This is a genomic window from Chromohalobacter canadensis, assembly GCF_029544075.1.
In the GTDB taxonomy this organism is placed as follows: domain Bacteria; phylum Pseudomonadota; class Gammaproteobacteria; order Pseudomonadales; family Halomonadaceae; genus Chromohalobacter; species Chromohalobacter canadensis_A.
On record NZ_JAJQJH010000007.1, the window covers coordinates 1 to 111,968 of the forward strand.

The window sequence follows — 111,968 nt, forward strand, 5'->3', positions numbered from 1 at the left end:
ACCGGCACAGGTGTTTCTGGGGGAATACTCCGGCGCCCTGGATACCGCAGGTGCTGCGCTTATTGGTTGAATTCAGGAAAGAGAGTGTCAAAATTCGGGAAGCTGATCTGGTGTTGATGGAGAGTACTTATGGTGATCGCGACCATCGGTTGTTAAGCGACACTGTCGAAGAATTTGTACAGATACTTGAGGAAGCTCATGCCAATGGTGGCAATGTGCTTATCCCTGCGTTTGCGGTAGGACGCACACAGGAGATTCTTTACCACCTGAGCGTACTTTTCCATGAAGGGCGGCTGCGTCAGCAAGTCGTGTTTCTCGATAGTCCCATGGCGATCAAGGTCACAGAGCTCTATCGCCGGGCGCGCAAGGCACTCGACCCCGAAGATATCAAGGTGCTTGATGTCGCTGCCAGCGGTGATGCCAGTCAGTATCTGCCAATCCTGCGCATGACTCGTACAGTCGAAGAGTCGATGGCTATAAACCGGATCCACGGCGGAGCAATCATCATTGCCGGCGCAGGCATGTGCAACGGTGGACGTATTCTCCACCACTTCCGTTATAATCTGGAGCAGTCCAGTACCAGACTCATTATCGTTGGATTTCAGGCCGCTGGTACCCTTGGGCGTCAGCTCGTCGATGGTGCCACGAAAGTCCGCGTACTCGGACACGAGCTCACCGTCAAGGCTAAGATACATACCCTCGGCGGGTTTTCTGCCCATGCTGGCCAGAGCCAGTTGATCGGCTGGGCCGGAGCTTTCCGCAATCACCCACGCTTCTATCTCGTACACGGCGAGCCCCGAGCCCAACAGGCCCTCCAGACTGCTTTGGCCGAAACTGGCATCAAGGCAGAGATACCCGTCTACGGCGATCGAATTGAATTATGATTTAGCCTCGCTCTCTCACGTTCGTGGAGGCAGTGTTATAGATGGAGTGCTTCCCATGTTCCACGCAACGTGAAATTCAGGTCTTAGCAGTTCGTCTCGAATATCGGCCGAAGACCAATCCACGGGACCAGTCGTTTGTCTGGCTGGCCTCCGCATGCAAGTTATCGCTCTGTTGCGAGTCACTCGAGCTTCAGGCCGGCCGCGCGGAGGCGTCTTCTCAGGTGATCCACTTCTTCGAACAGGTCGGCCACTAGGGCGGCGAGTTCTGGTTCGGCGTCGAAGTCGAACTCCATCTGGCGCAGGCGGCGGGCGCGGGTCAGGTCGTGGCTGGTAAATTGCCACTTGGAGACGTAGCGCGTGCCGTCGCCGAGCATGCCGCTTTCCACGCGTTCCACGACCCATTGCCGTTCGACGGCGCAGGCGCGTGCGAACTCTTCCAGCGTCAGGCGGGCGTCGTCGAGCACCTCGGCCTCGATTGCATTGTATTCAGCCATTGGCTTGTCTCGTCTGGCGTGGGTTGAACGGCATGTCTCGTGCCATGCTTTCGTAGAGGCGGCGGGCCTTGTCGGTGTGGGCCGGCGGCAGCACGACCTCCAGCACGAAATAGAGATCACCGGGCTCGTCGCCAGGGAGGCCACGTCCCTTCAAGCGTAGCTTGCGTCCACCCTGCGAGCCCTTGGGGATCTTCAGGTGGACCTGGCCCGAGGGCGTGGGCACGTCGATGGCGGCGCCGAGGGCCGCTTCCCAGGGGGCCACCCGCAACGTCGCGAATACATCCCTACCTTCCACGCGGTAGTCCGGGTCTGGCGTGAAGTGCACTTCGAGGTACAGGTTGCCGGGCTCGCCACCGCCAATGCCGGGGTGCCCCTGGCCCGCCAGGCGAATATGCTGGCCTTCCTTGATGCCCTTGGGAATGCGTACCTTGAGGTTGTGTTCCCGTGCCGAGACGTGCCCCTGGGCATCGGTTTGCGGTACGTGCAGCGTTACAGTACGTACCGCGCCGTGGTAGGCATCCTCCAGGTCAACATAGATCTTGGCGTGGCGGTCGCCTCCCTGCATGCGATGGCCGCGGTGCGTTCTCGGGCCCCTTTGGCCGAACAAGTTGGCGAAGAAGTCACTGAACTCGCCCAGATCGATATCCTCGAAACTGCTGCCCGAGAATTCGAAGCCCGCGTCCCAATCCGGCGGCGGCCGGAAATCCTGTCCGGCGCGATAGCGCTCGCCAAGCTGGTCATAGGCGGCGCGTTTTTCGGGATCGGTGAGCACTGCCTTGGCCTCGTTGATCTCCTGCATCCGCAGGGCAGCATCGGGCTCCTTGCTGATGTCGGGATGGTACTTGCGTGCCAGCTTGCGATAGGCCTTCTTGATGTCGGGGATGGCCGCGTCCCGGTCGACTCCCAACGTTTGGTAGTAGTCTTTGAATTCCACGGAATCGTTCCACTCGATCAACGCTGCATGAATGACATTGTCAAGAATAGTCCCCGTTGTCTGATCGGAGAGCGCTTTCTTGTGCTTTATGCCATTTCGGCGGTGTCGACGGGGATTTATTCACCGGCGCTTGATCGGTATCAACCTCTCTGGCCCGGCAGTCTCGGTGGTTTGTGAGGGATAAGTGAAGAGATGTTTCGTGTTTGTCACGGAGGCCGGTAAGTGCGCGGTGCTTGACCTGGATCAAATTCTCATACCTCGCGGATGGACTATTTTTTTACAGCGCCAAGAGGCGCGATTGTTGGGACACATTTCACGGCTGGTTCACAGCAAGAGAGGCATGTCATGTCTGATAAAAAGTTTCAGGAAGCCGCAGCGAGTTCTCAGAGTACACCGGCCGTCTCCGACGATCAGGTCGTCAGGTCACGCGCCATGAGCCCCTTCGGCGAGCTGGATCGTATGTTCGATAGTCTGTTCGCGCGGGACTGGATGCTTCCCCACCGCTTGGAGCGATTGACGGGGCTGAAACCGACCATGCCCAGGGTCGATATACTAGACAAGGATGCCGAGGTGATATTGCGGGCGGAAATCCCCGGTATCGAGCCACAGGATGTCGATGTATCGGTCACTGACAGGACGGTGACGATCAAGGGGGAAAGCCATCGGGAAAGCCGCAAGGAAGAAGGAGATTACTACCGTTGTGAAATATCGCAGGGCAGTGTGATGCGTACGGTGGATCTGCCCTGTGACATCGATGCCGACAAGGCCGAGGCCACTTTCAAGAACGGTATTCTCGAGGTGACCTTGCCCAAGCTCAAGGAAGCCCACCGCAGAAAGTTGCATATCAGGGCTTGAGGCATTCCGCACGGCAAGGCGCTGCCTTGCCGTGCTTTCATGCAGGCATCAGCCAGCTTCCGCTCTGGCCTCGTCTGGTCCTGGCATACAAAATGCCCGATGCTGTGCACCGGGCGCTCTGGAGCGAAATAGGTGCCAACCTATTTCAGGACTAGGCAGCAGCAGAAGCTATCCTGACCTTCCACCCTCAGTGCCTGAAGTGACGCATATCGGTGAAGACCATGGCGATGCCGGCTTCGTTGGCGGCGTCGATCACTTCCTGGTCACGCATTGAGCCACCAGGTTGGATGACGGCAGTGATGCCGGCGGCGGCGGCGGCATCGATACCATCGCGGAAGGGGAAGAAAGCATCCGACGCCATCACCGAGCCGGGTACTTCCAGGCCTTCGTCGGCGGCCTTGATGCCGGCGATCTTGGCCGAGTAGACGCGGCTCATTTGCCCGGCTCCCACGCCGATGGTCTGACCGTGCTTGGCATAGACGATGGCGTTGGACTTGACGAACTTGGCGACTTTCCAGGCAAAGCTGAGATCGCGTAGCTCCTCGTCGCTGGGGGCGCGCTCGGTGACGGTGTGTAGGTGTTCGGATTCGACCATGCCCTGGTCACGATCTTGGACCAAGAGCCCACCTGTGACGCGCTTGAAGTCATGAGCGGGACGCGGCTGGCTGGGCCAGTGCTTGCTGACATCGAGCAGGCGCACGTTTTTCTTCCCAGCGACGATCTCGGCGGCGTCGTCGTCGATGCCTGGTGCGATGATGACTTCCACGAACTGGCGGTCGACGATGGCACGTGCCGTATCGGCATCCAGCGGACGGTTGAAGGCGATGATACCGCCGAAAGCACTGGTGGGGTCGGTAGCGAACGCGCTCTGATAGGCAGCAAGCGGTGTGTCGGCGACGGCGACGCCGCAAGGGTTGGCATGTTTGACGATGACGCAGGCTGTCTCGTTGAAGACCTTGACGCACTCGAAGGCAGCATCGGTGTCGGCGACGTTATTGAACGACAATGCTTTGCCTTGAAGCTGTTCTGCCGTAGTCACGCTGGCTTCGGCGGCATCTGCCTCGGCATAGAAGGCCGCTTGCTGATGCGGGTTCTCACCGTAGCGCATCGCCTGTTTTTTCTGGAACTGCACATTATAGGTCCGCGGGAAGTCGCTCTCGCCGCCTTCCACCAGGGTACCCAGATAGTTGGCGATGGCGCCGTCGTAGCCTGCGGTATGCTCGAAGGCCTTGACCGCCAGATCGAAGCGCAACGTTGCGCCAACGCCGCCATGTGCGTGCATGTCGTCGAGCACGCGGCCATAGTCGGACGCATTGACCACGATGCTGGTGTGCGCGTGGTTCTTGGCACAGGCGCGGACCATAGTAGGTCCACCGATGTCGATGTTCTCGATGGCCTCTTCCAGCGTGCAATCCTCGCGCGCCACGGTGTCGGCGAAGGGGTAGAGGTTGACCACAACCATGTCGATGGCGTCGATGCCATGCTCGGCCATTACCTCGTCATCTTGCCCACGGCGCCCGAGGATGCCGCCGTGAATCTTGGGGTGCAGTGTCTTGACGCGGCCATCCATGATTTCCGGAAACCCCGTATGTCGCGAGACTTCCGTCACCGGGATGCCGTTCTCGCTGAGCAGGCGAAAGGTGCCGCCGGTGGAGAGCAGGGCGACGCCGTGCGTGCTGAGTTCGCGAGCAAAATCGACGATGCCGGTCTTGTCGGACACGCTGATCAATGCGCGACGCACGGGCTGGGGAGACGAGGATGCGGTGTGATCGGCCATGAGGCTCCACTCTTGAAAGGTGAGGGACGATTGACGCCAGACGATAGCGTGAAACGTGAAGCGCGCCCGGCGAGGGCGCCCCTGTTAGATCGGTTTGGACTCAGATCAGGTCGTACTGCTTGAGTTTCTTGCGCAGGGTGCCGCGATTGAGGCCCAGCATGTCGGCGGCGCGTGTCTGATTGCCGTCGGCATAGCGCATCACAGCCTCTAGCAAGGGCACTTCGACCTCAGTCAGCACCATGCCATAAAGGTCACTGACCGTTTCGCCATCCAGGTGGCCGAAGTAGCGCTGCATGGCGAGCTCGACCGACTCACGCAGGGTTTGCTGATGCGCTGGAGATGCCGTGGCGCTGGCATCGAGCGTATTCTGATCGATTGGAAATGCTTGCCTGCTGGTCATGCTGCATTGCTTCCATTTGAGGCCAACGCCGGTGCATCGTAGGCGAGCGCATCCACGAAGCGGTGTTGGGCCGAGGGCTGTTCCAGAACGTTGAAGCGTGCGCGCAATGCCGCTGCTTGTGGGCGAGTGGCGAGATACCAGCCCACATGCTTGCGTGCGATGCGCACCCCCATGTGCTCACCGTAAAAGGTATGCAGTGCCTCGAGATGACGGTGCATCACAGCGGCGATTTCTGCGGGCGTCGGCGGCGCTAGGGTGTCACCGGTACGTAAGTAGTGCTCGATCTCGCGAAAGATCCACGGATTGCCTTGGGCGCCGCGTCCGATCATGACCGCATCGGCCTTAGTGTAGTCGAGGACGCGGGCGGCTTTCTCGGCGCTGTCGATATCACCATTGGCAAACACCGGCAGCGATACCGCCTGTTTGATGGCGGCGATGGTGTCGTATTCGGCATCGCCGCGATAGCGCTGCTCGCGAGTACGGCCATGCACCGCGAGTGCTTGAATGCCAGCGGCCTCGGCCAGTTGTGCCACGCGTATGCCATTGCGCGACTCTGAGCACCACCCGGTCCGGATCTTCAATGTGACCGGGACATTCACGGCCGCCACGACACTCTCGAGAATTGCCGCAACCAAACGCTCATCACGCAATAGCGCTGAGCCAGCAGCCTTGTTGCAGACCTTCTTGGCGGGACATCCCATATTGATATCGACGATCTCGGCGCCTTGCGCGACATTGAGGCGCGCGGCTTCGGCCAGCATTTCCGGGTCGCCGCCGGCGATTTGTACATCGCGCGGGCCGGGCTCGCCGGCATGATCGAGACGTTGCCGCGACTTGCGGGTATGCCATAGGCGCGCGTCGGCAGTGACCATTTCCGAGACGACCAGGCCCGCGCCGAGCTCTCGACACAATTGCCGGAACGGGCGATCGGTAACGCCCGCCATGGGCGCAAGAATCGCCCGGTTGGGCAATGCGTAAGGGCCGATGCGCGGCAACGGCGTCACCGGAGATGAGACGTGGGTCGGCATCACGAGACGGGTCTAGATAGTGAAAGGGGCTTATGATAGCCGCCAGAACGATGTTCTTGAAGGGGCTGTTCGCCGCTCCTCGCGTCAAGCGCGCTCATGCCGGCGCCACGCCGGTGATGCGCACCCAACCTTCGCGCTCGTCGGGCGTATCGAGCAGCATGCCTTGCTCGCGATACGCGTCCATGACCTCATCGGCCTGGCCGGCGAGAATGCCCGACAAGGCCAGGCGTCCTCCTGGGGCCAGATGCGCGCAGAGTGTGGGCGCGAGTTCCACCAAAGGGCCGGAGAGAATGTTGGCGACCACGACATCATAACGCTCGGCCGCAAGCCGCTCCGGATAGCAAAGCGACAAACGCTCATCGGCGATGGCGTTACGCTGAGCGTTTTCACGGCTCGCTTGCAGGGCCTGTGGATCGATATCGGTGCCTGTGGCGTGGTCAGCTCCCAGCTTGAGCGCAGCGATGGCCAAGATGCCGGAGCCGCAGCCGAAGTCGAGCACGCGGGCGGCGTCGAGGTCGAGACCGTCGAGCCAGCCAAGGCACAGTGCCGTGGTCGGATGGGTGCCAGTACCGAAGGCTAGGCCTGGGTCGAGCAGCAGATTGACGGCATCGGGCTCGGGGGCGGCATGCCAGCTGGGTACCACCCAAAGCCGTTCGCCCATCTTGAGGGGCGCGAAATCGTCCATCCATTCGCGTTCCCAATCGCGATCGGCGAGCAGCTCGTAGTCGATCTCGGGGCACGGTTCATCGGCCATCTCGGCGGCCCACTGCTGACGAACGCGGTCGAGCATTGGCTCGATGTCTTCCAGGTCGTCGTAGAGACCGGTCAGTACGGTCTCATCCCACAGTGGCGTGGTGCCGCTTGCGGGTTCGAAGACGGGGTCGTCGTAAGCGTCTTGCAGGGTGATGGCCTGGGCACCTTCGGCCAGCAACAGCTCTTCCAACGTTTCGGCATGCTGCGGGGCGATGTGTGCCTTGAGTTGCAGCCAGGGCATGAAGTCTCCTTGAGCATCAACGCAAACGGGACGGCCAAGGCCGCCCCGTATCGAGTCGCGTGGGCTGATCAGGTCAGGCCAAGCTTCTTCTCGAGGTAGTGAATATTTACCCCGCCTTGCTGGAACGCGCTATCGCGGACCAGATCCTTTTGTAGATCGATATTGGTCTTGATGCCTTCGACCAGTAGCTCATCGAGGGCATTGCGCATGCGCGTCAATGCTGTCTCGCGACTGGCGCCCCAGGTGATCAACTTGCCGATCAATGAGTCGTAGTGCGGCGGCACGCTATAGCCGGTGTAGATATGCGAATCCATGCGCACGCCCAGGCCGCCCGGCGCGTGGTAGAGCTCGATCTTGCCGGGTGAGGGCATGAAGGTGCGTGAATCCTCGGCGTTGATGCGGCACTCGAAGGCGTGCCCGTTGAGCTGGACATCCTCTTGGGTGATCGACAACGGCAAGCCGGAAGCGATGCGCAGCTGTTCCTTGACGATGTCTACGCCGGTGACCATTTCGGAGACCGGGTGTTCGACCTGAACGCGGGTGTTCATCTCGATGAAGAAGAACTGACCGTTTTCATACAGAAACTCGAAGGTGCCGGCGCCGCGGTAGTTGATCTCGATGCAGGCATCGATGCAGGCCTTGAAAACGTTCTCGCGGGCCTGGGGCTCGAGATGAGGTGCCGGCGCCTCTTCCAGTACCTTCTGGTGACGGCGCTGCAGGGAGCAATCGCGATCGTAGAGATGAATGGCGTTGCCCTGGCCGTCGGCCAGCACCTGTACCTCGACGTGACGCGGGTTCTCGAGGAACTTCTCCATATACAGCGTGCCGTCGCCGAACGACGTACTAGCCTCGTTGCGCGTCACGCTGACCGAGGAGAGCAGGCTGCCCTCGCTGTGTACCACGCGCATGCCGCGTCCGCCACCGCCGGCGGCTGCCTTGATGATGACTGGATAGCCGATGCGTTGCGCGGTAGCCAGTATGGCCTCGTCGTTATCTTCGGGGAGCGGGCCATCGGAGCCAGGCACGGTGGGCACGCCAGCTGCCTTCATCGCCGAAATGGCGCTGACCTTGTCACCCATCATACGAATGGTTTCGGCACGCGGGCCAACAAACACGAAACCTGAACGCTCTACCTGTTCGGCGAAGTTGGCGTTCTCAGAGAGAAAACCATAGCCGGGATGGATGGCGCTGGAATCGGTGACCTCGGCGGCGCTGATCAGCGCTGGGATATTCAGATACGATTGCGCTGAGGAGGCTGGCCCGATGCACACGGCTTCGTCGGCCAGGCGCACGTGCATGAGTTCACGGTCCGCCTTGGAATGGACCGCCACGGTCTTGATGCCCAGCTCCTTGCAGGCGCGCAGTACGCGAAGGGCGATCTCGCCACGATTGGCGATGAGTACCTTGTCCAACATAGTGTCGTCCGTCTCTATGTAAGCTCGGAAGCGGTTTGCGATCGACAGTCAAGAGTGATCGCAAACGGCTTCAAGAGATGATGACCATCGGCTGGTCGAATTCGACCGGTTCGCCGTCCTCGACCATGATGGCTTCGATCACGCCATCATGATCGGCCTCGATCTGGTTCATCATCTTCATGGCTTCGACGATGCACACGGTCTCGCCTTTCTTGACGCTCTGGCCAACTTCCACGAAGGCTTTGGCGCCCGGTGCCGGCGAGCGGTAAAAAGTGCCTACCATGGGTGAGGTCACCGGGTGGCCGCTGGGCTGCGCGGGTGCTGCCTCGGCCTCCGGAGCGGCCGCTACGCTGGGTGCGGTGGGGGCGGGCGCTGCGGCCGGAGCGGGGGCTTGGGCCGCGGGCGGTGCGCTGAAACCACCGGTGTGGCGGCTGATACGGACGGATTCCTCGCCTTCCTGGATTTCGATCTCGCTGATATTGGACTCTTCCAGGAGTTCGATGAGTTTCTTGACCTTGCGAATATCCATAAGCCTGTCTCGATCAATGTGAGTGTGAGGTGGCGTGATTGGCCATCGGAGCGTGGGCGTTGTCAGCCGAGCTGGCGTAGCGCGGCCTCCAGGGCGAGCTCATAACTGTCGGCGCCGAATCCGGCGATGACGCCGCGAGCAACATCCGAAAAATATGAATGCGCGCGAAATGGCTCGCGCGCATGCACGTTGGAAAGATGCAGCTCGATAAAAGGGATGGCGACACCCGTGAGCGCGTCGCGCAGGGCAACGCTGGTATGCGTAAAGGCGGCCGGGTTGATCAGGATGAAGTCGGTGCCGTCGCCACGCGCCGCATGTACACGCTCGACCAGTAAGTGCTCGGCGTTGGACTGTAGCCAATCGAGTTGATGGCCGGCCTCAAAGGCGCGTTGGGTCAGGCGCAGACGAATGTCCTCGAGGGTGGTGGTGCCGTAAACCCCTGGCTCGCGGGTGCCGAGCAGGTTGAGGTTTGGGCCGTTGAGTACGAGAAGCTTCGCCATGTCATGGGTCCTGATAAACGCTGTTAACCTGTTCAGGATTGGCTTAGATCACGGCACGATCACGCAAGATGCCGCCGCTGGTGCCATATATCGTTAGTGTGGGCGGAGTTTGCCCAAAAACGGACGAGCTGTCTAGTTTGCGTTGGCACAAGCAAAAACGCCACTGCATGATAGGATGGAAGTCATTGCTCTCAACTTCACCACAAGGACGTCTTATGGCTCTTTTTCGCAAGCGTGAGCGTCACCAGCGCAATGTTTTGGAATCGCCCCAGTATGGCTGGATCTGGAAGCCCCTGGTCGCCTTGCTGGTCATCTACCTCGTGGTCTGCGTGGCGTTGGGCGTCTGGTGGAGTCAGCGGCCCGACGATTTCAATGTCGATGACGCGGTGGGCGTCCAGCGCGGCGCGGCGCAGTCGTCCGGTGCCGAGGCCGCGTCGGACGCTCCTCGCCCAGGCGAGACTGTCACCGCCACTACCTTGACGCTGCTCGGCAGCTTACTCGACAAACCTGGTGGCTATTTGCGTAATGACATCGCGCCACCGGGTCTGTGGCTGGATAACATGCCGAGCTGGGAGCACGGCGTGCTTGGGCAAGTACGGGCCATGAGCGCGACCCTCAATGATCCCATCGCCAGTGACGATGAGGACGTGCAGCAAGCCGTCGATGCCCTGTCAACGCGGAGTGACGCCTGGCGTTTTCCGTCAGCCGAAGGGCGTTATCAAGAGGCGCGCGAGGCACTGCGCGATTACTTGGGGCGCCTGAGTGGGCAGCAGGCGGATTTCTCGCAGGACGCGCCAGCATTGGCGGCCTGGCTTGAGCGCGTGCAGACTCGACTCGACCAGCAGACACAGCGCCTGGCGGCGAGTGTGGGAAACCCCGAGCGTCGCAGTGCCGATATCGAGACCGGCGAAGATGGCGAAAGCACCCCATGGTGGCGCATCGACAACGTCTTCTTCGAAGCGCGCGGCAACACATGGGCCTTGATGCACCTGCTCAAGGCGGCCAAGCGTGACTTTGCGCCGGCCATCGAGGAGGCCGGTGTCGGCAAGGCATATGATCGGTTGATCGACGAGCTCGAAGCCTCGCAGGCGCGGGTGTGGAGTCCGGTGGTGCTCAATGGCAGCGGCTTTGGCATCTTTGCCAATCATTCGCTAATGATGGCCAACTACACGTTGCGGGCATCGCAACTGATCCAAGAGATACGTAGCGATCTCGGGTCGCAATAAGCCCTCAATAAAAAACCCCGCGGCGGAATGTCCGACGCGGGGCGTTGGGGGGGGGGCAGCGAGCGCTTCAGGCCTTGGCGTAAGCGTCGGCGGCCTTCTCGATCGCCTTGCGAGCGGCTTCGGCGCCATCCCAGGAATCGATCTTCACCCATTTGCCTTTCTCGAGATCCTTATAGTTCTCGAAGAAATGCGCGATCTGTTGGCGCAGAAGCTCGGGTAAGTCGGTGACTTCCTGCACATCGTCATACAGGGCGCTCAGCTTGGGGTGCGGGACGCAGACCAGCTTGGCGTCTTCGCCGGCTTCGTCGGACATATTGAGCACACCAACCGGGCGCGCGCGAATCACGCTACCTGCCTGAACCGGATACGGGGTGACCACCAGGGCGTCGAGCGGGTCGCCGTCGTCGGCCAAGGTGTTGTTGATGAAGCCATAGTTGGCCGGGTAGAACATCGGCGTGGCCATGAAGCGGTCGACGACCAGCGCATCCATGTCCTTGTCGATCTCGTACTTGACCGGTGCGTGATTGGCGGGGATCTCGATCGCCACGTAGACGTCGTTGGGAAGATCCTTGCCTGCGGGAATGTTTTTGAAACTCATCTTTGAGTCCTTGCGGTTTGCAGGTTGAACACCAGCGGGGGAAAATCCGGGAAATTATACGAGTAGCGTCCAGCGTTTACCAACCACGCGAGGCGTACATGGCATCATGCAATCGTCGTCTTTCGTTGTCATGCTCAGCGCTTGTGGGAATTATCCGTCTCATCATCATCGACAAGGAGACGATCGTTGACGGAAAGCAGCCTTTCTATCAGCTTCGGCCAGGCATTCGTGGCACCGGATAGGCGTCGCCATCGCAGTTCGATGTCGGTGCAGATACCTGGTGGCTCGCAGTTGTCCGCCAAGGGCGCCTGCGCCCTTATCAGTGATTCAACCTGGCGCAATGCCATCGCCAAGCAAGCCGGAGACCTGAGCGTACGAGGCTTTCTCGCCGATTACTACTCGACGCCGGAGCATTGGGACGTCAAGACATCGGCCCATCGCGTGTTGCGTGCCCTGAATGGCTGGAGCTATAGCCAAAGCGCCTATATCGAAGGTGGCAGCTATATCTGCTCGCTGTCGGCAATGGTGTTCCGTCGTCGTGAGATACACCTGTTCCACATGGGCGACACCTTGGTGTTCCGCCTGCGAGGCGCCGAATTCGAGCAATTGTCTCGCGATCATGTCACCGATCTGGGTGGCTACCGCTATCCGTCACGTGCGTTGGGCATGGACGGTAGCCTCGACATCGATTACGTGACGGATTCGCTCAAGCAGGGCGACCTTTTCTTGTTCACCACTCAGGCCGTACGCGGCACTTTGCTGCCCTCGGACTTCGTGCAACTGATCCGTGCCGATGTCAGCGATCTCGATGCGACCTGCGAACGTCTGGCCGAAGCAGCGCTTTCCCGTGCGCAGGAGCGCGGGTATGGCGGCGACCAATTCTGCTTCCAATTGGTGCGCATCGACCGGTTGCCCGAGGAAGTCGAGCCCGAGCATCCCGTACCGTTGTATGGCGACTTGCCGGTGCCCCCTGAATTGACGCCTGGAGAGCGTCTTGATGGGTTTGAGGTGCAGGAGGTGTTGTCGCGTACGGCCAAGTCGCGTGTCTATCGCGTGCATGATGCACGCAACGAGCGCGAAATAGTGATGAAGGCTCCGAGCCCAGAACTGTCGCTGCGCAATGCCTACCAAGAGCATTTCGCGCTTCAGCAGTGGATTGTGCAGCGGGTCAACTCCCCGTTCGTCGCCAAGGTCGTGGACCCGGCCCGCCCGCGCCGCTATCAGTATTACTTGCTCGAGTACATCAAGGGCGAATCGCTCAGCGACTGGGCGCTGCGTCACCCTCAGGCGAGTCTCGAGGCACGCCTGGATTTGGCGCGGCAGTTGGTCAAGGCGGTGCAGGCCCTGCACCGCCGCGATGTGCTGCATCAGAACATCCACCCCGATAACCTGATGGTCGATTCACATGGGCAACTGGTGCTGACGGATTTCGGCGCTTGCCATTTGCGTGAAAGCGACAGCCAGCAAGCCGCGCGCGAACTGGCGCGTCAGGTGGGGTTAAATGAGCATAGCGCACCGGAATACGCGCTGGACACCGAAGTAGGGCGGCGCAGCGATCAATACGAGCTGGCCTCGACCATCTACTGGTTACTGACTGGACATCAGCCCTATGCGTTAGCGCCCAACGAGTTGCGCAGCCATACCGATCTTGAGCGTATGAGCTACACCAGTGCGCGCCGCTACAATCCCGCCATCGACGCCGCACTCGATGGTGCTCTGAGGCGCGCGCTCGACCCTCAGCGTGCGCTGCGGTTTCGCCGCCTGGGTGAGTTCGCCTACTACCTGCGCACGTCCAGGCGGAGCGAAGACGGCGTAGCACGTCAGTCTTGGCAGACGCCGGCCACGCTGTGGAAAGCCGTGGCCGGTGTGCTGTTGCTGTTGTTATTGCTGTCGTGGTGGTTGGGGTGAGGCCATAAGAGTTGTTGAGTCAGCGTCGGCTCAAGCCTGATCTAGCTTCTGCTTGAGAAGGCTGTTGACCTGTTGCGGGTTGGCGGTGCCGCGCGAGGCTTTCATGACTTGGCCGACGAAGTAGCCGATCATCTTGCCGCGCTTGGCCTCGTCGGCTTCACGGTACTGGGCGACCTGAACCGGGCTGTCGGCGATGACTTGGTCGATCATGCCTTCGATGGCGCCGGTATCGGTGACCTGCTTGAGCCCGCGTGCCTCGATGATGGCGTCGGCACTGTCCGCCTCGCCGTCCCACAGCGCCTGAAAGACCTGCTTGGCGGCCTTGCCGCTGATGGTGTCGTCCATGACGCGCTGAATGAGGCCACCGAGCTGCTCGGCAGTGACCGGGCTGTCGCCGATTTCCAGGTTTTCGCGGTTGAGGTTGGCCGAGAGTTCGCCTTGCACCCAGTTAGCGGCTTGCTTGGCGTCGCCGCAGACATCCTTGACGGCTTCGAAGTACTCGGCCATGGCACGGCTCGAGGCCAGCACGCCGGCGTCATAGGCGGACAAGCCCAGCTGGTTTTCGAAGCGGTGGCGCTTTTCGCTGGGCAGTTCGGGCATGAGCGCGCGCTGGTGATCGACATAGGCACCGTCGAGCGTCACCGGAAGCAGGTCGGGGCAGGGGAAGTAACGGTAGTCGTTGGCTTCCTCCTTGGTGCGCATGCCGCGCGTCTCGTCGCGTTCCGGGTCGAACAGTCGCGTTTCCTGCACGACCTGACCGCCATCTTCGATGAGTTCGATCTGGCGCTCGACCTCGAAAGCGATGGCCTTCTCGACGAAGCGAAACGAGTTGACGTTCTTGATCTCGGCGCGGGTGCCGAAAGCGGCCTGCCCCTTGGGACGTACCGAGACGTTGACGTCGCAGCGCATCGAGCCTTCGGCCATGTTGCCGTCGGAGATACCGAGATAGGTAACGATGGCGTGCAGCGCCTTGATATAGGCGACCGCTTCCTTGGCCGAGCGCATGTCGGGCTCGGAGACGATCTCCAGCAGCGGCGTGCCGGCACGGTTGAGATCGATGCCGGTCATGCCGTGATAGTCCTCGTGCAGCGACTTGCCGGCATCCTCCTCGAGGTGAGCGTGATGAATGCGGACGCTGCGCGTCGAACCGTCGTCGAGGGTGATCTCGACCTTGCCGGGGCCGACGATGGGCTGCGCCATCTGGCTCGTCTGATATCCCTTGGGCAAATCCGGATAGAAGTAGTTCTTGCGCTCGAATAGCGAGGTCTCGGGGATCTCGGCGTCGACGGCGAGACCGAATTTCACCGCCATCGCCACGGCGTTTTCATTGAGCACCGGCAGCACGCCGGGCATGCCGAGGTCGACGGCGCACGCCTGGGTGTTGGGCTCGGCGCCGAAGGCGGTGGACGCTCCGGAGAAGATCTTGGACTGGGTGGCGAGCTGAACGTGGACCTCGAGCCCGATCACGGTTTCCCACTGCATCATGCCATCTCCTTGCCGAATGCCGGACGCTTGAGGTGCCAGTCGGTGGCCTGCTGGAATTGATGCGCCACGCCGAGCAGCTGGGCCTCGGCGAAGTGCGGAGCCAGCACCTGGAGGCCTACGGGGCGGTTACCGGCAAAGCCGGCCGGAACGCTGATGCCCGGAATGCCGGCCAGGTTGACGGCGATGGTGTAGATATCCTGCAGGTACATCGAGACCGGATCTTTCTGCGCGCCGAGGTCGAAGGCCGGCGTGGGGGCGGTCGGCCCCATGAGCACGTCGACTTCGTCGAAGGCGTCGAGAAAGTCCTGGCGGATCAGGCGGCGCACTTGCTGTGCCTTGAGGTAGTAGGCGTCGAAGAACCCTTCGGACAGCGTGTGCGTGCCGATCAGGATGCGCCGCTTGACCTCTTCGCCGAAGCCTTCGGCCCGCGTGCGCTTGTAGAGGTCCTCAAGGTCGGTCGGATCCTCGCAGCGGTGGCCGAAGCGCACGCCGTCATAACGCGACAGGTTGGACGATGCCTCCGCCGGTGCGATGACGTAGTAGGCAGGAATCGCCAGGTGCGTGTGCGGCAGGCTGACTTCGCAGACCTTGGCGCCGAGCGACTCGTAGACCTTGATCGCTTCACGCACGGCGGTTTCGACCTCGGGGTCGAGCCCGTCGCCGAAATATTCCTTGGGCAGCCCGATCTTGAGGCCGGCCAGCGAGGTGTCGAGCTCGGCGGAGTAGTCGGGCACCACGCGTGCCACGCTGGTGGAATCGCGAACGTCGTGGCCAGCGATGGTTTCGAGCAGCAGGGCACAGTCGGCGGCGGTGCGTGCCATGGGACCGCCCTGGTCGAGGCTCGATGCGTAGGCCACCATGCCGTAGCGCGACACGCGCCCGTAGGTGGGTTTCAGGCCGGTAATGCCGCAAAAGGCGGCCGGCTGACGAATCGAGCCGCCGGTATCGGTGCCGAGCGCTGCCGGTACCAGGCCCGCCGCCACGGCCGCGGCGCTACCGCCCGAGGAGCCGCCGGGTACGGCGCTCAAGTCCCAGGGGTTCTTGACCGGGCCATAGAAGCTGTTTTCGTTCGACGAGCCCATGGCGAACTCGTCCATGTTGGTCTTGCCGAGGCTGACGCCACCCGCCTGGCGGATCTTCTCGACGACCGTGGCGTCATAGGGCGCGACGAAGCTGTCGAGCATCTTCGAGCCGCAACTGGTGCGTACGCCCTGGGTGCAGAAGATGTCCTTGAGCGCCAGGGGCAGGCCGGCAAGGGCGGCGGCATCGCCGGCTGCGCGTGCCTGGTCGGCGGCGTCGGCGTCGGCCAGGGCCTGCTCGGTGGTCACGCTGATGAAGCTGTTGAGGTCGCCGTCGAGGCGCTGTATGCGATCGAGCGCCGACTGGCACAGCTCACGGCTGGAGAACTCGCCTGCTTGAAGGCCGGCGGCAAGCTCCGTGAGGGTCTTGTCATGCATGGAAGAATATGACTCCTGGTTCGAATCCTGACGAGGCTGCTTCACTCGACGACTCGCGGAACGAGATAAAGACCATCGGTAACGGCCGGTGCACAGGCCTGGAAGCGTTCTCGCTGGCTATGTTCGGTCACCTCGTCGGGCCGTAAGCGCTGGGTGGCATCCAGCGGATGCGCCAATGGGATGATGTCTTGAGTGTCGACGGCCTGAAGTTGATCGACCATCTTCAGGATGCGGCTCAAGTCGTCGACATAACCGGTTGCTTCGTCCTCACTCAAGCCGACGCGGGCCAAATGGGCGGCACGGAGCACGTCTGCATGTTCGATCGCCATATCGTTTGCCTTTTATGGATACTGCGCGGCGCGTGTCATCGCCGCGCCAATGAAGCTCTGACGCCGGGAATAACCCTAGAATTTACCATATCTGGCGAGCGCTGACAGGCCTTTGCTTGCCGCGCCACCCCCGCGATGGTACCGTTTGCATCCGCACAGGGTTCCGGTCTGGACTAGGTGAAAGACTTCCATGTTTAAACGTTTACGGGGGCTTTTCTCGAGCGATCTGTCGATCGACTTGGGAACCGCCAACACACTGATTTACGTGCGCGGTCGCGGTATCGTGCTCGACGAGCCGTCGGTCGTGGCGATCCGCCAGTCTGGCAATATGCGCACCGTCGCGTCCGTGGGGATCGACGCCAAGCGCATGCTAGGTCGTACCCCTGGCAACATTACCGCGATCCGTCCCATGAAGGACGGTGTCATCGCTGATTTTACCGTCACTGAGCAGATGCTTCAGCACTTCATTCGCAAGGTGCACCAAAGCACGTTCTTGACGCCGAGCCCACGTGTCTTGGTATGTGTGCCGTGCATGTCGACTCAGGTCGAGCGGCGCGCCATCAAAGAATCGGCGGAAGGCGCCGGCGCACGTGAGGTCTTCCTCATCGAGGAGCCTATGGCGGCGGCCATCGGTGCCGGCCTGCCGGTCGAGGAGGCCACGGGGTCGATGGTCGTCGATATCGGCGGCGGGACTTCCGAGATCGCGATCATCTCGCTCAACGGCGTGGTGTATTCCGAATCGATCCGTGTCGGGGGTGACCGCTTCGATGAGGCGATTACGGCGTATGTACGTCGTCATTATGGCAGCCTTATCGGCGAGGCAACCGCTGAGCGCATCAAGGAAGAAATCGGCTGTGCCTACCCCGGCGGCGAGTTGCGTGAAATCGATGTGCGCGGCCGCAATCTGGCGGAAGGCATTCCGCGCAGCTTTACGCTCAATTCTCACGAGATTCTTGATGCCTTGCAGGATCCGCTCTCGTCCATCGTTGCGGCGGTCAAGAGCGCCTTGGAGCAGTCCCCTCCCGAACTGGCGTCGGACATCGCCGAACGCGGTGTGGTATTGACTGGTGGTGGCGCGTTGTTGCGTGACATCGACAAGTTGATCGCCGAAGAGACGGGCTTGCCTGTGATCGTTGCCGAGGACTCGTTGACATGTGTGGCCCGTGGCGGCGGCAAGGCGCTGGAAATGATCGACCAGCGGACCTTCGAGTTGCTGTCCAGCGATTGACGCACCCGGGCGCTTGCCATATTAGCGCCGATACGCTTGCCTGGCAGCCACGCGCGATACGAGTGGCTGCCAGCGTGTGTCCGGTCGTGATGAGTCTTGCGTCCTGTCTGCGGAGGAAGGCTTATTAAACCCCTATTTTCGCATGGCCCGGTGCCCAGCTACCGCATGTTGCTATGTGCGGTGGCCGCCTTCTCATTGATGTTCGCGGAGCATCGCCTACCCTTCATGGACGATGTGCGCTCGCAATTGACCACCGTGGTGGCACCCGTGCAATGGGCAGTGAGTCTGCCTAGCGAGGGGTTGTCCTGGGCGGCGCTGGTCTTTTCGGATCAGCGTGCCCTGGTGGATGAGAATCAGCGCTTGCGTCAGCAGTTGCTGACGTTATCGCATCGCGTTCAGCGTATGGCGAACTTGACGGCGGAAAACGTGCGTCTGCGAGAGTTGCTGAATGCTGCGCCGCGCGATGAGGTGCCTTATATCACGGCTGAGTTGTTGTCGTTGGATTCCGACCCTTTCACCCAGCAGATGGTAATTGGGCGTGGGCGTCGTGATGGTGTCTATGTCGGGCAACCTGTCATGGATGCCTCTGGCTTGATCGGTCAGGTCATTGCCGTATCCGCGTATACGAGTCGCGTACTTATGGTCAGCGATGCTAATAATGCCGTGCCGGTGCAGGTCAATCGCAGTGGACAGCGTTTCATCGTCCAGGGCTCTGGTGACCTCGATACTTTGAATGTGCTCAATGTGCCGGCGACCGCCGACCTCCAGCAGGGTGACCTGCTCACGACGTCGGGCTTGGGCGGACGTTTTCCCGAGGGCTATCCTGTCGCGGAGATTACACGGGTAAACAGGGATGGCCAGCATTCTTTCGCGAGCGTCGAGGCGCGTCCGCTTGCGCAACCCGAGCGCTCACGGCATTTCTTGCTGCTGTTTCCCTCGCCTGCGGCGGCGGCCGTCACCAGCGACGTCAATATCGAGGCCGCATTGCACTTGATGGATGGTGGGGCGGGAAAAATGCCCAACGAGCTTGAGAAGGCGCGCCCATGATGCGCTTGCCAGGACTACTCATGATCTGGTTCACCCTGCTGGTGAGCTTGTGCTTGCAAGTCATGCCACTGCCCGATGCATGGCTGATGTGGCGTCCCAATTGGCTTGGTCTGGCATTGGCTTATTGGTGTATTGCTGCCCCCCAGCGCGTCGGTGTCTTCCATGGTTTCGTGCTCGGCTTACTGCTGGATCTGATCGAGGGAACGCCCTTGGGCCAGAACGCTTTGACGTTGTCGCTGCTCACCTACTTGTGTCTCTTGCTCTATCAACGCCTGCGTGCCTATTCCATCTGGCAACAGGCCGTCCTACTGTTCGTGTTGCTGGGCTTGATCCAACTGATCGAGCAATGGCTGCGCACGATTTTCGGCCCGGTGTCTATTCATCTAGCCTTCTTGCTGCCCGCGCTCATAGGCGCTGCCCTGTGGCCATGGTTGTTCACCATGATGCAAGTACTACGGCGCCGCTTGAAAATCGTCTGACCTTGCTGCCTTTATCTGCGTACCCTCTGCCACCCAAGCCGTGAGGAAAAGCATATGTCCACACCCCAGGGGGCGTCGTTGCGCCTGGCATCGGCTTCGCCGCGTCGCCGTGAGCTGTTGGCTTCGATCGGCATCGAGGTCGAAGTAGCGCCGGCGGATATCGATGAGACTCCGCGGTCGGAGGAATTGCCTGCCGCTTATGTGGAGCGCCTTGCGAGAGACAAGGCGCAGGCCGGTGCGGCGGGAACGTCGCTGCCCACATTGGGGTCCGACACAGCGGTGGTGTTGGGGCAGCGCATCTTGGGGAAACCGCGTGATCGCGAAGATGCCGTTGCCATGCTTACGGCGCTGTCGGGCAGCACTCATGAAGTGATGACTGGCGTCGCGGTGACAGGGCCGTGTGGAATGTTGTCGACCTACGTGACGACCCGGGTGACACTGCGTCCGCTCGCAGCGCACGAGATCGATGCGTACTGGCATAGTGGTGAGCCCGTCGACAAGGCCGGCGCCTATGCCATACAAGGGCTAGCGGCGATCTTTGTCGAGCGCATCGAAGGTAGTCACTCCGCAGTAGTCGGGCTACCGCTTTTCGAGACCGCCAAGTTATTGACGCGCCAAGGTGTCTCGCTGTGGGGCGAGCGCTTGGCTGTGCCATAATGCCGACAGATTATCTGGTTAGGGGCAACGCATGAGCGGCGAGGTACTGATCAATTTGACGCCCATGGAGACACGCGTCGCCGTGGTCGAGAACGGTGTCTTGCAAGAAGCCTTCATCGAACGCAGCCGTCGGCGTGGCATTGTGGGTAATATCTACAAGGGCAAGGTTGTACGTGTACTGCCGGGCATGCAGGCTGCCTTCGTGGATATTGGGCTCGAGCGGGCGGCCTTCATTCATGTCAACGAAGTCGTTGCGCCCAACGCGAACATCGATGAACACACCACGATCTCGCACTTGCTCCAGGAAGGGCAGCCATTGGTCGTGCAGGTCACCAAGGATCCCATCGCATCGAAAGGGGCGCGTTTGACCACGCATCTGTCGGTGCCGTCGCGCTATCTGGTGTATATGCCCGACTCGCCACATACGGGTGTCTCCCAGCGTATCGAGGATGAGGGCGAACGCGAACGACTCAAGACGTTGATCGAAACCTCTCAGGCAGCAATGCACGATGAAGTGCCCGGGGGCGTGATCATCCGCACTGCTGCCGAGGGTGTGGGACAAGAAGAGCTGGCGACCGACATGCATTTTTTGTTGCGGCTCTGGCGCAAGGTCGATGAGCGTCGGCTTAACGCCACCCCGCCGGCTCTTCTTTATGACGACCTGCCGTTATTTATCCGTACGTTACGCGACGTGTTACGTGCTGACATTGAGCGCGTACGAATCGATTCGCGCGAAAACTACGCCAAGCTCAAAGAGTTCGCCAAGGAATTCATGCCCGATGTCGAGTCGTGCATCGAGTACTATCCCGGCGAGCGTCCGCTGTTCGATCTTTACAGCGTCGAGGACGAGATCCAGAAGGCTCTGGGCCGCAAGGTACAGCTCAAATCGGGCGGTTACTTAGTTATCGACCAGACTGAGGCGATGACCACCATCGATGTCAATACCGGCGGTTATGTGGGGCATCGTAACCTCGAGGAGACCATCTTCAAGACCAACCTCGAGGCAGCCACGGCGATCGCGCGTCAGCTGCGGCTACGCAACCTGGGTGGCATCATCATCATCGATTTCATCGACATGGAAGAGCTCGAGCACCAGCGCCAGGTTCTGCGTGTTCTCGAGAAGGCACTGGAACGCGACCACGCCAAGAATAAGCTGACCGGCGTGACCGAACTCGGCTTGGTGCAGGTGACGCGCAAGCGCACTCGCGAAAGCCTCGAGCAGACCTTGTGCGAGCCTTGCTTGACCTGCCAGGGACGCGGAACACTCAAGACACCGGAGACCGTGTGCTACGAGATATTTCGGGAAATCCTGCGCGAAGAGCGTGCTTACAGCCCGGAAACCTACATGGTGCTGGCTTCTCAGGGAGTGGTCGATCGCCTGCTCGACGAAGAATCGACAGCGGTGGCGGACCTGGAAGCTTTCATTGGCAAGACGATTCGCTTTCAGGTCGAAGCCCACTATTCCCAGGAGCAGTACGACATCGTGCTGATGTGAGCCCATGAATGCGTTGCGAGGAGCGTGGCGCTGGGCGCTCACAGTCGTGGCGGTGGTACTGAGCATCATCGTGCTGGTGTTGCTGGCAGCGCGCGGTCTGGCGACACAGGTCGATGCGTTTCGCGACGATATCGAAGCCCAGCTCTCCGAGCGTTTCAGCGCCGATGCCGAGCTTGAGAATCTCGGCGCCGATTGGCATGGTTGGGACCCGTCTGCGACGCTTTCGGGCATGACCTTGCGTGCCAAGGTGCCTCAGGCGCCGCCTTTGCTGAGCCTTGAAAGCGCGCATGCGCGTCTCGATACCCTGGCGTCGCTACGCGCGGGGTATCCCGTTTTCGAAAGGGCCGAGGTCGAACAAGCGACGCTTCATCTCTATCAGCGTGCCGAAGGGGGGTGGGGCTGGCCCTCGGCGGAAGTGCCTGATGAGGTTCAGGCACCGGGCCGCTTCCGTCTCGCCGATATCGACCGTTGGGTCGGCGCTCTTCTGCGTCAGCGTGTCGCCATTCATGACGTGCGCGTGGTGCTGCATGGGCGACAGGATGAGGTCACGCTCGTGGCACCGCGCGTGCTGATGGCGGGTGGCGATTCACAGGCCCATCTCGAAGGTCAGTTGCATGTCGAAGGCCAACCGGACGCCGCGTTGAGCGCGGTGCTCGAGGTACTACCCGGGCGTCGTGGACTGGGCGCCTTCAATGCTGCCTTGCAAGTCGACGTCAACGCCCAAGGACTGCGTGCCCTAGGGCAGGTGTTGACCGCTCAGCAACGCTACACTCTGAAAACGGTAGAAGGCGACGCCCGGCTATGGGCCCGCTGGCATGATGCCCGCCTTGAGGATGCTCGCCTGCGGTTGTCGCTACCCAGACTGGATATCACACGACGTGATGGCTCGCCGCTGGCATTCGAGGATATCGGCGTGCGTGCCCAGGCGTTGCGAGATGACAATGGCGGCTGGGATATCTGGGCCAATGGCCTAGTCGCCAAACGCAATGGCGACGACCGTGAAGGATCACCCTTGCCCGAGCGATTACAGGCGCGCGTTGAAGGCGCCGACTGGTGGCTGCGCAGCAGTGATTTTTCGCTGGGTGCATTGGCCGCTTGGGGCGGCATGCTGCCGTTGTCGGATGAACACAAACGAATGCTTGACCAGATGGCTCCACAGGGGCAAGTTGTCGGCCTCGAAGTCGGGCATCATGACGGCCGTTGGTTTTCACGAACGGCACTGACGGGGGCACGCGTGTCGGCTTGGGACGGCATTCCCGGTGGCGGGCCATTCAGTGCCTGGGTGACCACCGACAACGCTTCGGGAAGCGTGCGTTTTCGGGATGAGTCGGGCATGGCGCTCGCATTCCCCGACGTCTATGTCCAACCAATCGCACTGGATGCTGCGGCCGGGCGTATCGACTGGCAGCGTGACGGCAATGCCTTCTATATTGAAGGCAAGGCATTGCAAGCCAACTGGCGCGGGGCCGAGGTGAACGGTACGTTCGTGACGCACCTACCGATGGCCGAGGACACGCCTGGACATCTCGATCTTGACCTAGCGTTTTCCAATGCCGATGCGATCAATACACCGCTGCTCGACTGGCTGCCCACCCAAGCCATGGACGACGAACTCCTCGATTGGCTGTCGCAGGTCAGTGGACGCGTCTCTCAGGGTAGTCTGTCGTTGTCGCAGACGTTAACCGAACGCGAGGCGCCTGAGGGGGAGATATTCGTCAATCCCGATGATCGCCTGCAGCTGGAACTGGATGTCGAGCAGGGCCGCTTGCCCTATGACCCTGAATGGCCCGCCCTCGACAACGTCTCCGGGCATCTAGACATCGACAATCAATCCTTGGTGGCGCAGGTCGACCATGCTACTAGCATGGGGCTGGAAACCCGCGACGCCCGTGTCCTGATGGTCGGCAACACGCTGGGTGTGCGCGGGCCGGTCACAGGGTCCAGCCAGGCCTTGCTGGATTATCTCGCCGAGGCGCCGCTGGAAGACCTCAGCGAAACTTTCGCCGATTGGCAGAGTGAAGGCCACGTCGAAGCCGATCTCGATATGACGATCCCACTGGCGATTCCCGAGGCCATGAAGGCTGAGATTCAGGGGCGTGTCGAGGCCTCGCGCCTGTATCTCGGCATGTTGCGTCTTCCGTTCGAGGATGTTCAGGGCGATCTGCATTATCGCCACCTCAAGGATCAGGATTTCTTGACCGGTGATGTGAGCGCGCGGGTATTGGGGGGGGACATGCATGGCATACTGGATATGGGCAATGACGGCTTTACCTTCACGGGCCGTGCCAGCGCCGAGGGGCTATTGAGCTGGGCGCGTCTGGCGCCGCAGCCCGCGCTTGCCGAGGGCACGCTGCCGTATCGCGCGCGGGTCACCTTCGATGACAAAGACAACGCGAGTGTGCGCGTCACCAGTGACCTCGAAGGCTTGGCTCTGCGCCTTCCAGCCCCCTTTGGCAAGGCCGTCGACGACACGGCGGCGCTAGAAGTCAGCGCGGATGTGGCGTCGGGTAGCGGCTGGGTCCGACTGTCGGACTGGGGGCGGTTACGCTGGCGTACGCGAGCCGAACGTTTACAGGGCCAGGCGTGGTTGGAAAAATGGCCGGAAGCACCTCAGTGGCCCCAGCAGGATGGCTGGACCGTGAACTGGCAGCCGCCGCGACTGGACCCACAACAATGGCTCGCGGTGCTGCGCGAACGCGATCTCAACCGTCAAGTCCTCACGCAACCCAAGGGCGTGCCGGACGATACCTCGAGCAGTGCGGGCGAGGATATCTCGAGCGGTCTGCGGCGTATCGCCGTCTCGACGCCCTGTGTCGTCCTCAATGATCAATGCCGGGGTGCGTTACAAGCCGATGTCGCACCGCTTGAGAATGGATGGCAACTGGCGCTGGCGGGCCCCGTTGCGGCGGGAGAAGCGCTGTGGCGACCAGAGGCGCCGCGTCCGGTGGAGATTGACCTCGCGCGTCTCGATCTCGATACCTTGTGGCCTGCTGAGGATGCCACCCAAAGCGACGGCAAGGTGAAACTCAGCGATGAAATCGCCACGCCGCCGGACCCCATAGCACTTCCGGATGGCCTGGAAGGCTGGCCCGATGGGCGCTTGCATGTCGGCGAGCTGCGTCATGACGGACAAACCTTCGGTCCGCTCGATGCCGACTGGCAGACCTCATCAAAGCGTCTGGATATCAAGCCGTTGTCGCTCGTGGTCAACGGCGTAACAGCGAGCGGCGAACTGGCTTGGGAAATGGCGGGGCGAAAGGGTAGCCTGACGCGCGCGCGGTTGGCACTGAAGGGCAGTAATCTCGGCGACGCCCTGGTTCGTCTGGGACAGCCTGAAGTGGTCAATAGCGAAAGCGTCGACCTGAATGCACGCTTGGCATGGCCCGGCGCGCCATGGCAGTTTGCCGTGGAACGCTCGCAGGGCAGCGTGTCGCTGGCATTGACCAATGGCCGTTTTCGGCAGGTCGACTCGGGTCCGGCGAAGCTAGTCGGGCTGCTCAATCTGGACAACATCTTCCGTCGGCTGACGTTGGATTTCTCCGATATTACTCAGGAGGGGACGGCTTTCAATAGCGTGAACGGCGAGGCAACGCTGTTCGATGGCAAGCTCGTGACCCGAGGCCCGGTTGAAATCGACGGTTCGGCCACCCACTTTACCTTGCAAGGCGAAGCCGATCTCGTGCAGCGTACACTGAATCAGCGACTGGGTATCACCGTGCCGGTGAGCCAGAATTTGCCGCTGGCGGCCGTGCTTGTTGGCGCGCCGCAGGTAGGCGTGGGATTGTACCTTGCCCACAAGCTTTTCGGCGGCTGGCTCGATAAGGCAACGCAGATACATTACCGCGTGCACGGCCCATGGTCGTCGCCGCAACTGACACTGGAAAGCGCCCGATGAACGCACTCAACGACAGCGCCTTGAATCAGGCGACCTCATTGCTCCTAGCGCCGGGCGGTCTCGACCTGGCGGCGCTGGATACCGGCCTGGAGCACGCCATGGGGCCGGGCATCGACTATGCCGACTTATATTTTCAACGTACCTGGCAAGAAAGCTGGATTCTCGAGGACGGCGACGTCAAGGAGGCCGGCTATAGCATCGACGGCGGCGTTGGTGTACGCACTCTGACCGGTGAAAAGACCGGCTTTGCCTACTCCAATCAGATCAGCGCCGATGCGTTGGCCGATACCGGGCGTATTGCAGCGGGCATCGCACGGAGTGGCCAACGGTTGCCACCACAGGCGGTGCAGGCCGCCATGCCCACGCGTCGTTATGCCGATGTCGATCCTCTGGCGGGGCTTTCCGCCGAGGATAAAATCGCCATGCTCAAGACAGCGGATCGCGTGGCCCGCGCCGCTGACCCGCGCATTACGCAGGTCAGTGCTTCGCTGTCGGGTGTCTATGAAGTGGTGATGGTGCGCGCCAGCGATGGCACGCTTGCGGCCGATATTCGCCCCTTGGTTCGGTTTAACGTCAGCGTCATCGCCATTCGCGACGGCCGTCGTGAGCGCGGCAGTGCTGGCGGCGGCGGGCGCTATTCGATGGCCCGGCTGCGTGACGAAAACGTGGCGGAACGCTTCGCCAAGGAAGCGGTGCGTCAGGCAATGGTCAACCTGGAGGCGGTCGATGCGCCAGCCGGCCAGATGCCGGTGGTGCTAGGCAACGGCTGGCCCGGTATTCTGCTTCATGAGGCGGTGGGGCACGGCCTCGAAGGTGACTTTAATCGTAAAGGTAGCTCGGCCTTCGCGGGGCGTATCGGCGAGCGTGTGGCCGCGCCGGGTGTCACGGTCGTCGATGACGGGACGCTATCTGATCGGCGCGGATCGCTGAGTGTCGACGATGAAGGTACCCCGACACAGCGGAACACGCTGATCGAGGACGGCATCCTGAAAGGTTACATGCAGGATAAGCTCAACGCGCGTCTCACGGGTATGGCGCCCACCGGCAATGCGCGTCGCGAGTCCTACGCACACGTCACCATGCCGCGCATGACCAATACCTGCATGATGGCCGGCCAGGATGATCCCGAGGATATCGTCAAGAGCGTCAAGCGAGGCATCTATGCGGTGAGCTTCGGCGGTGGCCAGGTCGATATCACCTCGGGGCGTTTCGTGTTCTCTGCCTCCGAGGCCTATTTGATCGAGGATGGCAAGATCACCGCGCCGGTCAAAGGCGCGACCTTGATTGGCAACGGACCGGAGGTGATGCAACAGGTGTCGATGATCGGGCACGACCTCGATCTGGATACCGGCATCGGTGTCTGCGGCAAGGAAGGTCAGGGGGTGCCGGTCGGCGTGGGCCAGCCGACACTCAAGATCGACGAACTGACCGTGGGTGGGACACAGTCATAAAGCCCGAAGCGGGAAGAGCGCCGCTACTCGGCTGGAAGCTGGAAGAAGAAAATTCCTGGCTTCGAGCTTCGAGCTTCGAGCTTCGAGCTTCGAGCGGCGAAACCGTATTTTCTGGCTTAGAGGTCAGCGGTTTCGCGGATCAGTTTGAACAATTTGCGGGCGCTCGTCGGCGGCTTTTCACGCTGACGCTCGCTTCTGGCGTTGCGGATGAGTTGCCGCAGCGTCTGGCGGTCGACCTCGGGATATTCAGCGATGAAGGCCTCCAGCGCATCGGCGCTGTCGTCCTCGATGAGGCGATCACGCCAGTGCTCGAGCCGATGAAAGGCATTATCGCGGTGTAAGCTTTCCTGCTCGATGGCGTCGAACGTGGCCTGAATGGCCGCAAGGTCTTCACGGCGCATGACCTTGCCCACGTATTGCATGTGGCGACGCCGCCCTTCGCGGGAGCGGATACGCGAGGTTTCCTCGACCGCGAAGCGCATGTCGTCGGAAAGCGGTAGGCGTGCGCGTTCGGCATCACTCATGGCGATGATGCGCTCGCCCAGTGCTTGCAGGGCTTTCATCTCGTTCTTGCGTTGGGTCTTGCTGGGATATCCCGCCTCTTCATCGTGCGGGTCGGGGAGATCGATCGACATTGCATTACCATCATGCTTCGGGGATGACCGTGCAGTATATCAGGCTTCCTCGACAATCCTACCGAGCCCTTGAGCAGTGTCTCGGGCCTTATGAGTACAGGAGTAGACCATGAGCCAGGCCTTCGATGCCGTAGAGCAGCAAGCACGCTTGGAGGCACGCGTCGCGCAGGCCTTGGAATTGGCCAAGCGATTGGGCGCCGATGCGTGTGAGGTGGGTGCCAGCGTGGACCAGGGAATCGAGGTCGGTGTACGCCTGGGCGACGTGGAAAACGTCGAGCTATCGCGCGATCAGGGGATCGCGGTGACCGTTTATGTGGGGCAGCGCAAGGGCAGCGTGTCGACATCCGACGCGAGCGATGAATCTTTGCGCGCGGTGGTCGAGAAAGCGTTGGATATTGCGCGCTATACCGCGGAAGACCCGGCCTCGGGCTTGGCCGACGCGGCGCTGATGGCGACGGAATTGCCGGATCTCGGCGTCCATTACCCTTGGCCGTTGAGCACCGACGACGCCATCGAACTGGCGCTTGCGTGCGAGTCCACCGGTCGCGAGGTCGAGGGTATCGCCAATTCCGAGGGGGCGAGCCTATCCAGCGGTGAGGGCGTGCGCGTATACGGCAATAGCCATGGATTTCTGGGTAGCCAGCGCGGAAGCCGCCACTCGCTGTCGTGCATGTTGATCGCCGGTCAGGGAGCGGACATGCAGCGCGATTACGACTATACCTCGGTACGCAATCCGGCGGACCTGCAGTCTCCCGAGGTGGTGGGGCGGCGTGCTGCCGAGAAGACGTTGGCCAGGTTGGGGGCAACCTCACCAGCGACGGGGCGGATGCCGGTGCTCTTTGCGCCTGAACTTGCCAGCGGGCTGGTGGGTAGCTTCATGGGCGCCATCGCCGGGGGTGCCTTATACCGCGAATCATCCTTCCTGTGCGGTCAGTTGGGTGAGCCCATCTTTCCCGAGTGGTTCACGCTGCGCGAACGCCCTCGTGAATATGGCGCCATGGCGAGCACGGCCTTCGATAACGATGGCGTCGCCACGCGCGATAACGTCTTCCTCGACCAGGGGCGCTTGGCAAGTTACATGCTCTCGGCGTATAGCGCGCGACGTCTGGGGATGACCACGACCGGGAATGCCGGTGGGGCGCGCAATCTGCGTATCGACGCGCCTCTAGTCTCGCGGGATGAATTGCTCGCGCAAATGGGGCGCGGCGTACTCGTTACCGAGTTGATGGGCCAAGGCGTCAACGGCGTGACCGGCGATTATTCACGCGGTGCGTCGGGTTTCTGGGTCGAAGATGGCAAGATCCAGCATCCCGTCGAGGAATTCACCATTGCCGGCAACTTGCGCGATATGTTCGCCAATCTTCAAGGGGTGGGCAACGATACCGATACGCGCGGTAGCGTGCATACCGGAAGTTGGCTGATTGATGACATGACGGTGGCCGGCGAGTAAAACGCTCGGTGACGCGGGACCTCGGTGCCGCGTCGTCATTGTCTCATGTGATGGCGCGGCGCTCGTCGCGCCTCAATAAAATGCTGCGGCCAGTCCCAGAAATGCGACGAAGCCGACCACATCGGTGATCGTCGTCAAGAGCACGCCTCCCGAGAGCGCTGGATCGATCTTCAGGCGCTTGAGTAGCACGGGAATCACGGTGCCGGCTAATGCGGCAACGGTCAGGTTGATGACCATCGCCAGGGCGATGATGCCGCCTAATTTGTAGTCATCGAAGCGCACGATGGCGACCAGGGCTACGATCACGGCCCATAGCACACCGTTCATCATCCCCGAGAGCATTTCGCGGACCAGTAGCCACTGCACGTTGGCGCCGCCGACGTGTCCCAGGGCGATCCCACGGATCAGTACCGTCAGCGTTTGCGACCCGGCGATGCCGCCCATGCTGGAGACGATGGGCATCAAGACGGCCAGCGCAGTGATTTGCTGAATGGTCGATTCGAAGATGCCGATAGCAAACGATACGATGGTTGCTGCGATCAGGTTGATGCCCAGCCACACTGCGCGTCGACGCCCGGTGCGCCATGCCGGCGCGAAGGTATCTTCGTCCTCATCGAGGCCGGCCATGCTCATGACCTGATGCTCGGCGTCCTCGCGAATAACGTCGACAACGTCGTCGATGGTGATGCGGCCCAGCAGGGCACCGTCGGTGCTCACCACCGGCGCCGAGATCAGGTCGAATTTCTCGAACAGACTAGCGACATCGGTGTCCGCGGCCGTGGCCTGCACCGAGGCAAAATCGGTGTTCATGACCTCGCGGACCAAAATCGAAGGGTCGGACACTAACAGCAAATTGAGCGGTAGTGTGCCGATCAGTTCGTCGCGGCGGGTGACGACGAGTAGCGTATCGGTGGAATCGGGCAGCTTCTCGTGTCGGCGTAGATAACGCAGCACCACGTCCAGGGTGATATCCGGGCGAATGGTGATAGTGTCGGTGTTCATCAAGCCGCCTGCGGTGTCCTCGGGATAGGACAGCACGGTCTCGATCCGCTGGCGTTCCTGCGCCTCCATGGCTTGCAGGACTTCGTGAATGACCGTGTTGGGCAGGCGTTGCAACAAGTCGGCGAGGTCGTCGACATCGAGCCCTTCGGTCGCCGACACGAGCTGTTCGGCGTCCATGCGGCTCAGGAACTCGCTCTGGATATCATCGCCAAGATATTGCAGCACATCGCCCTGCAATTCGGGCTCGACCAGTTCCCAAAGCACATTACGCTCACGCGGTGGCGTCGACTCGAGCAAATGAGCGACGTCGACCGGGGCCAGGCCGCGATTGAGCATGCGGCGCGCCTGGTCCAGCGCACCGCTTTCCAAGGCCTCGCTAAGGCGGTCCAGACGGGGCTGTAATTGCTTGTGATTGGGACTCATACGGAATCGGCATCCTTTGTCGATTCTTGGGCGAGGCGTTATTCTAACATCGCTTCAGGCAGGCGCGAACACTGTTCGTTAATCAAGCATCTTCCTCGAAGCGTGATTCGAACAGGTCGGTCAGTGCGTCGAGTACATCGTCGGCGTCATCGCCCTCGGCCTGAATGTCGAGTTCGGTACCGTAGGGAGCTGCCAGCATGAGCAGTGACATGATATTGGTGGCATCCGCTTCACGCTGGCCATGGAAGACGCAGACGCGTGCTGCGTAGGACTGACAGCATTGCACGAGCTTGGTCGCGGCGCGTGCGTGGAGGCCGCGCTTGTTGATAAGTTGCAGTCTACGACGCGGCATCGCCATTCTCCGGCAATGCTGCTTGCACGCCCAGTTCGCGATGGCGTAGGCGTACTCCACTCATTTGCGTCGCAAAATACCGGGCCAGCCCTTCGATCAGGTATACCGAGCGGTGCTGGCCACCGGTGCAGCCGATCGCGACGGTCAAATAACTGCGGTTGCTGGCAACATAGGCGGGGAGCCAGCGTTCCAGCCACTGACGTATATCGTCGGCCATGGCGTGTACGTCTGGGTAAGCTTCGAGAAACGTGATGATTTGTGAATCGCGACCGTCGAAACTGCGCAACTGAGGGTCCCAATAAGGATTGGGCAGGCAGCGCGCATCGAACACCATGTCGGCATCCAGCGGGACACCGCGTTTGTAGCCAAACGATTCGAACGTCAAGGTCAGGTGACGCCCGCTATGGCGTGCCACCTGCTCGGCGATGCGCCCACGCAGCTCATGCACCGACAGGCTCGAGGTGTCGATGACCAAATCGGCAATATCGCGAATCGACGCAAGGTAGGTCTGTTCCTGCTCGATGGCCTCGGCAAGCGTCATTTCGCTGGTTCGCGTCAGCGGGTGACGACGTCGCGTCGCCGAATAGCGCTCGAGCAGTATGCGCGAGTCGGCGGTCAAATAGACGACCTGGCACTGAATGCCCCGGGCGCGGATCTCTTCGAGCAGAACCGGAAAGCGTCTCAGGGCGTCGGGAAGGTTGCGCGCGTCGATACTGACCGCGATATGCGTGCGGGACGGGGGGCCTTCACGCAGCTCATCGATCAGGGGCGCCATGAGACTGGCCGGCAGGTTGTCGATCGCGTAGTAGCCGAGATCCTCAAGTGCCTGCAGGGCAATCGATTTGCCGGAGCCGGAACGGCCGCTGATGATCACGAGCTGCATGGGCGCCCCTTGTGTTGCGCGAGTATCAGTTTACGCGGGTGTCAGTTTGCGCTGTTATCGTGCTGGCGGATGGCCTCGATCAGAGTATCGTAGAGCTGCCGCTGGGTCTGCGCCTGGCGCAGTTTGGTGCGAATGGCGCTATCGTTCATGATGGCGGCAACCTGGGCAAGCAACGACAGATGGGCATCGTCGGCTTCTTCTGGCACCAGCAGGACGAAGATCAAGTCGACGGGGTCGCCATCGGTGGCATCGAAGTCGATGGGTTCCTGCAGGCGTAGAAAGCCGGCAATCGGCTCCTTGCAATGCGGATTGCGCGCATGCGGGATAGCGACGCCATTGCCGATCCCGGTGCTACCCAATCGTTCGCGGCCAATGAGACGTCCGAAGACTTCCTGGCTATCGAGGCTCGGGGTATTCTGTGCGATAAAGGTGCTGAAAAATTCCAGCACGCGCTTCTTGCTCCCCCCGGCAACGCCGAAGAGTGTGCGCTCGGGGGGTAGGATGCTTTCCAATATCATGGCGAATTAACGGGCACCAGCGCCCTGAGCGCGTGCCTGCACCTTTTCCTTGTGTTTGACGAGCTGACGGTCGAGCTTGTCGGTTAGGGCGTCGATAGCGGCGTACATGTCGTCGCTTTGTGTATCGGCGTGCAGGTCCGCGCCTGCGGCGTGAAGCGTGCATGCAGCCAGGTGACGTTCCTTCTCAATGGATAACGTGACCTGGACGGTGGTGATGTTGTCATAGTGGCGTTCCAGACGCGCGAGCTTTTCATTGACGTAGTCGCGTAGAGCATCGGTCAGTTCGATGTGATGACCGGTGATATTGGCTTGCATGGCACGCTCCTATTCCATCGGTTGGCACTTCGATTGTAACCCTTTTTAGAGCTCTGCATAGCCCTAGACAAGCGCTGGATAACGAAGGCCGCGGCGAGTCTACGCAGCGTGGCCGACACGTGCAATCCGCCCGCGTTCAGGCGAGTCGCTTGCGCTCGCTGGAGGAGGGGATACCCAACGCTTCGCGGTACTTGGCGACGGTGCGTCGTGCGACCGGAATACCGTCCTGGGCCAGCAGGTCGACGAGTTTGCTATCGGATAGAGGCTTGCGTGGCGGCTCGTCGCCGATCAATTTCTTCAATCGTGCACGAATCGCGGTGCTGGAATGGGCGTCGGTTTCGCCTTGCCCCCCGACATGGCTGGAAAAGAAATACTTGAGTTCAAAGACACCGCGCGGGGTATGGATGAATTTCTGCGTGGTCACGCGGGAGATAGTCGACTCGTGCATGTCTACCGCCCCGGCGATATCCGCCAGGATCAACGGTTTCATGGCTTCCTCGCCGCGTTCGAGGAAATCGAGCTGGCGCGCCATGATCTCCTGGCCCACGCGCAGCAAGGTATCGTTACGGCTCGAAAGGCTCTTGAGCAGCCATTTGGCTTCTTGCAGGTGCTGTTTGAGGAAGGTGTTATCGTCGCTCTTGTCGGCACGCTTGATGAGCGCGGCGTAATCCGGCTGGATGCGCACGCGGGGCAAGGCTTCGGGATTGAGCTCAATGCGCCATTCCTGCCGGATCCGCCGTGCGACGAGATCGGGGATGACATAATCGTTGCTGCTATCCTCGAAGGCGAGGCCGGGGCGCGGATCGAGCGACCGAATGAGGGTAATGACGTGATCGAGTTCTTCCTCGTCGAGGCGCAAACGTCGCTTGAGCAATTTACGGTCGTTGCCGGCGAGAGCTTCGAGGAACTGGCGTACTAGCCGCTTGGCCTGGGTTAGCAGCGGCATATTTTCAGGGAGGGCGCCGAGCTGTAGCAACAGGCACTCGCGTAGGTCGCGGGCGCCGACTCCGGTGGGATCGAACTGCTGTACACGCATCATGACGTGTTCGACATCGCCCACCTTGAGCCCCGAAAGGCCTTGGCCGCGCAAACCGTCGACAAGCTCGTCGAGGGGCAGGGTGAGGTAGCCGTCGGCCCCCATGGCATCGATTAGGCTTTCGGCAATATCACGTTCGCGCGGTGTCATATCGGCCATGGCGAGTTGCCAGGCCAGATGGTCGTGAAGACTGGTATGCGCCGTATTTCGCTCTATATCAGGGCCTTCCTCGCTGCCTCCGCCGCCCGTCAGTGAGGGGCCTGTATCCTGGTAGGTATCACTCCATTCGCTATCCAGCGACAGGTTCTCGGGGATATCGTTCGTCCAGTCATCCTCCTCCTGCGTCTCGCTGACCTCGCGTTCTTCGAAGTCGTCTTCGAGCTCTAGCATGGGGTTGGAATCCAGGGCTTGCTGGATCTCCTGTCGCAAATCCAGCGTAGAAAGCTGCAAGAGCTGAATGGCTTGCTGTAACTGGGGCGTCATCGTCAGCTGTGTGCCGACGCGAAGCTGCAAGGTGGGTTTCATGGACATGGAAAATCGATCGTCGCTTCCTGAAACGGTGCCCGTACGTTATCTCGCGACGACGCTACTTGCAAGAATGGAAGCAACAATCATGCCATTTATATAAGCGCGCGGCGGTTCCAATAGCTTGCGTTCACAGCCGGAACTCATGGCCGAGGTAGACGTCGCGTACTTTCTGGTTGGCGAGTATGGCCTCAGCATGTCCTTCGGCGATTATCTGACCGTTGCCGACGATATAGGCGTTGTCACATATATCCAGGGTTTCGCGTACGTTGTGATCGGTGATCAAGACGCCAATATCACGGTCGCGCAACTGCCGGATAATGCTCTTTATCTCGCCAACTGAGATTGGGTCGACTCCGGCGAAGGGTTCGTCAAGGAGGATGAAGGCGGGTTCGGTGGCCAGGGCGCGGGCGATCTCAACGCGACGACGCTCGCCCCCGGACAGGCTCATGCCGGGGTTGTCACGAATATGGGTGACGTGAAACTCCTCAAGGAGGCGTTCGAGTTGCGCCTTGCGCGCAGCCTTGTCGAGATCGCGGCGCGTTTCGAGAATCGCCATGATGTTGTCGGCGACCGAAAGCTTGCGAAAGATCGACGCTTCCTGGGGAAGATAACCGATACCGGCGCGGGCACGTTCGTGCATGGCTGCCCGGGACAGGTTGCGTTCGTCGATATGTACGCTACCGGCATCGGCGCCTACCAGCCCGACAATCATGTAGAACGAGGTCGTCTTGCCGGCGCCATTAGGGCCGAGCAGGCCGACAATACTGCCCTGACGAATGGTCAGGCTGATATCGTGGACCACGCGGCGGCCCTTGTAACTCTTGGCGAGGTTGGCGGCACTCAGGGTCTTCATGGGCGTCGGGTCCTACCTAACGGGATGAGTGAATCACGAAACACGTCACTACTCGCTGTCGCGAGGCGTCAGCGTCATGCGAACGCGCTGATCACCATCGCCGTCATCGTCGGAGCGAGCCTGCACCTGGCGGCGATCGAGGAAGTATTCGACATAAGCGCCATTGAAAGTATCCCGGGCCTGGTGCAACTCGGCATTGTCGATGAGCTCCACGCGACGCTCGGCGGCATGGTAAATCACCGTATCGCCCCAGCCCTTGGCCACCGGTTCGTCTGGCGCAGGCTTTTGTTCGAGATAGGCGCGTTCGCCGCCGCCGCCATGGGCGGTAACCGTGGAGACTTCGCCCTGCGCGTTGCGTTCGATTTCCACGCGTGCGGCTGTCAGTTGCATGCTGCCTTGTTGCATATCGACATCGCCGGTGTAGACCGCAGTGCCGGCGTTGTCGTCGAGGTCCAACTGATCGGCGGCAATCTCGATAGGCTGGCTGGCATCGCTTTCCAGCGCTAGTGCCGTGTGGCTGACGAGTCCCAGCGCGGCGCATACCAGTGCCGTCGTTAATGGTCGTGTCATCATGATTCGTCCTCGGCAAGCTGTGGATGGTGGCCTCGCACATTACCGCTCAGACGCGCTTGATCGGTGTCGATCCAGGCATCGAAGCGATTGCCGCGCACGCGTTGCTCATGCTGCCGCAACACGGCCTCGGTGTCACTCCAGGCGTGGCCATCGCTGGACTGGTAGTACAGCACGTCGGTGTTGAGGCGCCAGCCCTGCTCGGGTTGTACGAGCCGGGCGTTCCCGGTCAGGGTGAGGAGATCGCGTTGTGGCCCCAGGCTTCCCTTGTCACCGGAGATGTCCCACTTGCGTCCCGCTTCGTCACGCACCTTGGCCTTCGGTGAGTCAGCACGAATGATGTCGTCGACGGGGGTATGCACGAGGCGCGGCGATTTAAGCGTTTGATGGGGAATGCCTTGTGCGTTGAAGCGCGTCATGGTGACACCTTCGAGGTAGTAATCGGGTTCGCCCGCGTCATCGCTGGGGACCGGGCCAGGTGAAGAAGAATCACGCTGTTCGACGATAGCTAGGCCGATGCCCAGGGCGACGAGTACGAGCAGCAGCCCTACGCGGGCCCATTTGCGGGAAGATAGGAAAGTCGGCATGACACGCTTCATCCTTGGCCATCGAGATAGGGCGCGAGACAAGCGTCCCACCGTCCCTGGCAGCTCAGCAGGGCATCGCAGATCTCGCGTACTGCACCTTGGCCGCCTGAGCGCTCAGGAACCCAGTCGGCGTGCACACGGACGTATTCCGGTGCATTGTTCACGCTCAGGCCGAGCCCCGCAGCGCGAATCGCGGCCAGATCGGGCAAATCGTCGCCACAATAGGCGACCGCGTCCAGCGGCAGATCGAGCTGTTCGCATAGGGCGTTGAGCGCCACTAGTTTATCCTCGCGGCCTTGTGCGACGTGTGCGATGCCCAGCGCCTCGGCACGTCGGCTGACCATGGGTGATTCACGCCCGGTGATCAACGCCACGGCAATGCCGCTTTGCTGCAGCAGTTTGATGCCGAGGCCGTCGAGGATGTTGAAGCTCTTGGTTTCCTGGCCATCGCTTTGAAAATGCAGTGTGCCGTCGGTGAGCACGCCGTCCACGTCCAGTGCAAGGAGGCGGACGTGGCGTGCCTTGTCGCGCCAATCGTCGGGATACGTCATGGGGGCTCCTCAAATGACGCCGCTGGCCAATAGGTCGTGCATATGCAGTGCGCCGACCGGTCGTCCGGCGTCGTCGACCACGGCGAGCGCCGTAATGCGGTTGTCTTCCATGATCCTGACAGCCTCGGCGGCGAGTAATTCCGGTCGGATCGTCTTGCCGCCGTGGGTCATGACGTCATCGACGCGCAGACGGCGCAGGTCGTCGTGCTGGTCGAGAGTGCGCCGCAGGTCGCCATCAGTATAAATGCCAGCCAGATGACCGGCTTCATCGATCACGCAAGTAAAGCCCAAGCCCTGACGGGTGATCTCCAGCAGGGCGTCGCGTAGCGGGCTGCCCAGTGGGACACAGGGCAGGCGATCGCCGTGATGCATGAGATCTTCGACCTTGAGCAACAGACGTCGTCCCAGGCTACCGCCGGGGTGTGATAGGGCGAAGTCCTCGGCGGTGAATCCGCGTGCCTCGAGCAGGGCCACCGCCAGGGCATCGCCCATGGCCAGCGCGGCGGTCGTCGAAGTAGTTGGCGCGAGGTCGAGCGGACAAGCCTCGCGGGCCACGGCGGTATCCAGATGTGCTTCGGCGTGACGCGATAGAGTCGAGCCGACGCGCCCGGTCATACTGACCAGGGGGGCGCCCATGCGTTTGAGAAGTGGTAATAGCGCCGTGACCTCGGCCGTCTCGCCCGAGTTGGAGAGAGCCAGAACGACGTCACGGGGCGTGATCATGCCCATGTCGCCGTGGCTGGCCTCGCCAGGGTGGACGAAGAAGGCCGGCGTGCCGGTGCTGGCCAGCGTCGCCGCGATCTTTCGGCCGACGTGCCCGGACTTGCCCATGCCGGTGACGACGACGCGTCCTTCGCAGGCCAGCAGCAGCCGGCAGGCGTGGTCGAAGGCCTCGTCGAGGCGTTCGATCAAAGCGGCGATGGCTTGTGATTCGAGTGTCAGCGTGCGTCGCGCACTAGCTCGATAATCGTGATCGGTAGCAGTGTTCATGGTGGTGATTGTTGCCCTTCGCGGCCTTGGGCTCAAGCATCGCTGACTCCTGAGGAGTGGCGAGCGAATTAGGGCGCTCATTAAACGCACTCGCCGAGGGTGTTGCAAGGTGAGGCTGGCGGTGATCGCTAGAGTTAGGATACGATGTTCGATAATTATCGAGACGTGGATGAGCGTTACGTGACTGACACGACCCTGGTCGACGTCGAGGGGTTGCATTTCTCGCGGGGTGAGAATGACATCTTTCGTGGCGTCGATCTGCGTATTCCTAAAGGCAAGATTACTGCGGTCATGGGCCCTAGCGGGACGGGCAAGACGACGTTGCTCAAGTTGATCGGTGGTCAGCTAGTGCCCGATGCCGGGCGCGTGTGTATCGACGGAGAGGATGTGCATGGTTTGTCTCGCCGTGCGTTGTTTCGAATGCGGCGTCGCATGGGCATGTTGTTCCAGAGTGGAGCGCTGTTTTCGGATCTGAGTGTTTTCGAGAACGTGGCTTTTCCACTGCGCGTGCATACTGACCTGCCGGAAGCCATGGTGCGCGATATCGTGCTGATGAAGCTTCAGGCGGTGGGCTTGCGCGGTGCGCGCAACTTGTCGCCAGCGGAACTGTCTGGCGGCATGGCCAGGCGTGTGGCGCTAGCGCGTGCGGTGGCGCTCGATCCTGAGCTGGTGCTCTACGACGAGCCCTTCGTCGGCCAGGACCCGATTTCAATGGGCGTGCTGGTGCAACTGATCAAGACGGTCAATCAAGCCCTTGGGTTGACCGCGGTCATCGTCTCGCACGATATCAAGGAGACGCTTTCCATCGCCGATTACGTATATATCATAGCCGACGGCCAGGTCATGGCCCATGGCACGCCGCAAACGCTGGACGTCAACCGTGACGCGCGTGTCAAGCAATTCGTGCATGGTGAGCCCGATGGCCCGGTGCCATTTCATTACCCGGCGCCCGATTTTTATCGCGATATACTGGCCACCAAGGGGGAGCGTCCATGATTCGTCCTATCGCGTCGCTTGGGCGGGGTACGCTCGAAGCGTTGAGTGCCTTGGGTCGGGCGTCGATGTTCCTGGCGCAGTCGGCGGTGGGCATTCCTTCTCGCGAAGGGTGGCACTTATGGCTGCGTCAGATGCATTTCATCGGTGTCATGTCGTTGGCGATCGTGCTGGTGTCGGGGCTATTCATCGGCATGGTGCTGGGCTTGCAGGGCTACACCATCCTGGTTGGTTTCGGCGCGGAGGATGCGCTGGGGCAGATGGTGGCGCTGTCGCTGCTACGTGAACTCGCGCCGGTGGTGGCGGCGTTGCTGTTCGCGGGGCGCGCTGGTTCGGCGCTGACCGCCGAGATTGGGCTTATGAAAGCGACCGAGCAGTTGACCAGCATGGAAATGATCGGGATCGACCCGCTGCGGCGCATCGTGGCGCCGCGTCTCTGGGCGGGGTTTATCTCGATGCCGTTGTTGACCGTGGGCTTCAGCGTGGTCGGTATCTGGGGTGGGTACCTGGTCGGCGTGCAGTGGTTGGGCGTGTTCGATGGTTCCTACTGGAGCAATATGCAAAGCAGTGTCGCGTTCGTCGACGATATTCTCAACGGCATGCTTAAGAGCGTGGTGTTCGGTCTCGTCGTTACATGGATTGCGGTATTTCAGGGATATGATCTGATCCCGACGTCGGAAGGCATCTCGCGGGCCACGACCCGCACGGTAGTCTATTCGTCCCTGGCGGTGCTCGGATTGGATTTCGTGCTGACCGCGCTGATGTTTGGAGAACTTGGATGAAGCGCAGCAAGATGATGGAGTTCGGCGTGGGGTTGTTCGTCCTGGCCGGGATTTTAGGCATGGTGTTTCTTGGCTTGCGAGTCAGTGGCATCAGCCTTGGCGTACCGCAGGACACATTCACGCTGCAGGCCAATTTCGCCAATATCGGCGGGCTCAAATCAGGCTCTAGAGTTGCCATGGCAGGCGTGACCATCGGGCGCGTCAGCGACGTTGCGCTCGACACCGAATGGCTTGATGCTCGCGTGACCATGGAGCTAGACGAGGATCTTGAGGGCAAGATCTCGCGGGACAGTACGGCATCGATTCTCACCTCGGGGTTGTTGGGTGAGCAATATGTCGGCCTGAGCGTGGGAGGTGACCCCGAGATGCTCGAAGAAGGCGACACCATCCGCGATACCCAGCAAGCGCTGGTGCTGGAGCAATTAATTCAGCAGTTCGTGTCGAACATGACAAGCGATTGAGCCAAGGAGGTTCCATGACATCAAGGCCATTCACACCCCGGCGCTCCAGTCTTTGTGCACTATTGCTATCGGTCCTATGGTGCGTGGCATTGACGGCGCAGGCCCAGCAGGAGCCTCAGCAGCTGATCGAAGATAACGTGGCAGCGTTGATGCAGAAGTTGGAGGGGCGCAAGGATTATTACGCCACGCATGAAGACGAGCTTGAGTCGCTGGTCGACGACAGCCTCGACGACGTGGCCGATTTTCGTTATATCGGCGCCAGCGTCATGGGCCGATATTTCAGTAATGCCTCGCCGGAGCAGCGTTCGCGTTTCGTCGACACGTTTCGTAAGACGCTGATCGAGACCTATGCCAAAGGGCTGGTGACGTTCGATTATCGCGATATCCGGGTGCTCGATAATGATAGCGAGCGGCGCTATGAGGATCAGGCCAGCGTCGACATGGAAGTGGTCTCCACCAATGGTGATGTCTATCCCGTGGTGTACACGTTGCATCAGCGCGACGGCGAGTGGCGTGTAATCAATGTCATCGTCAACGGCATCAACCTGGGGCTGACATTCCGCAACCAGTTCGATCAAGCCATGCGCGACAACAATCGCAATATCGATGCGGTCATCAATGGCTGGGCGCCAGACGTTGCCACCGATGAGCTCGAAGAAGGCGGTGACGATAACCAATGAATGTCCTGCTCGAGCGTGATGATGCCCGGCTCGAAGTGCGCGACGAGCGTATTCTGAAAGTCGACGGCGAGGCAGATTTCGATAGTGCCGCCTCATTGGCGGCCAAGGGGCAGGAGTGGTTGCAAAGCTTGCCGCGCGATGCCGAGGTCGAGTTCGATCTGACCGGTGTTAGCTGTGCCAGCAGTGCCGTGCTCAGTGTCCTGCTTGAGTGGCTGCGTTGCGCGCAGTCACACGGCGTGCATATCGTGCATGTGGCGCTGTCGTCCCCCTTGGCGCGGTTGACGGCCATGGCGGGATTGGATCCCTTGCTTCCCAGTGATGAGACGCGGGCGTCTTCGGAAACGCCATGACAGCGCGGGGCGTCGTCTCCAGGAGTTCTGCGTGCAAGCGGGCGTCGCCAACGGCGCCCGTTTTCTTTATCATGCCTGTTTGAAATCCCGACTCAATTACCGCACCCGTTCGTGTCACGCGCGCGGTGCCGTAGAACAGGAGCCAACGCCTTATGCAACCCAGCGACGTCAAGGCCCTACTCGAATCGCGTATCGACGATTGCCAGTTTCATATTCAAGGTGAAGGCTGCAATTTCCAGGTGGTCGCCGTCGGCGACGTTTTTGAGGGGCTATCGCCGGTCAAACGTCAGCAGCTGATTTATTCAGCGTTGGCAGATGAAATCGCCAGTGGCGCCTTACATGCCATCAGTATCAAGACCTACACTCCGTCTCAATGGGAGCAAGCCCCTGAAAACGCGGGCGTCTAAGCACGGAATTTCATGGACAAATTAATCATTACCGGTAATGGGCCGCTCGATGGAGAAGTGTGGGCGAGTGGCGCCAAGAATTCCGCCTTGCCGATTTTGGCGGCGACCCTGTTGGCTGACGAGCCGGTAACTATCGGCAACCTGCCACATTTGCAGGATATCACCACCACGCTGGAGCTGCTGGGACGCATGGGCGTCGAGCCGGTGATGGGCGACAAGATGAGTATTCAGCTTGACGGTTCCCAGGTAACGCATTGCCATGCGCCCTACGAGCTGGTCAAGAAGATGCGCGCTTCGATTCTCGTGCTCGGCCCCTTGCTGGCTCACTTCGGTACGGCCGATGTGTCCTTGCCGGGCGGCTGTGCGATCGGGTCGCGCCCCGTCGACTTGCACCTGCGCGGTCTCGAGGCCATGGGCGCCGAGATCCATGTCGATGGTGGCTACGTGCAAGCGCGGTGCGCCGGCCGCCTCAAGGGTGCCACGATCTTCTTCGATACCGTGACCGTGACCGGCACTGAAAATCTGCTGATGGCCGCGACGCTGGCCGAGGGCACCACGGTACTCGAGAACGCGGCTCGCGAGCCGGAAGTGGTGGACCTCGCCGAGTGCCTGATCGCTATGGGCGCTCGGATTCATGGCCACGGCACGGATACGATCGTGATAGAGGGCGTGCCGCGTCTGCATGGGTGCCATTACGATGTCATGCCGGATCGCATCGAAACGGGTACTTTCCTGGTGGCTGCCGCGGCGACCAGTGGCCGCGTCCGGGTACGTAACACACGTGCCGATACGCTGGAGGCCGTGCTCGCCAAGCTGGATGAAGCCGGAGCCCGCGTTGAGGTGGGCGATGGCTGGCTGGAGCTCGATATGCGGGGGCGGCGTCCACGGGCGGTCAATGTGCGCACTGCGCCTTACCCTGCGTTTCCCACTGACATGCAGGCCCAATTCGTCGCACTCAACTGTGTCGCTGAAGGCTCAGGGACCGTCGTAGAGACGATCTTCGAAAACCGCTTCATGCATGTGCAGGAGCTCAACCGCATGGGGGCGCGGATCGCGTTGGAAGGTAATGCTGCGGTGATCACGGGCGTCGAACATCTCTCCGGTGCGCCGGTGATGGCCACCGACTTGCGGGCATCGGCGAGCCTGGTCATTGCGGCCATGATGGCGGAAGGCGAAACGCAGGTGGATCGCATCTATCATATCGACCGCGGCTACGAATGCATCGAGGAGAAACTGCAATTGCTCGGTGCCAAGATTCGTCGCGTGCCCGGTTGAGCGGCGGTTTCATTCTCCCGTTCCGCCATGATGGCGGAACGCCAAGTTCAATAGACGTGCCAACATCATGTCAAAGCAACTGATTCTGGCCCTGTCCAAAGGGCGTATATTGGAAGAAACGCTCCCGCTGTTGGCTGATGCGGGCGTAGAGCCGGCGGAAGATTTCGGCAAGAGCCGCAAGTTGCTGTTCGATACCAACCTTCCCGATGTCAAATTGGTCGTGATTCGCGCCGTCGATGTGCCGACGTATGTGCAACTCGGAGCCGCCGATGTCGGCGTAGCGGGCAAGGATACCTTGCTCGAGCACGGGGCCGAAGGGTTGTATGAGCCTCTGGATCTGGAAATATCGCGCTGTAAGTTGATGACGGCTGGTGTGGTCGGGGCGCAGCCGACCCATGCGCGGCGGCGGGTAGCCACCAAGTTCGTCAATGTGGCGCGTCGTTACTATGCGCGACAGGGAATCCAGGCTGAGGTGATCAAGCTCTACGGGGCCATGGAGCTGGCGCCTTTGATGAATCTGGCCGATGAGATCGTCGATATCGTCGATACCGGTAACACCTTGCGTGCCAATGGCATGGAGCCGCGCGAATTGATCGACGAGGTCAGTTCGCGGCTGGTAGTCAACAAGGCCTCGATGACCATGAAGCATGAGCGGCTCAAGCCGCTGATCGAGCGCTTGGGGCGCGCGGTCGAGTCGCGGCGCGGTGAGACGCAGGCGTAAGAATACGAGAGGGCGAGATGACTGACAATGCCGTGAATGTGGCGCGTCTGAGCACCACACAAGACGATTTCGATACACGTCTGACAGCGTTGCTGGCGTGGGAAGGTGTCTCCGACAAGCAGGTGGTCGAACGCGTCGAGGAGATCATCGATGCCGTGCGCTCGCGAGGCGATGCCGCCGTGATCGAATACACCAATCGCCTGGATCGCATGCAGGCGCGTGACATGTGTGAGTTGACGCTGGATGCAGCACGGTTGCTCGAGGCCTACGAGGGCTTGCCGGATGCACAGCGTGAGGCACTGGCACATGCCGCCGAGCGCATTCGCCTTTACCACCAGCGTCAGAAGCCTGAATCCTGGCAGTACACCGAGGCCGATGGCAGTGTGCTGGGCCAGAAGGTCACGCCGCTAGACCGCGCGGGTATCTATGTGCCGGGCGGTAAGGCTGCGTATCCGTCCTCGGTACTGATGAATGTCATTCCTGCGCATGTTGCCGGTGTGCGTGAAATCGTCATGGTGGTGCCGACGCCTGACGGGGTGCTCAATGACCTTGTTCTGGCGGCTGCGCACCTTGCGGGCGTCGATTATGTCTTCACCGTGGGAGGCGCCCAAGCCGTGGCGGCTCTCGCGTACGGTACCCAGAGCATCCCACGCGTGGACAAGGTGGTCGGGCCTGGCAATATCTACGTGGCCACGGCCAAGCGCGCGGTGTTCGGGCAGGTGGGAATCGACATGATCGCGGGGCCTTCCGAGATTCTGGTCGTGACCGATGGCGAGACGGACCCCGAGTGGCTGGCGATGGACCTGTTCTCGCAGGCCGAGCACGACGAGGATGCTCAGGCAATTCTCGTGGGCTGGGACGCAGCCCATCTCGATGCGGTTCATGCCGCCATCGAGCGTTTGCTGCCGACCATGGAGCGCGAGGCGATCATCCGTGAGTCGTTGGCGTCACGTGGTGCCTTGATCCAATGCCGTGATCGTGATGAGGCGCTGACGATCATCAACCGCATTGCGCCCGAACACCTTGAACTATCGGTTGGCGACCCTGAGGCGATGGCAGAAGGTGTGCGTCACGCCGGGGCTATCTTCATGGGGCGTTACACGGCGGAAGCGCTGGGCGATTACTGCGCCGGCCCCAACCACGTGTTGCCGACATCAGGTACTGCGCGTTTCTCCTCGCCCTTGGGCGTTTACGATTTTCAGAAACGCTCGTCGCTGATTCATTGCTCGCCGGAAGGCGCGGCCATTCTGGGGCGCACCGCCTCGGTGCTGGCGAGAGGGGAGTCGCTGACGGCGCATGCGCGTTCGGCGGAGAGTCGTCTCGGCGATACCTGACGACGACGGGTGCCCTCTTGGTCAGCCTTCTCATGCCCCATCGGCGCGCCGGTGGGGCATGCTGCGTTTGGCTTACTGTGCCTCAGATCCTGACGCTTCGGGGCGTTCGCCTGCCGTCAGTGTAATCTCGCGTTTTTTTCCATCACGCACGATGGTAATGGGGAGCTGTGTGCCGGGAGAAATCTCGGCGATATCGGCCATGGCCTCGCGGGCATCGACGATAGGCTCGCCGTTGATGGACATGAGCACGTCTCCCGGCTGCAGGCCGGCCTTGTCGCCTGGGCCGTCGGGTACGACACTGGCGATGACCACGCCTGTCAGGGTCTTGAGGCCGAATGACGAGGCTAGATCGGGGGTCATCGCCTGAACATCGATACCCAGCCAGCCACGAATGACGCGGCCATGGGCGACAATCTGATCGAGTACTTGGTGAGCCAGGTTGGCGGGGATGGCGAACCCGATACCTTGTGAGCCCCCCGAGCGTGAGAAGATCGCAGTATTGATCCCCACGAGTGCACCCTCTGCATTGACCAGTGCCCCACCGGAGTTGCCGGGGTTGATGGCGGCATCAGTCTGGATGAAGTCTTCGTAAGCATTCAGGCCGAGATGGTTACGCCCCGTGGCACTGATGATGCCCATGGTGACGGTTTGTCCGACTCCAAAGGGGTTGCCGATCGCGAGGCCGACATCGCCGATGGCGACTTGCTCGGAGTCACTGAGCTGGATGACGGGAAGATCTTCGCTGGGAATCTTGAGCACTGCCAGGTCGCTTTCGGGGTCGGTGCCCACGACCTTGGCAAGTGTCTCGCGGCCGTCGCGCAGGGCGACCTGAATCTCATCGGCATCGCGTATGACATGATTGTTAGTCAGTACGTACCCTTCGGCGCTGACGATGACGCCCGAGCCCAGGCTAGAGAGCATGCGTTGACGTTGCGGCATGTCCTTGCCGAAGAATTGCTGAAAAAAGGGGTCGGACATCAGCGGATGCTCGCTACGCTCGACCATACGCGACGAATAAATATTGACGACGGCGGGGGCTGCCTTGTTCACGGCACTGGCATAGCTCGCAGGACCTTGAGACCTGTGCAGTGGGGCGGCCTCGACGACCTCCGGTGCGCGCTCGGCTGTATCCGTGCGTTCGGCGATGGCGCGCACGGCGCTGGTATCGGGCACTGGCGTGGTGGCATCGTCGACGCTGCGCTCGCCCATCAGTTGGGGGAAAGCATTGAGCAGCACGATGGCGAGCAGGATGCCACTGATGATGGGCCAGACGAGCGACATCAGTGAACGACGCATGTACGGTTCCTTGTCGGCGAGCGGGTAGTCGCTGCCCGGTGGGGCAGCCGTTACAATGGCGCCGAGTGTAACATTGCTTCCCTAAGCTGTCTGGAGCCGCCCATGAGTGCTCGACAAGAATTGGTCGCCGCGATTGAGTCCGAATTGCAGTGCGGCGACTTCAAGGACTACACCCTCAACGGCCTGCAAGTGGAAGGGCGTGACACGGTGGTGCGCGTGATGAGTGGCGTCACCGCCAACCAAGCATTGCTCGATGAAGCTGTGGCTTGGAAAGCGGACCTGGTGCTCGTCCATCATGGTTATTTTTGGAAGAACGAACCGGTAGCGGTCACAGGGATGAAGCGCCGCCGCCTGGCCACGTTGATGAAGCATGATATCAACCTGTTGGCGTACCACCTGCCGCTTGATGCGCATGCGACGTTAGGCAATAACGTGCAGCTCGCCAAGCGGCTCGACCTCACGCCGTCAGGCTGTCTCGACGGTGCGCTCGGGCGGGGCCTCTTGTGGCATGGAAATATATCATCGTCGATGGATCATGCCGCATTTGCGGCGCATGTCGAGCGACAATTGGGGCGTGAGCCCTTGGTCATAGCGGGACACGCGCGGCCGATCAAACGTGTTGCGTGGTGCACGGGCGGAGCACAAGATATGTTGCCGCTGGCGGCCGAGGCGGGTGTCGATGCCTTCATTTCGGGAGAAATTTCCGAGCGCACCACGCATATGGCGCGGGAAATGGGCGTGACCTATGTGGCGGCCGGCCATCACGCCACCGAGCGTGATGGCGTCAGTGCCCTGGGGGATTGGCTGGCGTCACGTTTCGACATAACGCATCGTTTCGTGGATATCGACAACCCCGCCTGAACGGTTCCGAGACAAGAAGGCGCCGAGCCGTTTAAAACGGCCGGCGCCTAGGTGTTGTGGAAAGCGTGAGGGGCGTCCAAGAAGGTTGCCTGGCAGTTCTAATCTCAGTAGCGCGGCGGCGTTGTCTCTTCTTCGGTGACGCGCTGCTTGCGTGGCGCGAGGCCATAGTCTTCCGCGAGCGTGCCCTGAGTGCCCTCAGCGTAGTCGCGTGGCATCTGGGGTGGTCCGGCGTCTTCTTCTTGCGTCTCACCCTCCTGGTGCGGGTGCAAGCGACGCTTGAGCTGCAGGTCGTCGACGAGACGGTCGGCGCCTTGAGATAATTGCTGCTCAAGCTCATGGCTCTGACGCTGGATGCTGGCGACCAAGTCGGTTGCCTTAGCGAAATGGTCGTTCAGTGCATCCTTTACTTGGCTGAGTTCCAGCTCTGCCTCTGCCAGGCGTTGACGAACCTTCTGGTTGCGGGCCACGTTGGCGTTCAGCAGATGGTAGCCGAGGGCACCGATGCCAATGCCTGCCAGAAAGCACGCGATGGCCAGGATCCAGTCGATGTTGCTCTCGTTCACAATGCTCTCCTTGATCGTCACGGGGCATGCGGTTGCGATGCGATGGCATACCAGGCACGGCTATTATATCGGTGTCTTGGCGCAGCGGGTCAAACCCGACATGCCGCGCGTGTCCATGCAAGTGTCGTGATGACGCGTATAATGGCAGCTTTCATCGTTCAGCCGAGGTGTGTTTCGCCCCCATGAGTGCCACCATGCCGCCGTCCGTGGACGCACGTACGCCCCTGGAAAAGTATCGCCAGGATTTGAAGCGCGACGATTTCGAGTACGATCCCGATCAGGAAGAGGCCGTTAAACACTTGCAGCGGCTCTATAACGAGTTGGTAAACGCGCCACGCCAATCGTCGAGCGCACCATCGGCAAGTGATGATGGCCTCAAGCCCAAGGTTGCCAAGCTATTCGGCAAGAAGTCCGCACCTTCTCCCTTTGAAGCGCCGCCGGCGATTCTGGGTCTGTATTTCTGGGGAGGCGTGGGGCGTGGCAAGACGTACTTGGTGGATACGTTCTACGAGACCTTGCCGTTTGCCGATAAGATGCGCACGCATTTCCACCGCTTCATGCAACGTGTGCATAATGAGCTGACGCATTACAAGGGGGAGAGGAACCCGCTGACGTTAATTGCGGCCAAGTTCGCCGCCGAAGCCAGGGTGATCTGCCTTGATGAGTTCTTCGTCAAAGACATTACCGATGCGATGATTCTCGCCAATCTGCTTGAGGCGTTGTTTGCGCAGGGGGTGGTGTTGGTCACGACTTCCAATATCGTGCCCGACGATCTCTACAAGAATGGTCTGCAGCGTGCGCGTTTCATCCCTGCTATCGACTTGCTCAAGCGTCACTGCGAAGTGGTCAATGTCGACTCGGGAATCGATTATCGTTTGAGGGCGCTAGAACAAGTGAAGATCTTCTATCATCCATGGGGCGAGGCCGCCGACAGCGCACTGGGAGAAAGCTTCCATGCCATTGCCGGCGCCGAAGGCGAGAGGGATGCCGAGATCGACGTTAACCATCGTGTCCTGCAGCCTCGTCGTTTGCATGAGGATGTCGTATGGTTCGAGTTCGAGACGCTATGCGATGGTCCGCGGAGCCAGAACGACTACATCGAGTTGTCCCGCGAGTTTCATACGGTTCTCGTATCCAACGTGCCCCAGATGAGCGGGGCGACGGAAGATCTGGCGCGGCGATTCATCAACCTGGTCGACGAGTTCTATGATCGTGGGGTCAAGCTGCTGCTGTCCGCCGAGGTTGCCATTGAGTCGCTTTACACGCATGGCCAGTTAGAATTCGAGTTCGAGCGGACACTGTCTCGCTTGCAGGAAATGCAATCCAAGGAATATCTGGCGTTGCCGCACAAACCGTGAGGGCTGCTGCAAAGCGTAAATCGGGCTTTGTGGCCGGAGAAACGTCATGTACAATGCGCGCTCGCTCTAACGTTGTCCGTCTTGCGGGGCGCGGCAACCAAGAAAAATAGGGATTGGCTGATCACGCCCTTATACGCGTGACGTCCACACAAGCAATTGGTGATTCACCCATGAAGACGTTCAGTGCTAAGCCACAGTCCGTCACACGCGACTGGTATGTCGTCGATGCGACTGACAAGACGCTCGGCCGCCTGGCCACCGAGATCGCTCGCCGTTTGCGCGGCAAGCACAAGCCGGAATACACGCCGCACGTCGACACTGGCGATTACATCGTCGTCGTCAATGCCGAAAAAGTGCGTGTCACTGGCAATAAGGCGCAAGCCAAGAATTATTACCGTCATACCGGATATCCGGGCGGTCTGCGCTCCATGTCCTTCGAGAAATTGATCGACCATGCGCCTGAGCGCGTTATCGAATCTGCGGTCAAGGGCATGCTGCCGAAGGGGCCATTGGGCCGCGCCATGTACTCCAAGCTCAAGGTGTATGCTGGTGCCGAGCATCCGCATGCCGCGCAGCAGCCGCTTGAACTGAACCTTTAAGGGATTCTTCGCCATGACACAGCAGTATTACGGTACCGGGCGCCGCAAGACTTCCACAGCTCGGGTGTTTTTGAAGCCGGGCACTGGCAAAATCGCCGTCAACAACCGTGACTTGCACGACTATTTCGGTCGTGTCACCGGTGAGATGGTCGTTCGTCAGCCGTTCGAGTTGACTGAAACCACTGGCCAGTTCGACGTCTATGTCACCGTGAGCGGTGGCGGCGGCTCTGCGCAGGCGGGTGCGATCCGCCACGGCATTACGCGTGCCTTGCTCGCCTACAACGAAGACTTCCGTCGTCCGCTGCGTGATGCAGGCTACGTGACGCGTGACGCCCGCCAGGTCGAACGTAAGAAGATCGGTCTGCGCAAGGCGCGTCGTCGTCCGCAGTTCTCCAAGCGTTAAGACGCGGCGCTTCGCACCCATCGGTGCGCGCTACGCAAAGGCCCGGACCTGTCGTCCGGGCCTTTTTGCGTGACGCACACGATAGGGGTGCTTGTCTGGGGGTATGAGCTTATCTACCTTCCTGGCACGCTTTGAGTGGCGGTGGGTGGCATTCGTGCCCCCCTGTTAACGTGTTATCATCTGGGTTCGAACTGAAGCGAGGAATGTTTCATGGGTGTAGTGGCCAAGCGGTCGTCAATGACCTTTTACTCTGGCAGCGATGACCATTATAGCCATCGCGTACGTATCGTGTTGGCGGAAAAGGGGGTGGCCGTCGATGTCATTGAGGTCAACGATGACAATCGCCCTGACGAGCTTGCCGATCTCAACCCGTACAACAGCGTGCCTACCCTGTTGGATCGTGATCTGGTGCTTTATGAGTCCAAGGTCATGATGGAATACCTGGACGAGCGTTTTCCGCATCCGCCGCTGTTGCCGGTCTATCCCGTGGCGCGTGCGCAGAGTCGTTTGTGGATGCATCGCATCGAACGCGAATGGTGCCCGTTGGTCGAAACGATTCAGCAGGGCAGCAAGAAAGATGCGGAGAAGGCACGCAAGGAGCTGCGCGAAAGCATCACAGGGATTTCACCGATCTTTGAAGATATGCCGTTCTTCATGAGCGACGAGTTTTCGCTGGTGGATTGCTGCATCGCACCGATTCTCTGGCGGCTACCGTCGCTGGGCGTTGAGTTGCCGGAAAAGCAAGTCCAGCCGCTGATGAGCTACATGGAGCGCCTCTTCAGTCGTGATGCCTTCAAGGCTTCCCTGCTGGAGGCAGAGAAGGAAATGCGCACTTAGCGTTGTCACGCATGAGTGCGCAGCGCTAATGAATCGTCGCCGCGAACCGAAAGAGGAAGTTGTCTATGCTTTCCAGTCGCCCTTACTTGGCCCGCGCACTCTATGAGTGGTTGCTGGACAACGGACATACGCCGTATATCGTTGTTGATGCCGAGCGTGAAGGTGTGAATGTACCTCGTCAGTCTGTGCAAAACGGACAAATTGTCCTCAATATTGCGCCTTCCGCAGTACGTGATTTGTATATCGAGAATGCCGCCGTGACCTTCGGAGCGCGCTTTTCCGGGCAGCCGATGGAGGTCATCGTGCCCATGGAGGCATTGATCGCGCTTTACGCGCGTGAGAATGGGGTCGGCATGGTCTTTGGGCATGAGCCGGTTATGCCGGAAGCCGAAACGAGCAAGGGTAACGACACCCAGTCGGAAGGCGATGACGATCGCCCCGCGCTGGAAAGCGTCGAGACGCAGGACGATGAAGAAGCTAGTGGAACCGAGAGTGAAAGTGACGACGCCCCGCGTACCAAGGGGCGTCCATCACTACGTGTCGTGAAGTGAAAGCAGGATCTTTGCCCCTGCTAGATGCTCAATCCAGATATTCGAAGACTCTGACGATCCGCTGAATGCCGCCCACTTGTGAAGCGATATTGGTCACGATATCTGCTTCCTGGTGGGTTACCATGCCCATTAGATAGACCGTGCTGTTTTCGGTGATTACCCGAATTCGGCTGCCGTCGATGCGCTCGTCGGTCGCTAGGCTTGCCTTGATCCGCCCGGTGATCCAGGTATCCGTCATGCGCTGACCGATGGGAGAGTTGGCGGCGACTTCCAGTTCGTTGTGAACGCGACGTACCTGCCGTACTTGCTCGGCTACGTTGCCGGCTTTTTTCTTGAGCTCGTCGCTCGCTACCTGGCCGGTGAGAAGTACCATGCCGTTGTAACTGTCGATGTTGAGATGTGCATCGCGAAAGCGTGCGTCAGTGCTGGTAAGATTGTCGGAAATCTTGTTCTGGATGCTTTCGTCTTCCACCTTCATGCCGGGAGTGCGCTTGCCATAGTTTTCACCGCCTTGGTTGTCGGTGGAAGGTGAGGCGCAGCCGGCTAGCGCTAGCGTGATACCAAGGAGTAGTGGAAGAATAACTTGTCGTGTCATGACGAATTCCTTATTCGGTGCTGCCAAACAGTTGTTGATCGATGAGATCGCATAGGCAATGTATTGCGAGCAAATGCACTTCCTGAATGCGCGCCGTGGAGGTCGAGGGGACGCGAATTTCGCAGTCGTCTTGGCCAAGCAGTGATGCCATGTCGCCGCCATCGCGACCCGTCAATGCCACGATATGCATATCGCGATCATGTGCGGCCTGAATGGCCTGGACTACGTTGGCCGAGTTACCACTCGTGGAGATTGCCAGCAACACGTCGCCGGGTTGACCCAGGGCGCGTATCTGTTTGGAGAAAACCTCGTTATAGCTGTAGTCATTGGCGATCGAGGTGAGTGTCGAGGTGTCGGTCGTCAGAGCCAGTGCCGGCAGGCTGGGGCGCTCGCGCTCGAAGCGATTGAGTAGCTCGGAAGAGAAGTGCTGACTGTCGCCGGCACTACCGCCATTGCCACAGGCAAGAATCTTACCTTCGCTGACGAGGCATTGAACCATCATCTGGCTGGCAACTTCGATGAAGGCCGGCAGGACCTCGCTGGCATAGGTCTTGGCATCGATGCTGGCGTTGAAGTGGCCGAGTATACGTGATTGAAAATCCATGGATAGAGGCCTTGCTTGGGTCAAAAGGCGTCGAATGCCGAACGAATCCACTCGAACGACACGTTGGGTGGCGTGCCGGTGACGCCTACGACGTCGAAACGACACATACATGATAGCCCGTTGCGGTGGAGATAAAAACGTGCCGCGCTGACCAGGCGACGCTGCTTGGCGGCGGTCACGGTTTCGAGGGGGTGACCATGGCTGGTATGGGTGCGGTGCCTCACCTCGATGAATACCAGGGTCTCGTCGTCACGCATGACGAGATCAATCTCGCCACGTCTAGCATGCTGGTTAGTATCCACCAACTGCAAACCATGCGTGGTCAACCAATCGGCGGCGCGACGCTCCATGTCAAGGCCGCGCCGCCGTGGATCATGGGTCGAGCGTGACATTGTCGATATCCAGGTCGGACCCACCGGTCAGTAGTGGCGCGGGCACGCCTGACTGGAACTGAGCCCAGGGCAAAGTGCGCTGAATCCGTCCGTCGTCGCGTGCCTGAAGCGTTCCGGTGGCACCGAAGACTTCCAGCGAGTGCAGTGCCTGAATCAGAGGTAGACGACGTGCTAGTTCGTACGCGTCGACGCCCATGGCATTGAGTTTGAGCAGACTAGGATCATCTTGGGCGTCGAGTTCGCGATAGGTGGAGTAAAACGGCAACGCTTCTTCGCCGCCGGCCGCGGCGTCCGGTATCAGCCAGGGGATATCCATGAACATCACGTCGTTGAGGTCATGGTCGGCGCGCGGTTGGGGTTGGCCGCCATAAACCTGGGACGTCGCGTAGACGGGGAGGTCGCCTGCGTAGTAATAGTCCAGCGTAGGTGGTACTTGGCGTGCATAGCTGGGCAATGCCACGAGGAAGAGCATATCGATATCCTCGTTTCCACTACGTTTGCCATCGGCGCTCAGCAAGCGTTTCGTCGCCTCGCTGACAGGGCCCTTGGGGTCATAATGCACGACGGCATCGAGCTCGCCATCCCGTTCTTCCCAGTTCGTACGGAAGGCCTTGAAGACGCGTTCGCCCCATGCATTGTCGGGAATCAGCGCGGCCGCCTCGTGATGTCCATCCATGCGTGCACGCTTGGCGGCTTGACGTGCCTCGTCCTCGGCCGATAGCCCGTATTGGAACAGCTCGTCCGCTTGATTGCGGTCGTGTTCGCCATAGTTGAGGGCCAGCGTTGGCAGCGCAACATCATCGCGCTGCTCGAGTTGCGATACTAGGTCCTTGTTGAGCGGTCCGAGCACGACCTGGGCACCGTCCATGGTGGCTTGTGCGTAAAGGGCCTCGAGATTTCCCGCGCTGCTGTCGTAGTACGTTAGTTGTGGTGTCTGTTCGCCCTGGTTGAGGGCAACCATGTGGCGTGTCTCGATGCCTTTCTTGATCGCTTTGGCCACGTTTGCCAGGGGGCCAGACTCCGGTAGGAAGATGGCAATGTGCTTAACGTCGTTGCCACGCAGGTCCTTCAGGGCAGAGAGGTCGCTAGGCAGGCGGCGGGCAGCGGGATGGTTGGCGTAATTCGAGCGCCAATCGTCCAGTGTGTCGGTGAGGCGGGACATGTCACCGCCGCTTTGGCGATATAGCCGTGCGAGCTCGACCCAGCCTTGGGTGAGGGAGTCGCCTTGATTCTCCATACGGTCGAGTGTGGCCTCGCTCAACCGCGACAGTGGCGTCCAGATGTCGTCGTTGAGTTCGAAAGGAGCCGCGTCGCGTTGCAGGTCGATCAGGGATTCCGCCGCCGCACGCGATTCACCCACCAGCGTCAGGGCCAGACCGCGACGATGGCGTAATGTCTGCTGTGCGTCGCGTGGCATGTCATCGATATCCCCGAGTATCTGCGTGGCTGCCAGCGCGCTTCGGCCATCTTCCTTGCGCAGGCTGAGGTCGGAGATGAGAAGAGCGCGATCGATGCGATCCTCGCGCGTTAGTTGCAACGCATCGAGGTCGCGGGCGACGTCAAGCGCCTGCTCGTCCTCGCCTTGCCGTGTTAGGATGTGGGCCGCTTGGAGCCTGCTCTGTGCTGCCTGCGTAGCGGGTTGGTCTTGGGCCTTATCGAGTAGTTCATCGGCGCTGAGGCCCTGCATGGCGGGTCGTGTATCGCTGGGTCCCGGGCCGCTGGCGCACCCGGCGAGTAGTAGGGCGATCAAGGCGAACCCGAACAGGCTGCGCAATGATTTGGGCATGATGTCATTCCTTTATGGCGGTGTGACTCGGACGGTTCCCTGTTCCGGATTATGTCTGACGCATGCTGAACCTGGCGCCGGCCGCATGATCCAATGGCGCGTGGCGCTGGCGACATGACACGACGCAAGTTATCCAATAGAGCGTCGCAACCGGGATATTAACGAATGAGCGAAGGATGTGAAGGGGCATTGTACGTGGTCGCCACGCCGATTGGGAATCTCGAGGATCTGAGTCCTCGCGCGGCCCGTCTGCTCGGTGAGGTATCTTGGGTGGCTGCGGAGGATACGCGGCACAGTGCACGCTTGCTGCGTCATCTAGGAATCGACAAGCCGTTGGTTTCGCTGCATGAGCACAATGAAGCATCGCGGGTGACGGCGCTGCGCGATGCATTGATCTCCGGCCAAGATGTGGCGTTGATCAGCGATGCAGGGACGCCGCTGATCTCCGACCCTGGTTTCGTGGTGGTGCGGGAACTGCGTGCGAGCGGCCATCGAGTCATCCCGGTACCCGGGGCCTGTGCGCTGGTCGCGGCGCTGTCGGCGGCTGGTTTGGCGACGGATCGTTTTCTTTTCGAGGGGTTTTTACCCGCCAAGGGAGGCGCGCGACGTCAGCGCCTGACGGCTGTGCTGGAGCGCGAAGAAACTCTGGTCTATTACGAGTCGCCGCATCGCATTCAGGCGACACTTCAGGATATTGCCGCGCTATTCGGCACGCGTCGCGTGGTCTTGGCGCGGGAGTTGACCAAGACGTTCGAAACCTTTCTCGATGCCGATGCCGAGACATTGCTGGCATGTATGCGCGAAGACCCCAACCAGGCGCGCGGCGAATTCGTGATCATGGTGGCAGGCGCCGAGCCTCGGGATGACGAAACGCAGGCCCTGGCCGAAGGCGAGGCATGGCTTGCAGCGATGCTCGCCGAAGGCGTCGGCGTCAAGGCCGCGGCGACGGTTGTGGCCAGCCGTCTGGGGGGGCGCAAAAAATATTGGTATCAATGTGCACAGGCGCTCAAGGACAGCGGTGCATAACTAAAGTCCCTTGCGGAGTTTGGGCGCTTGAGGGCCCTGCGAGGGGCTGTTATTCTTGCGCGCTTGGGAGCCGGCCGGACAGTCGCCGCCGCGTATTGCGTGGGGGAGGAAAGTCCGGGCTCCATAGGGCAGGGTGCCAGGTAACTCCTGGGCGGCGTGAGTCGACGGAAAGTGCAGCAGAGAGTAGACCGCCTAAGCGGGCTTTGGCCCGCCGGTAAGGGTGAAAGGGTGCGGTAAGAGCGCACCGCGCGCCTGGTAACAGTGCGTGGCAAGGTAAACCCCACCCGGAGCAAGACCAAATAGGAACCCAAAGGCGTGGCCCGCGCTGGGTTCGGGTAGGTTGCTTGAGGGCCGTGGTGACGCGGCCCCTAGAGGAATGGCTGTCCTCGACAGAACCCGGCTTATAGGCTGGCTCCCATTCGAATTTCAGATCTCCGGGTCTGTGCGCGTCATGCCGCGACGTCTGCCTTCGGGCGGCCCGATACAGCGGCGGCAGGCCCCAACGCCCGAGTGATTCATGCAGCATCGTGACAATCCCGAGAAGGACCCGCTTTCCGATACGCCGAATGCTGTTGATGATCGAGCGGTTGATTACCGACACGCGAGTGTGTTGCTCGACGGTGCGGTAGACGCACTGATCACCGACCCCGACGGCTGCTATCTGGACGGCACCTTCGGTCGCGGTGGACATTCCCGCGCGATCCTCGAGCGGCTATCTCCACAAGGGCGCCTGTTGGCCATCGACCGCGACCCGGCTGCGCTTGCCGAAGGCGCCGCGCTGGATGACCCGCGCTTCTCTCTTGAATACGGTCGCTTCGCCGAGCTGGATGGCATCGCCCGCGATCATGCGCTGCACGGTCGCTTAGGGGGCGTGTTATTGGATGTCGGCGTTTCATCGCCACAGCTTGACGATCCTTCACGTGGTTTTAGTTTCTTGCGTGATGGTCCGCTCGACATGCGCATGGATCCTACCCAGGGAGAAAGTGCCGCCGATTGGTTGGCCCGCGTCGCTGAGCGCGAGATGAGCGATGTCTTCAAACGTTATGGCGAGGAGCGCTTTGCACGCCGCATTGCCAAAGCGATCATCGCGCGCCGCGCTGAACGGCCGATCACGCATACCGAAGACTTGGCTGAACTCGTCAAGGCTGCGCATCCGGCCTGGGAAAAAGGCAAGCACCCCGCGACGCGAGTGTTTCAGGCGATTCGCATTCATATTAACGGCGAGCTCGAGCAGCTCGAGGCCGCGCTCGCCGCAGCACTCGAGGCGCTGGCGCCGGGTGGGCGTTTAGTGGTGATCAGCTTCCATTCCCTGGAGGATCGGCTGGTCAAACGCTTCATTCGTGACCAGGCGCGTGGCGATACGCACCTGCCACGCGACTTCCCGATTCGCGATACGCAGTTGAATCGACGCCTGGCCATGGTCGGCAAGGCGAGTCGTCCCGGGGAGTGCGAGGTGGCCCTCAATCCTCGTGCGCGCAGTGCCGTGATGCGCGTGGCCCGGAAACTCGACTGAGGTTCGTGATGGCGGCTCAAGGACGAAACACCATGCTCAAGATAGGCTGGCCGTTCACCAGCCGCTTGCGTTGGCGCCATGTCATCCTGCTGATTCTGATTGGCGTGATGCTGATCAGCTCGTTGGCTTCCATTGCCAGCACCCACCTGACGCGTGTGCAGTATGCGCGTTTTCAAGAGCTGGAAAGCGAGCGCGATAGCTTGCAGACCGTCTGGGGACGGCTGCTTCTTGAAGAAAGCACCTGGTCGGCGCCGGCACGGGTCGAGGATATGGCCGTCGAACGCCTGGAGATGCGCGTGCCCGACGTCGATGACGTCGAGGTAATTCGTCCATGAGTCGCGAGCGTCGATCCACCACGAGGCGCCGTTCGCCGAATAACGGGCCGATGGGCCGTGGACGTTACTTTTTCTTGCTGGGTATCGTGATCATCGGTCTGAGTGCTCTGATCGGGCGTATTGCCTACCTCAATGTCATCGACCGAGACTTTCTGCAGAACCAGGGGGATGCGCGCACGCTGCGCGTCGAGCCCATCAATGCGCACCGTGGAATGATTTCCGATCGCAATGGCGACCCGCTAGCGATCTCCACGCCGGTAGTGACGCTATGGGCCAATCCCCAGGAACTGCCTTCCGACCCGACCCAACTGGAGACGCTCGCGCGCGCCTTGAAGATGAACCCCGATACGCTCGAAGCGCGTGTCGAGCGTTACTCCGAGCATGAGTTCATGTATCTGCGGCGGCGCATGACACCGGAAGCGGCAAAACCCGCCCGCGAGCTCGATATTCCCGGCGTTTACGCCAAGGACGAGTACAAGCGTTATTACCCCTCTGGAGATGTCGCCGCGCAACTGGTGGGTGTCACTAATGTCGACGACCATGGCCAGGAAGGCTTGGAGCTGGCCTACGACGATTATCTCAGTGGCCAGCCTGGCAAGCGGCGTGTGCTCAAGGACCGCAAGGGCCGCCTGGTGCGCGATCTACACTTGCTCAAGGATGCCAAGCCGGGAGGCGATCTGACGCTATCGATCGACCTGCGCTTGCAGTACATGGCGTACCGTGAATTGCAGAAATCCGTCGACGCTCATGATGCCGACGGTGGCTCCCTAGTGATGATGGATGCTCGAAGCGGCGAAGTCCTGGCGATGGCTAACCTTCCGTCCTATAACCCCAACAACCGCACTTCGATCGATGTCAATGGCTTGCGCAACCAGGCAGTGACCGACGCTATCGAACCGGGGTCGGTCATGAAGCCTTTGGCAATGTCGGCGGCGCTGGCGACGGACAAGATCGATCCCGATACGATTATCGACACCTCGCCGGGGTGGATGGTCATTGATGGATATACGATCAGTGACTTTCGCAATTACGGCAAGCTCACCCCAGGGGAGATCCTGCTGCATTCGTCCAATATCGGGATGTCCCACATCGCCTTGCAGCTCTCCAAGGGTACTATCTGGAAGCAATACCAAAGACTGGGGCTGGGGCAAGCCCCGGGGACCGGTTTTCCGGGTGAAGGCAGCGGCAGTCTACCGTCCTTGAGTGGCTTGTCGCGCAGTGCTCAGGCGTCCATGGCTTATGGCTATGGCCTCTCACTGACGCCTTTGCAGCTTGCCAGTGCGTACACGGCGATCGCCAACGACGGGCGACGTCTGCATCCCTCGTTGTTGAAGCGCCCCTCGGCTCCGATCGGTGATCAGGTCATGTCGCCGACGATTGCGCATGAGTTACTGGGTATGCTGGAGAAGATCGTTCAGCCCGATGCTGGTGGCTCACGTGCGATGGTGGAGGGGTACCGCATTGCGGGCAAGACCGGTACGGTTCGCAAGGTGACCGCTGGAGGCTATCAGCAAAAAGCCTATCGTGGCCTGTTTGCGGGTATTGCGCCGGTTTCCGACCCGCGCATCGTGACGGTGGTGATGATCGACAATCCCAAGGGAGACGAGTATTACGGTGGTCTGGTGGCGGCACCGGTCTTTGGCCGTGTGGTGGGCAAGGCGCTGCGTCTTCTCGATGTGCCCCCCGATAAACAGGAGACTTCCGAGTGATGGAAATCGATACGCCACGTTTGGCGGATACCCTGGCGTTGCTCTGGCCATCGCATGCCACGCCCGCGTTGCTCAATGGCTGGCGTCCTGCGCTAACCACTTGCGTGGTGACGCTCGACAGTCGTGAAGCGGGCCCTGGCGTGCTGTTCGTGGCCGTGGCGGGAGCACATGCCGATGGGCGTGCCTTTATCGGACAGGCGCTGGCGTCTGGTGCGGACGCGGTGCTCTACGATACGGACACGCTGCCGGCAGATGTCCCCGTACAGGACGCGCGTGTGCTTGGCGTGCCAGGTCTGCGCGGGCGCCTCGGCGAGCTGGGGCGTCATCTGTTCTGTGTCCCCGAGACGCAGGAACTGATTGGCGTGACCGGCACCAATGGCAAGAGTTCGGTCACCTATTATATGGCCGCGCTGTCGGAAGCGCTGGGTACGGCGACGGCGATGATCGGTACCTTGGGCATTGGACGTCCGGGGCGGCTCGAGCCCGCCGCATTGACGACGCCGGGGCCGCTGGCGCTTCAGGCGTCATTGGGAAGTCTGGGCGCGCAGGGTGTCGAGCGCGTCGCCATGGAGGTCTCGTCGCATGCGCTCGATCAAGGGCGTGTGGTCGGGTGCCGGTTCCGTGCGGCGGTGTTCACCAATATCAGCCGCGATCATCTCGATTATCACGGCAGCATGGCCGCCTACGCGGCGGCCAAGGCACGTCTGTTTAAGCATCGTGAGTTGTCGCTGGCGGTGGCCAATGGCGATGATCGCTTAGCGCCATTGATGTTGGCCGGTCTTCCCAAGAGCGTGCGTGTACTCGCCACGGGGTGCGATGAAGCCACTACCTTGCGTGTCATCGACTGGTTTCCGCATGCGCTCGGGCAGCGTGCCTTGATCGCGACGCCGGAGGGTGAGCGTGAATTGGAGCTGTCGCTGCTGGGGCGTTTCAATCTCGACAACGTGCTCTTGGCGATGGCGACGCTCTATGGTCTGGGAAGTGACTTGACCGCGTTGTTCGACGCCGCCGCGCAGCTTGCGCCGGTGCCTGGGCGCATGCAGCGTCTGGTCGCGGATGGTGCGCCGACAGTGGTCGTCGACTATGCGCATACGCCGGAGGCGCTGCGCAACGCTCTGGACGCGTTACGCGCGCATGTCCCCACTCAAGAGGGGGCCAAGCTATGGTGCGTTTTTGGGTGCGGCGGCGATCGCGATCGTGGCAAGCGCCCGCTGATGGCGCAAGCTGCCGAGGCGCTGGCCGACCGCCTGGTGATCACCGACGACAACCCGCGTGGCGAGCCGGCGGCATCGATTCGTGACGAGATCGTGGCGGGGCTCTCGAGCACTGGCCAGGCTCGCACGCAATGCGTGGCGGGACGTGGCGAGGCGATCGAGCGTACCTTGCAGGACGCCAATGCGGACGACATCGTGCTGATCGCCGGTAAAGGGCATGAAACCTATCAAGATATCGACGGCCGGCGTTATCCGTTCAGCGATGTCGAGGTGGTGCAGGCCGCACTTGAGCGACGCCGGGAGCATGAGGCATGAGCGCGACCACGCTACGCGATATCGCGGGTTGGCTGGGGGTGCCTCCCCCCGAGGTAGACGCCGAGGTGGTGCAAGTGGTGAGCGATACGCGTCGAATCGTACCGGGCGACGTCTTCTTGGCCCTGGTTGGCGAGCGCTTCGATGGCCATGATTTCTTGGAAGAGGCGCGCACCAAGGGAGCGGTCGGGGTGATCGTATCGCGCCCCATGGCGACTCCCTTGCCCCAGATCGAAGTCGCCGATACGCGTCTGGCACTAGGTATATTGGGGCGCGTTCGTCGGCGCACCTGGTCGGGCGAACTGGTGGCGGTCACCGGTAATAGCGGCAAGACCACGGTCAAGGAAATGCTGGCGTCCATCCTATCCCGTTCGCAGCCTACCCTCGCCACGCAGGGCAACCTCAATAACGATATCGGTGTGCCACAGACGCTGCTGGGGCTGTCACCAGCGCATCGCCGTGCGGTCATCGAGGTGGGGGCCAATCACTTGGGGGAAATCGCCTGGACGACGGCGCTGGCGCGCCCCGATGTGGCGGTGATTACCAATGTCACGGGCGCGCACATCGGGGAGTTCGGTGGTCTTGGTCAGATTGCCCAGGCCAAGGCAGAAATCCTCCAGGGATTGCCATCCTCTGGCGCCGCCGTGCTTAATCGCGACGACCGGTTTTTTCCACTGTGGCGGGAGCTGGCCGGTGAAGCCGAGGTGCGCGATTTCGGGCTCGATGCCACGGCACGGGTGCGTGCCCAGGCGCTGGCCTGTGACGATGCCGGGCGTTATGCTTTCACGCTATCTATGGATGGCGAGCCAGTGGGCCGGATCCAGTTGGCTTTATTGGGGCGTCATAATGTGCTCAACGCGCTGGCCAGTGCGGCAGCAGCATGGGCGCTGGGCGTTTCGGGCACCGATATTGTTGCCGGGCTCGAGGCCTGCAAGGCAATGGCGGGCCGTATGGCGTGTGTGCCGGGGCTACGTGGCTCGCGTCTTCTGGATGATACCTACAATGCCAACCCCGGTGCGGTCCATGCGGCCCTATCGGTGTTGGCCGATATGCCCGCGCCCCGTTGGTGCTTCCTGGGTGCCATGGGGGAGCTGGGCCGCGATAGCGAGCGCTTGCATGCTGACTTGGGCCGCGCTGCGCGGGAATTGAAGATCGACTTTCTCGGCACGTTCGGTGCCGATGCCCGCCCTGCGGTGGCGGCATTCGGCGATTCGGCGTGTCATTTCGATGATTGGGCGACGCTTGTGCGTTATGCCCGCGACCATCTCCCTCCTAGGGCCAGTGTGCTGGTCAAGGGGTCGCGCAGTGCCGGCATGGAACGCTTGATTGCCGAACTGCGCACGGATGCACCAAGGTGAACGCGACTCATGCTGCTTTTCCTGGCTGACTTATTGGCGAACTTTCAAAGCGCCTTCAACGTTTTCAATTACCTGACCCTGCGCGTGATCCTAGGGACGCTGACCGCTCTCATGCTGTGCCTGTGGTTGGGACCTCAGGTCATCAAGCGTCTGGTCGAACGTCAGATCGGCCAAGCGGTGCGCGACGATGGGCCGCAATCGCATCTTTCCAAGGCCGGTACGCCGACCATGGGCGGGGCGATGATTCTCATCGCCATCGCCATCAGCACCCTGCTCTGGGGAGACCTGACCAACCACTACGTCTGGTTGGTGTTGGCCGTGACGCTCGGCTTCGGCGCCATCGGTTGGGTCGACGATTACCGCAAGGTTGTGGAGAAAAATCCGCGCGGCTTGCCAGCACGCTGGAAGTACTTCTGGCAATCGGCCATTGGCCTCGGCGCGGCGGTGGTGCTGTATCTCACGGCGGCCAGTCCCGTTGAGGTCAGCCTGATCGTGCCATTGTTCAAGGATGTCGTGGTACCGCTGGGGCTTTTCTACATCGTCTTGACCTATTTCGTCATCGTGGGCAGCTCCAATGCGGTCAACTTGACCGATGGGCTCGACGGCCTAGCGATCATGCCGACCGTGCTCGTTGCCATGGGGCTGGCCATCTTCGCTTACGCAAGCGGTAACACCGTCTTCGCGCAATACCTGCATATCCCTCTGGTGCCGGGGGCCGGCGAGCTCGCCGTGTTCTGCGGTACCATCGCCGGAGCGGGGCTAGGCTTCCTGTGGTTCAACACCTATCCGGCGCAGGTGTTCATGGGCGATGTCGGGGCGTTGGCCTTAGGTGCCGCGCTCGGGGTGGTGGCCGTCATCGTGCGTCAGGAAATCGTGCTGTTCATCATGGGCGGGGTATTCGTGATGGAAACCGTCTCGGTCATGTTGCAGGTGGGCTCCTACAAGCTGACGGGGCGACGTATTTTTCGCATGGCACCCCTTCATCATCACTTCGAACTCAAGGGCTGGCCCGAGCCGCGCGTGATCGTGCGTTTCTGGATTATCACAGTCGTGCTGGTCTTGTTGGGGCTGGCCACGTTGAAGATCCGCTGACATGGCCAAGGTGCCCCCAGAATATACGTTAATCATTGGGTTGGGTGTCTCCGGCCAAGCGATTGCGCGGCATCTGACCCGTCAGGGACTGCCGTTCATGATCGCCGATACGCGCGCGAGGCCCGCAGGCCTGGAGACTTTTCGCGCGGCCTATCCGGACGTCGAGGTGGTGTGCGGCCCGCTGCAAGCGCTGGATATGCGCGAGGCACGTGAAATCGTGGTTAGCCCTGGGGTTGATTTGCGCACGCCGGGGCTCGTCGAGTACGTGAATGCTGAGGGTGAAGGCCCACACGTGGTCGGCGAGATCGCGCTTTTCGTGCGTGCGTGTCGCGCGCCGATAGCTGCGATCACCGGCTCCAATGCTAAATCGACGGTGACCACACTGCTCGGTGAGATGGCACGGGAAGCAGGGCGTCGCGTCGCGGTCGGGGGGAATCTCGGTACACCGGCACTCGACTTGCTTGCCGAGGCTCCGGACGCCGAGCTGTTCGTGCTCGAACTCTCAAGCTTCCAGTTGGAAACCACTGCTTGGCTGAGTGCTGAAACGGCGGCGTTTCTCAATCTTTGCGAGGATCACCTGGACCGTCACGGCGACATGCATGGCTACCGAACGGCGAAGCAGCGTGTCTTTCGCGGCGCGCGGCATGCCGTCGTCAATGCTGACGATGCCGCTACATGGCCTGATAATGACGTGCGCGAAGTGGCGCGGTTCACCATTCAAGTCCCTTCTGGTGATGACTGGGGCATCGCCGAGCATGACGCGGAGTCCTGGCTCGCGCATGGCGATACACCTCTGATGTCGACGCGTAGTGTGCGCATGCCCGGACGGCACAATCATGCCAATGCCCTGGCGGCGCTGGCGATGGGGACACAACTGGGGCTGCCGCTGACGGCGATGTCTCGTGTTCTCGAACATTTCCCCGGCTTGCCGCACCGGGGCGAGCTAATTCTCGAACGCGATGGCGTGCGCTGGATCAATGACTCCAAGGGCACCAATGTGGGCGCGACGTTGGCGGCGATTGATGGGGTCGGGCCGGTGCTCGAGGGTCGCCTGATTCTACTGGCGGGTGGCGACGGCAAGGGTGCCGACTTCACGCCACTGGTTGAGCCGCTGATGCGCTATGCGCGCGAGGCGGTGGTCTTCGGGCGCGATGCTCAGCGTCTAGAGCATGTCATGTCCGGGCGCGTTCCGGTTACCCGTGTCGCCGATCTCGACACGGCTATGCAGCGGGCTCAGGCCATCGCGTGCGCCGGTGATGCCGTCATGCTGTCGCCCGCGTGCGCAAGCCTCGACCAATTTCCTCATTACATGGCGCGCGGTGAGGCCTTTCGACAGTTCCTGACGCAGGGTGGAGCGACGACATGTTAGCGCGTTGGGAAAAACGGCTTTCTACCCAAGGGCAGGCGACCGATGGGTGGTTGCTGCTGGCGACATTCTCATTGTTGTTGGTGGGCTGGATAATGGTGACCTCGGCGTCGTCTGAGATCGCGACCAGCCTCACCGGTAACCCTTATTACTTCAGTATTCGCCATGGCGTGTTCGTGCTTTTTTCGGTCGTGCTCGGGCTCGTGGCGCTGTGTATACCGCTCGAGCGCTGGCGTTCCTGGGGGCCGGGCTTGCTGTTGTTGGGTATCGTGCTTCTCATCGCGGTGCTGATCATCGGTGACGAAGTCAATGGCAGCAAGCGTTGGATCCCTTTGGGCTTTGCCAATATCCAGGCCTCGGAAGTGGCCAAGTTTTGCCTGATCGTTTACTTCGCCGATTATTTGCAACGTTATCTACCCGAAGTGCGTCGTGATTGGGGCGCCTTCTTGCGCCCGTTCGTAGTGCTTGGGGTGTACGTGGCGCTGTTGATATTCGAGCCGGATTACGGAGCCGTCGTGGTGATCGGCAGTTGCATGATGGGCATGCTATTGATGTCGGGAGCGCCATTGGGACGCTTCGGTTTCATCATGATCGTAGTTGTGGTCGCCGGTGGCTGGCTGGCCGTGGCCGAGCCCTATCGCCTGGAGCGCATTACCAGTTTTGCTAATCCCTGGGCCGATCAGTACTCCAGTGGCTATCAGTTGACACAAGCATTGATCGCCTTTGGGCGTGGGCACTGGTTGGGCCTCGGGCTAGGAAATAGTGTCCAGAAGTTGTTTTATCTGCCTGAGGCGCACACCGATTTCGTGTTCGCGGTCCTGGCCGAAGAGTTAGGCCTTGTTGGCGCCGTCGCCGTCGTCTGTTTGTTCGCGCTGCTCATCTTTCGCGGGCTTCGCATAGGGCGCAAGGCCGAATTGCGTGGCTGGGCCTTTTCCGCTTACCTGTGCTACGGCATTTCATTGGTGTTCGGGGCACAGGCGTTCATCAATATCGCCGTCAGTACGGGCATGCTGCCCACTAAAGGGTTGACCTTACCGCTATTGAGCTATGGGGGCTCCAGCTTGGCAGTCAGCAGTGTCATGGTCGCCTTGTTGCTGCGCGTCGATGCCGAAATGCGGGCCAAGACGCGTGCCACTCAGGCGGCACGCCAAGCCAAGAAGCAAGAACGAGGAGAGCGCTAGTGCCTCATCAGCAAGTCTCCCGTGTTCTGATCATGGCCGGCGGGACCGGCGGTCATGTGGTGCCCGCGCTATCGCTGGCCAAGGCGCTGCGTGAACGCGGTGTCGTGGTGGAGTGGCTGGGCAGCCCCCGGGGAATTGAAAACCAACTGGTACCGGCGGCGGAGATTACCTTACACCGCGTGCAGGTGTCCGGCCTGCGCGGCAACGGGATCGCCGGGTGGCTATTGGCCCCATGGCGTCTAGCCAAAGCCATCTGGCAGGCACGCCAGGTGATTGCCACATTCGATCCGCAACTAGTAGTCGGGTTGGGCGGCTTCGCCAGCGGCCCCGGTGGGCTGGCCGCCTGGTTGATGCGGCGGCGCTTGATCATTCATGAACAAAACGCCTTGGCTGGAATGACCAATCGCTATCTAGCGCGTTTGGCGGATCGCGTCTATGCCGCATTTCCGGGTGCGTTCGGCGAGCGCCAGTCCGATGTAGAGGTAGTGGGAAATCCCGTACGCTATGATATCGCCACGCTGGGCGAGACACCGCGTGCTGTCGAGACGCTTCGTGTGCGCCCTTTGCGATTGCTGGTACTGGGTGGCTCATTGGGCGCGCAGGCACTGAATGTCAATGTACCCCGTGCCGTGGCGCAGTTGCCAGAGGCTCGTCGTCCCGAAGTGCGTCACCAAGCGGGACGCGACAAGGAAACCACGACGCAAGCGGAATACACCGAGCTGGAGGTCAGCGCCGAGGTCAGTGCCTTCATCGACGATATGGCAGCTGCCTATGATTGGGCGGACTTGATTGTCTGTCGTGCTGGCGCTTTGACGATCGCCGAGCTCGCTGCGGCGGCCAAGCCCTCGGTACTTGTGCCGTTTCCGCATGCCGTCGATGATCATCAAACACTCAACGCGCGGCAATTGGTCGATGCCGGAGCCGCGCGTTTGATGCCGCAGGAAAAACTGTCGGCGGCGAGTCTCGCCGAGACGTTGGCGGCACTTCTCGAACCCGAGACCTTGGCCACCATGGCGGTCGCGGCACGCTCCGAGGCGCGTTTGGAAGCGGTCGAGCGCCTGGTGGCGGGGTGCATGGAGGCAAAACATTGATAGCGAATAACGTTTCCGCTCCAACTCGCCCGAACCGCACCGGGTTGGGCATGCGCCGCATTCACAATATCCATTTCGTGGGCATCGGCGGTGCCGGCATGTGCGGGATCGCAGAAGTGCTGGCCAATCAGGGCTATATGGTCAGCGGCAGCGATCTGCGTGAGTCGCCCGTCACGCAGCATCTCCGTGATTGCGGCATTCGCGTGTGCATCGGGCACGTCGATGAGCATGCCCAGGGTGCCGATGTTCTGGTCGTCTCCACGGCAGTCGACACCGAGAATCCGGAGATTCGCTGGGCGCGTGAGCATCGCATTCCCATCGTTCGGCGTGCGGAAATGCTTGCCGAGTTGATGCGTTTTCGCCATGGCATCGCGGTGGCGGGAACGCATGGCAAGACCACCACGACCAGCCTGACGTCGACGCTCCTCGGCGAGGGCGGGCTCGATCCGACCTTTGTGATCGGCGGCAAGCTGACCAGTGCCGGCGCCAACGCACGCTTGGGCGAGGGCGATTACCTGGTGGCCGAGGCCGACGAGTCGGATGCCTCGTTCCTGCACTTGCAACCCATGGTTTCGGTCGTTACCAATATCGATGCCGACCATATGGCGACCTACGGGGGCGACTTCACACGGCTCAAGGATACCTTTCTGGAATTCTTGCATAATCTGCCTTTCTACGGGCTGGCGGTTCTGTGCCTCGACGATGACAACGTGCGTGGTTTGATTCCGCGCATCCAGCGTCAATTCGTCACCTACGGTTTCGCCGAGGATGCCGACTACCGGTTGTGCGATTTCGTCCAGCGCGGTGGCGTAGTGCATTTTACTGCCGAGCGCCCGCCAGGCATGGCGCCGCTCGAGATCCAGTTGGGCATGCCGGGGCGTCATAATGCCCTCAATGCGCTGGCGGCGATCGCCGTGGCCAGCGATGCGGGAGTCGAAGACGCGGCCATCCAGCGCGGTCTGGCGCACTTCGCCGGCGTGGGGCGGCGTTTCCAGGTGCATGGGCAATTCCCGGCGCCGGCTGCTGAAGGCGAGGTCATGCTGGTCGACGATTACGGCCATCATCCGCGTGAGGTGGAAATGGTCATCGACGCGGTGCGCGCGGGTTGGCCCGAGCGTCGCTTGGTCATGCTGTACCAGCCGCATCGCTATTCGCGTACGCGAGATCTGTACGAAGATTTCGTGCGTGTACTCTCGGGCGTGGATACGCTGTTGCTGCTGGATGTCTACAGCGCCGGGGAGGCCTCGATTCCGGGGGCGGAGGGCCGGACTTTGGCTGGGTCGATTCGTCAACGTGGCCAGGTCGATCCGCTATTCGTCGAAAACAAGCAAGAGCTACCGGCGTTGTTGTCACGCGTGCTGCGCCCCGACGATATCCTGATTACCCAGGGCGCCGGTGACATCGGTGGGATCTCATTGCGTCTGGCCGGTTGTCGGTTACATCTGGATGGAATGGAATTATGAATGACAGCGTGACGAACGAAGGCGTGAAGCGCCCGCACCAGGGGCGCGTCGTCGTCGTATACGGTGGCCGTTCTGCCGAACGTGAAGTGTCGCTGCTCAGTGGCCACGCGATCCTGGCATCGCTCAAGCGTAGCGGTGTCGACGCCCATGGGTTCGATTTCGCCGGTGGAGGGTTGAGTGGACTAGAAGCGCTGGCGCCGGAATGTGTCTTCATCGCCATGCACGGCCGGGACGGCGAGGATGGCTCTTTACAGGGTGCCCTGGAATTACTGGACATCCCCTATACGGGCAGCGGTGTGCTGGCCTCTGCGCTGGGTATGGACAAGGAACGCACCAAACAGTTCTGGCGTGCCCATGGCCTACCCACGCCTGAAAGCGTCATGCTGGAAGGTGCGGTGGATTGGGATGCAGTCATTGAGACCCTCGGATTGCCCTTGATTGTTAAACCGGTGCATGAAGGCTCGACCATCGGGATCAGCATCGTCGATACACGGGAAGAGTTGATCGCGGCGCATGCTGAGGCGGCACGCTTCGATAACGCCATCATGGCCGAACGTTTCGTGCAGGGCGAGGAATATACCGTGTCGCTGCTTGGCGACGAGGTGCTGCCGGCGATTCGCGTCGAGGTGCCTAGTGGCTTCTATGATTACGAGGCCAAGTATCATTCCGACACCACGCGTTATCTATTGCCGTGTGGTCTCGAGGCCGCCGATGAACGGACGCTGGGCGAGCTGTGCCACCGCGCATTCGAGGTGATCGGCGGCAGTGGCTGGGGGCGTGTCGATGTTATGCGCGATGCGCAGGGATGCTTCTGGCTACTCGAAATCAACACGGTACCGGGCATGACCGATCATAGCCTGGTGCCGCAAGCGGCGGCGCATGCTGGTCTCGACTTCGATGCGCTGGTGTTGCGGATTCTCGACACCACGACCGGCGAGTGACACGAGAATGAAGGAGGCCGGTTTGCGCGGTGCCTTGTTAGGCTTGATCTTGTTGGCCGTTTTGCTTGGCGCGGGCGGGCGTACATTATGGCTGTGGCTCGACCGGCCCATCGAGCGAGTCTCCATCGGCGGCGATCTGCACTACGTCTCGGCGACCTACTTGCAGCGCAATCTCGCCCCCTTGGTCAGCGGTGAAACCTGGTTATCCATTGATCTCGACCAAGTACGTGACAAGGCTCGCGATATCGACTGGCTGTCGGAGGTAAAAGTCTCGCGAGAATGGCCGGATGCCTTACGCTTCGAGCTTTTCGAACAAGTACCGGTCGCACACTGGAACGATGACAAGCTGCTCAATACGCATGGCGAGCCTTTTTCACCGGGGCCGGTCGATGACTTCGATAAACCTTTGCCGGATCTAGCGGGCCCCGAGGGTAGTGGGCCTGAAGTATTGGCATACCTTGACTCGTTACTACGCCGTCTGGAGACCTTGGACTTGCGTGTGACTCAATTACGGTTGGAGGACCGTGGCGCTTGGCGCTTTCAGGTGAATGATAGTGTGTGGGTTATCCTGGGGCGTACCGATCTCGAATCTCGTCTGGCGCGTTTTACGGCGGCCTGGCAACGACAATTGGGGACGCAGGCGTCGCAAATTCGCTACATCGATTTACGCTACCCCAATGGTGTTTCCGTTGCTTGGCATGGACAGACAGAAATAGATGCGACAGAGTAACGGCGCAGTTGCCTTTTTCGGCGCCAGGCCACGAAATCCGGGCGACGGGGGTTTCCCTTTTTGAAAAAATCACCGTATTCTGAGGCCGGTTTCATTTGTTGGGTGGTGATGTAAAGTCACATGTTCCTATAATTGGCCCAGCGCGTTTTTATAGATCAATGAATTTCAAACCCAGTGCAGTTCGAGGAGTGACCCCGACCTATGGCAGGACAATCCAATGCTTCCAACATGGTGGTCGGGCTGGATATCGGAACGTCCAAGGTAGTGGCTATCGTCGGCCAGCCTTCCGATGATGGAAGCATCGAGATCGCAGGTATCGGTTCGCACCCCTCGCGCGGTATGAAAAAAGGGGTCGTCATCAATATCGAGTCGACCGTGCAGTCGATCCAGCGTGCCGTCGAGGAAGCTGAGTTGATGGCGGGTTGCGATATTCACTCGGTGTATGTTGGCGTGGCGGGGAGTCATATCAGCTCGATGAATTCCGACGGTGTCGTGGCTATCAAGGAGCGGGAAGTGACGCCCTCGGATATCGATCGTGTCATCGACTCGGCCCGCGCACGTGCTATTTCCGAAGGACAGCGCATTCTGCACGTGTTGCCCCAAGAATTCGCGATCGACAACCAGGAAGGGATCCGTGAGCCCATGGGGATGTCGGGTGTGCGTCTCGAGGCGCGGGTTCACTTGGTCACGGCGGCATTGAATGCTGTGCAGAACATCGAAAAATGCGTGCGTCGCTGCGGTCTAGAAGTCGATGACATCATACTGGAACAGTTAGCCTCCAGTTATGCGGTATTGACGGAGGACGAACGCGAGCTGGGTGTGTGTATGGTGGATATTGGCGGCGGCACCACCGATATCGCCGTGTTTACCGAAGGGGCCATACGCCATACGGCAGTGATCCCCATCGCGGGTGACCAGGTGACCAATGACATCGCCATGGCATTGCGCACGCCAACGCAGTACGCGGAAGATATCAAGGTCAAATACGCTTGTGCGCTGACCCAGCTTGCAAGCAGCGACGAAATGATCAAGGTTCCCAGCGTGGGAGACAGACCGGCACGTGATCTTTCTCGCCAGGCGTTGGCCGAAGTGGTCGAACCGCGCTATGAAGAATTGTTTACATTGGTACGCGAAGAATTGCGGCGTAGCGGCTACGAAGACCTCGTGGCGGCCGGTGTGGTGTTAACCGGCGGTACGTCGCGCATGGAGGGTGTCGTCGAGCTGGCCGAAGAAATCTTTCACATGCCCGTGCGCATTGCTTACCCCCAAAACGTTCGCGGTCTCGCCGATGTCGTTCGTAACCCGATTTATTCGACGGGAGTGGGTTTGCTACTCTACGGTATGAATGATGCCAAACGTAATGCCGTCGTGTCGGCTCAGCCCCGTAGAGAAGAGGCTCATACCCGACGTGGACAAAGGCAGGAGCGCTCGGGGTTGGAAAGGATCAAAGGTTGGTTTAAAGGAAATTTCTGAGAGGGCCGTACAAGTAGCGGTCACAGGAGACGGGGCTTATGTTCGAACTGGTAGATAACGCACCTTCTAGCAGCGCGGTTATCAAGGTGATTGGCGTCGGTGGTGGCGGTGGTAATGCCGTTAACCACATGGTCGAGAGCAATATCGAAGGCGTCGAGTTCATCTGTGCCAATACCGACGCTCAGGCGCTAAAACGCGTCGCTGCCAAGACCGTTCTTCAGCTCGGCAGCGAGATCACCAAGGGGCTGGGGGCTGGAGCCAGTCCCGAGGTCGGTCGTCAAGCGGCGACGGAAGACCGTGAACGGATTGCTGAGCTGCTGCAAGGCGCCGACATGGTGTTTATCACGGCCGGCATGGGTGGTGGTACTGGTACCGGTGGCGCGCCTATCGTGGCACAGGTCGCCAAAGAGTTGGGTATCCTGACCGTGGCGGTAGTGACGCGTCCGTTCCCCTTCGAGGGGCCCAAGCGCATGCGGGCCGCCGAAGAGGGCATGGAAGCGCTGTCCGAGTATGTCGATTCGCTGATCACCATCCCCAATGAGAAGCTGCTCGCGGTGCTTGGCAAGAACGCGAGCCTGCTATCGGCATTCAGTGCCGCCAATGATGTCCTGCTGGGTGCGGTCCAGGGGATCGCTGAGCTGATTACCAGTCCTGGCATCATCAACGTCGACTTTGCTGACGTGCGAACCGTGATGTCTGAGATGGGCATGGCGATGATGGGGACCGGTGCGGCCACTGGCGAAAATCGTGCACGTGAAGCCGCTGAAAAGGCCATCCGCAGCCCCTTGCTGGAAGACATCGACCTTCATGGCGCGCGCGGCATCCTGGTCAACATCACGGCAGGGCCGGACCTTTCCATCGGCGAATTCAACGATGTGGGGGCTACCGTACAGGAATTCGCTTCCCAGGACGCGACGATCGTGGTCGGGACGTCCATCGATATGGAGCTGTCCGACGAGTTGCGCGTCACAGTGGTGGCAGCGGGCCTCGAGGGCCTCAAGGAAAAGGCGACAGTCGCCACACCGCAGCGCGAGACGGTTGCGGCAGCACGCAGTGCCGAATCGCCCGATTATCGTAAGCTGCAGCAGCCAACGGTCATGCGTCAGCAGGCTGCCAAGGAGCAGGATGAGTCGGCTAAGTCCCGGCAGGAGTCTCGGCGTAAGTCGCAAGAGCTAGACGACTACCTGGATATCCCGGCGTTCTTGCGCCGTCAGGCTGATTGATCGGACGACATGCTGGGCGCAATAGGCGTGGCCAGGCGACATTTTTTTGTTGAAACGGCCGTTCGGTGTTATAGTGAACAGCGTTTCATAACGATTTCCAAGCTTGGCTTACGCCCATGATTAGACAACGTACATTAAAAAATACCATCCGTGCCACTGGTGTGGGTTTGCACTCAGGTGAAAAGGTCTACCTGACGCTGCGCCCCGCGCCGGTCAATACTGGCGTCGTCTTCGTACGTACCGATCTCGATCCAGTGGTGCAGATTGCCGCCAATGCCGAATACGTGACCGATACGACGCTTTGTACCGCACTTTCGCGTGACGGCGTCAAGGTGGCGACGGTGGAACACCTTATGTCGGCGTTTGCCGGCTTGGGGATCGACAATGTCTTCGTCGAGCTTAGCGCTCCGGAAGTGCCCATCATGGATGGTAGCGCTGGTCCGTTCGTCTTCTTGATTCAGTCGGCGGGCATTGCTGAACAAGGGGCGGCCAAGAAGTTCATTCGCATCAAGCGTGAAGTCGTGGTCGAAGAGGATGACAAGGAAGCGCGCTTCTTGCCGCATAACGGTTTTAAAGTCGCGTTTGCCATCGACTTCGATCATCCGGTCTTCGCGCACCAGAAGCAGACAGCAAGCGTCGATTTCTCGACGACTTCCTTCGTGAAGGAAGTTTCCCGCGCGCGTACTTTCGGGTTCATGCGCGACCTGGAGTTCCTGCGCGCCCAGAATCTGGCGCTCGGCGGAAGTCTGGATAATGCCATCGTCGTTGATGATTACCGTATCGTGAACGAAGGTGGCTTGCGCTATGAAGATGAGTTCGTCAAGCACAAGGTCCTCGACGCCATTGGCGACCTGTATCAGTTGGGGCATAGCCTCATCGGTGAATTCCGTGGCGTCAAATCTGGCCATGGCTTGAATAACAAGCTATGTCGCGCCTTGATGGCCCAGCAGGATGCCTGGGAAATCGTGACATTTGAAGACGAGACGCAAGCAGCGCCTATCTCGTATGCGGCGCCAGCGTTGGCCTGATAGATAGCCACACCGTTTGTAAGATTAAGCGTAAGATCAAGCTTTATTGACGCCGACCGATAGGTCGGCGTTTTTTATGGGGTGTGACGCGGTTGTCTAAGCGTCGTCCGGGGCATGAGAAGCTAGGCGCGCCAGCGCTTTTTTTAGTTTGGGGTCCGTAGTGTCATCGGCGCATGCCTTGAGATGTTGTGCAGCCTCGGCTGAAAGCGCACGTGGCTGGTAAGCGGGCGCTTTGAGAGGGTGTACGGGACGGACCTTGAAATTGAGCGCGAGTACGGCTTCGAATTCGGGGAGCTGACGCAGCAGCGTGAGGAGTCGTTGGCGTTCGTAGCGTAGCCACGTCAACCATACGGCGCCATCGGTGATGAGGGTCAAAGCGCCTTCCCGATAGCCGCCGACATAGACGTGTTCGGCAATTTCGGCGGGAAGTCCGGCACGCAGGTGCTGCTGGGCCCGTTGCAGCAGCTTGGCCATGCGTACCACCGACCCTAACTCGCCGGATCCGTCGATGAGATGGTGGATGGACTGGGCTCGGAAACGCTTAGCCTTTATACTCATGGGCTTGCCCGCGCGAAGGAAAGCAGAATGTCTGCGCAATCTACCATGAGCCGGAGCTCGTCGATAGCATGACCAGCGCTACGCACCATAGCTCAACGTCGCCGCGTCGTGTTCGCACGCGCCACCGTGCGCAATGGTGGCTTGCCGGTCTGTTGGTCGGGTGTCTATTGCCGGCAGGGTTGATGCACTCCGACGCGTTGCGTATCGCCGGGCGGTTGACGCAGATCTGCCTGATGGCGCCGGAAGCCATCCGTGCCCAATCGTATCGTGTGGCGCGACGCAAACGACTGTTGGGTACTGGGCGGCGTCGCCCTCGGTCTTCTCGCCTGTGGCGCTTGCCGCAGCGTTTCTATCATGTGTTAAGCGTAGGGTTGGATGCCCTCTCGCGCCGAGGTCCGCCACACAGTGTCTTGTTCCGAGATATCGGGCGACTAGCCGCCTGATGTCGACGCCGGCACCGCGCCGATGGCGGTGGCCGATATGACGTTTTAGGCACTTTTGGATTTCAGGATCTCACATGCTCAATACTATCGTACGTAAGTTTATCGGCTCGAAGAACGAGCGCGAAGTCAAACGCATGCGTAAGGCCACCGAGGCCATCAACGTGTTGGAACCCACGTTCGAGTCTCTCGATGATGCCGCGCTGACGGCAAAGACCAGCGAGTTCCGCAAGCGCCTGGAATCAGGCGAATCCATTGACAAGATACTTCCCGAAGCTTTCGCCGTCGTGCGTGAGGCGAGTAAGCGTGTGATGGGAATGCGTCACTTCGATGTGCAGATGGTCGGTGGGATGACGCTGCACGAAGGACGCATCGCCGAGATGAAAACCGGTGAGGGCAAGACCCTGGTTGGCACCTTGTCGGTTTATCTCAATGCGTTGCCGGGCAAGGGCGTACACGTGGTGACGGTCAACGATTATCTGGCGAGCCGCGATGCCGAGTGGATGCGCCCTCTCTACGAGTTTCTCGACCTCAGCGTGGGCACGATCTACTCCGGCCAGGCTTCGGCTCAGAAGCGCGAAGCCTACGCCTGCGATATCACATACGGAACCAACAACGAGTTCGGGTTCGACTATCTGCGCGACAACATGGCGTTTTCGCTGGACGATAAGGTCCAGCGTGCGCTGCACTACGCGATCATCGACGAGGTCGACTCGATTCTCATCGATGAGGCGCGCACGCCGCTGATCATTTCCGGCCCGGTCGAAGAAAACGTCGAGCTTTATCGTCGTATCAATCAGCTGTCCCTGGGACTCGACGAGTGCAGCGACGAAGAGGACCCGACCAGTGGGGACTTTATTCTCGATGAGAAACAAAAGCAGGTGGAACTGACGGAAACCGGCCACCAGAAACTGGAAGGGATACTCAGAGAAACGGAGCTTCTGGGCGCAGACGACTCGCTTTACTCGGCTCAGAATCTGGGGCTGCTACAGCATGTACATTCGGCGTTGCGTGCGCGCCATCTCTATCATCGCGATGTCGATTACATCGTCAACAACGATGAAGTAGTCATCGTTGACGAGCACACCGGGCGTAGCATGCCGGGTCGCCGCTGGTCCGAGGGGCTGCACCAAGCGGTCGAAGCCAAGGAAGGCGTGACAATCCAGAAAGAGAGCCAAACGCTGGCCTCGACGACCTTCCAGAATTACTTTCGTCTGTATGACAAGCTGTCGGGGATGACGGGGACTGCCGATACCGAGGCGTTCGAGTTCCGCCAGATTTACGGGCTGGATGTCATGGTGATTCCCACCAACCGTCCTTTGGTGCGTGTGGATCATAACGACTTGGTCTACATGAGCAGTGAGGAGAAGTTCGAAGCCATCATTGATGACGTCAAGACGCAACGCGAAGCGGGGCGTCCTATCTTGGTGGGCACGGCGTCGATCGATACCTCCGAATACCTCGCCCAGCTGATGCAGCAGTATCAGATACCGCACAATGTGCTTAACGCCAAGCAGCACCAGAGCGAAGCGGAAATCATCGCCCAGGCGGGGCAGCCTGGTGCCGTGACCATCGCCACCAACATGGCCGGGCGTGGTACCGATATCGTGCTTGGCGGTAACTGGGAAGCCGAAGCGGCGGCTCTCGATAATCCTTCCGAAGATCAGCTCGCTGCACTCAAGGCGGCATGGCAGGAACGCCACGATGCTGTACTTGCCGCGGGCGGTCTCCACGTGATTGGTTCCGAGCGCCACGAATCGCGGCGTATCGACAACCAGTTGCGTGGGCGCTCCGGCCGTCAGGGCGATCCGGGGTCGACACGTTTCTTCCTCTCTTTGGAAGACAACCTCATGCGGCTGTTCGGCTCTGATCGCGTACAGCGGTTGATGAATGCCCTGGGACTAGAGCGCGGCGAGGCGATCGAGCACAAGATGGTGTCCAACGCCGTTGAGCGTGCCCAGAAAAAGGTCGAGGGTCGCAACTTCGACATTCGCAAGCAATTGCTGGAATACGACGACGTTTCCAACGATCAGCGGCGTGTTGTCTATCAGCAGCGCGATGAAGTGCTTGTTACCGATGATCTCTCGTCGAATATCGCGGAGATTCGCGAACAGGTCTTGTCCGAGGCCATCACTAGTTATGTGCCGCCACAAAGCTTGGCCGAGCAATGGGATCTGCCCGGGCTACAGGACTACCTCAAGCAAGAGTTCAATCTCGATGTTCCCTTGGTGCAATGGGCCGAAGAAGACGAACATTTCCATGAAGACCTGCTGCGTGAACGTCTTCACGACCAGCACCGCGGTCTCTTCGTCAGCAAGGCCGAGGCCGTCGGACCGGAGTTGATGCGCCGCTTCGAAAAACAGGTCATGTTGCAGGTGCTCGATACGCGTTGGAAGGAACACCTGCAGCAGATGGATCATCTGCGTCGCGGGATCCATCTGCGTGGGTATGCACAAAAGAATCCCAAGCAGGAATACAAGCGTGAGGCCTTCGAGCTCTTCCAGACGCTGCTGGCCAACATCAAGCACGATGTCATCCGCATCCTGAGTCATGTGCAAGTGCGGCGTCAGGAAGAGGTCGATGAGTTGGAACGTGAGCGGCGTGCCACGCTGGAGCGCGAGCGTGCGGTCAGCCAGCCAGTTCATGAAGACGCCGTGGCTTCAGCCGAGGCGGTGACCGCCGAAGGCGAGGAACGTACTGGCGACGAAGACGATGGACAGCCGGTACGCCGCGAAGGCCCCAAGGTGGGCCGCAACGACCCGTGCCCTTGCGGCTCCGGCAAGAAATACAAGCATTGCCACGGCAAATTGAGCTGAGCTCATGGCAAACGTGGCGTGAGGAGAGACGACATGGCGGTGGGGGAAGCGAGTTTTCCGGCGATGCCGGCCATCGAGGGCATTCGCCTGGGAGCGGCGATGGCAGGTATAAAGACAGCGGGGCGCCGTGATCTGGTGGTGATCGAGTTGCCCGAGGCGACGACCCTGGCGGCGGCGTTTACGCGCAACGCATTTTGCGCGGCACCGGTGCATGTGGCGCGACATCATCTCGAGACGGACAGGCCGCGTTATCTGCTGATCAATACCGGTAACGCCAACGCCGGTACGGGCGAGCAGGGCATGCACGATGCCGAGCAGAGTTGCCAGGCGTTAGGCGAGCTGGCGGGTGTCGACGCGCAGTGCGTCTTGCCGTTTTCGACCGGCGTGATCGGCGAGCCCCTGCCAGTGACGCAGCTATGCGATGCCTTGCCGGAGGCACTTGCCGCGTTGTCGGTAGATGGCTGGCAGACCGCAGGCGAAGGCATTCTGACCACGGATACGCGTGCCAAAGGGGCCACGACGTGTATCGAGATCGACGGCCAGCCGGTGACGATCAACGGCATTGCCAAGGGCTCAGGAATGATCAAGCCCGATATGGCCACGATGCTGAGCTTCGTCTTCACCGATGCCGCCATCGACGACGCGCGCCTGCAAGTACTGTTGCGGCGTGCCGTCGATGAGTCCTTCAATTGCATCACCGTGGACTCGGATACCTCGACCAACGATGCCTGTACATTGGCTGCCACTGGACGCGGTGCTCGCATCGATACCGACGAGCACGAGTCGCGCTTTGCTGCGGCGTTAACCGAGGTGCTGGTAGAATTGGCGCAGGCCATCATCCGTGATGCCGAGGGCGCGACCAAGTTCGTGACTCTCAAGGTCGAAGGCGCAGCGACTCGGCAGGAAGCGTTGGACGTTGCCTTTACCGTGGCGCATTCGCCTTTGGTGAAAACGGCGCTTTATGCCAGTGACGCCAATTGGGGACGCATTTTGGCGGCGGTTGGGCGTGCTCCGGTATCCGACCTGGATGTGTCGCGTATCGCTATCGATCTCGGTGAAGTGGCGCTCGTCGAGCGCGGCGGCCGCGCGGCTTCGTATACCGAGGCGGCGGGAAGCGCGGTCATGGCCGAGTCCGAGATCACGATTCGTATCCATCTTGGACGCGGAGATGTCGCGGCGACGGTCTGGACGTCGGACTTGTCACACGATTATGTCTCCATCAATGCCGACTACCGTAGCTGAGTGCTAGTCGTACAGTACGACTAGCCGAGTACGGATGGCAGCAGCGATAAGCGGGCCGTCTTCGGTCCGCGGATCATGAACAGTCAGTCAAGGTGAAATGACCAACATGGTGAAGAGAAGGGTACACGTAGCGGCGGCTGCCATCATTCGCGAGGATGGTCATGTGCTGCTGGCACGCCGTCCCTCGATCGTCGATCAGGGTGGGTTATGGGAGTTCCCCGGGGGCAAGCTGGCACCCTACGAAACCGGTTTCGAAGCGCTCAGGCGTGAACTCCGCGAAGAGCTGGGCATTGAAATCCTGCGCGCTCAACCACTCATTCGCGTTCACCATGAATATGCCGACAAACGCATTTTGCTCGATGTCTGGCAGGTACATGAGTTCGAGGGCGAGCCCTTTGGGCGCGAAGGCCAGGCGGTGCGCTGGGTGCCGCAGCACGAGCTGAATAATTACCCGTTTCCGGAAGCCAATCACCCGATCTTGCGCGCGGTGTGTCTGCCGCATGAGTATCTGATCAGTGATGAGGAAGCCGACGATACGGTGTTTCTCGACAAGCTTGAGCGCGCCTTGCGTGATGAGGAAGTTCGCCTGGTGCAGCTGCGGGCCAAGACGTTGGATGAGAGCGCGTATCTAAAGCGTGCCGAGCAAGCGCTGGCGCTCTGTCGCCGCTACGAGGCGCGCTTGATTCTCAATGGCGATCCCGCGCTGCTCGACAATATCGATGCCGATGGCATTCATTTGCCCAGTCGTTCCTTGATGGCACTCAAGCATCGCCCCATCGCCCATGATAAGTGGCTGGGGGCGTCGACGCACGATCCTCGCCAACTCGAGCAGGCTGCCGAGATTGGCTGCGATTTCGTGACCTTTTCGCCGCTGCGCGTGACCCCGAGCCATCCCGACACTGCACCGGTCGGTTGGCATGATTTCCAGCAACTGGTGGAAACCGCGGGCATGCCAGTCTATGCGCTAGGTGGCGTCACGCGAGACGATATCGACCAGGCGCGTGCGGTGGGCGCTCAGGGGATCGCGACGATTCGCGATCTCTGGAAATAACGCGCTCGCTTCGTCGCGACAGCGCGGTATCGCATACCAACGGCTCGCCATTTGGCGGGCCGTTGGCGTTTATGCCTCATTGGCGTGGTTCGCCGCGCTCCAGATCGTCGATCAAGCGGTCGAGATCGGTCTCGTCCATGGCAGGCTCCCCCGCGATACGGTGGGATTCATCGGCCCAGGCGCCAAGATCGAGCAAGCGGCAGCGCTTCGAGCAGAAGGGGCGGTACGGGTTGTCGGTTGTCCAGGCGACCTTGGTGCGACACTGGGGGCAAGCGACTTCAAGGGGGCGGTCTTGGGATGTCTCCGTCATGCTAAAGCGAGTGCTCCTGATGGGTACCATCGAATAGTTGCCGGTAACGCGCATCGAGCGAGGCGACCTGCGCCTTCAGCGCCGTCATGTCACCATGATTCTCGATCACGTCGTCGGCAAGCGCCAACCGCTCTTGGCGGGGCATCTGTGCCGCGAGGATAGCATGCGCCTGGGATTCGCTCACATCATCGCGCGCTTGAGTGCGGGTCACCTGAAGCGTTTCGGGAACATCGATGACAAGGCGGCGGTCGACCAGCGAGACTTGATCCGTCTCGAACAGCAGCGGCGACACGAGTAGCCCATAGGGGGCGGGACCCTGGCGTATCGCCTCGAGACGCTCACGCAATCGCTGACGGATGCGTGGATGCGTGACGCTTTCCAGCCATTGGCGCTCGCCGTCATCGGCGAACACGATGTCGCGCAAGGCGCGGCGTTGCAACTCGCCGTGCGCGTCGAGCAGCGAGTTTCCGTAACGTGCCACGATTTCGTCCAGCGCGGGTTCACCGGGTGCGACGATGTCGCGTGCCACGAGATCGGCATCGACCCAGGGAATTCCCAGTTCGGCGAACATGGCGGCGACGGTGGACTTGCCCGATGCGATGCCACCGGTCACGCCGATGATGGGGGCGGCGGATGTCATGACAGATTCCTCATAAGCCGGTCCAGGCGCGTAGTGGTGCACCGAAGAGTACCGCGATCCATCCGGCGAGGGCGAGGAAGGGCCCGAATGGTAGCGGCATGCCGCGCAAGCGTGGCAGCGAGAGCTGCAACAGTACCCCGATGATCGCACCCAACCCGGCGGAGATCATCAGTAGCATCGGCAGCATCGTCCAGCCGAACCAGGCGCCCAGCGCCGCTAACAGCTTGAAGTCACCGTAGCCCATTCCTTCCTTTTTGGTCAGCCACTTGAACAGCCAGTAGAAGCTCCACAACAGCACGTAACCGGCCATGGCGCCGACGACGGCATTCTCGAGCATATAGGGCTGAAAGAAGAGCTGATAAAGCAGGCCGGCCCAGAGCAATGGCAGCGTGATGATATCGGGGAGCAATTGGGTGCGTAGATCGATGATAGCCAGCACCAGCAGCGCCAGGCACAGTCCGCTCCAAGCCAGCGCCGCCCAGGTGGCGCCATGTACGATGATGACACTCGCCAACAATAGGCCCGCCATCAGTTCGATCAGCGGGTACTGCACGCTGATACGCGTCTGGCAATGCGCGCAGCGGCCACGCCGCTTGAACCAGCCAATCAGGGGCAGGTTGTCGTGCCAGGCGATTGGCTGGCGACAGTTCGGACATTGCGAGCGTGGCGTGCACAGGTTGTAGCGCGCGACCTCTTCCTCAGGAAGCGCCAGCGCATCGCGTGCTTCTTGGCGCCATTGCTGCATCAGCATTACCGGCAAGCGTACGATGACGACATTGAGAAAACTGCCCAGCAAGGTACCGAGGACGAACGCCATTGCGGCCAGCCACGGTAAAGAGATATCGGCGAGCAACGTGCCACTCCTGAAACGAACGCACCCGGCGAAATGCCGGGGCGGATAAATTGGGAAACGCGGTAGCGTCCTAGATGGCCGAACCCATCTCGAAGATCGGCAGGTACATCGACACCACGAGGCCGCCGACCAGAACGCCCAGCACCACGATGATGAAGGGTTCGAGCAACGATGTCAGGGCGTCGACCTTGGTGTCGACGTCTTCCTCATAGAAATCCGCCACCTTGTTGAGCATCGCGTCCAGCGCGCCGGACTCTTCGCCGACCCCGATCATCTGCACGGCCAGATTGGGAAAGCGCCCTGTAGCGCGCATGGCGAAGTTGAGTTGCTGGCCACTGGCGACGTGTTCACGTACTTCGTCGATGGCACGCTGGTAGATGCGATTACCGGTCGAGCCTGCCGCAGTATGCAGTGATTCGACCAAGGGCACCCCAGCGCTGAAGGTCGTCGCCAGGGTCCGCGAGAAGCGTGCCACCGACGACTTGTCGAGGATATCGCCGATCACCGGAAGGCGCAGCATCAGCCCATCGACGCGATAGGCGAAGCGCGGCGAACGCCGTATACCGAGACGTACCAGCACGCCGGCCGCGATGAAGGCGCCAAGCAGGTGCGGCCAATAGGCTTGTACCCACTCCGAGAGATGGATGGTCAATTGCGTGAAGGCGGGCAGATCGGCGCCGAAACCGCGAAACAGGCTCTCGAATTGTGGTACGACCTTGATCAGCAGCAGGGCGGTCACCCCCATGCCCACGAGTACGACGGCGGCAGGATAATAAAGCGCCTTGCGCACGCGGGAGCGCAGCGAGTCGATCTTTTCTTTATAGCTGGCGACACGCTCTAGCATTCGATCCAGCGAGCCGGATTGTTCGCCAGCTTCGACCATGTTGACGAACATGCGATCGAAATGTTGCGGATGCTGTGAGAGTGCTTCGGAAAAGCTGGCGCCGGCCGAGACCTCGTTCATCAACGTCTCGATGAGATGATGCATGGCGGGGCGCTTAAGGCTTTCAGAGACGACACTGAACGCCTGCAGTAAGGGAATGCCAGCACGAATCATGGTTGCCATCTGGCGCGCGAACAGGGTGATGTCCTGCGGACGTATGCGACCCAGCCCGAAAGGGCTACGCACGCGCTGAATCCGCTTGACGAGGATGTTCTGACGCCCGAGCTCCTGGCGCACGCCCATTTCATCCGCGGCAACCAGTTCACCTTGGATGGTTTCACCGCGGGAGTTCTTGCCCTTCCACCGCCAGCGGTGCAGGACGACGCGCCGAGGCGCCTTGCTGCGTGTTGCTACCGCCATGTCGTTGTCCTCATGTCACTTGACCGGATCGCTCATTCCAGCACCACGCGATTGATTTCCTCGAGGCTGGTAATGCCCGCGAGTACTTTGCTAAGACCGCTGCGCCGCAGATCGGGGTGGCCTTCTTGACGGGCCAGTTCGCCGAGTTCCAATGAATTGCCGTCGGCCATGATCAGTTTGCTCATGGCTTCGCTGACGGGGAGTACTTCATAGAGACCGACGCGCCCTTTGTAGCCGTGGGTGCATTGCGTACAGCCCGTGGCGCGATAGCAGGTCGCGGTCTCGATTTCCTGTGTCGTGAAGCCTGCCTCGAAGAAGAGCTCGCGAGGCAGCTCGACGGGTGTCTTGCAGTTCGGACAGAGTTGGCGCACCAGCCGCTGGGCGACGATCAATGTCACCGAGCTTGCAATATTGTACGCCGCCACACCCATGTTACGCAGGCGTGTCAGGGTCTCTGCCGCCGAATTCGTGTGCAACGTCGACAGGACCAAATGGCCGGTCTGCGCAGCCTTGACGGAGATCTCCGCAGTTTCCAGGTCGCGGACCTCACCGACCATCACCACATCGGGGTCCTGGCGCAGGAAGGCGCGCAGCGCGCTGGCGAAATCCAGCCCAATCTTGGGCAGCACATTGACCTGATTGATGCCATCGAGCTTGAGCTCGACGGGGTCCTCGGCGGTGGCGATGTTACGCGCATCGGTATTGAGGATGTTGAGTCCGGTATACAGGGTCACGGTCTTGCCGCTGCCGGTGGGGCCGGTGGCGAGTATCATCCCCTGCGGCTGCGCGAGCGCATGTTCGAACAGCGCTTGTTGCGATTCGCTGAAGCCCAGTGCATCGATACCCAGACGCGTAGCGCCGGCATCCAGCAAGCGCAGCACGATTTTCTCGCCGTGCACCGTGGGCAGCGTGCTGACGCGGAAGTCGATGGTGCGCGAGGCCGAAACGCGCAACTTGATGGCGCCATCCTGCGGCAAGCGACGCTCGGAGATATCCAGCCGCGACATGACCTTGAGGCGTGCCGAAAGGCGAGCGCGCAGATTGAAGGGCGGGCGCGCAACCTCGACCAGGATGCCATCGATGCGGAAACGGATGCGGAAAGTCGACTCATAGGGCTCGAAGTGGATATCCGAAGCGCCACGCCGCGCGGCATCGAGCATCATCTTGTGCACGAAGCGCACCACCGGCGCATCGTCATCGTCGGTGTCCAGCCCCTCGTTGAGAGGCGCGACATCGTCGAGATCGAGCGTCTCGAGCGCCTCGCTGGCATCGTCGAGGGCTTCGAGCATGCCATGCGTCTCGCGCTGAACGAGATAACGTTCGATGGCCGGCTGCAGTTGATCGGTGGCTACCAAAACGCCTTCTGCGGTAAGCCCGGTGGTGAACTGCAGCTCATCGAGGTGTGCAAGCGTCGAGGGATAGGGGATTGCCACGCTAATGTGACGTTCGCCACGCGCCAGCGGCAGTACCCCGAGGCGGCGAATCAGTGTGTCGGACAGCCCCTCGCCGATGGGTAGGCGCTCGGTACTGATGGCCTCCAGGTCGACGAACGGCAGGCCATATTCCCACGCCGCACTCTGGGTGGCTTCTCGTGCGGGAACCCAGCGCTGCTCGATGACGTATTCGAGCACCGACTGATGCGTGTCGTGCACGGCCTCCAAGGCATGCTGCGCCTTGGATTCCTCGATCAGGCCTTCCGCGACCAGGCGTGCGGCGAGCCCTTTCAAAAGCGGCGTGCCGGGAGTGGTAGGAGACGACGATGAAGACGAATGCATAAGCGTTTCGACACCAAAAGGAGTGACCAGGTGGGGTGGCCGATACCCCGTGACTTCTCGCATCCTACCCCATGCATGACCGTCATGGTGACCCTTGGCATGAGATAACTCGTCAATTAGCGTATTAGTATATGATCGGCCGAAATCAGGTAAACTTTAACCTCGATCATCTTGCCAGTACGAGAAGTGTAATTTAACGTAACATCCTAGGTGGCTGCCTCACAGAAAACCGGCATGGTGTCGGCGCCTCGCTGGAGCGCGCGCAACGCGTTATCATCCGCCCGCGCCGGGCTCGCCAAAAAGCGAATAGCAGGGTATTCAACAAGGGATCACAGGAGAGTCTAATGGAACGTCAGCAACGCGGTTTCACGCTAATCGAACTGATGATCGTCGTCGCGATCATCGGTATCCTCGCTGCCATCGCCATACCGCAGTACCAGAACTACGTCGCACGCTCGCAATTCGCCGAAGCGCACTCACTGCTGGGCGGCGCCAAGATTTCCATTCAGGAACGTGTCGATCAAGGGCAGCCTGTTGATTTGAGTAATGATCTTGGCATTCAGATGCAAGGTGAGTATGGGGCTATCGATACAGATGGTGGGTGGAGTGGCGAAGAGGGCACTAATGCGACCGTGACTTATCAGTTTGGTTCTGGTGATGATGCAACCGCGAACGCTAACATTGATGGGCAGGATGTAACGTATACGTATGATCCTGCTGAAGGCACGTGGGAATGTACCACCGGTATTCCTCAAGAATACGTCAGCAGCTGTGATCCTGAGGACTAACTAAGTAGCATTTACTCAGTACGGTCGAAAGGCCGGCATTCGCCGGCCTTTTTAGATTCTCTCCTAGGCTCTTCGTTCTTTTCCCTTCCTTCTTCCCTCTTAACCCTTCCAGCCTCCCGCTTCAGTACAACGCCTTCCCTTCGTCGACGACTTCCTTCAGCACTTCCAGGAACAGCCGGTCGGCTTCCGAGTGCTCGCTGGGGTCTTCGGGAATATGCACGCTGGTATTGTCTGAGATTTCGTTGGCGATGGTGGCCCACATCTGGCGGCTATCGCCATCGTCGGTGTAATGGGCTCGGGCGATGGTGAGCGATTGCTCTAGAATCGCCGGATCTTGCAACAGTTTCTTGATGAATTCACGCAGCTCGTTGATGATCCGGACTTTCTGCATTTCGGACGCGGAACTCATGGGGCTCTCTCCGTGTGGTTCATGCGGGATCGCGTGCCGTGCGGTCACGGCGTCGCGAATCGACTCGCAGTACGATGTCGCGGACGATAGCACATCGTCGCGATGGACGGCAGTGGGCCGCCACGGTGAATGCAGGAGTGCTGGGCGAGTGGAGGTCGGGCGAGTGGAGAAAGTCCTGCGCGCCCTTTATAGTAGCGCCCGATTATAGTGACGCGCCGTTTATCGTGCCTCCGTGGGTCATGGGACGTCGGCGACGCAGGGGTCGAGGAGGTAGACAGGTGGAGGTGATTCAACCACGCATCAAGCGGAGCCTGGTGGTATCTGCGCCGGTGGTCAGGATTCTGGCGGTATTGCTTGGCGTGCTGGCGATCTTGATGGTCGTGCCGCTAGGTATATTGACTCTGGAGGGCGACCCTGACCGTGTTGCTTTTGCGCTGTCGATTGCGATCGTGGCTGGTACTGCGTGCCTCATGTGGGGCGTTACGCACGGGGTCGAGATTCTGCTGCGGCCGCGCCAGATGTTCATTCTCACCACTTTGAGCTGGGTGCTGGTGAGTGCTGGGGCGAGTTTGCCGTTGATTCTGGGGGCGCCGCAGTTGTCCTTTACCGATGCCGTCTTCGAGTCCGTGTCGGCGATTACGACCACTGGTTCGACGGTGCTGGTGGGCATCGACGGTTTATCCGACGGCCTTAAATTATGGCGTGGCTTGATGCAGTGGCTGGGCGGTATCGGCATCATCGTCATGGCGATCGCTATCCTGCCGTTCCTCAAGGTCGGGGGCATGCGCCTTTTCCAGACCGAGTCGTCGGACTGGTCCGACAAGGTGCTCCCTCGTGCCGGTGGCATCGCCAAGGCGAGTGGCGCGATCTACCTGGGCGGGACCTTGCTGGCGATGCTGACGTACTACCTGGCGGGCATGACGCCGCTGGATGCCGTCGTGCATGCCATGAGCTCCATGGCCACCGGGGGCTTTGCCAACTCGGATGCATCCTTCGGAGTCTATCACGATCGCCCGCTGATCCTGTGGCTTGCCTCGTTCTTCATGCTGTGTGGTGCGCTACCGTTCGTGCTGTTCATTCGCGCGCTGCGTGATACGCCTCAGGTACTGTGGCAGGACCAGCAGGTACGTGGACTGTTGGGGCTGCTGTTCGTAGTGATACTGGGGTTGACGCTGTATCGCGTCGTCGGGGGCGTGGCGTTTTTCGAGGCGCTGACCCAGGTCGCGTTCAACGTGATCTCGGTGGTCACCACCACGGGCTACGCTTCCGACGACTATACCCAGTGGGGACCGCTGATCGTCGCCGCGTTCTTTTACCTGACCTTCGTCGGTGGGTGCAGCGGCTCGACCAGCGGCGGCATGAAGATCTTTCGCTTTCAGATCGGCGCCATCATGCTGTTCACGCAACTGCGCCACCTGGTGCATGCCCAGGGCGTGTTCGCGCAGCGCTATAACGGCAATCCGTTGAGTGACGAGGTCGTGCGCGGCGTCATTGCATTTTCGTTCTTCTTCTTTTTGACCATCGCGGGACTGGCGCTGGGGTTGGCGCTGCTGGGGCTGGATCTGGTCACGGCGCTGTCGGGGGCGGCCACCGCCGTCTCCAACGTCGGCCCCGGGCTGGGGCCGATCATCGGGCCGGCGGGGAACTTCGCGCCGTTGCCCGATGCGGCCAAGTGGTTGCTCAGCCTGGGCATGCTGATGGGGCGTCTGGAGATCCTGACCGTGCTGGTGCTGTTGACGCCCACCTTCTGGCGGAAGTGACGCCTCAGGCATCTTCCTCGACATGACCGGCGCGATTGAGGATGGGGTTGGCGTATTGGCGTAACCACCAGTACCTCAGGTGCTCGGGCACCGACGCCAGCCGCGTTTCGAAACGCTGGCGGTCGGCATCGGTGACCTCGCTGAGGTCGACCAGTTCCGGTGCCAGGCCGCTGGCTTCCAGCGCCAGCTGATGGCTGGGGAACATGTGGTAGTTCGCCAGTACCTGGCGGTCGATTTCCTGGGTCACGGCTTCCGGGGTCGCGAACTCGCTCCCCAAGGGCGTGCCGAAGGTCAGGCGAATACGCCCCTTGTGGCCCGTGATACCGGCGACAATGGACTGAATATCCTCGAATTCGACCTTGTCGTAACGGCCGTCCGTGTGACGGGCATACAGCTCGCGTGCCTTCTGGAGGTCGCAGGGGTCGTATTCGTAGCTGATGGACACCGGCACGAGGCGTAGCTCGGATACCGCGGCACCGATATCGGCCTCGCCGCCGTCCATGCGCTGGGCCATGCCGAGCATCTTGACGATGGCGGTATCGGCGCGATCGATGCCGTCCTTGGCGCGCCCTTCGCGCTCGGCGATCCAGATCGAGTGGTTATCGGCGGTGACCGAATGGCGGATATAGCGCGATAATGTCTGATATGCCTGCAGCATTGCCCGCTTGCCCTTGGCCGAGCGTGGCACGATGAAACTCTTGTTGAGGCGCATCAGGTCATTGACGAACGGCTTTTGCAGCAGGTTGTCGCCAATCGCGATGCGCACGGTATTGCGACCTTTCTGGTAGAGCGCGTAATTGACGAACGCTGGGTCCATGGCGATATCGCGATGATTGCCGATGAACAGATAGGCCTTGTCGGCGTCGAGGTGCTCGAGCCCCTCGATCTCGAAGGCATCCGTGGTGGTGGCGATCATGCGTGCCATGTAGCGGGCGATGCGCTGCTGAAAGGCTGTAACGCTCTCAATGTTGCGCATTTCGTGTTGTAGCCCCAGGCGCGCGATGAAACGCGCCACGGGCGGCGCGTAACGCGCCAGCCGGGGGAGACGGAAATGCGTGATCGCGTCGAGCAGTTCGTCGCAATGGGCAAGGCGGTCGAGTACCGTCGCCACCTCGTCGTCATGATAAGGGCGAATGGCGTCGAAATCGTGGGGAGCGGATTGAGTCGGTGCGTGCGTCATGATGTCGGCGCTGCCGGGTCGGCTTCACCGCCCAGCCAATCGATGAGTTGTTCGATGAATCCAGAGAGCACTTGGGCCATGAGGGCGAAGTCCGTTTCCAGGCGTAGCGTGGGGTCGTCATCGTCTTCTTGTTGAGCGGCTTCGTCGAGCAAGGCGTCGGCGAAGCGCAGCGATTTGAGCGTCAGATCGTCGTGCAGGACCAGCGATAGCTGATCCTCGACATCCAGACCCAGGCGGCTGGCCTGACGCCCACTGGCGAGCACACTCTGCACTTCTTCGCCGTCGAGGTCGATGCCTCGCGCGCGCCACACGCCATCGTCGCCGTTGGCGTCCTTGAGCTCGACCTGATCGCCCAGCTGCAGTCCTTCGGGACGCGAGGCGATATCCTCGAGCCAGGCGGTCATGCTGCGCGAGGGCAGTTGGCGCACGGCCAGCGGCGTGACTTTCAGCGAGCCCAGCGACTGGCGCAGTAGGTCGAGAGCGTCCTCGGCACGGGCGCGGCTGGCGCAATTGACGGCGATGAGGTCGCGCTGGGTGTCCCACCATATATCAATGCGTTGGCTGCGCGTGAAGGCGCGCGGCAGGAATTCCTCCACGACCTGTTCCTTGAGTGCCTGACGCTCGCGGCGTGGCAAAGGGCTACCTTCGGCGGCCTCGCGCTCGGCGGCGCGTTCTTCTACTTCCTCGCGTACCACCGAGGCTGGTAGCAGGCGCTCCTGGCGCAGCAATGACAGCAGGCGATGACCCTGGATCTCATGGACGAGCTGTTGGCCGCTTCGCCCCGCGGGGCGTTGCCAGCCGAGGCGCTTGCCTTCACTGGGCGACACCGGCCGAAAGGCGAAGGCCTCCAGGGCCGATTCGAGTTCCTCGAGTGCGATGGGCGTCGTGTCGTGCAGGCGATAGAGATGCAAGTGCTTGAACCACATGGGCCTATTCCGTCACAAAGGGGCTCATTATGGCGAAACGCCAAGGCGGGTGCCACTCCCCCAGTCGGATGCGCTTGTCAGCGGGACATGAGGAGACGTGTTTTTCTTGCGCTCGTGAGAAGAGAGCGATTGCATAGACCAAGCCTGCCGCATTGCCATGTGAAATGGTATGATAGCGTGATTCGGGCCCCCTTGAGGTGGGCCCGCCATCGAAGCTCAATGATTGCTGTGACGGCCATTGGCGTCGAGCGCTGAAGAGTGGTCTGCGGGACTTCGTGCTCCGTGAGGCCGCTGTTCGTTTCATTCAGTGCCATGACCGATGGTATGGCGCGGTGCAAAGGATTGAACGACCCATGGGTGAGATCGCCAGAGAAATTCTGCCAGTCAATATCGAGGACGAGCTTAAACAGTCGTATCTCGATTACGCCATGAGCGTGATCATCGGCCGTGCGTTGCCGGATGTACGAGATGGCCTTAAGCCCGTGCACCGGCGCGTATTGTTTGCCATGCACGAGCTCAGCAATGACTGGAACAAAGCCTACAAGAAATCGGCACGTGTCGTGGGTGACGTGATCGGTAAATATCACCCGCACGGGGATAGCGCGGTCTACGACACTATCGTGCGCATGGCGCAGACATTCTCGATGCGCTATGTGCTGGTCGATGGCCAGGGTAACTTCGGTTCCATCGACGGCGACAGCGCGGCGGCCATGCGTTATACCGAGGTGCGCATGGCGCGCCTTGCTCATGAGCTCCTTGCCGACCTGGAAAAAGATACCGTCGACTGGGTCGATAACTATGATGGCACCGAACGCATTCCCGAGGTGCTGCCGACCAAGGTTCCTAACCTGCTGGTCAACGGGGCCTCGGGCATCGCCGTGGGCATGGCGACCAACATCCCGCCACACAATATGCGCGAGGTGATCGATGGTTGCCTGGCGCTGATCGACGATTACACGCTCAGCATCGACGATCTCATGGCGTATATTCCAGCTCCCGATTTCCCCACCGGCGGGATCATCAACGGGCGCGCGGGGATTCTCGATGCCTACCGTACTGGGCGTGGGCGTATCTATGTGCGGGCTTGTCATACCATCGAGCACAACGACAAGACCGGGCGCGATCACATCATCGTCACCGAACTGCCGTATCAGGTGAACAAGGCGCGTTTGATCGAGAAGATCGCCGAGCTGGTCAAGGACAAGCGTATCGACGGCATCGCCGAGCTGCGCGACGAGTCCGACAAGGAAGGCCTGCGCGTGGTGATCGAGGTCAAGCGCGGCGAGTCCGGCGAAGTGGTCGTCAACAACCTGTTCGCGCATACCCAGTTGCAGACCGTATTCGGCATCAACATGGTGGCGCTGGATAACGGCCAGCCGAAGATCCTCAACCTCAAAGAGATTCTCGAAGCATTCATTCGGCACCGTCGCGAGGTGGTGACGCGGCGCACACTGTTCGAGCTTAAGAAGGCGCGCGACCGTGGTCATATCCTCGAAGGCTTGGCCGTGGCGATCTCCAACATCGACGATGTGATCGAGCTCATCAAGGCGTCGCCTTCGGCGACCGAGGCCAAGGAAAAACTGGTCGCGCGTGCCTGGCAACCGGGGCAGGTGACCGGCATGCTAGAGCGCGCCGGGGCAACATCCTGCAAGCCGGAAGATCTCGACGAAAGCTATGGGCTCGCCGACAACGAGCGTGAATATCGATTGTCGCCGGCCCAGGCGCAGGCCATTCTGGAATTGCGCCTGCATCGCCTGACCGGGCTCGAAACCGAGAAGCTGCTCGACGAGTATCTATCGATCCTCAAGCGTATCGCCGAGCTCAACGAGATTCTCGCCTCGCCGGAGCGCCTGCTAGAGGTCATTCGCGAGGAGCTTGGGGCGATTCGTGATCAGTACGGCGATGACCGTAAGACCGAGATTCAGGCCAGCCATCTGGACCTGACCATCGAGGATCTGATCAACGAAGAAGACATGGTGGTCACCATTTCGCGCAGCGGCTATGCCAAGACGCAGCCGCTTTCCGACTACCAGGCCCAGCGGCGTGGCGGACGTGGCAAGTCGGCGACCACCATGAAAGACGAGGACATCATCGAGCACCTGTTGGTGGCCTCGACGCATGACACCATGCTGCTGTTCTCCAATCGCGGTAAGGTCTACTGGCTCAAAGTCTACGAGATGCCCAACGCCAGCCGTGGTTCGCGCGGCAAGCCGCTGGTCAACATGTTGCCACTGGATGATGGTGAGTCGATCAACGCCATCCTGCCGGTACGCGAATACCGCGACGACTGCTACATCTTCTTTGCTACCGCCAAGGGAACCGTCAAGCGGACCTCGCTGGAGCAATTCTCGCGGCCGCGCAGCGTGGGCCTGATCGCCATCGACCTCGAAGAGGACGATCGTCTGGTCGGTGCCGCGATCACTTCCGGCAACGACCACGCCATGCTGTTCTCGTCCAGCGGCAAGGCGATTCGATTTGAAGAGCGCTACGAAGAAACTGTTAGCGAGGATGGCAACAAAAAGACTAAGGGCATCCGCCCGATGGGCCGTACCGCACGCGGCGTTCGCGGCATGCGCCTGAAGGACGGCGCCGAGGTGATCAGCTTGATCATTCCGCAGTCGTTGACCATCGATGCCGAGGCTGACGACACCGATAACGTCGCTGAAGAAGCGTCGGTTCAGACGATCAGTGAAGATCAGGTCTATATCCTAACCGCCTCTGAGAATGGCTATGGCAAGCGCACACGTCTCGATGAGTTTCCGCTGCGTGGACGTGGTGGCCAAGGGGTTATCGCCATGCAGACCTCGCGGCGCAACGGTGCCTTGGTGGCAGCGATTCAGGTCCGCGACAGCGATGAGATGATGCTGATTACTGACAAGGGCACGTTGGTGCGCACGCGGGTCGAGGAAATCTCGGTAAGTTCGCGCAATACCCAAGGAGTCACCCTGATTCGCACCGGCGAAGGCGAGCATTTGGTCGCCACGGTGCGGGTCGATGAGCCGGTCGAGGAACCAGCCTCCAATGAAGAAGAGGTGGTGGTCGACGAGGTGACGCCCGCGCCGGATGACGACGAGGCGCCACAAGGCGATTGAGTCTCAATGCGGCCGCTCCTTCGGGAGTGGTCGCTTTACGTTTGGAAACACGCTGATGACACGCAAGTTCAACTTCTGTGCCGGCCCAGCGGCACTTCCCGACCCCGTGCTCGAGCGCGCCCGCGACGAGTTGCTCGACTATCAGGGCCATGGTTTGTCGGTCATGGAAATGAGTCACCGCAGCGATGCCTTTGCGGAGATCGCTGTGCGTGCCGAGCGCGACCTGCGCGAGCTGCTGGCCATACCCGACAATTATCGCGTCCTCTTCATGCAGGGCGGCGCCTCCAGCCAGTTCGCGATGGTGCCTTATAACCTGCTGGGCAAGGGCGGTACGCCGAACTATCTGTACACCGGTATCTGGGGCAAGAAGGCGATTGCCGAGGCGCGTCATCTTGCGGGCGCGCACGTGGCGGCTTCTAGCGAAGCCAATGGGTTGACGGCGGTGCCACGGCCCGAGGACATCGTCTTGTCGTCGGATGCTGCCTATCTACATTACACGGCCAATGAAACCATCGGCGGCCTGGCATTCGATTATATTCCCGAGGTTGGCGACGTGCCGCTAGTGTGCGATATGTCCTCGTCGATTCTCTCGGGCCCGCTGGATGTGTCCCGCTTCGGCGTTATCTATGCCGGGGCACAGAAGAATATCGGCCCGGCGGGGCTGACCTTGGTCATCGTGCGTGACGACCTGCTCGAGCGTGCCTTGCCGAACACGCCGACCATGTTCAACTACCGGGTCATGGCCGAGAATGACTCGATGTTCAATACGCCGCCGACATATGCCTGGTATCTGGCGGGGCTGGTCTTCGACTGGTTACGCCACGATATGGGTGGGCTAGAGGCGATGGACCGGCTCAACGCGCGCAAGTCCGAAAAGCTGTACGCGGCCATCGATACCAGCGACTTCTATTCCAGCCCCATCGCCATACCCAATCGTTCGCGCATGAACGTACCGTTCGTGCTGGCCGACGAGACGCTCAACGGTGCGTTCTTGAATGATGCCGAGGCGGCAGGGCTTTTGAATCTCAAGGGCCACCGCAGCGTGGGCGGCATGCGTGCCAGCCTGTACAACGCCGTGCCGGAAGCGGCAGTGGACGCGCTGGTCGATTTCATGCGGGAGTTCGAACGACGCCATGGCTAATCACGACATGTCCGATAACAATGCCCCTATCACGTCGGCCGATCTGCCGGCACTGCGCGAGCGAATCGATACGCTGGATAGCGAGATCCTCAAGCTGATCAGCGAACGCGCGCATTGCGCACAGCAAGTAGCGCAGGTGAAAAACGACAGCGATCCGCAGGCGACATTCTACCGCCCCGAGCGCGAGGCTCAGGTGCTGCGCCGCATCATGGCGCTCAACAAGGGTCCCCTCGATGACGAGGAAATGGCCCGTTTGTTCCGCGAGATCATGTCGGCGTGCCTGGCGCTGGAACGGCCGGTCAAGGTGGCCTATCTCGGCCCCGAGGGCACGTTCACACAGCAGGCGGCGCTCAAGCATTTCGGCGACAGCGCGGTGAGCTTGCCGATGGCGGCCATCGATGAGGTCTTTCGCGAGGTGGAAGCGGGGGCCGCGCATTTTGGCGTGGTGCCGGTGGAAAATTCCACCGAGGGCATCGTCAATAGCACCTTGGATACCTTCATGGATGCCAGTCTGCGCATCTGTGGCGAGGTAGTACTGCGCATTCACCATCATCTACTGGTATCCAGCAATACGCGCCGCGACAAGATCTCGCGCATTTATTCGCATCCCCAGTCCCTGGCGCAGTGCCGCAAGTGGCTGGACGCTCATTATCCCAATGCCGAGCGGGTGCCGGTGTCGTCCAATGCCGAGGCGGCGCGCCTGATCAAGAGCGAATGGCACAGTGGCGCTATTGCCGGCGACATGGCCGCGAAGCGTTATGAGCTCGAGAAGGTCGCCGAGAAGATCGAGGATCGTCCCGATAACTCAACACGCTTTTTGATCATCGGGCATCAGGACACGCCGATCTCCGAGGATGACAAGACATCCATTGTCGTCGCCATGCGCAACCAGCCCGGGGCGCTGCATGACCTGCTCGAGCCATTCCACCGCCACAAGATCGATCTGACGCGCGTCGAGACGCGGCCGTCACGCACTGGGGTCTGGAACTACGTGTTCTTCATCGACTTCAAGGGGCATCGCGACGATCCGCAGGTCGCGGCGGTGCTGGAAGAGATTACGTTGCGTGCTGCTGAGCTCAAGGTGTTGGGGTCCTACCCTGTGGGTGTCTTGTAGATGTCGGAGCAGTCCTGTGCGCCGGCTGAGCGCGGTATCCTCATCATTGGGTTGGGGCTGATTGGTGGTTCGCTGGCGGCGGCCTTGAAGGAAGCGGGTTTTGCAGGGCGTATCCTGGCCTGTGATCGTGACGCCGATGAAGTGACGAGCGGCATCGATATGGGGCTGGTCGACGCTGGCAGCACCGAGCTGGCACCCTGGGTAGCCGAAAGCAGCTTGATTGTGCTGGCGGTGCCGGTGTTGGCGATAGAGGCCGTGCTGCGCGAATTAGCGCCGCATCTTGGCGATCAGGTGATCACCGATGTCGGCAGTACCAAAGGTGCCATCGAGGCGTCGGTCGAGCGGGTCTTCGGTGATATTCCGCCGCGCTTCGTGCCGGGGCATCCGATCGCCGGGTCCGAAAAAAGCGGCGTGGCGGCGTCCAATCCCGCGCTTTATCGTCGCCACAAGGTGATACTGACCCCGCGCGCTGACACCGATCCCGACGCTCTGGCCCGCGTACGAGTGCTATGGGCCGCGTGTGGGGCGGAGCTACTGGAAATGGACGTGGCGCGCCACGACCAAGTCTTGGCGCGCACTAGCCATCTCCCGCATTTGTTGGCGTTTTCGTTAGTCGACACCCTGGCGCGTCAGGACGAGCGCCTAGAGATCTTTCGCTATGCGGCGGGGGGCTTTCGCGACTTTACGCGCATCGCCGGTAGTGATCCGGTCATGTGGCGCGATATCTTCAGTGCCAACCGCGAGGCGGTGCTTGGCGCACTCGATGAGTTCGAGGCGGGCGTCGCCCGTTTGCGCCGTGCCGTGACCGACAATGATGGCGATGCCATGCTGGCGATCTTCGATCGTGCCAGTCATGCGCGGCAGTATTTCGATACGCTTTTGAACCAGACGAGTTATCAAGCGATGGAACAACGCAATATCCGTTACCGCGTGACTCCCGGTGGCAATGTGCGCGGTCGGATCCGCGTGCCGGGGGACAAATCGATCTCTCACCGCTCGATCATGCTCGGGGCGCTTGCCGAGGGCGTGACCAAAGTGCATGGCTTCCTCGAGGGCGAGGATAGTCTGGCGACGCTGCAGGCGTTTCGTGAAATGGGGGTGGCCATCGAAGGCCCACACCAGGGGCGCGTGACGATTCATGGCGTCGGCTTGCATGGCCTGACGGCGCCGGCCGGCCCTCTTTATGTGGGCAATTCGGGCACCGCCATGCGCCTGTTCGCGGGCTTGCTGGCGGGGCAGGCCTTCGATACCGAATTGACCGGCGATGTGTCGCTCAACAAGCGGCCGATGGGCCGAGTGGCCGATCCGCTGCGCGAGATGGGGGCGGTGATCGAAACGGCTGAAGGCGGCCGGCCGCCGCTGACGATTCGTGGTGGCCAGGCACTCCGCGGCATTCGTTATGACATGCCGATGGCCAGCGCCCAGGTGAAATCCTGTCTCTTGCTGGCGGGGCTCTATGCCGAGGGTGAGACGCGGGTGCGCGAGCCGGCACCGACCCGCGATCATACCGAGCGTATGCTCAACGGTTTCGGTTATGCGGTGCAACGCGACGCTGACGAAGCTTGGCTACAGGGCGGCGGCCGCTTGACGGCGTCGCCTATCGACGTGCCGTCGGATATCTCGTCGGCGGCGTTCTATCTGGTTGCGGCGGCCATTACGCCGGGTTCGGATCTGCTCCTGGAGCATGTGGGGACCAACCCGACACGTATCGGGGTCATCAATATCCTCAAGGCCATGGGTGCCGACCTCGAACTGCTCAATCCCCGGGAAGTCGGGGGCGAGCCGGTGGCCGACATTCGTGTTCGCCATGCGCCGCTCAAGGGCATCGATATCCCCGTGGATCAGGTGCCGCTGGCCATCGATGAGTTTCCCGTGCTGTTCATTGCTGCGGCCAATGCCGAAGGCGTGACCCGTTTGCGAGGCGCGGAGGAGTTGCGCGTCAAGGAATCCGACCGTATTCAGGCGATGGCCGATGGTTTGGCGATTCTTGGCGTTGAGAATACCGTCCATTCCGATGGCATCGACATCGTCGGTCGCGCCGACGCCAGCGATACGCATGTGGCGCATTATAGCGGCGGGCATGTCGATAGCCTGGGCGATCATCGCATCGCCATGGCCTTCGCCATCGCTGCCCTGCGTGCTGAGGGCGAGATCGTGATCGATGACTGCGCTAATGTCGCCACGTCGTTCCCGGGATTCGTTGATCTGGCGCGTCGCGTGGGGCTGTCACTCGAAGAGCAGGAGGCGTCATGAGCTTGTCGCACAGCGACGTGCCGGTATTGACCGTTGACGGGCCAGGCGGCGCAGGTAAGGGGACGGTCAGTCGCTTGATCGCCGAGCGTCTAGGCTGGCACTTGCTGGACTCCGGCGCCCTGTATCGTCTTACGGCGCTGGCGGCACTCAAGCATGGCTTGGCACTGGACGATGAAGCTGCGTTGGCGGCTTGTGCCGAAACTTTGGATGTCCGCTTCGTGGCGTGCGATGGCGAAACGCGTATCGAGCTGGAAGGTTGTGACGTGAGTGGCGATATTCGCACCGAAAAGGTCGGCGACGTTGCCTCGCAGGTGGCATCGTTACCTCGGGTGCGCGATGCGCTGCTGACACGGCAACGCGACTTTCGCGACAAGCCAGGGCTAGTGGCGGATGGACGGGATATGGGCACAGTGGTATTCCCCCATGCGCCCCTGAAAGTCTACCTGACGGCCTCAGCGGAAGAGCGGGCGCGGCGACGCCATGAACAGTTGCTGAACGCCGGTCGGGATGCTAATCTAACGAGTCTTCTAGAGGAAATTAAGGCTCGTGACGCGCGCGACATGCAGCGTGCAGTGGCGCCACTCAAACCGGCAGACGATGCCGTTTTGTTGGATAGTACGAGTCTTGCGATACCGGACGTGGTGGAGTGTATCGAAAGGCTGCTCAGAGCACGTGGGCTCGGCCTCCCGAACTGAGCAGCTGGGGTGAAACGGGCACCCATCCGGAGACCCTGGTCAAACGTCATGACGTGCGCGGGCGACAACCGAGAGCCTTCGCAGGTCGAACCAGCGCCAACGTTCCCAGGGATATGTAGGAAAGGCCCGCGCTTGCTGGTGGTGCGGAGAATGAGCGGCCTGGCCGCTATTAACGTTGATCACGTAGGAACAACATGAGCGAAAGCTTTGCTGAACTGTTCGAACAGTCCCTCCAGGACATCAATATGGAACCCGGTGCCATCGTCATGGCAACCGTGGTCGATATCGAAGGTGACTGGATTACCGTCAACGCGGGTCTGAAGTCCGAGGGGCAAATCCCCGTGGCGCAGTTCCGTGATGACAATGGCGAATTGACCATCTCCGTAGGCGATGAAGTCAAGGTTGCCCTTGAAGCCGTCGAAGACGGTTTCGGCGAGACGCGCTTGTCTCGCGAAAAGGCCAAGCGTGCCGAGGCCTGGAAAGAGCTGGAAGCGGCCTTCGAGAAGGACGAAATCGTCAAGGGCGTGATCAACGGCAAGGTCAAGGGTGGCTTCACGGTCGACGTTTCCTCTATCCGCGCTTTCCTGCCCGGTTCTCTCGTCGACGTCCGTCCGGTTCGCGATACTGCTCACCTCGAGCACAAAGAGCTGGACTTCAAGGTCATCAAGCTCGATCCCAAGCGTAATAACGTCGTGGTCTCTCGCCGTGCCGTTCTCGAAGCCGAGAACAGCGCCGAGCGTGAAGCGCTACTGTCTACGCTTCAGGAAGGTCAGCAGATCGACGGTATCGTCAAGAACCTCACCGACTACGGTGCGTTCGTCGATCTGGGCGGCGTCGATGGCCTGCTGCACATCACTGATATGGCGTGGAAGCGCATCAAGCATCCCAGCGAGATCGTGGCTGTTGGCGATGAGGTCAACGTCAAGGTGCTCAAGTTCGATCGTGAGCGCAACCGTGTGTCTCTCGGCTTGAAGCAGCTGGGCGAAGATCCGTGGGTCAATATCAAGGATCGTTATCCGGAAAACACCCGCGTAAATGCCCGCGTCACCAACCTGACCGACTACGGTTGCTTTGCCGAGCTCGAGGAAGGTGTCGAAGGCTTGGTCCACGTCTCTGAAATGGACTGGACCAACAAGAACATCCATCCCTCGAAAGTCGTCCAGGTCGGCGATGACGTGGAAGTCATGGTGCTGGATATCGACGAAGAACGTCGTCGTATCTCCTTGGGTATCAAGCAGTGCACCACTAACCCGTGGGAAGACTTCAGCGCGCGCTATAACAAGGGCGATCGCGTCTCGGGCACCATCAAGTCGATCACCGATTTCGGTATCTTCATCGGCTTGGAAGGTGGCATCGACGGTCTGGTCCACTTGTCCGATATTTCTTGGAGCGAAACCGGCGAAGAAGCCGTGCGCAAGTTCAAGAAGGGCGACGAAGCCGAAGCGGTCATCCTGTCGATCGATCCGGAACGTGAGCGTATCTCGCTTGGCATCAAGCAGCTCGAAACCGATCCGGTCTCCGAGTACTTGGCCGTCAACGATAAGGGTGCCATCGTCACCGGTCGCGTCGTCGAAGTCGATGCCAAGGAAGCGCATGTCGAGTTGGCGACTGATGTCGTGGCTGTACTCAAGGCCTCCGAGATCAGCCCCGATCGCGTCGAAGATGCTCGCAACGTGCTCAACGAAGGCGATAGCGTCGAAGCCAAGATCGTCGGTGTCGATCGCAAAAATCGTGCGATCAACCTGTCTGTGAAGGCGAAGGATCAGGTCGATACACGCCGTGCGATGGGCAAACTGCGCGATCAGGAAGCTGAGCCGGAGTCAACAGGCCCGACCACCATCGGTGATTTGATCAAGCAGCAGATGGGCGGCGAATAAGTCATATCACCGTCGCGTTTTCGACGCGGCGGTGAGCGCTTTATTGAGCCGTACAAAAACCGCGCCTCCAGGAGGCGCGGTTTTTTTGTGTCCGTCAGATGGCACATTCTTAGGGGTGAATGGTTTCTCTCTTAGTCATCGCGTTGTGTGCCGGCTTTTTCCAATGTCGTCAAGACACCGCGCAGGATGGAAAGCTCCTTGCGAGTGGGTTGAGCACGAGAGAAAAGTGCGCGTAGGTGATCTTCAGTACGCGCATGAGGCTGAGTCAGAAAACCTGAGGACGACAGGGCTTGGTGCAGGTGCGTCTCGAAGTGAGCCATTTGTTCGCGTGTCGGCAAGGCGGGCTGCTTGGACTTGGGCTGAGCGGCGCTCGGTGTTTGATGGCGCCATGCACGGCGTACTTCGTAGGCGAGTATCTGCACGGCTTGTGCCAGGTTGAGGACGCTGTAATCGGGGTTGGCGGGAATGCTGACCTGATGCGTGCAGTGTCGAATTTCATCGTTAGTCAGGCCGAAGCGCTCGCGGCCGAACACGAGTGCCACGGGGGCTTCATGCGCATGCTCGACCATTTGCACGGCCATGGGCTCGGGATCGTCGAAGTGGGGCAGGGGGAGGCTGCGCAGACGGGCGCTCGCGCCGACGACTTGAACGCAATCTCCGACGGCCTGCGAAATGTGCTCGACGACACGCGCGTTGTCGAGCACATCGGTGGCGCCAGCGGCCAGCCGTGTGGCTTCCTCGTCGGGAAAGCAACGGGGGTTGACCAACACCAGGTCGCTCAGGCCCATGGTTTTCATGGCGCGTGCGGCCTGGCCGATGTTGCCGGGGTGGAAGGTTTGAACGAGTACGATACGAATATTGGAGAGCATAAAGCGTCGCGATACAGTCGAAGGCAGGGCGATAGTGTACTTGGGCTACGGGCTACGGGCTACGGGCTACGGGCTACGGGCTACGGGCTACGGGCTACGGGCTACGATTGGCCTATGTCCGGACATGAAAAACCCCCACCGGTTGCCCGGCAGGGGTTCGAGTCACGGGACAGCGCCCCGGGAGTCGGTAGGCGGTGATTACATCATGCCGCCCATGCCTCCCATGCCGCCCATGTCTGATGCGCCGCCGCCGGCTTCTTTCTCGTCCGGATCGTCGGCGATCATGGCTTCGGTGGTGATCATCAAGCCAGCCACGGAGCCAGCGGATTGCATTGCGCTACGCGTGACCTTGGCGGGGTCGAGAACGCCCATTTCGAACAGGTCGCCATACTCACCAGTTTGTGCGTTGTAACCGTAGTTACCTTCACCGGCCTTGACCTGATTGACGATGATGGACGCTTCCTGACCCGCGTTAGTCACGATCTGACGCAGCGGCGATTCCATGGCACGCAAGGCAATGGCAATGCCGTGAGTCTGATCTTCGTTCTCACCCTTGAGGTTGGCGAGATTGCCAAGGATGCGTACCAGTGCGGTACCACCACCAGGCACGACGCCTTCTTCAACGGCCGCACGTGTGGAGTGCAGCGCATCTTCGACGCGGGCCTTCTTCTCCTTCATTTCGAACTCGGTCGCGGCGCCCACACGGATGACGGCGACACCGCCGGCCAGCTTGGCGACACGTTCCTGAAGTTTTTCACGGTCGTAGTCGGAGCTGGTGTCTTCGATCTGAGCGCGGATCTGGCTGACACGCGCTTCGATGTCAGACTCGACACCGGAACCATCGATGATGGTGGTGTTTTCCTTGGACATGGTGACGCGCTTGGCGCTACCCAAGTGATCCAGGTTGGCTTGCTCGAGCGTCAGACCGACTTCCTCGGAAATCACGGTGCCGCCGGTAAGGATGGCGATGTCCTGCAGCATGGCCTTGCGACGGTCGCCGAAACCGGGTGCCTTGGTCGCCGCAACCTTGACGATGCCGCGCATGGTGTTGACCACCAGTGTCGCCAGCGCTTCGCCTTCGATATCTTCGGCGATGATGCCCAGCGGCTTGCCAGATTTAGCGACAGCTTCCAGCACCGGCAGCAATTCACGGATGTTGGAAATCTTCTTGTCGACCATCAGCAGGTACGGATCTTCCAGTTCCACCATCATGGTGTCCTGGTTGGTCACGAAGTAGGGCGATAGGTAACCACGATCGAATTGCATACCCTCGACGACTTCCAGCTCATCTTCGAAGCCACGGCCTTCGTCGACGGTGATGACGCCTTCCTTGCCAACTTTCTGCATGGCGTCGGCGATGATCTCACCGATACGCTTGTCGCCATTCGCGGAAATGGTACCGACCTGTGCGATAGCCTTGGCATCGGTGCACGGCACGGAAAGCGACTGGATTTCCTTGACGGCAGCCTCGACGGCTTGGTCGATACCGCGCTTGAGATCCATCGGGTTCATGCCCGCCGTCACGCCTTTCATGCCTTCAGTGACGATGGATTGGGCGAGAACGGTCGCAGTAGTGGTGCCATCACCGGCCACGTCAGAGGTCTTGGAAGCAACTTCCTTGACCATCTGTGCGCCCATGTTCTCGAACTTGTCCTTGAGCTCGATTTCCTTGGCGACGGAAACCCCGTCCTTGGTCACGGTCGGTGAGCCGAAGGACTTTTCCAATACGACGTTACGTCCTTTGGGCCCGAGAGTGACCTTGACGGCGTCGGCCAAAGTATTAACACCGCGCGCCATGCGCTTGCGGGCATCATCGGAGAATTTGATCTGTTTAGCTGCCATTTCTAGCTCTTCCCATTAATGGCGCGATTTAGTCGCGCAAACGTGAAACGAAAATGTGACTGGTGAGCGTTGTGAATTACTCGGCAACGGCCAGAATATCGCTTTCGCTCATGATCAGGACTTCTTCACCGTCGATTTTTTCTTTCTCGACGCCAAAGCCATCCTTGAAAATCACGGTATCACCCACCTTGACGTCCAGCGGGCGCACTTCGCCATTCTCGAGAATACGACCGTTGCCGACAGCAAGGATTTCACCGCGAGTCGGTTTCTCTTGAGCGTTACCCGGAAGCACGATACCGCCAGCGGTCTTTTGCTCTTCTTCCATGCGACGGACGACGACACGATCGTGCAAAGGACGGATTTTCATTGCTCACGTTCTCCTGATGGTTCTATGGATCATAGGATAATCCCGTTGAGCCAAGCTCAAGGGTGAAGGCTAGGCCTTCTGTTTATAAGGCCGACGCATCAAGGCGTTACGGCCGAATCATCTGTTAAGGGCTTGATTGGGTCGACGTATCCACTTTCAAGGGCCCTTCATGAATTTTTTCAATGCCGAGAATCATCCTTCCCTATGTAGTCCCCTTCAATCGGTTGCTCGTCATTCGTCTGGTTATTTTGCGAGGCTTTATCCGTGCGCTGCGTATGTTCGTGCCAATCACTGGCTGTGGTTTGCTCCTGAGTCGCGCCACCGTAGCCCATCGTAAAAATTCGGCCGCGCCATCCACCGCGCTGTAGCCCACGGCCCAGAAAACGGCGGCTACTCGGAATGAGGCACAGTAGTCCTAAGCCGTCTGACAGGAAGCCTGGGGCGACCAGTAATGCTCCGCCGAAGATCAAGGCGGCCCCGGTAATCAACTCTTCCGAAGGAAGTTCCCCCTGGGCAAAGCGGATCTGGGCGCGCTGCAGGGTCTGTACCCCTTCGCGCCGAATCAGATGAAGGCCTAAGGCCCCGGACAGCAGTACCAATGCCAGCGTTGGAAGCAGACCGATCTGCCCTCCGATCGCGAACAGCACTACGAAATCGAGTAGCCCGAAAAGCGTAATGAAAAGTAACAGTGGCATGGCGGCTCCGTGTGATTACGACTTTCCAGTAGATGGTGGCATGAGTGTGAATTGCAAGGGAAACGGCGCGGTGATGCAAGCGCGCTGTGATTGCTTCATGGAGACGCCATGCATCGCATGCTAAGCTCTTCATGTTGCGCTGCACAAAAGTGCCGCGAGGTCCTGGCTCGTTACTTGAACGCGGGAGGTGTCGCCATGGAGCTTGATGGGAAGGTGGTCGGTATAACGGGAGGCGCTCGAGGGTTGGGGTTAGCGATAGCGGCCGAACTAGGGGCACAGGGCGCGAGCATTGCATTGTTCGACCGCCAAGAAGAGGTTTTGAGCGCTGCGGTTGCCACACTGAAGGAGCGTAGCATTTCCGCGTACGCTTTTCTGGTCGATGTGACCGATGAAGATGGCGTGACCCGCGCATTCGCGCAGCAACGTGAGTCGCTGGGCCCGCTTGCTGTGTTGGTCAATAATGCGGGCGTCACTGACGATGGGCTGTTGGTGAAAGGCAGCGCGGGGCATATCGAGAAACGCATGACGCTAGATCAGTGGCAACAGGTCATCGACGTCAATCTCACGGGTGTCTTCCTATGCGGTCGTGAAGGCGCGACGCAGATGGTGGAGGCGGGCCAGGGAGGGGTCATCGTCAATATCTCGAGTATTTCACGGTCCGGCAACATGGGGCAGGGAAATTACAGTGCCTCCAAGGCAGGGGTGGCAGCGCTGACGGTTACCTGGGCGAAAGAGCTGGCACGCCAAGGGATCCGCGTGGCTGCGGTGGCGCCAGGGTTCATCGAAACTGAGATGACGGCGTCCATGCGCGCCGAAGTGCTCGAGAAAATCAGCAAGGGCATTCCCTTGGGGCATCTGGGGCAACCGGTTGATATCGCCTCGAGCGTGCGTTATATCGTGGAAAATGACTATTTCACGGGAAGGGTGCTGGAGTGCGATGGCGGGCTGAGGATCTAAAGGCTCGCCGGTGGTTCAGAGCACAACATGATGCCGGCCAAAAAGACGCTCGCGAGGGCCTCCCATGCGAGCGTCGATAGGGTGGTATCAGAACGTGACACGATCGTTTAGATCTTGCACCGTTCCTTCGCCGATGCCCTTGACGCGGGTCAGGGCGTCGAGTGAGGAGAAAGGTCCATTCGCATCACGGTCCTCGATGATCGCCTGTGCTTTGACGTCGCCAATGCCCGGCAGCGCGGTCAGCGCTTCAGCAGAGGCGTGATTGATGTCGATAGGCGCCGAAGCATCTTCCTGGGCGACCGCGAGGGTAGTGACGCTCAGCGCCAGTGTCAGTAGAGCACAGTTTAGTAGTTTCTTCATGCAATCACTCCTTTAGGTATGTCTTATTGAGTGGCTTCACCATACCCAGATTTCCATGGTTGAAATGTCATCTTTTGATGACATTGTTTGTAAGCCGATGACTACAAATTAGGTTGTGCTTATAAGAAAAGGCTGGAGAGAAGCACTCGACAGGCGCTAGGTAGCGAAGCGAGGGCGGCGGTATAATGTCCCGCCATCATATTGTTTGCAGGAGACATCATGCCGCGCCCCGATACGCCTTTGATCATCGCTCTCGACTACCCTGATCTTGACCAAGCACTTACCATGGCCGACCGGTTGGACCCTGCACACTGTCGGGTCAAGGTTGGCAAAGAGCTCTTCACGCGCAGTGGTCCGCAGATACTTGAGGCACTGCATGCACGTGGCTTCGAGGTGTTTCTGGATCTCAAGTTTCACGATATTCCCAACACGGTGGCGGGCGCCGTTGAAGCGGCAGCCGATCATGGCGTGTGGATGGTTAACGTCCACGCGGGTGGCGGGCGGCGCATGATGGAAGCGGCCAGAGAGCGGCTTGAGAAGCGTCGGCTCCCCACGCATCTGATAGCGGTGACAGTGCTCACCAGTATGGCGCGTGAAGACCTTGCCGAGATTGGCGTCGATGACGACCCCTTGTCTCAGGTCGAGCGTTTGGCGGCGCTCTCGCAGCGTAGCGGCATGGACGGAGTGGTGTGTTCAGCGCAGGAAGCGACGGCACTGCGGGCACTATGTGGCGATACGTTCTTGAAAGTCACGCCAGGTATACGACCCAGCGCTTCGAAGGGCGATGATCAACGCCGTACGTTGACGCCGGCACGGGCATTGGCGGCGGGGAGCACGCACCTGGTGATCGGCCGACCGGTGACGCAAGCCTCGAATCCGATGGCGGCATTGGCCGATATTGAGCAAGAGATCGGCCGCTAGCGGCTATTCGCCTTCCAGCCCGGTGATGGGCTTGGTGGTGCCCCAGCTTTGGCAGCGCGGGCATTGCCAATGCAATTGGGCGCTGCCGAAACCGCAGCGATGGCAACGGTGGCGGGGGCGTGCCGCGAGTAGTTTTTGGGTGTGTTGTTTGAGCAGCAGCAGGCGCTCTCGGTCGCCATGGTCCTCACCGATCAGATAGAGGTCCATGAGGTAATCGACGCCACGTAAGCTGGGGTGCGTTTGCAGCTGCTCACTAATGAGCGCGATGGCCGCTTCCTGGCTATCCGTACGCAGGCGGGACGCCGCTAGCATGATCACCACACTGGTGTAGTGCGTCTCTTGCAGTTTCGCTTCCAGAAAGGCACACCAGCCCACTTCGTCCTGAAGACGTCGATACGCCTCGTGCAAGGGGTCGAGTATGACGGGAAGGAATCCGGGGTCCTGCTCGGGGATCCGAGTGAGATGACGAATGACCGCCTTGTAATGTCCTGTGTCTCGTTCGAGTTCGGCGAGTAGCCATGTGGCTCGGACACAACGCTCATCGATCGAGAGGGCCTGGCGCAGACGTTTGCGAGCCATGCTGGGGCTCGCATTGTGCCGATCCTGCTGGGCGAGCTCGCAAAGCCAGTGAGCCGCGGCACGCTTGATATCGGCATCTTGGCGGATGAGCTGCGGCGTGGCGACATCCAACGCTTGTTGCCACTCCTTCTCTCGCTGGAGTAGATCGACCAGCAGGCGTTTGGCAGCGTCGCGTAGTCCCTCGTTGGGGGTGTCCTTCACCAGTGTTTGCAGGAGGCGTTCGGCGCGATCGAGCAATCCCAGGTTCAGGAAATCCCGCGACAATTCCAGTTGCACAAGCCCGCCTTGATAAGAAGTCAGCGTCGGACGTGCCAACAGATTCTGATGGATCTTGACGGCGCGGTCGGCCTCGCCGCGCGAACGGAATAGGTTGCCCAGTGCAATGTGCGTCTCGATGGTGTCGCTATTGACCTCGAGCGCTTGCACAAACGTCTCGATGGCCTGGTCCGGCTGCTCGTTGAGCAGATGATTGAGACCAATGAAATAGTCCCTGGGCAACGACACTTCGGGGGAGAGGCGTTCGCGAGCGCGCCGGCGCTCGCGACGTCCGAGCCACCAACCGATGGCAATCGCCGCGACCAATAGGCCAAGCAGCAGCGGATCAAGCATTCAGGGCGCTTCCTTGAACTCCTGGGTGCGTAGCCGATCCAGTTCCTTGCGCTGTTGTTGATTGTGGCGTTGGGCACGGGTCAGAAGCGTGCGCAGCCGCAAATAGATACCGGTCATGGCCAGCATGCCGAGCATCACGCCGCAGGCCAGCGATATCAGCAGCCAAAGAGACAACGAGGCGGGCGGCAGTTCGACCCATATCAAGTCGAGCGGCATGGCCTGTTGGTTATTGACGGCAAACAGGATGCCGAGCAATAGGACGACCAGCAAGATGATGGCCAGCACGACACCTTTAAACCAACGCATGGGCAGGTTCCTTTTGCATGGAGATATGGCGCCCTGAGGCTTCAGTAGCCGAGTGCACGGCTGGCGTTGACCTGTTCGCGCAATTCCTTGCCGGGCTTGAAATGCGGCACGAACTTGCCCTGTAAGTCGACAGGGTCGCCGGTTTTGGGGTTACGTCCGGTCCGGGGTTCCCGAAAGTGTAGAGAGAAGCTACCGAACCCGCGAATTTCGACGCGCCCGCCGCTGGAAAGCGAGTGGGTAATGTCTTCAAGAATGATCTTGACCGCTGCCTCGACCTCTTTGGCCGACAGCTCGGGCTGCCGAATGGCAATCTGTTCAATCAACTCGGACTTGGTCATCAAATGTCTCCAAGCGACTTTGCCGCTCCGCTGCACATGGCAATAAAGCGACCACGATATTGTTGTGAATCCAGCATACTGCTCAAACCTTGATAAAACAACGCACTAGCACATTGCAAGTCAATATTAGCCGGTTTTGAGCAAGGAGTGGAAACGATGTGTCTCGCCAAGTCCTCGGGTATACTCGTCGTCTATTCATGTCATGACATCGCTTGGGAGTCTCCATGCAGGACGATGTAACCATCAAACGGCTTTACTGGCACTCGCGGCGTGGCATGTGGGAGCTGGATCTACTGCTGATCCCGTTTCTCGAACATTGCTACCCGCAGCTCGATGAGGCGGACAAGGCCCGTTATCAGACGTTGATCGATCAGGAAGATCAGGACCTCTTCATCTGGCTAATGCGCCGAGAGTGGCCCGCCGACGCCGAGTTGCGGCGCATCGTCCAAATGATCGTTGATTATGCCGAAACCACTTCCAACAATCAGTATCGTACCCTCTAGACTCGACTTGGCGCTTCATGTCCTCGTCTGGGGGGTAGTGAGTGGCTTGTCGCTCATGCTGAGTGCAGGGTGGCTGACGTCTGCAGTATCGCTTAGTGGAGCGGCACTGGTGGGCTACTGGTGGCATGGCCAGCGGCGTTGGGAGTTGCGGGAGCGCCTCGACGGGGAGCACGCCACATGGCAATGGCGTGAGGCCTCGGGGCAGTGGCAGAACGCTGCGCCGATACCGCTGCGTATCGGCGCGTGTTTGATCGGTTTGCGCCTCGGGCGCCGCATTATTTGGCTATGGCCGGATAGCGCGGCATCCATCTCGCGTCGCCTGCTACGTATACGGCTTCTGGAGGCGATGCCGTCGGGACGGCACTGAACAGCGGCATTGCCACTCATCGGTACTGGGAGTCAGCGTGCGTCATCCTCGGTGCGTTCCGGGTCGCCCCGGGATGTATCCAGTGGCATCGCCAGGCGGTCGCGAATCAGGGTGTGGCGTGAGGCGCGGCGACGCAAGCGGGCGCTGGGCAGTCGGTCGAGTGTCTGCAAGGTGTCGATGAGTGCTTGCGTAAGACGTGCCAGCTCACGGTTGAGCCACAGGTAGCCGCTCGGGCTGAACAAGGCGCGGTCGTTTTCGCCACGCGCCTCCAGGGCGGCTTGTGCATGGCGTTGCAAGTCGAAGGCGACCACCGTGATGTCGATGGTCTGCCCCGTGCGGACCTGGAATGCCAAACTGCCGAGCGCGCGCGCTAGGCGGTGTTGCTCGTCCCGCAAGCCATCGAGTTCGGCGATGATGTCGTGACCGGCCCGTGTTGCCCAGTGAGTTTCCAGGAGAAGCTCGATCGTCGACAGCATGCGTCGTTCCAGCGACAAAATGCGTTCCAAGTCATCGCGATGCAGACGGCGCTCGCTGTGGATGGCATCCACCAAGCCGCGTTGCTTGACCAGTTGATCCGTCGTGCTCTTCAACAACTGTCGCGTATCGACGTCGTCATGCTGCGTCGCATTGGTATGTGCATGATACAGGCGTGCTAGCTTGTCGAGATTGTCGGCGAGTAGGAAACGTAAGAGGTCGGTGGCTTTCTGGGGCAGAATGAACAAGGTCGCGAGGATGCCGATGCTCGTTCCGATCAGCACATCGAAGGCTCGCCACAGGGCGATCCCCAAGTCCTGGTGGCCGTCACCCACCACCATAAGCAATGTCACGCCGAACATCAGCGCGCTATAGCCATAGCGCGTGGCGAACGTGGTGTGCGTGGCGACTGCGATGCCGATCAGGGTCCAGGCTGGTACCACCCACGGCGCAGGTGCGGGAATCAGCACCAGCAATATGCCCCAGATCGCTCCCAGCACCGTGCCTAGAAGGCGTTGCCCCCCTTTGTCGATGACGCCGCCGATATGCGGCAGATTGCCCATGACCATCATCGTGCTGACCAGCGCCCAACTGCCATGAGGTATTTGCAGGGTCAGGATGACGATGAAGGTGATCGCCAACGCCAGCGAAGTACGCAGGACGTGCAGTCGATGGCGGTAGCGGTAGATGAAGTACGGATCGCGCAGACGAGTGGGCGACATCACTGTCATGACGCTCCGTGTTGGTGTCCGGCGAATGCTTTAGCTTTAGCGCGCGCCAATGTGGCCGCATGCACCATGCTGGCCACCCACAGCACGAGTAGTAGCAGCAACCAAATGAAGCTTAGCCAGCGAATGGGGATCATCATCAGCGCCATTAGCGTGATGAATCCGGCCAGCCACAATGTGGCCCACCCCCAGCGACGCAGGAACATGTGACCGAGCCCGGGTAGCAAGAAAGCCAATAAGAGCGTGATGAAGAGGCGGTGGCGCATGGAATCTCCGTTCGTCGTGGTCCGGGTATTCATGATGGTGTGTCATGATACAGCGTCTCGAGCGTCGGCGCGGCGCATCGTTGGCGCTCTGCGGCCGTCAGCAACGGTCTTAGTATGGCTTCGCGCTCGGTCGGTCTGCCGGCGAGGACATCTTGCAGCATCGAGGCGCGGTTATTGGCCGTGGCCGCGATGACCTCCCAGACGAGCGTATGCCAGCCCGCTGGTGGCGGGGTGACACCTTCACCTTCGAGCAAGGGGCCGATCTCGTCGATGACGGTGTCGACCATGCGGCGAAAAGGTCGGTCGCGCAACTGGCCGTTACGAATCCGGTAGCGGGCTACGAGCGGGTTGATCGCGGCATTGATGGCGAGCTTGTGCCACAGGCGCTGAACGATTGCATCATCGTGATAGGCGCTTAATCCTGCCAGGTTGAGCCAATATACGCAGTCACGCGCCAGGGCAGGCCAGGTGTTGTCGATATCACCGACCCAGGTGGTCCCCGTGCCGGCATGTACGACGCCGGCATTGCTCTCGACATAGGCGCCTTCGGTGGTGCTCGCGCAGAGCACCGGACCGGCCCAGATATCCGCTAACCGTGGCTGTATGCTGAAGCCGTTCTGCAGCGATAGCAGAGGCGTTTGAGGATCGATATGGGCTGCGAGTTCTTCGACGGCCGACAGGGTGGCATGGCTTTTGGTGGCGAGCACGACTAGCGCAGGGCGAGCGTGCGTGTGCAATGCCAGGGTGGCGAGCGTGGTACGTGCCACATCCACATCATGAATCTCGCCAGAAGGGGCATGATAGCGGAGCGGGCTATCGTCGGGGCGGCGGCCGATCAAGTGTAGCGACAACGTGGTCGTCAAACGGATGGCGAAGAGTCGCCCTAGCGCGCCGGCGCCGAGAATCCACCATGTGGGCGCTGGGCGCATCAGGTATCGCCTTTTTTTGTGGTGGATTTGCGTGACGAAGTGCGCTTCTTGGTGCGCCGCCGTGCGGTGTTGGATTTGCCGCGTGTCGGCCGTGAGGGCTCGGCACCGCCCGGCGTAGCCAGAGCCTGGCGCATGCGCTCGGCATCCGCCTGACTCAGTAGTTGGTGAACATCGCCCACCAGCGTGTCGAGGAATGCGGTGGCGTCGGCGTTGCCCTCGGCGATTTCGGCTAGGCGCTGCTCCCAAAGGGCCGTGCGCTCGGGGCGAGTGGCGGTATCCGGCAAGGCCTGAATCAGCGCGCGTCCGGTCCGTGTGGCACGCAGTGCGCCTTGCTGGCGAATCACGTAGCCGCGCGTGATGAGTGTCTCCAGAATGCCGGCGCGTGTCGCCTCGGTGCCTAGGCCGTCGGTATCGCGCAGGGTACGACGCACTGCGTCATCGTCGACGTAGCGGGCGATGTTCATCATCGCCTTGATCAGGCTAGCGTCGGAGAATGGCTCCGGTGGGCGCGTCTGACGGTCCTCCACGGCACAAGCCTGGACCCGAGCGGTTTCGCCTTCGCGCAACGCGGGCAACGCCGGTGCTTCATCACGCGTAGTGAATAGCGGTTTCCATCCGCGCACGAGTACCTCCTGGCCCTGGGCGCGAAAGCACTCCCCGAGGATCGAGAACTCGGCTTTGACGTCGCGCGTTTCCAGTGGCGGGTAGAATTGCGCGAGTACGTTGCGGGCGATCAGCCTGAAAACGTTGGCCTCATCATTGGATAAGCGGGCCGCGTCGAAAGGGCGTCCGGTGGGCGCCAGCGCATGGTGGGCGCCGACCTGCTTGTCGTTCCAGGCACGTGAGCGGCGGTTGAAGTCTGCGCCGCGTAGCCAGCCGGCGAGAGTGTCGTCAGAAGCGCAGGCCGTAGAGAGTGTCTGCTTCGCCGTGGCGAAATGCCCTTCGGGCAGGTAGCGACAATCCGAGCGCGGGTA

Annotated in this window: 111 protein-coding genes and 1 other RNA gene (1 of these 112 running past the window's edge); 60 read left to right on the forward strand and 52 right to left on the reverse strand. The window is 60.5% G+C overall.

All coding sequences use genetic code 11. The features are described 5' to 3' along the window. Positions 1 to 116 precede the first annotated feature (116 nt). The gene (locus tag LUN51_RS10205; protein WP_431355572.1) at positions 117 to 884 is read left to right on the forward strand and encodes an MBL fold metallo-hydrolase RNA specificity domain-containing protein; all 768 of its coding nucleotides are present in this window, start codon (positions 117 to 119) and stop codon (positions 882 to 884) included. Positions 885 to 1,063: 179 nt separating this feature from the next. Here LUN51_RS10205 and LUN51_RS10210 read toward each other — a convergent pair whose 3' ends face one another. Both LUN51_RS10210 and LUN51_RS10215 read right to left on the reverse strand, forming a co-directional pair. Next, a complete protein-coding gene (locus LUN51_RS10210; protein WP_277811173.1) occupies positions 1,064 to 1,378 on the reverse strand; it encodes a chaperone modulator CbpM in 315 nt (104 codons plus the stop codon). After that, a complete protein-coding gene (locus LUN51_RS10215; RefSeq protein WP_277811174.1) occupies positions 1,371 to 2,312 on the reverse strand; it encodes a DnaJ C-terminal domain-containing protein in 942 nt (313 codons plus the stop codon). Before LUN51_RS10215 ends, LUN51_RS10210 begins: the two co-directional genes overlap by 8 nt. A gap of 345 nt (positions 2,313 to 2,657) precedes the next feature. On the opposite strand from LUN51_RS10215, the gene LUN51_RS10220 reads away from it, so the two are divergent. Further along, positions 2,658 to 3,167: an Hsp20/alpha crystallin family protein gene (locus LUN51_RS10220; RefSeq protein WP_277811175.1), complete on the forward strand. Its 510-nt coding sequence runs from the start codon at positions 2,658 to 2,660 to the stop codon at positions 3,165 to 3,167. A gap of 187 nt (positions 3,168 to 3,354) precedes the next feature. On the opposite strand, the gene purH is transcribed toward LUN51_RS10220, so the two are convergent. From purH to aroQ, 7 genes are all read right to left on the reverse strand, one after another. Continuing rightward, positions 3,355 to 4,944, reverse strand: a complete 1,590-nt coding sequence (gene purH / locus LUN51_RS10225) for a bifunctional phosphoribosylaminoimidazolecarboxamide formyltransferase/IMP cyclohydrolase (RefSeq protein WP_277811176.1) — start codon at positions 4,942 to 4,944, stop codon at positions 3,355 to 3,357. Between the two features lie 100 nt (positions 4,945 to 5,044). Next, positions 5,045 to 5,344: a DNA-binding transcriptional regulator Fis gene (gene fis / locus LUN51_RS10230; RefSeq protein WP_040241893.1), complete on the reverse strand. Its 300-nt coding sequence runs from the start codon at positions 5,342 to 5,344 to the stop codon at positions 5,045 to 5,047. Next, positions 5,341 to 6,372: a tRNA dihydrouridine synthase DusB gene (dusB, locus tag LUN51_RS10235; RefSeq protein ID WP_277811275.1), complete on the reverse strand. Its 1,032-nt coding sequence runs from the start codon at positions 6,370 to 6,372 to the stop codon at positions 5,341 to 5,343. The genes fis and dusB overlap by 4 nt, the downstream gene beginning before the upstream one ends. Before the next feature lie 94 nt (positions 6,373 to 6,466). Next, positions 6,467 to 7,366, reverse strand: coding sequence for a 50S ribosomal protein L11 methyltransferase (prmA, locus tag LUN51_RS10240; protein WP_277811177.1), 900 nt, complete (start codon positions 7,364 to 7,366; stop codon positions 6,467 to 6,469). Between the two features lie 68 nt (positions 7,367 to 7,434). Then, the gene (gene accC / locus LUN51_RS10245; RefSeq protein ID WP_277811178.1) at positions 7,435 to 8,781 is read right to left on the reverse strand and encodes an acetyl-CoA carboxylase biotin carboxylase subunit; all 1,347 of its coding nucleotides are present in this window, start codon (positions 8,779 to 8,781) and stop codon (positions 7,435 to 7,437) included. 70 nt (positions 8,782 to 8,851) lie between these two features. Then, positions 8,852 to 9,310, reverse strand: coding sequence for an acetyl-CoA carboxylase biotin carboxyl carrier protein (accB, locus tag LUN51_RS10250; RefSeq protein WP_277811179.1), 459 nt, complete (start codon positions 9,308 to 9,310; stop codon positions 8,852 to 8,854). A 62-nt stretch (positions 9,311 to 9,372) separates the two neighbouring features. Further along, positions 9,373 to 9,810, reverse strand: coding sequence for a type II 3-dehydroquinate dehydratase (aroQ, locus tag LUN51_RS10255; RefSeq protein WP_277811180.1), 438 nt, complete (start codon positions 9,808 to 9,810; stop codon positions 9,373 to 9,375). Positions 9,811 to 10,025: 215 nt separating this feature from the next. Here aroQ and LUN51_RS10260 point away from each other — a divergent pair, with 215 nt between their 5' ends. Then, entirely contained in the window at positions 10,026 to 11,036 is a 1,011-nt protein-coding gene (locus LUN51_RS10260; RefSeq protein WP_277811181.1) for a DUF2333 family protein, read from the forward strand. A 67-nt stretch (positions 11,037 to 11,103) separates the two neighbouring features. Here LUN51_RS10260 and ppa read toward each other — a convergent pair whose 3' ends face one another. Then, positions 11,104 to 11,634: an inorganic diphosphatase gene (gene ppa, locus LUN51_RS10265; protein ID WP_277811182.1), complete on the reverse strand. Its 531-nt coding sequence runs from the start codon at positions 11,632 to 11,634 to the stop codon at positions 11,104 to 11,106. A 261-nt stretch (positions 11,635 to 11,895) separates the two neighbouring features. Here ppa and LUN51_RS10270 point away from each other — a divergent pair, with 261 nt between their 5' ends. Then, on the forward strand, positions 11,896 to 13,542 hold the full coding sequence (locus LUN51_RS10270; RefSeq protein ID WP_431355573.1) for a protein kinase domain-containing protein: 1,647 nt from the start codon (positions 11,896 to 11,898) through the stop codon (positions 13,540 to 13,542). Positions 13,543 to 13,572: 30 nt separating this feature from the next. On the opposite strand, the gene gatB is transcribed toward LUN51_RS10270, so the two are convergent. From gatB to gatC, 3 genes are read right to left on the reverse strand one after another with little or no spacing between them, the layout of a single operon-like run. After that, positions 13,573 to 15,024, reverse strand: coding sequence for an Asp-tRNA(Asn)/Glu-tRNA(Gln) amidotransferase subunit GatB (gatB, locus tag LUN51_RS10275; RefSeq protein ID WP_035412325.1), 1,452 nt, complete (start codon positions 15,022 to 15,024; stop codon positions 13,573 to 13,575). Then, positions 15,024 to 16,484 carry an Asp-tRNA(Asn)/Glu-tRNA(Gln) amidotransferase subunit GatA gene (gene gatA / locus LUN51_RS10280; protein WP_246894247.1) on the reverse strand — a complete coding sequence of 487 codons (1,461 nt, stop codon included), beginning with the start codon at positions 16,482 to 16,484 and terminating at the stop codon, positions 15,024 to 15,026. The genes gatB and gatA overlap by 1 nt, the downstream gene beginning before the upstream one ends. A 41-nt stretch (positions 16,485 to 16,525) precedes the next feature. Then, a complete protein-coding gene (gatC, locus tag LUN51_RS10285) occupies positions 16,526 to 16,813 on the reverse strand; it encodes an Asp-tRNA(Asn)/Glu-tRNA(Gln) amidotransferase subunit GatC (protein ID WP_246894246.1) in 288 nt (95 codons plus the stop codon). A gap of 190 nt (positions 16,814 to 17,003) precedes the next feature. Here gatC and LUN51_RS10290 point away from each other — a divergent pair, with 190 nt between their 5' ends. The 7 genes from LUN51_RS10290 (at position 17,004) to tldD (ending at position 27,065) form a co-directional block, all read left to right on the forward strand. Next, entirely contained in the window at positions 17,004 to 18,041 is a 1,038-nt protein-coding gene (locus LUN51_RS10290; protein WP_040241875.1) for a rod shape-determining protein, read from the forward strand. Positions 18,042 to 18,164: 123 nt separating this feature from the next. After that, positions 18,165 to 19,088 carry a rod shape-determining protein MreC gene (gene mreC, locus LUN51_RS10295; protein WP_040242158.1) on the forward strand — a complete coding sequence of 308 codons (924 nt, stop codon included), beginning with the start codon at positions 18,165 to 18,167 and terminating at the stop codon, positions 19,086 to 19,088. Continuing rightward, positions 19,088 to 19,567 carry a rod shape-determining protein MreD gene (gene mreD, locus LUN51_RS10300; RefSeq protein WP_431355574.1) on the forward strand — a complete coding sequence of 160 codons (480 nt, stop codon included), beginning with the start codon at positions 19,088 to 19,090 and terminating at the stop codon, positions 19,565 to 19,567. The genes mreC and mreD overlap by 1 nt, the downstream gene beginning before the upstream one ends. A gap of 54 nt (positions 19,568 to 19,621) precedes the next feature. Beyond that, positions 19,622 to 20,224 (forward strand): Maf family protein, encoded by a 603-nt coding sequence (locus tag LUN51_RS10305; RefSeq protein ID WP_040241871.1) that lies wholly within the window; start codon positions 19,622 to 19,624, stop codon positions 20,222 to 20,224. A gap of 31 nt (positions 20,225 to 20,255) precedes the next feature. Beyond that, positions 20,256 to 21,719, forward strand: coding sequence for a ribonuclease G (gene rng, locus LUN51_RS10310; protein WP_040241870.1), 1,464 nt, complete (start codon positions 20,256 to 20,258; stop codon positions 21,717 to 21,719). 4 nt (positions 21,720 to 21,723) lie between these two features. Then, the gene (locus tag LUN51_RS10315; RefSeq protein WP_277811184.1) at positions 21,724 to 25,614 is read left to right on the forward strand and encodes a YhdP family phospholipid transporter; all 3,891 of its coding nucleotides are present in this window, start codon (positions 21,724 to 21,726) and stop codon (positions 25,612 to 25,614) included. Beyond that, positions 25,611 to 27,065 carry a metalloprotease TldD gene (gene tldD / locus LUN51_RS10320; protein ID WP_277811185.1) on the forward strand — a complete coding sequence of 485 codons (1,455 nt, stop codon included), beginning with the start codon at positions 25,611 to 25,613 and terminating at the stop codon, positions 27,063 to 27,065. Before LUN51_RS10315 ends, tldD begins: the two co-directional genes overlap by 4 nt. A gap of 116 nt (positions 27,066 to 27,181) precedes the next feature. On the opposite strand, the gene yjgA is transcribed toward tldD, so the two are convergent. Beyond that, complete coding sequence (yjgA, locus tag LUN51_RS10325) at positions 27,182 to 27,700, reverse strand: ribosome biogenesis factor YjgA (RefSeq protein ID WP_277811186.1); 519 nt, start codon at positions 27,698 to 27,700, stop codon at positions 27,182 to 27,184. A gap of 109 nt (positions 27,701 to 27,809) precedes the next feature. On the opposite strand from yjgA, the gene pmbA reads away from it, so the two are divergent. Next, entirely contained in the window at positions 27,810 to 29,150 is a 1,341-nt protein-coding gene (pmbA, locus tag LUN51_RS10330; RefSeq protein WP_277811187.1) for a metalloprotease PmbA, read from the forward strand. Between the two features lie 72 nt (positions 29,151 to 29,222). On the opposite strand, the gene mgtE is transcribed toward pmbA, so the two are convergent. From mgtE to LUN51_RS10385, 11 genes are all read right to left on the reverse strand, one after another. Further along, positions 29,223 to 30,575 carry a magnesium transporter gene (mgtE, locus tag LUN51_RS10335; protein ID WP_277811188.1) on the reverse strand — a complete coding sequence of 451 codons (1,353 nt, stop codon included), beginning with the start codon at positions 30,573 to 30,575 and terminating at the stop codon, positions 29,223 to 29,225. Between the two features lie 82 nt (positions 30,576 to 30,657). Continuing rightward, the gene (locus tag LUN51_RS10340; RefSeq protein ID WP_246894240.1) at positions 30,658 to 30,927 is read right to left on the reverse strand and encodes an HPr family phosphocarrier protein; all 270 of its coding nucleotides are present in this window, start codon (positions 30,925 to 30,927) and stop codon (positions 30,658 to 30,660) included. Next, complete coding sequence (rapZ, locus tag LUN51_RS10345; RefSeq protein WP_040241848.1) at positions 30,914 to 31,810, reverse strand: RNase adapter RapZ; 897 nt, start codon at positions 31,808 to 31,810, stop codon at positions 30,914 to 30,916. The genes LUN51_RS10340 and rapZ overlap by 14 nt, the downstream gene beginning before the upstream one ends. A gap of 41 nt (positions 31,811 to 31,851) precedes the next feature. After that, positions 31,852 to 32,328 carry a PTS IIA-like nitrogen regulatory protein PtsN gene (gene ptsN / locus LUN51_RS10350; RefSeq protein WP_277811189.1) on the reverse strand — a complete coding sequence of 159 codons (477 nt, stop codon included), beginning with the start codon at positions 32,326 to 32,328 and terminating at the stop codon, positions 31,852 to 31,854. A 6-nt stretch (positions 32,329 to 32,334) separates the two neighbouring features. After that, on the reverse strand, positions 32,335 to 32,643 hold the full coding sequence (hpf, locus tag LUN51_RS10355; protein WP_040241842.1) for a ribosome hibernation-promoting factor, HPF/YfiA family: 309 nt from the start codon (positions 32,641 to 32,643) through the stop codon (positions 32,335 to 32,337). Between the two features lie 136 nt (positions 32,644 to 32,779). After that, on the reverse strand, positions 32,780 to 34,210 hold the full coding sequence (locus tag LUN51_RS10360) for an RNA polymerase factor sigma-54 (RefSeq protein WP_277811190.1): 1,431 nt from the start codon (positions 34,208 to 34,210) through the stop codon (positions 32,780 to 32,782). A 124-nt stretch (positions 34,211 to 34,334) separates the two neighbouring features. Then, a complete protein-coding gene (gene lptB / locus LUN51_RS10365) occupies positions 34,335 to 35,060 on the reverse strand; it encodes an LPS export ABC transporter ATP-binding protein (protein ID WP_277811191.1) in 726 nt (241 codons plus the stop codon). A gap of 48 nt (positions 35,061 to 35,108) precedes the next feature. Then, positions 35,109 to 35,633: a lipopolysaccharide transport periplasmic protein LptA gene (lptA, locus tag LUN51_RS10370; RefSeq protein ID WP_277811192.1), complete on the reverse strand. Its 525-nt coding sequence runs from the start codon at positions 35,631 to 35,633 to the stop codon at positions 35,109 to 35,111. After that, positions 35,630 to 36,217, reverse strand: coding sequence for an LPS export ABC transporter periplasmic protein LptC (lptC, locus tag LUN51_RS10375; RefSeq protein ID WP_277811193.1), 588 nt, complete (start codon positions 36,215 to 36,217; stop codon positions 35,630 to 35,632). Before lptC ends, lptA begins: the two co-directional genes overlap by 4 nt. Before the next feature lie 8 nt (positions 36,218 to 36,225). Continuing rightward, the gene (locus tag LUN51_RS10380; RefSeq protein ID WP_277811194.1) at positions 36,226 to 36,768 is read right to left on the reverse strand and encodes a KdsC family phosphatase; all 543 of its coding nucleotides are present in this window, start codon (positions 36,766 to 36,768) and stop codon (positions 36,226 to 36,228) included. Between the two features lie 9 nt (positions 36,769 to 36,777). Then, complete coding sequence (locus LUN51_RS10385; protein ID WP_277811195.1) at positions 36,778 to 37,758, reverse strand: KpsF/GutQ family sugar-phosphate isomerase; 981 nt, start codon at positions 37,756 to 37,758, stop codon at positions 36,778 to 36,780. 144 nt (positions 37,759 to 37,902) lie between these two features. Here LUN51_RS10385 and LUN51_RS10390 point away from each other — a divergent pair, with 144 nt between their 5' ends. The 9 genes from LUN51_RS10390 (at position 37,903) to hisD (ending at position 44,761) form a co-directional block, all read left to right on the forward strand. Further along, on the forward strand, positions 37,903 to 38,754 hold the full coding sequence (locus LUN51_RS10390) for an ATP-binding cassette domain-containing protein (RefSeq protein ID WP_082021284.1): 852 nt from the start codon (positions 37,903 to 37,905) through the stop codon (positions 38,752 to 38,754). Continuing rightward, on the forward strand, positions 38,751 to 39,533 hold the full coding sequence (gene mlaE / locus LUN51_RS10395; RefSeq protein WP_246923021.1) for a lipid asymmetry maintenance ABC transporter permease subunit MlaE: 783 nt from the start codon (positions 38,751 to 38,753) through the stop codon (positions 39,531 to 39,533). The genes LUN51_RS10390 and mlaE overlap by 4 nt, the downstream gene beginning before the upstream one ends. Then, entirely contained in the window at positions 39,530 to 39,994 is a 465-nt protein-coding gene (mlaD, locus tag LUN51_RS10400) for an outer membrane lipid asymmetry maintenance protein MlaD (RefSeq protein ID WP_277811196.1), read from the forward strand. The genes mlaE and mlaD overlap by 4 nt, the downstream gene beginning before the upstream one ends. Positions 39,995 to 40,008: 14 nt before the next feature. Then, a complete protein-coding gene (locus LUN51_RS10405) occupies positions 40,009 to 40,674 on the forward strand; it encodes an MlaC/ttg2D family ABC transporter substrate-binding protein (RefSeq protein WP_277811197.1) in 666 nt (221 codons plus the stop codon). Further along, the gene (locus LUN51_RS10410) at positions 40,671 to 41,024 is read left to right on the forward strand and encodes an STAS domain-containing protein (protein ID WP_277811198.1); all 354 of its coding nucleotides are present in this window, start codon (positions 40,671 to 40,673) and stop codon (positions 41,022 to 41,024) included. Before LUN51_RS10405 ends, LUN51_RS10410 begins: the two co-directional genes overlap by 4 nt. 152 nt (positions 41,025 to 41,176) lie before the next feature. Further along, positions 41,177 to 41,431, forward strand: coding sequence for a BolA family protein (locus LUN51_RS10415; RefSeq protein WP_277811199.1), 255 nt, complete (start codon positions 41,177 to 41,179; stop codon positions 41,429 to 41,431). Positions 41,432 to 41,443: 12 nt separating this feature from the next. Next, a complete protein-coding gene (murA, locus tag LUN51_RS10420; protein WP_277811200.1) occupies positions 41,444 to 42,706 on the forward strand; it encodes a UDP-N-acetylglucosamine 1-carboxyvinyltransferase in 1,263 nt (420 codons plus the stop codon). 67 nt (positions 42,707 to 42,773) lie between these two features. Then, positions 42,774 to 43,427, forward strand: coding sequence for an ATP phosphoribosyltransferase (gene hisG / locus LUN51_RS10425; RefSeq protein ID WP_246894231.1), 654 nt, complete (start codon positions 42,774 to 42,776; stop codon positions 43,425 to 43,427). Positions 43,428 to 43,444: 17 nt separating this feature from the next. Beyond that, entirely contained in the window at positions 43,445 to 44,761 is a 1,317-nt protein-coding gene (hisD, locus tag LUN51_RS10430) for a histidinol dehydrogenase (RefSeq protein ID WP_277811201.1), read from the forward strand. Between the two features lie 72 nt (positions 44,762 to 44,833). Here hisD and LUN51_RS10435 read toward each other — a convergent pair whose 3' ends face one another. Next, complete coding sequence (locus tag LUN51_RS10435; protein ID WP_277811202.1) at positions 44,834 to 46,057, reverse strand: Do family serine endopeptidase; 1,224 nt, start codon at positions 46,055 to 46,057, stop codon at positions 44,834 to 44,836. 102 nt (positions 46,058 to 46,159) lie between these two features. On the opposite strand from LUN51_RS10435, the gene LUN51_RS10440 reads away from it, so the two are divergent. Then, positions 46,160 to 46,918, forward strand: a complete 759-nt coding sequence (locus LUN51_RS10440) for a Nif3-like dinuclear metal center hexameric protein (protein ID WP_277811203.1) — start codon at positions 46,160 to 46,162, stop codon at positions 46,916 to 46,918. 104 nt (positions 46,919 to 47,022) lie between these two features. Here LUN51_RS10440 and LUN51_RS10445 read toward each other — a convergent pair whose 3' ends face one another. Continuing rightward, complete coding sequence (locus LUN51_RS10445; protein WP_277811204.1) at positions 47,023 to 47,481, reverse strand: YhcB family protein; 459 nt, start codon at positions 47,479 to 47,481, stop codon at positions 47,023 to 47,025. A 182-nt stretch (positions 47,482 to 47,663) separates the two neighbouring features. Between LUN51_RS10445 and zapE the strand changes: the two genes are divergently transcribed. The 5 genes from zapE (at position 47,664) to LUN51_RS10470 (ending at position 51,229) form a co-directional block, all read left to right on the forward strand. Next, entirely contained in the window at positions 47,664 to 48,839 is a 1,176-nt protein-coding gene (gene zapE / locus LUN51_RS10450; protein WP_277811205.1) for a cell division protein ZapE, read from the forward strand. 170 nt (positions 48,840 to 49,009) lie between these two features. Then, positions 49,010 to 49,438: a 50S ribosomal protein L13 gene (gene rplM / locus LUN51_RS10455; protein WP_011507504.1), complete on the forward strand. Its 429-nt coding sequence runs from the start codon at positions 49,010 to 49,012 to the stop codon at positions 49,436 to 49,438. A gap of 13 nt (positions 49,439 to 49,451) precedes the next feature. Next, a complete protein-coding gene (gene rpsI / locus LUN51_RS10460; protein WP_040241799.1) occupies positions 49,452 to 49,841 on the forward strand; it encodes a 30S ribosomal protein S9 in 390 nt (129 codons plus the stop codon). Positions 49,842 to 50,051: 210 nt separating this feature from the next. Continuing rightward, a complete protein-coding gene (gene sspA / locus LUN51_RS10465) occupies positions 50,052 to 50,678 on the forward strand; it encodes a stringent starvation protein SspA (RefSeq protein WP_277811206.1) in 627 nt (208 codons plus the stop codon). A 65-nt stretch (positions 50,679 to 50,743) separates the two neighbouring features. Next, a complete protein-coding gene (locus LUN51_RS10470) occupies positions 50,744 to 51,229 on the forward strand; it encodes a ClpXP protease specificity-enhancing factor (RefSeq protein ID WP_277811207.1) in 486 nt (161 codons plus the stop codon). Between the two features lie 28 nt (positions 51,230 to 51,257). Here LUN51_RS10470 and LUN51_RS10475 read toward each other — a convergent pair whose 3' ends face one another. From LUN51_RS10475 to LUN51_RS10490, 4 genes are read right to left on the reverse strand one after another with little or no spacing between them, the layout of a single operon-like run. Continuing rightward, positions 51,258 to 51,824: a BON domain-containing protein gene (locus LUN51_RS10475; protein WP_277811208.1), complete on the reverse strand. Its 567-nt coding sequence runs from the start codon at positions 51,822 to 51,824 to the stop codon at positions 51,258 to 51,260. A 10-nt stretch (positions 51,825 to 51,834) separates the two neighbouring features. After that, positions 51,835 to 52,428 carry a phosphoheptose isomerase gene (locus LUN51_RS10480; RefSeq protein WP_277811209.1) on the reverse strand — a complete coding sequence of 198 codons (594 nt, stop codon included), beginning with the start codon at positions 52,426 to 52,428 and terminating at the stop codon, positions 51,835 to 51,837. Positions 52,429 to 52,448: 20 nt separating this feature from the next. Further along, a complete protein-coding gene (locus LUN51_RS10485; protein ID WP_277811210.1) occupies positions 52,449 to 52,820 on the reverse strand; it encodes a YraN family protein in 372 nt (123 codons plus the stop codon). Beyond that, on the reverse strand, positions 52,801 to 54,606 hold the full coding sequence (locus LUN51_RS10490; RefSeq protein ID WP_277811211.1) for a penicillin-binding protein activator: 1,806 nt from the start codon (positions 54,604 to 54,606) through the stop codon (positions 52,801 to 52,803). Before LUN51_RS10490 ends, LUN51_RS10485 begins: the two co-directional genes overlap by 20 nt. A 165-nt stretch (positions 54,607 to 54,771) precedes the next feature. Here LUN51_RS10490 and rsmI point away from each other — a divergent pair, with 165 nt between their 5' ends. The 17 genes from rsmI to lpxC all read left to right on the forward strand — a co-directional run bounded on the left by rsmI (position 54,772) and on the right by lpxC (position 73,661). Continuing rightward, positions 54,772 to 55,632, forward strand: a complete 861-nt coding sequence (gene rsmI, locus LUN51_RS10495; RefSeq protein ID WP_277811212.1) for a 16S rRNA (cytidine(1402)-2'-O)-methyltransferase — start codon at positions 54,772 to 54,774, stop codon at positions 55,630 to 55,632. Positions 55,633 to 55,698: 66 nt separating this feature from the next. Then, an RNA gene (rnpB, locus tag LUN51_RS10500) (RNase P RNA component class A) lies at positions 55,699 to 56,052 on the forward strand. A gap of 97 nt (positions 56,053 to 56,149) precedes the next feature. Further along, positions 56,150 to 57,145, forward strand: a complete 996-nt coding sequence (rsmH, locus tag LUN51_RS10505) for a 16S rRNA (cytosine(1402)-N(4))-methyltransferase RsmH (protein WP_277811213.1) — start codon at positions 56,150 to 56,152, stop codon at positions 57,143 to 57,145. A 32-nt stretch (positions 57,146 to 57,177) separates the two neighbouring features. Further along, the gene (gene ftsL, locus LUN51_RS10510) at positions 57,178 to 57,480 is read left to right on the forward strand and encodes a cell division protein FtsL (RefSeq protein ID WP_277811214.1); all 303 of its coding nucleotides are present in this window, start codon (positions 57,178 to 57,180) and stop codon (positions 57,478 to 57,480) included. Continuing rightward, positions 57,477 to 59,189, forward strand: a complete 1,713-nt coding sequence (locus tag LUN51_RS10515; protein ID WP_277811215.1) for a peptidoglycan D,D-transpeptidase FtsI family protein — start codon at positions 57,477 to 57,479, stop codon at positions 59,187 to 59,189. The genes ftsL and LUN51_RS10515 overlap by 4 nt, the downstream gene beginning before the upstream one ends. After that, positions 59,189 to 60,718 (forward strand): UDP-N-acetylmuramoyl-L-alanyl-D-glutamate--2,6-diaminopimelate ligase, encoded by a 1,530-nt coding sequence (locus tag LUN51_RS10520; RefSeq protein WP_277811216.1) that lies wholly within the window; start codon positions 59,189 to 59,191, stop codon positions 60,716 to 60,718. Before LUN51_RS10515 ends, LUN51_RS10520 begins: the two co-directional genes overlap by 1 nt. Further along, complete coding sequence (locus tag LUN51_RS10525; RefSeq protein WP_277811217.1) at positions 60,715 to 62,073, forward strand: UDP-N-acetylmuramoyl-tripeptide--D-alanyl-D-alanine ligase; 1,359 nt, start codon at positions 60,715 to 60,717, stop codon at positions 62,071 to 62,073. The genes LUN51_RS10520 and LUN51_RS10525 overlap by 4 nt, the downstream gene beginning before the upstream one ends. Positions 62,074 to 62,082: 9 nt before the next feature. Then, positions 62,083 to 63,165, forward strand: coding sequence for a phospho-N-acetylmuramoyl-pentapeptide-transferase (gene mraY, locus LUN51_RS10530; RefSeq protein WP_277811218.1), 1,083 nt, complete (start codon positions 62,083 to 62,085; stop codon positions 63,163 to 63,165). A 1-nt stretch (position 63,166) separates the two neighbouring features. Then, complete coding sequence (gene murD, locus LUN51_RS10535; protein WP_246894219.1) at positions 63,167 to 64,534, forward strand: UDP-N-acetylmuramoyl-L-alanine--D-glutamate ligase; 1,368 nt, start codon at positions 63,167 to 63,169, stop codon at positions 64,532 to 64,534. Beyond that, positions 64,528 to 65,712, forward strand: a complete 1,185-nt coding sequence (ftsW, locus tag LUN51_RS10540) for a putative lipid II flippase FtsW (protein WP_277811219.1) — start codon at positions 64,528 to 64,530, stop codon at positions 65,710 to 65,712. The genes murD and ftsW overlap by 7 nt, the downstream gene beginning before the upstream one ends. After that, complete coding sequence (gene murG, locus LUN51_RS10545; RefSeq protein WP_277811220.1) at positions 65,712 to 66,803, forward strand: undecaprenyldiphospho-muramoylpentapeptide beta-N-acetylglucosaminyltransferase; 1,092 nt, start codon at positions 65,712 to 65,714, stop codon at positions 66,801 to 66,803. The genes ftsW and murG overlap by 1 nt, the downstream gene beginning before the upstream one ends. Before the next feature lie 50 nt (positions 66,804 to 66,853). Next, positions 66,854 to 68,266 carry a UDP-N-acetylmuramate--L-alanine ligase gene (murC, locus tag LUN51_RS10550; RefSeq protein ID WP_277811221.1) on the forward strand — a complete coding sequence of 471 codons (1,413 nt, stop codon included), beginning with the start codon at positions 66,854 to 66,856 and terminating at the stop codon, positions 68,264 to 68,266. Further along, positions 68,263 to 69,207, forward strand: coding sequence for a D-alanine--D-alanine ligase (locus LUN51_RS10555; protein WP_277811222.1), 945 nt, complete (start codon positions 68,263 to 68,265; stop codon positions 69,205 to 69,207). The genes murC and LUN51_RS10555 overlap by 4 nt, the downstream gene beginning before the upstream one ends. 7 nt (positions 69,208 to 69,214) lie before the next feature. Beyond that, complete coding sequence (locus LUN51_RS10560; RefSeq protein WP_277811223.1) at positions 69,215 to 69,937, forward strand: cell division protein FtsQ/DivIB; 723 nt, start codon at positions 69,215 to 69,217, stop codon at positions 69,935 to 69,937. Between the two features lie 201 nt (positions 69,938 to 70,138). After that, positions 70,139 to 71,410 carry a cell division protein FtsA gene (ftsA, locus tag LUN51_RS10565; RefSeq protein WP_040241758.1) on the forward strand — a complete coding sequence of 424 codons (1,272 nt, stop codon included), beginning with the start codon at positions 70,139 to 70,141 and terminating at the stop codon, positions 71,408 to 71,410. Between the two features lie 38 nt (positions 71,411 to 71,448). Then, positions 71,449 to 72,633: a cell division protein FtsZ gene (ftsZ, locus tag LUN51_RS10570; RefSeq protein WP_178997189.1), complete on the forward strand. Its 1,185-nt coding sequence runs from the start codon at positions 71,449 to 71,451 to the stop codon at positions 72,631 to 72,633. A gap of 116 nt (positions 72,634 to 72,749) precedes the next feature. Further along, positions 72,750 to 73,661: a UDP-3-O-acyl-N-acetylglucosamine deacetylase gene (gene lpxC / locus LUN51_RS10575; protein WP_277811224.1), complete on the forward strand. Its 912-nt coding sequence runs from the start codon at positions 72,750 to 72,752 to the stop codon at positions 73,659 to 73,661. Between the two features lie 96 nt (positions 73,662 to 73,757). Here lpxC and LUN51_RS10580 read toward each other — a convergent pair whose 3' ends face one another. Then, complete coding sequence (locus LUN51_RS10580; protein ID WP_277811225.1) at positions 73,758 to 74,219, reverse strand: DUF721 domain-containing protein; 462 nt, start codon at positions 74,217 to 74,219, stop codon at positions 73,758 to 73,760. A gap of 68 nt (positions 74,220 to 74,287) precedes the next feature. On the opposite strand from LUN51_RS10580, the gene LUN51_RS10585 reads away from it, so the two are divergent. The 4 genes from LUN51_RS10585 (at position 74,288) to LUN51_RS10600 (ending at position 79,768) form a co-directional block, all read left to right on the forward strand. After that, positions 74,288 to 74,662, forward strand: coding sequence for a hypothetical protein (locus LUN51_RS10585; protein ID WP_277811226.1), 375 nt, complete (start codon positions 74,288 to 74,290; stop codon positions 74,660 to 74,662). A gap of 74 nt (positions 74,663 to 74,736) precedes the next feature. After that, complete coding sequence (gene secA, locus LUN51_RS10590) at positions 74,737 to 77,475, forward strand: preprotein translocase subunit SecA (protein WP_277811227.1); 2,739 nt, start codon at positions 74,737 to 74,739, stop codon at positions 77,473 to 77,475. A gap of 33 nt (positions 77,476 to 77,508) precedes the next feature. Then, a complete protein-coding gene (gene argJ / locus LUN51_RS10595; RefSeq protein ID WP_277811228.1) occupies positions 77,509 to 78,717 on the forward strand; it encodes a bifunctional glutamate N-acetyltransferase/amino-acid acetyltransferase ArgJ in 1,209 nt (402 codons plus the stop codon). 106 nt (positions 78,718 to 78,823) lie between these two features. Beyond that, complete coding sequence (locus LUN51_RS10600; protein WP_277811229.1) at positions 78,824 to 79,768, forward strand: Nudix family hydrolase; 945 nt, start codon at positions 78,824 to 78,826, stop codon at positions 79,766 to 79,768. Positions 79,769 to 79,844: 76 nt separating this feature from the next. Here the strand turns inward: LUN51_RS10600 and yacG are convergent, their stop codons facing one another. The 5 genes from yacG to pilB all read right to left on the reverse strand — a co-directional run bounded on the left by yacG (position 79,845) and on the right by pilB (position 84,649). Further along, positions 79,845 to 80,078 carry a DNA gyrase inhibitor YacG gene (gene yacG / locus LUN51_RS10605; protein WP_178997204.1) on the reverse strand — a complete coding sequence of 78 codons (234 nt, stop codon included), beginning with the start codon at positions 80,076 to 80,078 and terminating at the stop codon, positions 79,845 to 79,847. Between the two features lies 1 nt (position 80,079). Further along, positions 80,080 to 80,718: a dephospho-CoA kinase gene (coaE, locus tag LUN51_RS10610; protein ID WP_277811230.1), complete on the reverse strand. Its 639-nt coding sequence runs from the start codon at positions 80,716 to 80,718 to the stop codon at positions 80,080 to 80,082. A gap of 10 nt (positions 80,719 to 80,728) precedes the next feature. Further along, the gene (locus tag LUN51_RS10615; RefSeq protein ID WP_431355570.1) at positions 80,729 to 81,571 is read right to left on the reverse strand and encodes a prepilin peptidase; all 843 of its coding nucleotides are present in this window, start codon (positions 81,569 to 81,571) and stop codon (positions 80,729 to 80,731) included. Positions 81,572 to 81,641: 70 nt separating this feature from the next. Beyond that, positions 81,642 to 82,874, reverse strand: coding sequence for a type II secretion system F family protein (locus LUN51_RS10620; RefSeq protein WP_277811231.1), 1,233 nt, complete (start codon positions 82,872 to 82,874; stop codon positions 81,642 to 81,644). Between the two features lie 32 nt (positions 82,875 to 82,906). Continuing rightward, entirely contained in the window at positions 82,907 to 84,649 is a 1,743-nt protein-coding gene (gene pilB / locus LUN51_RS10625) for a type IV-A pilus assembly ATPase PilB (RefSeq protein WP_277811232.1), read from the reverse strand. 344 nt (positions 84,650 to 84,993) lie between these two features. Here pilB and LUN51_RS10635 point away from each other — a divergent pair, with 344 nt between their 5' ends. Further along, entirely contained in the window at positions 84,994 to 85,437 is a 444-nt protein-coding gene (locus LUN51_RS10635; protein ID WP_347276513.1) for a pilin, read from the forward strand. Positions 85,438 to 85,558: 121 nt separating this feature from the next. Here the strand turns inward: LUN51_RS10635 and LUN51_RS10640 are convergent, their stop codons facing one another. Further along, complete coding sequence (locus tag LUN51_RS10640; RefSeq protein WP_277811233.1) at positions 85,559 to 85,846, reverse strand: hypothetical protein; 288 nt, start codon at positions 85,844 to 85,846, stop codon at positions 85,559 to 85,561. A 278-nt stretch (positions 85,847 to 86,124) separates the two neighbouring features. On the opposite strand from LUN51_RS10640, the gene LUN51_RS10645 reads away from it, so the two are divergent. Further along, complete coding sequence (locus LUN51_RS10645; RefSeq protein WP_277811234.1) at positions 86,125 to 87,606, forward strand: TrkH family potassium uptake protein; 1,482 nt, start codon at positions 86,125 to 86,127, stop codon at positions 87,604 to 87,606. A gap of 4 nt (positions 87,607 to 87,610) precedes the next feature. Here the strand turns inward: LUN51_RS10645 and LUN51_RS10650 are convergent, their stop codons facing one another. Together LUN51_RS10650 and LUN51_RS10655 are read right to left on the reverse strand one after the other, a co-directional pair. After that, a complete protein-coding gene (locus tag LUN51_RS10650) occupies positions 87,611 to 88,786 on the reverse strand; it encodes a 1-acyl-sn-glycerol-3-phosphate acyltransferase (RefSeq protein WP_277811235.1) in 1,176 nt (391 codons plus the stop codon). Continuing rightward, entirely contained in the window at positions 88,783 to 89,712 is a 930-nt protein-coding gene (locus LUN51_RS10655; protein WP_040241727.1) for a recombination-associated protein RdgC, read from the reverse strand. The genes LUN51_RS10650 and LUN51_RS10655 overlap by 4 nt, the downstream gene beginning before the upstream one ends. Positions 89,713 to 90,065: 353 nt before the next feature. Between LUN51_RS10655 and gyrA the strand changes: the two genes are divergently transcribed. The 6 genes from gyrA to rpsA all read left to right on the forward strand — a co-directional run bounded on the left by gyrA (position 90,066) and on the right by rpsA (position 99,884). Beyond that, positions 90,066 to 92,804: a DNA gyrase subunit A gene (gene gyrA / locus LUN51_RS10660; RefSeq protein ID WP_277811236.1), complete on the forward strand. Its 2,739-nt coding sequence runs from the start codon at positions 90,066 to 90,068 to the stop codon at positions 92,802 to 92,804. 55 nt (positions 92,805 to 92,859) lie between these two features. Next, the gene (gene serC, locus LUN51_RS10665) at positions 92,860 to 93,945 is read left to right on the forward strand and encodes a 3-phosphoserine/phosphohydroxythreonine transaminase (protein WP_277811237.1); all 1,086 of its coding nucleotides are present in this window, start codon (positions 92,860 to 92,862) and stop codon (positions 93,943 to 93,945) included. Further along, complete coding sequence (gene pheA / locus LUN51_RS10670) at positions 93,938 to 95,059, forward strand: prephenate dehydratase (RefSeq protein WP_378094062.1); 1,122 nt, start codon at positions 93,938 to 93,940, stop codon at positions 95,057 to 95,059. Before serC ends, pheA begins: the two co-directional genes overlap by 8 nt. After that, a complete protein-coding gene (locus LUN51_RS10675) occupies positions 95,060 to 97,312 on the forward strand; it encodes a bifunctional prephenate dehydrogenase/3-phosphoshikimate 1-carboxyvinyltransferase (protein ID WP_277811238.1) in 2,253 nt (750 codons plus the stop codon). Further along, entirely contained in the window at positions 97,309 to 98,007 is a 699-nt protein-coding gene (gene cmk, locus LUN51_RS10680) for a (d)CMP kinase (protein ID WP_277811239.1), read from the forward strand. Before LUN51_RS10675 ends, cmk begins: the two co-directional genes overlap by 4 nt. 194 nt (positions 98,008 to 98,201) lie before the next feature. Next, positions 98,202 to 99,884, forward strand: coding sequence for a 30S ribosomal protein S1 (gene rpsA / locus LUN51_RS10685; RefSeq protein ID WP_075369788.1), 1,683 nt, complete (start codon positions 98,202 to 98,204; stop codon positions 99,882 to 99,884). Between the two features lie 131 nt (positions 99,885 to 100,015). On the opposite strand, the gene LUN51_RS10690 is transcribed toward rpsA, so the two are convergent. From LUN51_RS10690 to LUN51_RS10705, 4 genes are all read right to left on the reverse strand, one after another. Beyond that, entirely contained in the window at positions 100,016 to 100,753 is a 738-nt protein-coding gene (locus LUN51_RS10690) for an RNA methyltransferase (protein WP_277811240.1), read from the reverse strand. A 198-nt stretch (positions 100,754 to 100,951) separates the two neighbouring features. Next, positions 100,952 to 102,595: a chaperonin GroEL gene (gene groL / locus LUN51_RS10695; RefSeq protein ID WP_277811241.1), complete on the reverse strand. Its 1,644-nt coding sequence runs from the start codon at positions 102,593 to 102,595 to the stop codon at positions 100,952 to 100,954. 76 nt (positions 102,596 to 102,671) lie between these two features. Continuing rightward, a complete protein-coding gene (locus LUN51_RS10700; RefSeq protein WP_277811242.1) occupies positions 102,672 to 102,962 on the reverse strand; it encodes a co-chaperone GroES in 291 nt (96 codons plus the stop codon). Positions 102,963 to 103,141: 179 nt separating this feature from the next. Further along, positions 103,142 to 103,657, reverse strand: a complete 516-nt coding sequence (locus tag LUN51_RS10705; protein WP_277811243.1) for an FxsA family protein — start codon at positions 103,655 to 103,657, stop codon at positions 103,142 to 103,144. Between the two features lie 195 nt (positions 103,658 to 103,852). On the opposite strand from LUN51_RS10705, the gene LUN51_RS10710 reads away from it, so the two are divergent. Beyond that, positions 103,853 to 104,614 (forward strand): SDR family oxidoreductase, encoded by a 762-nt coding sequence (locus tag LUN51_RS10710; RefSeq protein WP_277811244.1) that lies wholly within the window; start codon positions 103,853 to 103,855, stop codon positions 104,612 to 104,614. Between the two features lie 87 nt (positions 104,615 to 104,701). Here the strand turns inward: LUN51_RS10710 and LUN51_RS10715 are convergent, their stop codons facing one another. Beyond that, the gene (locus LUN51_RS10715) at positions 104,702 to 104,974 is read right to left on the reverse strand and encodes a ComEA family DNA-binding protein (RefSeq protein ID WP_277811245.1); all 273 of its coding nucleotides are present in this window, start codon (positions 104,972 to 104,974) and stop codon (positions 104,702 to 104,704) included. A 219-nt stretch (positions 104,975 to 105,193) separates the two neighbouring features. On the opposite strand from LUN51_RS10715, the gene pyrF reads away from it, so the two are divergent. Continuing rightward, positions 105,194 to 105,895, forward strand: a complete 702-nt coding sequence (gene pyrF, locus LUN51_RS10720) for an orotidine-5'-phosphate decarboxylase (RefSeq protein WP_246894199.1) — start codon at positions 105,194 to 105,196, stop codon at positions 105,893 to 105,895. A 3-nt stretch (positions 105,896 to 105,898) separates the two neighbouring features. On the opposite strand, the gene lapB is transcribed toward pyrF, so the two are convergent. The 3 genes from lapB to LUN51_RS10735 are packed head-to-tail and all read right to left on the reverse strand — an operon-like array spanning position 105,899 to position 107,727. Continuing rightward, positions 105,899 to 107,083 carry a lipopolysaccharide assembly protein LapB gene (gene lapB, locus LUN51_RS10725; protein WP_277811246.1) on the reverse strand — a complete coding sequence of 395 codons (1,185 nt, stop codon included), beginning with the start codon at positions 107,081 to 107,083 and terminating at the stop codon, positions 105,899 to 105,901. After that, on the reverse strand, positions 107,084 to 107,389 hold the full coding sequence (locus tag LUN51_RS10730; RefSeq protein WP_277811247.1) for a lipopolysaccharide assembly protein LapA domain-containing protein: 306 nt from the start codon (positions 107,387 to 107,389) through the stop codon (positions 107,084 to 107,086). A gap of 41 nt (positions 107,390 to 107,430) precedes the next feature. Beyond that, positions 107,431 to 107,727: an integration host factor subunit beta gene (locus LUN51_RS10735; protein ID WP_040241697.1), complete on the reverse strand. Its 297-nt coding sequence runs from the start codon at positions 107,725 to 107,727 to the stop codon at positions 107,431 to 107,433. A gap of 224 nt (positions 107,728 to 107,951) precedes the next feature. On the opposite strand from LUN51_RS10735, the gene LUN51_RS10740 reads away from it, so the two are divergent. After that, complete coding sequence (locus LUN51_RS10740; RefSeq protein ID WP_097022940.1) at positions 107,952 to 108,230, forward strand: succinate dehydrogenase assembly factor 2; 279 nt, start codon at positions 107,952 to 107,954, stop codon at positions 108,228 to 108,230. 7 nt (positions 108,231 to 108,237) lie between these two features. After that, positions 108,238 to 108,597, forward strand: a complete 360-nt coding sequence (locus LUN51_RS10745) for a hypothetical protein (protein ID WP_277811248.1) — start codon at positions 108,238 to 108,240, stop codon at positions 108,595 to 108,597. Positions 108,598 to 108,629: 32 nt separating this feature from the next. Here LUN51_RS10745 and LUN51_RS10750 read toward each other — a convergent pair whose 3' ends face one another. The 4 genes in view from LUN51_RS10750 to LUN51_RS10765 are tightly spaced (at most 29 nt apart) and all read right to left on the reverse strand, a layout consistent with a single transcriptional unit that may run on beyond the window. Beyond that, positions 108,630 to 109,802, reverse strand: a complete 1,173-nt coding sequence (locus LUN51_RS10750) for an FUSC family protein (protein WP_277811249.1) — start codon at positions 109,800 to 109,802, stop codon at positions 108,630 to 108,632. Next, positions 109,799 to 110,065, reverse strand: a complete 267-nt coding sequence (locus tag LUN51_RS10755) for a hypothetical protein (RefSeq protein WP_277811250.1) — start codon at positions 110,063 to 110,065, stop codon at positions 109,799 to 109,801. Before LUN51_RS10755 ends, LUN51_RS10750 begins: the two co-directional genes overlap by 4 nt. 29 nt (positions 110,066 to 110,094) lie before the next feature. Continuing rightward, positions 110,095 to 110,994 carry a ketopantoate reductase family protein gene (locus LUN51_RS10760; protein WP_277811251.1) on the reverse strand — a complete coding sequence of 300 codons (900 nt, stop codon included), beginning with the start codon at positions 110,992 to 110,994 and terminating at the stop codon, positions 110,095 to 110,097. After that, positions 110,994 to 111,968, reverse strand: partial view of a DNA topoisomerase III gene (locus tag LUN51_RS10765; protein WP_277811252.1) — the 3' portion only. The gene runs 957 nt beyond the window's last position; the window shows 975 of its 1,932 coding nt (coding positions 958–1,932); its start codon lies off the right edge, out of view — the gene reads right to left on this strand; its stop codon occupies positions 110,994 to 110,996. Before LUN51_RS10765 ends, LUN51_RS10760 begins: the two co-directional genes overlap by 1 nt.

Excerpts from the sequence above, each read along its gene's own strand:
- LUN51_RS10205 (WP_431355572.1), top strand. The coding sequence starts at position 117 with ATGGAGAGTACTTATGGTGATCGCGACCATCGGTTGTTAAGCGACACT.
- LUN51_RS10210 (WP_277811173.1), bottom strand. The coding sequence starts at position 1,378 with ATGGCTGAATACAATGCAATCGAGGCCGAGGTGCTCGACGACGCCCGC.
- LUN51_RS10220 (WP_277811175.1), top strand. The coding sequence starts at position 2,658 with ATGTCTGATAAAAAGTTTCAGGAAGCCGCAGCGAGTTCTCAGAGTACA.
- purH (WP_277811176.1), bottom strand. The coding sequence starts at position 4,944 with ATGGCCGATCACACCGCATCCTCGTCTCCCCAGCCCGTGCGTCGCGCA.
- fis (WP_040241893.1), bottom strand. The coding sequence starts at position 5,344 with ATGACCAGCAGGCAAGCATTTCCAATCGATCAGAATACGCTCGATGCC.
- dusB (WP_277811275.1), bottom strand. The coding sequence starts at position 6,372 with ATGCCGACCCACGTCTCATCTCCGGTGACGCCGTTGCCGCGCATCGGC.
- prmA (WP_277811177.1), bottom strand. The coding sequence starts at position 7,366 with ATGCCCTGGCTGCAACTCAAGGCACACATCGCCCCGCAGCATGCCGAA.
- accC (WP_277811178.1), bottom strand. The coding sequence starts at position 8,781 with ATGTTGGACAAGGTACTCATCGCCAATCGTGGCGAGATCGCCCTTCGC.
- accB (WP_277811179.1), bottom strand. The coding sequence starts at position 9,310 with ATGGATATTCGCAAGGTCAAGAAACTCATCGAACTCCTGGAAGAGTCC.
- aroQ (WP_277811180.1), bottom strand. The coding sequence starts at position 9,810 with ATGGCGAAGCTTCTCGTACTCAACGGCCCAAACCTCAACCTGCTCGGC.
- LUN51_RS10260 (WP_277811181.1), top strand. The coding sequence starts at position 10,026 with ATGGCTCTTTTTCGCAAGCGTGAGCGTCACCAGCGCAATGTTTTGGAA.
- ppa (WP_277811182.1), bottom strand. The coding sequence starts at position 11,634 with ATGAGTTTCAAAAACATTCCCGCAGGCAAGGATCTTCCCAACGACGTC.
- LUN51_RS10270 (WP_431355573.1), top strand. The coding sequence starts at position 11,896 with ATGTCGGTGCAGATACCTGGTGGCTCGCAGTTGTCCGCCAAGGGCGCC.
- gatB (WP_035412325.1), bottom strand. The coding sequence starts at position 15,024 with ATGCAGTGGGAAACCGTGATCGGGCTCGAGGTCCACGTTCAGCTCGCC.
- gatA (WP_246894247.1), bottom strand. The coding sequence starts at position 16,484 with ATGCATGACAAGACCCTCACGGAGCTTGCCGCCGGCCTTCAAGCAGGC.
- gatC (WP_246894246.1), bottom strand. The coding sequence starts at position 16,813 with ATGGCGATCGAACATGCAGACGTGCTCCGTGCCGCCCATTTGGCCCGC.
- LUN51_RS10290 (WP_040241875.1), top strand. The coding sequence starts at position 17,004 with ATGTTTAAACGTTTACGGGGGCTTTTCTCGAGCGATCTGTCGATCGAC.
- mreD (WP_431355574.1), top strand. The coding sequence starts at position 19,088 with ATGCGCTTGCCAGGACTACTCATGATCTGGTTCACCCTGCTGGTGAGC.
- LUN51_RS10305 (WP_040241871.1), top strand. The coding sequence starts at position 19,622 with ATGTCCACACCCCAGGGGGCGTCGTTGCGCCTGGCATCGGCTTCGCCG.
- rng (WP_040241870.1), top strand. The coding sequence starts at position 20,256 with ATGAGCGGCGAGGTACTGATCAATTTGACGCCCATGGAGACACGCGTC.
- LUN51_RS10315 (WP_277811184.1), top strand. The coding sequence starts at position 21,724 with ATGAATGCGTTGCGAGGAGCGTGGCGCTGGGCGCTCACAGTCGTGGCG.
- tldD (WP_277811185.1), top strand. The coding sequence starts at position 25,611 with ATGAACGCACTCAACGACAGCGCCTTGAATCAGGCGACCTCATTGCTC.
- yjgA (WP_277811186.1), bottom strand. The coding sequence starts at position 27,700 with ATGTCGATCGATCTCCCCGACCCGCACGATGAAGAGGCGGGATATCCC.
- pmbA (WP_277811187.1), top strand. The coding sequence starts at position 27,810 with ATGAGCCAGGCCTTCGATGCCGTAGAGCAGCAAGCACGCTTGGAGGCA.
- mgtE (WP_277811188.1), bottom strand. The coding sequence starts at position 30,575 with ATGAGTCCCAATCACAAGCAATTACAGCCCCGTCTGGACCGCCTTAGC.
- LUN51_RS10340 (WP_246894240.1), bottom strand. The coding sequence starts at position 30,927 with ATGCCGCGTCGTAGACTGCAACTTATCAACAAGCGCGGCCTCCACGCA.
- rapZ (WP_040241848.1), bottom strand. The coding sequence starts at position 31,810 with ATGCAGCTCGTGATCATCAGCGGCCGTTCCGGCTCCGGCAAATCGATT.
- ptsN (WP_277811189.1), bottom strand. The coding sequence starts at position 32,328 with ATGATATTGGAAAGCATCCTACCCCCCGAGCGCACACTCTTCGGCGTT.
- hpf (WP_040241842.1), bottom strand. The coding sequence starts at position 32,643 with ATGCAAGCCAATATCACCGGTCATCACATCGAACTGACCGATGCTCTA.
- LUN51_RS10360 (WP_277811190.1), bottom strand. The coding sequence starts at position 34,210 with ATGTCCATGAAACCCACCTTGCAGCTTCGCGTCGGCACACAGCTGACG.
- lptB (WP_277811191.1), bottom strand. The coding sequence starts at position 35,060 with ATGAAGACCCTGAGTGCCGCCAACCTCGCCAAGAGTTACAAGGGCCGC.
- lptA (WP_277811192.1), bottom strand. The coding sequence starts at position 35,633 with ATGATGACACGACCATTAACGACGGCACTGGTATGCGCCGCGCTGGGA.
- lptC (WP_277811193.1), bottom strand. The coding sequence starts at position 36,217 with ATGCCGACTTTCCTATCTTCCCGCAAATGGGCCCGCGTAGGGCTGCTG.
- LUN51_RS10380 (WP_277811194.1), bottom strand. The coding sequence starts at position 36,768 with ATGACGTATCCCGACGATTGGCGCGACAAGGCACGCCACGTCCGCCTC.
- LUN51_RS10385 (WP_277811195.1), bottom strand. The coding sequence starts at position 37,758 with ATGAACACTGCTACCGATCACGATTATCGAGCTAGTGCGCGACGCACG.
- LUN51_RS10390 (WP_082021284.1), top strand. The coding sequence starts at position 37,903 with ATGTTCGATAATTATCGAGACGTGGATGAGCGTTACGTGACTGACACG.
- mlaE (WP_246923021.1), top strand. The coding sequence starts at position 38,751 with ATGATTCGTCCTATCGCGTCGCTTGGGCGGGGTACGCTCGAAGCGTTG.
- mlaD (WP_277811196.1), top strand. The coding sequence starts at position 39,530 with ATGAAGCGCAGCAAGATGATGGAGTTCGGCGTGGGGTTGTTCGTCCTG.
- LUN51_RS10405 (WP_277811197.1), top strand. The coding sequence starts at position 40,009 with ATGACATCAAGGCCATTCACACCCCGGCGCTCCAGTCTTTGTGCACTA.
- LUN51_RS10410 (WP_277811198.1), top strand. The coding sequence starts at position 40,671 with ATGAATGTCCTGCTCGAGCGTGATGATGCCCGGCTCGAAGTGCGCGAC.
- LUN51_RS10415 (WP_277811199.1), top strand. The coding sequence starts at position 41,177 with ATGCAACCCAGCGACGTCAAGGCCCTACTCGAATCGCGTATCGACGAT.
- murA (WP_277811200.1), top strand. The coding sequence starts at position 41,444 with ATGGACAAATTAATCATTACCGGTAATGGGCCGCTCGATGGAGAAGTG.
- hisG (WP_246894231.1), top strand. The coding sequence starts at position 42,774 with ATGTCAAAGCAACTGATTCTGGCCCTGTCCAAAGGGCGTATATTGGAA.
- hisD (WP_277811201.1), top strand. The coding sequence starts at position 43,445 with ATGACTGACAATGCCGTGAATGTGGCGCGTCTGAGCACCACACAAGAC.
- LUN51_RS10435 (WP_277811202.1), bottom strand. The coding sequence starts at position 46,057 with ATGCGTCGTTCACTGATGTCGCTCGTCTGGCCCATCATCAGTGGCATC.
- LUN51_RS10440 (WP_277811203.1), top strand. The coding sequence starts at position 46,160 with ATGAGTGCTCGACAAGAATTGGTCGCCGCGATTGAGTCCGAATTGCAG.
- zapE (WP_277811205.1), top strand. The coding sequence starts at position 47,664 with ATGAGTGCCACCATGCCGCCGTCCGTGGACGCACGTACGCCCCTGGAA.
- rplM (WP_011507504.1), top strand. The coding sequence starts at position 49,010 with ATGAAGACGTTCAGTGCTAAGCCACAGTCCGTCACACGCGACTGGTAT.
- rpsI (WP_040241799.1), top strand. The coding sequence starts at position 49,452 with ATGACACAGCAGTATTACGGTACCGGGCGCCGCAAGACTTCCACAGCT.
- sspA (WP_277811206.1), top strand. The coding sequence starts at position 50,052 with ATGGGTGTAGTGGCCAAGCGGTCGTCAATGACCTTTTACTCTGGCAGC.
- LUN51_RS10470 (WP_277811207.1), top strand. The coding sequence starts at position 50,744 with ATGCTTTCCAGTCGCCCTTACTTGGCCCGCGCACTCTATGAGTGGTTG.
- LUN51_RS10475 (WP_277811208.1), bottom strand. The coding sequence starts at position 51,824 with ATGACACGACAAGTTATTCTTCCACTACTCCTTGGTATCACGCTAGCG.
- LUN51_RS10480 (WP_277811209.1), bottom strand. The coding sequence starts at position 52,428 with ATGGATTTTCAATCACGTATACTCGGCCACTTCAACGCCAGCATCGAT.
- LUN51_RS10485 (WP_277811210.1), bottom strand. The coding sequence starts at position 52,820 with ATGTCACGCTCGACCCATGATCCACGGCGGCGCGGCCTTGACATGGAG.
- LUN51_RS10490 (WP_277811211.1), bottom strand. The coding sequence starts at position 54,606 with ATGCCCAAATCATTGCGCAGCCTGTTCGGGTTCGCCTTGATCGCCCTA.
- rsmI (WP_277811212.1), top strand. The coding sequence starts at position 54,772 with ATGAGCGAAGGATGTGAAGGGGCATTGTACGTGGTCGCCACGCCGATT.
- rsmH (WP_277811213.1), top strand. The coding sequence starts at position 56,150 with ATGCAGCATCGTGACAATCCCGAGAAGGACCCGCTTTCCGATACGCCG.
- ftsL (WP_277811214.1), top strand. The coding sequence starts at position 57,178 with ATGCTCAAGATAGGCTGGCCGTTCACCAGCCGCTTGCGTTGGCGCCAT.
- LUN51_RS10515 (WP_277811215.1), top strand. The coding sequence starts at position 57,477 with ATGAGTCGCGAGCGTCGATCCACCACGAGGCGCCGTTCGCCGAATAAC.
- LUN51_RS10520 (WP_277811216.1), top strand. The coding sequence starts at position 59,189 with ATGGAAATCGATACGCCACGTTTGGCGGATACCCTGGCGTTGCTCTGG.
- LUN51_RS10525 (WP_277811217.1), top strand. The coding sequence starts at position 60,715 with ATGAGCGCGACCACGCTACGCGATATCGCGGGTTGGCTGGGGGTGCCT.
- mraY (WP_277811218.1), top strand. The coding sequence starts at position 62,083 with ATGCTGCTTTTCCTGGCTGACTTATTGGCGAACTTTCAAAGCGCCTTC.
- murD (WP_246894219.1), top strand. The coding sequence starts at position 63,167 with ATGGCCAAGGTGCCCCCAGAATATACGTTAATCATTGGGTTGGGTGTC.
- ftsW (WP_277811219.1), top strand. The coding sequence starts at position 64,528 with ATGTTAGCGCGTTGGGAAAAACGGCTTTCTACCCAAGGGCAGGCGACC.
- murC (WP_277811221.1), top strand. The coding sequence starts at position 66,854 with ATGCGCCGCATTCACAATATCCATTTCGTGGGCATCGGCGGTGCCGGC.
- LUN51_RS10555 (WP_277811222.1), top strand. The coding sequence starts at position 68,263 with ATGAATGACAGCGTGACGAACGAAGGCGTGAAGCGCCCGCACCAGGGG.
- LUN51_RS10560 (WP_277811223.1), top strand. The coding sequence starts at position 69,215 with ATGAAGGAGGCCGGTTTGCGCGGTGCCTTGTTAGGCTTGATCTTGTTG.
- ftsA (WP_040241758.1), top strand. The coding sequence starts at position 70,139 with ATGGCAGGACAATCCAATGCTTCCAACATGGTGGTCGGGCTGGATATC.
- ftsZ (WP_178997189.1), top strand. The coding sequence starts at position 71,449 with ATGTTCGAACTGGTAGATAACGCACCTTCTAGCAGCGCGGTTATCAAG.
- lpxC (WP_277811224.1), top strand. The coding sequence starts at position 72,750 with ATGATTAGACAACGTACATTAAAAAATACCATCCGTGCCACTGGTGTG.
- LUN51_RS10580 (WP_277811225.1), bottom strand. The coding sequence starts at position 74,219 with ATGAGTATAAAGGCTAAGCGTTTCCGAGCCCAGTCCATCCACCATCTC.
- LUN51_RS10585 (WP_277811226.1), top strand. The coding sequence starts at position 74,288 with ATGACCAGCGCTACGCACCATAGCTCAACGTCGCCGCGTCGTGTTCGC.
- secA (WP_277811227.1), top strand. The coding sequence starts at position 74,737 with ATGCTCAATACTATCGTACGTAAGTTTATCGGCTCGAAGAACGAGCGC.
- argJ (WP_277811228.1), top strand. The coding sequence starts at position 77,509 with ATGGCGGTGGGGGAAGCGAGTTTTCCGGCGATGCCGGCCATCGAGGGC.
- LUN51_RS10600 (WP_277811229.1), top strand. The coding sequence starts at position 78,824 with ATGGTGAAGAGAAGGGTACACGTAGCGGCGGCTGCCATCATTCGCGAG.
- yacG (WP_178997204.1), bottom strand. The coding sequence starts at position 80,078 with ATGACGGAGACATCCCAAGACCGCCCCCTTGAAGTCGCTTGCCCCCAG.
- coaE (WP_277811230.1), bottom strand. The coding sequence starts at position 80,718 with ATGACATCCGCCGCCCCCATCATCGGCGTGACCGGTGGCATCGCATCG.
- LUN51_RS10620 (WP_277811231.1), bottom strand. The coding sequence starts at position 82,874 with ATGGCGGTAGCAACACGCAGCAAGGCGCCTCGGCGCGTCGTCCTGCAC.
- pilB (WP_277811232.1), bottom strand. The coding sequence starts at position 84,649 with ATGCATTCGTCTTCATCGTCGTCTCCTACCACTCCCGGCACGCCGCTT.
- LUN51_RS10635 (WP_347276513.1), top strand. The coding sequence starts at position 84,994 with ATGGAACGTCAGCAACGCGGTTTCACGCTAATCGAACTGATGATCGTC.
- LUN51_RS10640 (WP_277811233.1), bottom strand. The coding sequence starts at position 85,846 with ATGAGTTCCGCGTCCGAAATGCAGAAAGTCCGGATCATCAACGAGCTG.
- LUN51_RS10650 (WP_277811235.1), bottom strand. The coding sequence starts at position 88,786 with ATGACGCACGCACCGACTCAATCCGCTCCCCACGATTTCGACGCCATT.
- LUN51_RS10655 (WP_040241727.1), bottom strand. The coding sequence starts at position 89,712 with ATGTGGTTCAAGCACTTGCATCTCTATCGCCTGCACGACACGACGCCC.
- gyrA (WP_277811236.1), top strand. The coding sequence starts at position 90,066 with ATGGGTGAGATCGCCAGAGAAATTCTGCCAGTCAATATCGAGGACGAG.
- serC (WP_277811237.1), top strand. The coding sequence starts at position 92,860 with ATGACACGCAAGTTCAACTTCTGTGCCGGCCCAGCGGCACTTCCCGAC.
- pheA (WP_378094062.1), top strand. The coding sequence starts at position 93,938 with ATGGCTAATCACGACATGTCCGATAACAATGCCCCTATCACGTCGGCC.
- LUN51_RS10675 (WP_277811238.1), top strand. The coding sequence starts at position 95,060 with ATGTCGGAGCAGTCCTGTGCGCCGGCTGAGCGCGGTATCCTCATCATT.
- cmk (WP_277811239.1), top strand. The coding sequence starts at position 97,309 with ATGAGCTTGTCGCACAGCGACGTGCCGGTATTGACCGTTGACGGGCCA.
- rpsA (WP_075369788.1), top strand. The coding sequence starts at position 98,202 with ATGAGCGAAAGCTTTGCTGAACTGTTCGAACAGTCCCTCCAGGACATC.
- LUN51_RS10690 (WP_277811240.1), bottom strand. The coding sequence starts at position 100,753 with ATGCTCTCCAATATTCGTATCGTACTCGTTCAAACCTTCCACCCCGGC.
- groL (WP_277811241.1), bottom strand. The coding sequence starts at position 102,595 with ATGGCAGCTAAACAGATCAAATTCTCCGATGATGCCCGCAAGCGCATG.
- LUN51_RS10700 (WP_277811242.1), bottom strand. The coding sequence starts at position 102,962 with ATGAAAATCCGTCCTTTGCACGATCGTGTCGTCGTCCGTCGCATGGAA.
- LUN51_RS10705 (WP_277811243.1), bottom strand. The coding sequence starts at position 103,657 with ATGCCACTGTTACTTTTCATTACGCTTTTCGGGCTACTCGATTTCGTA.
- LUN51_RS10710 (WP_277811244.1), top strand. The coding sequence starts at position 103,853 with ATGGAGCTTGATGGGAAGGTGGTCGGTATAACGGGAGGCGCTCGAGGG.
- LUN51_RS10715 (WP_277811245.1), bottom strand. The coding sequence starts at position 104,974 with ATGAAGAAACTACTAAACTGTGCTCTACTGACACTGGCGCTGAGCGTC.
- pyrF (WP_246894199.1), top strand. The coding sequence starts at position 105,194 with ATGCCGCGCCCCGATACGCCTTTGATCATCGCTCTCGACTACCCTGAT.
- lapB (WP_277811246.1), bottom strand. The coding sequence starts at position 107,083 with ATGCTTGATCCGCTGCTGCTTGGCCTATTGGTCGCGGCGATTGCCATC.
- LUN51_RS10730 (WP_277811247.1), bottom strand. The coding sequence starts at position 107,389 with ATGCGTTGGTTTAAAGGTGTCGTGCTGGCCATCATCTTGCTGGTCGTC.
- LUN51_RS10735 (WP_040241697.1), bottom strand. The coding sequence starts at position 107,727 with ATGACCAAGTCCGAGTTGATTGAACAGATTGCCATTCGGCAGCCCGAG.
- LUN51_RS10740 (WP_097022940.1), top strand. The coding sequence starts at position 107,952 with ATGCAGGACGATGTAACCATCAAACGGCTTTACTGGCACTCGCGGCGT.
- LUN51_RS10750 (WP_277811249.1), bottom strand. The coding sequence starts at position 109,802 with ATGACAGTGATGTCGCCCACTCGTCTGCGCGATCCGTACTTCATCTAC.
- LUN51_RS10755 (WP_277811250.1), bottom strand. The coding sequence starts at position 110,065 with ATGCGCCACCGCCTCTTCATCACGCTCTTATTGGCTTTCTTGCTACCC.
- LUN51_RS10760 (WP_277811251.1), bottom strand. The coding sequence starts at position 110,994 with ATGCGCCCAGCGCCCACATGGTGGATTCTCGGCGCCGGCGCGCTAGGG.